Source organism: Paenibacillus sp. R-74696 (assembly GCF_055814915.1).
In genome coordinates, this window is sequence record NZ_JBPULM010000017.1 from 57,672 (window position 1) to 173,014 (window position 115,343).

Consider the following 115,343-nt stretch of genomic DNA (forward strand, 5'->3'; position numbering starts at 1 on the left):
AGTGATTGGCAAGCGGCGGGAAGCGCAATTCTGATGTCCGAAATGTATCATGGAGAGCGCTACGACGCCCGGCTGGAGTTGGAGTGGCATAACGGGCAAGCGACCGATTCAGACGTCTGGCATTCGGTTGAAACCATTACACATTCTAAATCGATTATAATCCAGCAGGTAAATGAGCCTGTTCGCCCGGCTGAAATACTTAAGCCGGTTGCTGTGCTCCAAACGCCAGAGGGCGATACGGTGCTTGATTTTGGCCAAAACATGGTCGGCTGGGTGAAATTCGAGGTCGAAGGCGCCGCTGGGCATGTGGTTGAATTGCAGCATGCCGAGGTGCTGGATCAGGCTGGAAACTTCTATATGGCCAATATTCGCAAGGCTGAGCAGCGCATTCAGTATACGTTGAAAGGAAACGGGAAGGAGACGTTTGAGCCGCATTTCACCTTTCAAGGGTTCCGTTATGTGTTGCTGACAGGGTTTAAAGCGCCAATTATGCTTGAAGCTTTCAGTGGCATTGTGCTGCATTCGGATATGGAGCGTACAGGTTTTTTTGAATGCTCGGATGCCAAGGTGAACCAGCTGCATCATAATATCGTCTGGGGACAAAAAGGCAATTTTGTCGATGTGCCGACCGATTGCCCGCAGCGCGACGAGCGGCTTGGCTGGACGGGAGACGCACAGATGTTCATTCGAACAGCTTCGTATGTGATGAATGTTGCCCCATTTTTCACTAAATGGCTGCTAGATCTGAAAGCCGACCAGACGCCAGAAGGGGGCATTCCGTTCTACATCCCTAATCTGAAGCCTGAGTTTTCCGAAGGCTGGGGGGATACGAGCCATTCCTCTGCGGCCTGGGGCGATGCGGCGGTCATCTGTCCATGGACGCTGTATGAAGCGTATGGCGATTCAAGGCTGCTGGAGGCCCAATATGACAGCATGAACCAATGGATTCAGTATATTTTTGAGCAGGGCAGCGATCCTTATTTGTGGAATACCGGTTTCCACTTTGGTGATTGGCTCGGGCTTGATTCCAAGGCGGACAGCTATGTCGGGGCAACGGATAGGGATTTTGTTGCAACGGCCTATTACGCATATTCGGTATCGCTCGTTGCCAAAGCGGCTAAAGCATTAGGGAAGGCAGCGGAGCTGGAACGCCTTGCGTCATGGCATGAGAAAATTATTGCCGCATTCCAGCATGAGTTTCTAACCACGTCCGGGCGGTTGTCTGTTCCGACACAAACGGCGCAGGTTCTGGCGCTGCGCTTCGGCCTCGTGTCGGGGACGGCGAAAGAGAAAGCGGAGCATAAGCTTGCGGAGCTGTTAAAGGAACAAAATGACCATCTGACGACAGGCTTTGTAGGCACACCGTATTTAAATCCTGTGCTTAGCGAAGCTGGGCGCAATGATTTAGCTTATCGCTTGCTGCTGCAGGAGGATTATCCATCCTGGCTCTATCAAATTACGAAAGGCGCCACGACGATTTGGGAGCATTGGGATGGCATCAAGGAGGACGGCAGCTTCTGGAGCGCGGATATGAACTCCTTCAACCATTATGCCTATGGCGCAATCGGAGAATGGCTGTACAGCTACGTGGCAGGCATTCAGCCAGATGAGGAGCAGCCGGGATTCAAGCATGTGAAAATCAGCCCGCAGCCGGGTCCGGGTTTGACATGGGCCGAAGCGAGGCTTATGACGATGTATGGAATGGTTGTTTCCTCCTGGCGCCGCAATGAGGCAGGTCGAATGGAAATTCAGGTGACCGTGCCAGGCAATGCCCATGCAACGCTCAAGCTACCAGGAGTGCAAACGGCGGCCCATGTGCTTGAAAATGGAATTGCGCTTGCGCAAGCAGCGGGTATAACCGCGATTCATGAAGAAGCGGGTAGCGTCACGCTTGCGCTAGGCTCCGGACAATATCACTTCACTTACGACGGCCATTGATAGGTTGTTATAATGGCCGGCGAGTAGGTGTTGTTACAAAAATCCATGGAGAAACACTTTGATTATATTGATTTTCTCAGTTATAATTATGTATTGATTATACGATGAAAACTCATATTTTCAGCGTGAAGCACAGCGATGTTTATGCTGACAGCCTATAAATGGATAGGAGTGAACGCCCATATGAACGTCATGGCTCGATTGAAGGAAGAGACTGCTGTAAATCACAAGCAGATCGAAGACAACCGCTTTGCCAAAGCCATTATGAATCAAACTTTAAACGTAACGGACTACTCCCTTTACCTACAGAAGTTTTACGGTTTTATTAAGCCTGTTGAACGCCATATTGCTGCTCTATCAGAAGCGCAAAACGTACAGGAGCTTGGTGAATTTATTCAAAACCGCGCCAAATCCCCGCTGTTGGAACGCGATTTGCTTGTACTTGGTTTAAGGGAGGAGCAGGTGCAGCAGCTTCCAGAATGCGAGCAGCTTCCACAGCTTGCTACTGTCGCTGCCGTGCTAGGTTATATGTACGTCATTGAAGGTTCTACAATGGGCGGCCAAATTATTACGAAGCAGGTCCGCAAATTTTTGCCGCTTACAGAGGATGTAAGTGAGGGAACGGCCTATTTTAACGCCTATGGTTCTGAAACTCGGGCAAAATGGGCAGAGTTCAGCCAATTTGTCACGCAGTCTGTATTATCGGAAGAAGAAGCCAATCAAGTCATTGAGTCAGCGAAGCAAACGTTTTTGACTCTGGAGGTTTGGTTTAATGCTTAACAGAAAGAGCGATTCACCTGCCTTGAACCGCACGTTATTGACAGGTGAGGACTTTATCACCCAAGAAGCGTTAAACTTGACGAATTGCGATAGAGAACCCATACATATTCCGGGTTACATTCAGCCGCATGGTGTACTGCTGGCAGCCAGACTGGATGCAAACAACGAAATTGTACAATGCAGCCGGAACACGAACGATATGCTGGGCAGATCCCCAGAGGAATTGCTCGGAAGCTCCTTGTCAGCGCTAATTGGGCAATCCTGTGTCAGGGAGATTTGGGAACGAGAGCTGGTAGCCTCTAACACATCTGACTTGAATTATTTAAATGTAACGATTGAAGTCGGCGGGAAACCGTCCGACTTTTTCTGTATTGTGCATGAAAGTGAAGGGCTTGTCATCGTGGAATTGGAGCCTGTATCAGAAGATACTGCGCCGGAGCATGATGATTTTGGCTGGATTCGCCAGTTTTTCGGAAAGCTTAAGCAGGCAGACAGCCGAGCAGCAGGAAGCCAGATCGCTGCTGAAGAAATTAGGAAAATATTAGATTATAACCGGGTTATGGTCTATGAATTTGATAAAGATTGGAATGGAAAGGTCATTGCCGAGTCCAAGGATGACGGATTGGAGTCGTTTTTAGGCCACCATTATCCCGCTTCGGATATTCCAAAGCAGGCGCGGGAGCTGTATTTAAGAAACTGGCTGCGGGTCATTGTAGATGTAGGCTATGCTCCAGTGGAAATTGTCCCGGTCACACAGCCGCTATCAGGCAAGCAACTTAATCTGAGCTTGTCTGTTTTGCGGAGTGTATCGCCCTTGCATATTGAATATTTGCAGAATATGGGCGTGGGAGCCACGATGACCATATCACTTATTCATAATAATCAGCTATGGGGATTAATTACTTGCCATCATTATTCGCGCAAATATATTTCTCATCGCGTCCGCAATTTGTGCAATTTTCTCGGCTCCTTTTTTTCCAGTGAATTGTTTCAGCGGCAGCAGCTTGATGAATACGAACGAGAGGCTAGGCTGCGGAAGTGGGCTTCTCAGCTGGCCAGCGTTTTTGTAGGCGATCATAATGCGGTACGCATTATTGATCAATTAAAGCAGGAGGAGTCTCTACTGCTGAATTTGATGAACGCTACAGGTGCAGCTGTCCGCTACCAGGATAAATGGCTTTTGCTTGGAGATACCCCCGAAGTGCCGCAGGTGAAGGTGCTTGCCGAATGGCTCGCTGAGCAATCGCAGGACCATGTATATGAGACTTCCCGTCTGAGCACCGTATTTGACCCTGCCAAAAACTATAAGGATATCGCATCAGGTGCCCTTTATTTGGCGTTGTCTCCGGGGCACGAGAGCTTCATTATTTGGTTGAGACCGGAGCAGCTGCAAGTTGTTCATTGGGCCGGTAATCCGGAAAAAGCTGTCATTCAGGATGAAGACGGCATTCGTTTGTCACCGCGAAAATCGTTTGAAAAATGGCGGCAGGTCGTTGAATCAACAGCGCTTTCCTGGTCTGAGCAAGAGCTGCGCATGCTTCCGGAGCTTAAGAGCATTGTCATGAGGCATACGGAGGAGGAGCTGCGTCAAACCCAATATTTAGCGATGCATAATTCCGCCATCGTTCGAAAAAACGAACAGCGCTACATCCAGCTTATGGAAGCCTCGCCGGTGCCATTTTTCACCTTGACCGATCAACAATTTGTATATGCGAACTGCCAGGCGGCGAGGTTGCTCGGGGAAGAAACGGCGAAATCGCTTATGGGGCGAGCATTTATGACTTTCGTTCATGAAAGCTCGCAGGCAGAGCTAGAAACGCAGCTTCAAAATTTGGAGCAGGACACGCTGAACGTAGCGACCATTCATAGTCGAATGAACAAAGCGGATGGACAGATCATTGGCCTGGAACTTATGCTTGTATCCGTCGTATATGCGGGAGAGCATTCGATTATGGCAATTGCCAGAGAGCATGAGACGGATGCCAAATTGGAAAATGTATTTTCGGATATGAAATCGCAGTTGGAAACCCTCACGACCATCGATCCGTTAACCGAGCTGCCTAATCGGCAAGCCCTATATAAAGAGCTTGCTGCAGATATGAGGCATGCGGTGGCAGAAAAACATGAAGTGGCGCTTCTAATGGTAGACATCGATGATCTCCGTATTTATAATGCGCTGCAGGGCTTTAGCGTTGGTGATTCTTGTCTGCAATATATTGCCGATTTGCTTTCCGTGATGGGCAAACAAGGAGAAGCAGTTGCGGGTAGACTGGACGGTGGCACGTTTTTGCTAAAGCTGGAAAATACGAATGCGGAGCGGGTCTTGGGCATTGCGGAGGAGATTCTTTCCGGTGTGAGGGCGATGCAGCTGCCGATTTCCAATGGCGATACGAATGGTTTTGTGACCGTCAGTATCGGAGCTGCCATTATTGCGCCATCAAAGTTGAATGACGATTTGCTGCTGGTGGCTAAAGCTGAATCGGCGCTTTACGAAGCAAAGAAAGCGGGAAAAAACCGGGTTGTGCTGGAGCGCTAATCTTTAACTGGGATGATGAATAAAAATTAGAATTTGATCCGAGTATCAAGTTCTTTTTTTATGCAGGTCTTTAAATAGAAAATATTGGATATTAAAGGAGAGTTAAAGTTGGAAAACGTTGGACAGCGGATTGGGGAAAGTTCACAGGTGCTGGAAGGAGAAGCGGTCATTTCCGCATTGGAGCAGTCTCTGGCTATGATTGAGTTTAATTTGCAAGGAGAGGTGCTATGGGCTAATGATCATTTTGCCCAAGCATTAGGTTATGAGGTCGAAGAATTGTCAGGGAAAAATCACCGGTCGTTTTGCAAGCCTGATTTTGCAAATAGCTATGCCTATACGCAGTTCTGGAATAATTTGCGTAAGGGCATCGCTTTTCAGGAAAAAATTGTTCGAGTAGCGAAAAATGGCAGCAGCATCTTGCTTGAAGCGACGTATATGCCTGTGCGCAATGAAGAGGGCAAGGCAGTGGCTGTTCTTAAAGTAGCGACAGACATTTCGGCCCGTGAGCAAGCTGTCGCTCAAATTACGAACGAATTGCAGCTTATGGCAGCAGATTTGCTGGAACGGACTAGAATAGGCATTAATCGCAGCGAGCAAGTCGCCTCTGTAATCGAGCATGTTGTCAACGATAATGAGATTCAAATTGATTTTCTGCAAACGCTGGAGCAGCAAACACAAGCTGTGCGGGGCATCGTTCAGACGATACGCGATTTTGCAGCACAGACTAATTTGCTCGCTTTAAACGCGGCGATTGAAGCGGCGCATGCTGGCGAGCATGGGCGCGGGTTTAATATTGTTGCGATGGAGGTCAAAAAGCTTGCCCAGCATGTGCAGGAGGCAGCGAGCGAAATTCAGCATTCACTGGAGGGCATTTCGCAGCAAGTAGGGAAGGTTAGTGGGAGCTCAAAGAGCTCCAGAGCAGCGATTGCCAGCAGCCAGCAGGAAATTAGAATGGCTGTAGGCGATTTTGCCGGAATTAGCGAAGCGGCAGGGCATTTAGATGAGCAGGCTAAAGTGTTAAATCAGATGCTGTAAGTCGTTAGTAAATGAATTTTTTAGCTCAAAAGCGAAAACACCCATGATGGATGTCATGAGTGTTTTTTGCATGGAACGAAGTGAGAGATTATTTAATATACACAAAGTCGGAATTATGCTACTCAAGTCGGAAGTTTAGCATTGTTTCCATAGGTTAGAGTAAGCTATAATCAAAAATTAAAATAAGCGCAAGGGGGCTAATTATGAGACCGTCTCATCGACAATGGCAGTTTTCCATCTATAAGCGGTTAATCATAGCCTTTATCGTGGCCACCATTCCGATTTATATTTTGGCAGGCATCTTGTACAGCTGGGCGACGGGCATGCTTAGACAGGATATCGTAAATTCGGCTGAAACGCAGTCTGAGAACTACATTAGGGAGTTAAATGGAACGTTTAAGCGCTTTAATTCCCTGCAATACGATATGATGAACGACATGTATTTGGTTCAGCTCGTTAATGCGTACGATATTTTAGAATCCTATCGAAAAATCGAGTTAATTAACTTTCTCCGCGCAAAGCTTGTTTCTATTCGGAACAGCAGCGACTTAATCTTTGACGTTCGGTTGTATTTATCATCGATTAATGTGGAAATATCCGCGGTTGACGGGTATGGTGAGCTAAAGAAAAACGCGGTTCCGACAGAAAAACTGCAAAATCCCTATAATGTAATCTCCTACAACAACAAGCTGCTTATCGTCGCTTTTCCGCTTGATAGCTCGCTTAGCGGGGCACCGAAGCTTGTCGTGGAAATCGAATTGCGGGCTACCGAGCTGAAGCGGAGTCTAACGGCTGCAGCAGAACGCGACTTTACGGGGGCAATGGTGCTTAGCCTCAGCAGCAGCTCTGACAAGATCATATCTGTCAAGAAAACAGAGCTTTCTCCATTAATGGAACATAGCTATGCTTCGAACGTGGATGCGGAGAGACTGACGGAGGCTTCATTTGCCGACAAGGCTGAAGATTATATTTACGTGCGCTCCGTTGAACGCGAAAGCGGCATTTTTTTGGATCATTTTCTGTACAAGCCAACCATGTTCCGTTCTGTCATTACGTATATTCAATGGTTTTGGTTGTTCTTTGCTGCTACCATTATTATGGTGGGACTCTACCTTGTCTATATAAACCGGATCATAAACAAACCATTGGTTAAAATCGTGCGTGCGTTCAAACGAGTAGAGGAAGGAAATTTTGATCTTAATATTAGGCATCATAAGGATGATGAGTTTGGTTTTTTATATGAACGCTTTAATGAGATGCTGGTTAATCTCCAAATTTCAATCGATGAGGTGTACAACCAGCAAATCCATCGGCAGAATGCGGAGCTAAAGCAGCTGCAATCGCAAATCAATCCTCATTTTCTCTATAATTGCCTGTTCAGTATTATTCGGTTGATTAAGATGCAAAAAGAAGATGAGGCGGTGCAGTTTACCAATCAGCTCGCGAAATATTTTCAGTTTATTACACGCAATACAAGGGATACGGTCCCTTTAGAGAATGAAGCTGCGCATGCTCGAAACTATGTCATGTTACAGCTCACACGGTTCTCTGACCGGGTGACCATCGATTTTGGAGACATTCCGGAGAGACTGAGGCCAATATCCGTACCGCGCCTGATCATACAGCCGCTTGTCGAAAATGCATTTGTACACGGACTTGAAAATGTGACAGATGGCGGTCTGCTGCGCGTTTCTTTTGTTGAGCAGGCAGGTAAAGCGATTATTGTGGTTGAAGACAACGGGGAAGCTAGCGAGGAAGGGCTGAAGAAGCTGCAGGAGCTACTGTCAGAGGAGCAGGAGGCTGCAGAGGTTACCGCAACATTAAATGTGCATAGGAGACTGAGATACAGCTTTGGGCACGGAAGTGGTTTGCAGGTAGAAAGAAGCGAGCTTGGCGGCCTAAAGGTTAAAATGATCATTGAGTGGGACGGAGAGATGGCGTATGTACCGGATGCTGATCGTAGATGATGAAAAGCTGCTGCTCGATGGCTTGTATGAATTGTTTTTGGAGTCTGAAGGGCATCGGCTTGAGCTTTATAAGGCTTCTAGCGCAATAGAGGCATTGACCGTGATGTCGCAGAAAAGAATCGATATTTTAATGTCGGACATCAAAATGCCGAAAATGACCGGCTTGGAGCTGGGAGACAGAGTAAAGCAAAGCTGGCCGGAATGCAAGCTGATTTTCCTAACGGGCTTTGACGAATTTGACTATGTGCATCATGCCATAAACAATGGCGCCAAAAATTATATATTGAAATCGGAGGGAGACGAAGCTATCTTAGAGGCTGTTCGCCATACGGTGGCGGAGCTTGATGAGCAAATGGCTGTTGAAACACTGCTCAAGCAGGCTCGGGAAGCGCAGCGACAGCAGGCCGTTCATCATCGGTCCTTGATGCTAGCTGATGTGCTTGATGGACTTCAGCCTTTAGAAGAGCTATCTGGGCCAACGATTGAGCTGTTAGGAATCAGGCTAATGGCGAATAAGCCGCTCATTATGGTGGCTGCGCGGCTGGATCTGGCGTCAAGTGCCTTGCGATTTTCTGAGAAAGAGCTGATGTTGACCGCACTTCATTCGGTCTGTGTCCGGTATTTATCAGGCTACGTAAATATGATGGATGTCGTTTATAATCGGGAATATTATGTACTGTTCCTGCAACCGCAAGAAAATACGCTCCCTCATCCCGAGGGAGTGAGGACATTTTTGCAAGGCTCGCTTGAGACCATTCAAAAAACAGTGGAAAAATCAACCGGTCGCACCTTTTCTTTTGCGTACACAGATAACGCAGTCGATTGGGAAGGAGTGCCGCGGAAATTCACCACTTTGAAAGCACTGCTCTCTCAATATTACGCGGAGAAGCAGATTATCGTTACGGACAAAAATCTGCCGTTTGAGGCTCAGTCGAATGATGAGGAAATACGCGGCTTCATCGACGTTTTTCACAAAAAAGCAAATGCGCTTGACCTCTATTTAGAAACAGGAAAGCGAGAGGAAGTACAGGCAATCGTTGCTGAGCTGAGTACGTATTCAAACTCGCCTGCCATCAATGAAATCAGATATATGGAGCTGTATTATGCAGTCGCGCTGCGTTTTTTGTCGGCTGCTAACAAATATGGCCTGGACCGCGACCCGCTAGCGGGGCCGCATGTCGCCAAGCTGCTTCATTCCGCAGCACTTCCTGAGCGAAGAGACGGCATTTTTTTGCTTGAGCACATGATTAATGTTTTTGAGAGCTATCATAATGCGCAATCCTCCCGCTTGCGCGGGGATGTGCTTGGAGTGGTTCATACGTATATTGAAATGCATTTGGATGGCGATTTGTCCATGACGCATTTGGCAGAGCTGGTTTATTTGAATCCCGATTATTTATCTCGTCTATTTAAGCAAGCCAAAGGCATAACGATTAGTGAGTACATTGCCGTTCTGAAAATTCAAAGAGCCAAAGAGCTGCTTTCTGAACCGCAACTGCTTATACAGGACATAGCCAAGTCGCTAGGCTTTACCTCAGCCGGCTATTTCAGCCGTTTCTTCAAGAAGGAAACAGGACAAACGCCGCAGGAGTTTCGGACAAGCGGGTAAAACGGACATCAAACTGCGCATACGGAAGGTGAAGGGATTTGTTATTTTTGAATAAAATATTAGTCCGCGCGGTTCTCGTTCTACTCATCATGTTGATTGGTTTATCAGCATGTAGCGGAAACAAAGCAATCATGGACAATAGTGAGAGCCCACGCGAGAATGGGCATGAGGCTGCTCCGTTCATAACCTTGACGACTGGTGTCGGCATAAGCGATGTGATTGCGCAGGATTTTTCGGAAGAAAAGTGGGAGAACAGTGTTTGGTTGCAAGCGTACCGACAGGAACTGGGGATTGATGTGAAAGCGGCATGGTATACCAAAGGTGTGGAAGCCGCCAGACAAAAAGTCAGCGTCGCGATAGCTTCGGGTAAAATCCCTGATGTGATCGCCGTTAATCAAGAACAGCTGTCTGCCTTATCCAAAACAAGCTTATATACAGATTTATCGGATATATTCAAGCAATACGCGACGCCACTAACGAAATCGATTATAAGCGCAGATGATCTACGGGGCTTGGAATCAGCAACCTTTGATGGAAAGCTTGTTGCGATTCCCGGGCTAAACTCAGCCATTGACGGTGCATCTTTCCTGTGGATTCGCAAGGATTGGCTGGATCGCCTCGGCTTGCAGGTGCCTAGCACGTCGGAGGAGCTATATGATGTTATTCGTGCTTTTACACTGCAGGACCCGGATGGCAATGGCAAGCAGGACACGGTGGGCCTAGCGCTAAGCAACTCTTTTTTAAATACGGGTTTGGCCGAGGCCATTGGCCTATTTAATGCGTTTGATGCTTATCCTAAAATATGGGTTAAAGGGGAGGAGGGGAAACTTGTTTATGGGAGTGTACAGCCGGAAGTGAAGCCTGCGCTTGCATATCTCAACAAGCTATTCGAAGAAGGACTCATAGAGACGGATTTTGCCGCAAAGGATTCCGGCAGAGCAGGCGAGCTTGTGGCCAGCGGGAAAGTTGGCGTTATGTTTGGCTCCATGTGGAACGGGATGTATCCGATGCAGTTGACCAAAGACAATGATGCGGACTCCGACTGGCGGGCCTATCCGATCGTTTCAATGAATGAGCAGCCTGCCCATCCGCAGGTCAAGCTCAATGTAGAGAACTATTATGTCGTTCGCAGCGGCTATGCCCATCCGGAAGCGCTGTTGAAATTGATCAATTTCTGGACGGAGCTTAATTACGGCAATACAACCCAAGAAAGATTTGACCATTTCCTTGGTCCTTCACCTGCTCCTGGGCATCATTATGCGGTGGCAAAGGTATGGAAAGTAGAGAAAAACCTCCAAGCCCATTTGAAAATTATGCAGGCATTGAAGACGGGAAATCGTTCCATTTTGAACGCTGAAGAAAAAGGTTATTACGATAATATTCTAAAGTACCAGGCAGGAGATCATTCTAATGCCCAATATGAGAAGGTATTTGGCAGCACAGGCTCCTACGCGGTCATGAATGAATACAAGCAGCGAAATCTATTTAAGGTAGATGAATTTTATGGAGCTTCAACAGATGCCATGAATACACGCCTTCTAACGGTGGATCAGTTGGTTGAAGAATATTACACAAAGGTAATCATGGGAATAGAGTCCCTAGATGGTTTTCAAGCCTTTATCGCCAAGCTGAACAAAATTGGGTTGGATGATGCAACAAGAGAAGTGAATGAGTGGAAATCTGGCAAGCCATAACATGTGGTTTAGGCTGAATCTGGAAGCATCCTCGATATAAGAGGGTCAGCTTCTTTTTTTTGCGCTCACAGTGATCAGGAAGTCGGAAGAGTGCAAGAAATCTCGGATATTTGAAATCGTTTTCTTTTTGTGCGGAGTGTAAGATGAATTTGTAAGCATTTCGCGATAAACAGAGGGGGAGCAAGCAGGATGAAGAAAAAAAGGAATGTGTATTCTACAGCAGCAGCCGTACTTTTAAGCGTATCTCTTCTAGCAGGTTGTAGCACGGCGGGTAACGGTAGTAATACCGCTAATAACGGGCAAGCAGCAAACGGGGGCAGTAATGGAGCGAAAGTAGATAATGCTCCGATAGATCCGACAGCAAAGTTCGATCCTCCTGTTGAGCTTACGGTTGGCGTCATGATTGCTGATCCAATTGCCGACGGTTTTACAGAGGAAAAATGGGAAAACAGCGAATGGATCAAAGCTTACCAAGATGAGCTTGGCATCAAGATCAAGCCGCTTTGGTATACCAAAGGTGCTGACGCTGGTAAACAGAAAATAAGCGTAGCAATTGCTTCTGGTGAAATTCCGGATTTGCTTGCCGTAAGCCAAGAGCAGCTGGCAACGCTTTCCAAGACCGATATGTATGAGGATTTAACGAGCATCTATGATCAATATGCTACACCGCTTACTAAAGAGATTATTACGGAGGAAGGCAATTCCGCATTGGAATCCGCAACCTTCGGCGGCAAGCTAATTGCTATTCCGGGAACAAACTCGGCCATCGACGGCGCAGCCTTTTTATGGGCTCGTCAAGACTGGTTGGATAAGCTGGGCTTGCAGGTTCCGAAAACGACAGATGAGCTCTATAACGTAATGAAAGCGTTTGTTGAGCAGGACCCGGATGGCAACGGCAAGAAGGATACGGTAGGCCTGATGCTGAACAGAGATTTCTTAATGCCAGGCGTCGCTGAAGCCGTTGGTATCTTCAACGCATTTGATGCTTATCCGAAAGCTTGGGTTCGTGGGGCGGATGGCAAGCTTGTATACGGAAGCGCACAGCCGGAAGTGAAGGACGCGCTTGTCTACTTGAACAAGCTGTATAAGGAAGGATTGATTGAAAAGGATTTTGGAGCTAAGGATTCAAGTAAAGCTGCTGAACTTGCCGCTTCTGGCCGTGTTGGCATTAATATTGGGGCGATGTGGAATGGGATGTTCCCGCTGCAGCAAACGATCGATAATTTTCCGGATGCCAACTGGCTTGCACATCCGATTGTTTCCAAGGATGACCAGCCTGCTAATCCGCAAATTAAGCTGAACGTGGAAAACTATTTTGTTGTACGCAAAGGGTATGAGCATCCGGAAGCCATTATGAAGCTGCTGAATTTCTGGACGAACTTGAATTACGGCGATACGACACAAGCGGAGTTCGATAAATTTATGGGACCTGAGCCTGCTCCCGGCCACCACTATGCGGTTGCAAAAGCATGGAAAGCGCAAAAGAACTTACAGGCGCATCTTAAAATCGTTGAAGCATTCAAAACAGGAGACGCCTCCAAGCTGAATGCAGAGGAAAAAGGCTACTATGATAACATCGAGAAGTTTAAAGCGGGTGACAATGCGAATGCTCAATTTGAAAAGGTGTTTGGCGAGACAGGCTCCTTCAAATCGATGAATGAGTATGTAGAAAACAACTTGTTTAAAATGGATGAGTTTTACGGCGCTTCTACAGATGCGATGAAAAACCGATTGAAAACCATTGAACAAGCAGTAGTCGAGTATTATACGAAAACGATTATGGGCTCGGATTCGGTAGACAATTTCGACAAATTTGTTGACCAGCTAAATAAGCTGGGGTTGGAAGATGTGACGAAGGAAGTTAACGAGTGGGACGCAGCCAAGAAGTAAATGAAGGCGGAGGGACAACTCTAGTCCCTCCTTATTTTTATTCAGATGGATGGAGTGTATGTAATTATGGAAATGAAAGGAATCCGCAAACGCCGGTTTTCCACTGGTGCTTATCATATGATGCTTTTGCCAGCGGTCATCCTCGTGCTTATTTACAGCTACGGGCCAATCATGGGCATTGCCATCGCGTTTCAGGATTTTGTTCCTTCTCGCGGCTGGTTTGGTTCAGAGTGGATCGGACTCGAAAATTTTAAATATGTGTTTGGGATGCCTGACACGATGAAGGTGATCGGCAATACTTTACTGATTTCTTTTATGAAAATTATCGTCGGCATTATATTTCCGCTCACGCTTGCCATCTTGTTAAATGAAGTGAAAAATGTCTTATTCAAAAGATCGGTTCAAACGATTGTCTATATGCCTTATTTTTTATCCTGGATTATTTTATCAGGCATTCTCATCGATATTTTGTCGCCTTCAGGTGGGATTGTAAACAATTTCCTTCAATTTCTCGGGATGGAGCCCATCTATTTTCTCGGTGACGGGGGCTGGTTCCGTTTCATTATCGTAGCTTCTCACATATGGAAAGAACTAGGATTTGATACCATTGTTTATCTTGCCGCTATATTGAGCATCGACAAGTCGTTATATGAAGCAGCAGCGCTTGATGGGGCAGGTCACATGAAGCAAGCGTGGCACATTACACTGCCTGGTATGAGGCCTATAATCGTGCTGCTAAGCGTGCTTAGTCTCGGAAATGTTTTGAATGCCGGCTTCGATCAGGTATTTAATTTATATAGTCCGCAGGTGTATTCCAGCGGGGACATTCTGGATACTTACGTGTTTCGGATTGGGATGGAGCAAATGCAATATGGCGTAGCGACCGCAGTTGGATTATTTAAATCGGTCGTGTCACTCATCTTTATATGTGTTTCTTATTTGCTGGCCTACAGAATTGCCAATTATCGCATCTTTTAATGAAAGAGAGGTATACTCACGATGATCGAACGGCGCACACCTTCTAGAGTTCTATTTTTGTACGCAAATTATATTTTTTTGACGCTATTTTCATTAACTTGCCTCTTCCCTATCCTTCATATGGCGGCGATGTCGCTGAGCAGCAACTCTGCGGTTACGGCTGGTTGGGTGACGATTTGGCCGGTGGGCTTCAATCTGGATTCGTACAAATATATATTCAGTAATCATATTTTTCTGCAGACGGTGGTTGTCTCCTTCGAGCGTTTGTTCCTAGGCGTATCGATCAGTCTCATTCTCACTGTGCTGGCTGCTTATCCATTGTCAAAGTCGAACTTGAAATTCCGTTCGAGAACGATTTATTCTTGGTATTTTGTTATCACCATGATCTTCAATGGTGGATTAATCCCAACCTTTATGGTTGTCAAACAGACGGGTCTTATGGATTCTATTTGGGCGCTTGTTATTCCTTCTGCTGTAAATGTATTCAACATCGTGCTTATGCTCAATTTCTTCCGTACACAGCCGATTGAACTGGAGGAATCTGCTCAAATGGATGGAGCTGGCGTGTGGCGGACGTTATGGAGCATCTATTTGCCGATCTCGAAGCCTTCCTTGGCTACAATCGCGTTGTTTACCATTATTTTTCATTGGAATTCTTGGTTTGATGGCATGATTTATATGAATTCGCCTTCTAATTACCCGTTGCAAACGTATTTAAGAACGGTCATTGTCGCTAGAGATTTAACGAATATGAATGCGAGCGATCTCTCGTTAATTGCGAATATTTCCAATCGGACCGTGCTTGCGGCACAGCTGTTTGTTTCTATGCTGCCGGTCCTTTGTATTTATCCTTTTCTGCAAAAATATTTTGTTAAAGGTCTTGTTCTGGGAAGCGTGAAAGGCTAGCCAATTTTGTAACGATAGAGGTGCAGGATGAAACGTGATGAATTAAAGAACGCATTTCAAAATCCGGGTAATGAATACCGATCGGTACCTTTCTGGGCTTGGAACGATGAGCTGAAGCAGGAGGAATTGGACCGTCAGATTGAGGGGTTTCAGGCGCAGGGGATGGGCGGATTTATGATGCATGTTCGCGAGGGACTCGAGACACCTTATCTCAGTGTAACGTTTATGGATCGTGTTAAAGAGAGTGTCGCCAAAGCGAAGAAAATCGGTCTTAAGGCATGGCTGTATGATGAGGACCGATATTCCTCTGGTATGGGAGGAGGGATGGTTCCACGGCTTGGCGGTGACGCAGTGCGGGCCAAGGCGCTGACGCTTCGTATTTGCCAGGATTATCATCTAAGCTCTAACCTCCGTTTTGTATATCGGGCCGTTGTTAAGGGAAATCATCTTCACTCGTTGATACAGCTATCCATAGATGAGCCAAGCGAGTCTCTTGACGGTGCCAATGAGGTTTATCTTGTATTCGAACAGCGGATTGCTGCCAAAAATGACTGGTGCCATGGCGATACGTATACAGATTTGATGAATCCTGAAACGACCCGATTGTTTATTGAGGTCAATTATGAGCCCTATCGTCAAGCTGTGGGAGAAGAGTTCGGCAAGACGGTTCCTGGCATTTTTACGGATGAGCCTACGGTTAAAGGGTTTTCAGAACGCTTGAATGACCCGGAGCTTACTTGGATGACCTGGAGTGAAGTGATGGAGCAATCCTTTGAGCAGCGAAGGGGATATCCAATCGGGCAGCTGCTGCCTTATCTTTTTTTTCAAGGTGAGGGCTCCGCGCAGATCAGGCATGATTACTGGCTTACGATAACGGAAACGTTCAGCGAATCGTATACGAAGAAAATTAGCGATTGGTGCACAGAGCATGGCATCCAGTTTACGGGGCATTTCCATTCGGAGGCCAGTCTAATCGGTTCTACCTTAAATAGTGGTGCGGTAATGCCGCATTACAGATATCTGGACATTCCTGGTGTCGACACTTTAGGTGAGCAAACGGATGAGCATCTTACGATGAAGCAGGCATCCAGCGTTGCAAATCAGCTAGGAAAAAAGAGAGTCATTACGGAAACGTATGGCGTAACTGGCTGGGATCTCACCTTCGAGACCCGCAGATGGATTGGCGATTGGCAATTTGCGCTAGGTGTCAATGTGTTGACACATCATCTTTCCTGGTATTCGCTGCGCGGCTGTCGGAAGCGCGATTACCCACCATCCTTTAATTATCATACGAACTGGTGGGAGCACAACCGCGGCATGGAGGATTATTATGCCAGATTAAGTGCTGTGCTGTGTGAAGGCCAGCTTACTCGCGATCTATTAGTTATTCATCCCTCTACATCGGTGTGGACGAGGCTAGGGTATGACGTAAAGATGGCAGACTGGAAAAATAGTGCTGGCAACGAGCAAGAGCTTCAAAATTATGATCGGGATTTCAATCAATTTGTGAACCGGCTCGTGGAGCTTCATCATGATTATGATCTAGGCGATGAACTAATCATGAAGGAATTTGGCAAGGTGGAGGGAGACAAATTCATTGTGGGAGAAGCCAAGTACAGCTATGTCGTGCTGCCTTCGCTAACGAATTTATTATCTTCTACCTTGGAATTGCTGCTTGGGTTTATGAATAATGGTGGCAAAGTAGCTTCCTACGGTGAGCAGCCTTCGCTAATTGATGGCAAGACATCAGACAAGCTGGCTGCGCTGCTGCTGCACGAAAGATTTACGCAGGCAGCCGATTTGAAAGAACTGGAGAGGCTGCTCGATAAGGAGACAAAGCGTTCCCTGCGCATTCAGGAGCATCCTGGATCGGAAGCTCCAGCCTTTATTCATATGCATCGTTCACTTGAGGGGAAATCGATTGCGTTCATCGTTAATAACGATCGTGAAAGAGGCTCTGAGGTTAAAATTGAACTAGTAGGCGGCAGCTACTTGCAGGAGTGGGATGCTTGGACAGGCGAGATTACAACAATAGAAACCGAAGCGACAGAGCAAGGAGTCAGCTTTCGTGCTTCATTTGGTCCTGCGGACTCGAAGCTGTTTGTTTTATTTTCGCATAAGCCGGAAAATGAAGCTGAGAAGATAAAGGTGTTTCCAGCAGAAAAGACAGAACTTCATCTGGAGCCTATAGGCTCTGAGCGCACAGTACCCAATGCTTTGATATTGGATCAATGCCAGTATCGTTTTGGAGAAGAGGAATGGTCAGAGACGATGGAGGTTTGGAAGGCTCAGCGCCTGATGCGGGAACGACTGGGGATGCGGCAGGTGTTTCATTCCGGTAATTTGCAGCGCTATTTCTGGATTCATGAGCCGCATCCGGGGAATGGAACTCCTATCTCCCTACGGTTTACCTTTATCGTAAACGATTTGCCGAGCAGCGATGTGTTTTTTGTGTTTGAGGATGCGGAGCGCTTCAGCTTTACTCTTAACGGCAAGGAAGTGCCGGCAGAAGCCGAGGGTTATTATTTGGACGTCAGCATGAAGAAGCTTAAGCTGCCTGTACTGACTGTAGGCGTTAATACAATAGACATTCAAATTTCGTATCAGAATGATATGGAGCTTGAAAACGGGTATCTTATCGGCGACTTTGCGGTTAATGCGCATCGTGAGCTTATAAAGGAACCAGCGAATCTAGCGTATGGAGATTGGCGGAGCCAAGGTTATCCTTATTATTGCGGAAGCATGAAATACCTCTTCGAGATTGAATGGCAGCCGGAACATAGGACAGGATGCAAGCTGGAGCTTGGTCAGTACCAGGCTGCTCTGCTTGAAGTGAAGGTGAATGAATCCACAGGCAAAACGGTTCCTTGGCGAAGCGAAGCGTTCATAGAGCTGGATACCATACTGAAGCCAGGCTTGAATGCTATAGCCATCGAAGTCGTGGGAAGTCCTCGCAATCTGTTTGGGCCGCTCCATCAGGCTGATCCTCGCCCTAGCTGGATGGATTGGTGGTCATTTCATCCGGAGGAGGGCGACTATACGCCCGAGTACCAGGGCAAGCCCTATGGACTGATGGAACCGCCAAAATTAAAATAGGGTGTAAAGTAATTATCAGGAGAGTGAACATCATTCGGCCTATTCATTTGCAAATTAAAAACTATGACTCCCCTCTCGCGATCGATACGGATTGTCCGATCTTTGCTTGGCAGTTGGAAAGCAAAGATCACGGAGAACAGCAAGCATACTATCGTATAGTGGTTGCTGAATCGGAGGAGGCCTTGTTAGAGGAAACAGAATTATGCTGGGATAGCGGCAAAGTGAGCTCCACCGAGCAGTTGAATATCCATTACGCGGGGCAGCCGCTCCAGAGTCTTACTGTTTATTATTGGAAAGTAGCCGTTTGGAATCAGGGGGGCAAGCAGGCATGGAGCGAGCAGCAGCTGCTGTTGACAGGCTATTTGCATGAAACGCAATGGAAGGCAAAGTGGATCGGCAGCGGAAGAATGCAGCCTTTCTATGCCCGTCATGAATTTCAAATATTAAATAAAGTAAAACGGGCTTATGCTGTCGTTTCAGGGTTGGGTCATTTTAAGCTGTTTATGAATGGCAGCAAAGTAGGCAACCATGAAATGGACCCTGGCTGGACGAATTATCACAAGTCCGTGCAATATGTGTGCTTTGATGTAACAGATCACATCTGCCCGGGAACTAATGTCATTGGTTTATCGGTCGGCAATGGTTTTTATGCGGGAGACGCGGGCGGCAGGCATTTCTATACGATAGGGAAAGGTTATGAAGCATTCGGAGATAACCTGCTTGCCATTGGCGAATGGCATATTGAATATGAGGATGGCTCCAAAGCGCTTATCCTTACGGATGCAGAGAGCTGGAAGGTTAGAGATAGCGCTACGACGCTTGCGAATGTATACGGATCTGAAAATTTTGATGCAAGACGTTACCCAGTTGGCTGGTATGACGCTCCGTTTGATGCTGCAAAATGGGAACAAGCAGTGGTGTTGGAACCACCATCAGGCTCGCTGGTACGCCAAAATCAGCCTCCGATAACCGTGCAAAAAATATATGATGCCATTGGAATCGAGGAGCCGTTTGATCAGGTTTACGTCTACGATCTTGGACAAAACATGTCCGGTATGTTTGAGATCCATGTGAGTGGGCCGGCCGGCAGCAAAGTGACAATCAAGCCAGGCGAGCTGCGAAATAGGGATAATACGGTTGCGACGCCATGGGATATTGTTACTTATTCCGAATACACCCTTGCTGGTACAGGTAAGGTCGAGGTATGGAAGCCCGATTTTTCCTGCTACGGAGCCAGATGGGTGCAAATCGAAGGTTGCACGCGTGATGGCGTAGATCCTGCCAAGCCTATCATACATGATGTCAAAGGCTACTTTGTTACTTCGGCCGCAAAAAATGTGGGCGAGTTGGAGGTAGAAGACCCGCGAATCACACAGCTTGCCAAAATTATCATTAAAGCAATTGAGAGTAATTTGCAGAGCGTACATTCGGACTGTCCGACGATTGAGAAGTTGGGCTGGGTAGAGACGGCCAGTCTGATGGGACCCTCCATTATGTATGTAAAGCAGGTGGAAGAGCTCTGGCTGAAAATAACGCGCGACATGATGGAGGCTCAGACAGAGGAAGGGCTCATTCCAGATATCGCTCCTGAGTATTCGAGGTTTGAGGAAGGATTCCGTGATTCCATCGCATGGGGAAGCGCGGTCATCTTCGTGCCGGAGCTGCTGCTCGAGACGTACGGGAACAAGACCGCTATAGAAGAGGCGTATCCGGCTATGAAAGCTTATATGGCTTACTTGCATACGAAAGAGATTCATGGCGGATTCATTGGACATGGGTTAGGTGATTGGGGCATCGCACCGCAGACGGGCGGTGATTATGTTGAAAACGTGGAAACCGCCTTCTATTTCGAAGCCTTCCGTTTGATGGCAAAGTATGCATTAATGCTGGGATACAACGAGGAACATACTTATTATGCTGCAAAGGCGGAGCGAACTAAACAGCTTTATAATGATCGTCTGCTTAGACCAGTTCCAGGACAAAACCGCTACGCCTATTGTAAGCTGAACGGTGATTATGACCCGGAGAACCAGATCATGCAGGCGATGCCGCTTTATTTTGGCTTGGTTCCGGTCGAGAAGCTCAATGATATTGAAGCCGCTTTGCTTCAGGCAACAGCCAGCCATCAGCTTCGCTCGGGAGAGATTGGGCTTCGTTATTTATTCGGCGCATTAGCCAAAATAAATCGAAACGATATCGTATTCGATATGATGATGCAGCCGGAGCATCCGAGCTATATCCGGTTTGTGGAGCAGGGCGAGACGTCGTTACCGGAATTTTGGACAGATGATTCCAGATCGCGAAATCACGATATGATGGGCCACATCTTAGAGTGGCTATATAAGTATATGCTGGGTATTTCATCGTTAAAAGACGCTTACAAAGAAATTGGAATTGCCCCAATGTATTTAGACAAGGTGCGCTTTGTGCGAGGAAGCTATCATTCTGTACGAGGCCTCATCCAAGTGGAATTCTCGCATGGGAATGCTGGCGTGAGATTGCAGGTAAGCCTGCCTCCTAACACTTCAGGTCAAGTTAAGATTCCGCTTGCTTTCGAAGATGCCCAGGTATTCGAGGGGGGAAAGGAAATCGAGTTCGAAATGGTATGGGAGAATGGCCAGTCTTATGGGGTCATTCATATCAGCTCAGGCAGCTATCATTTCTATTCTCCAAAAGAGTAAGTATAAGGAGGCCTGCTTAAGAACGGAAATGACTCACGTTTATGAAGCAGGGATCAAAACATCTTATACCTGAATGTGTTGCGGATTTCAAATGTGTCTACTCTATTGATAGATGTACAAAAGACGACCAGCAAATACGTGGTCGTCTTTACCTGTATATAGGAGCTTAATTTGGCTCGCCCTTGCGAGCCAGGCGTTCATAAGCGAATTCCATCCGTCCTGACTCCGCCATCGCTTCCGCGCAAGTGTCGCCTTTCATGTTAAGTTCGTACTACGATCTAAGTCAATGAGTTTATGTCATGTTAAACGACATGAAAATGTTTTTGTTTTGTTTTTGCCATTGCAATTGAATGAACACTGGTAATGGGATAGACTGAAAAAAGGAGTTATCGGAAATTCATGCGGAGGAGCTTAAGAGGGCGGGATTGCTTGAAATACATAGTAGCGATAGATGATAGAAAGAAACTTTTGTGCTGGGGACATTGAAATATGAATAACAAAGTATTATTTGGGGTGTTAGGATTTATTTTGGTATTGCTTGTTGTGGCGAATGTAGCTTCGCAATTGAAGGGGGAACATCAACCCGAAGCTGAAAACGGCGTTCTTGATTTAAGTGCATGGGACGGCGTCGGCCAAGAGATCATAAAGCTGAAGGGGGAGTGGGATTTTTATCCGGGGCAGCTATGGCGTGAAACAGCAGAAGCGAACAAGGAATCCTTGCCCTCGCTAGCCCAAATTCCTGGCAACTGGAGTAGCAGGCTCTCGGATATGTACAAGGGTCAAGCCTTTGGCTATGGCACCTATCATCTCCGCATTCAATTTGGCGAGCAGCAGCCGGGTCTTCAAGCTTTTCAGGTTCCGCTCATTCGCAGTGCCCATCGATTGTTTGTCGATGGTGAAGAGATTGGAGCAAGCGGTGTTCCAGCTAAGGATTTAGCCCATTATATTGGGAAAATCAAGCCTTATATTGCCTATGAGCAAATCGGATCAGATCGGATAGATATTTTTGTTCAGGTTGCAAATTTCGACCACGCAACAAGCGGAGGAATCATTCAAGCGATTCAAATGGGACCACCGGATTTAATCGTTCAGGAGCAGCAGAAAATTGCCGCATTCGAATTTGGAACCATTGCTTTTTTTGTCGCCTTTGGCCTATATTTCGTTTTTTTGCATCTACAGGATCGAGGCAGCGGCTGGATTTATTTATCCTTTTTTTTCTTTAGCACAGCGCTATTGAATGCCGTTCAAGGGACGAGATGGCTGCTCACGATCTGGCCGGATATGTCTTACCGAATGTCGGTCAGTATATACTGGTTATGCTCAATCGCTATATTGGTAGGGATGTTCATGTTCATTGCTGTACGGCATAAGCAGCGCATCAGCCCCTTGTTCAAAAGAGGCTTGTTCGTTATGTCCTTCGCAATGGCCGCCTGTATACTCGTTTTGCCAGCAGCTATTTTTACGCGCTTGCTTTCCATATGGCTGGCGATCTCTATTATTGTACATATTTACGTCCTTGTTGTGCTTCTACGGAGCTTGCGCAACGGGGATGAACAAAACCGCTATGAGTTTTGGTCCTTTTGCCTGTTTTCGGCACAGGCCTTGCTCAATACGCTGTTGCTGTTTGGCTTTGGCGAGCTAACGATTTGGTATTTTATTCAAATGCTTGGGTTCAGCATTGCCATCTCGTATTTGTTTTTGCTCCAGTTTTTTCGGGCTTATCGGAAAAGTGAGGCGCTAACCGTGGAGCTTCAGCGGGTGAATCGGTTTAAATCCGAGTTTATGAAGGGTATTTCCGAGCAAATGATAACTCCTTTAAACGCTATGATCGGCGTTGCCGATGCAAGGCTGTCTGCGGATGAGAGCTTGTCCTCGGAGCAAATTCATGATTTACGGCTGCTTACCTCCGTAGGCTGGACGATGAGAAGATTGGTAGACGATATGATGGACTTTGCCCGCTTACGAGAAGGGGGAATTGCGCTTACGGTTCGGCCGCTTCATTTGCCATCCGTTGTAGGTGAAGTTATCGAACGCATCCGTTATTTGATTTTTAGCGATTCGATTCTATTAAATGATGCGATTCCACCGAACTTGCCGCCGATTATGGCGGATGAACAGCGCCTGCAGCAAATATTAACCGGACTGATACAGGCTGCATTGAAGATGACCGTTGAAGGTGCAATTACAACGAAGGCAAATGTGCGTCAAAATCGAATGGAGCTAGAAATCATTATGCAGGGAGCAGAGATAACAGCTGATACGGCCGTGACTCTCGTACAAATGCTGCATCTGGAGGATGAAGCGAATAAACCGCTGCCCTACGATGAGCATCTGGGTTTGTTCCTTGTTCATGCACTGATTAAGCTCCATCAAGGGGAAATCAGCGTTTCCGAAAGCTCACCTCATGAGGTTGCCATCCGCGTGCTGCTTCCGCTTGCTATAGAGATGCCGGCAGTAGAGAGTATCCAGAGCCTTACGGATAGCTTTAAGAATCTCAGCGCTAGCAGTACTGACTCTGCCGTTCTGTCCCTGCAAGCCAAAGGGCTGGAAAAGCAGCGATACAGAAGTAATAAGTTGTATAGGAATCAGGAGACAGAAATAGCGGAAATTTTGGTTATAAGCGATGATCCCATGAACATCAATGTTCTGGTTAAGCTGCTTGCCATGGATCGCTATCAGGCAACCGTTATCAAAAAAGGGAGTGAAGCGCTTGAGCGGCTTCACCGTATGAGGAATGCGGACCTCGTCATTGTAGAGCGTACTCTGCAGGATATGTCTGGTCTTGACGTTTGCCGGAATATCCGGGAGCATTTTACCAGCTTTGAGCTTCCGATTCTTCTCATGACGCCCGCTGGCTACTCCGATTATGCGATCGCAGCTAGCCAGGCGGGAGCGAATGATTTTCTTGTGAAGCCTGTCGAGTGGTCAGAGCTTCGGGTACGGATTTTAACGCTGGTTCAATTGAAGCGTTCGGTCGGAGCACGTATACAGATGGAGCTGGCCTTTTTACAGGCGCAAATCAAGCCTCATTTTTTATTTAATACGTTAAATTCGATTGCTGCTTTAAGTAAAAAACAGCCGGAGAAGATGACGGATTTATTGACGGAATTTGGGCATTATTTGCGGGAAAGCTTTCGGTTCGATAATTCAGAGCCGCTGGTTCCGTTCGAGCGGGAGCTGAAGCTGGTGAAATCATATCTGCACATTGAGAAGGTCCGTTTCGCCGACTGGCTGACGTATGATATTCAAGTGAGGACAGAAATGTCTTTCCGGATTCCCCCCTTGACGATTCAACCATTGGTTGAAAATGCAGTGCGACATGGCATTATGCGCAGAGCGGATGGTGGGCATATTGACATTCATGTCTGGCAGGAGGAGGGGGATATCCACATTATCGTCAGGGACAATGGCGTCGGCATGTCTGCGTCTTTGCCGGCTCATGCTGAGGGAGAACATGCCGCTGGAGGTATTGGCCTTGCCAATATAGATCGCAGAATGAGACAATTATTTGGTCACGGATTAACGATTTCCAGCCTCCTTGGACAAGGAACGGAAATTGTTGTCCGATTGCCGATTGAGAAGGTAGGTATACATGAAAGTCATATTGGTTGATGATGAGCCGCTCGCATTGAGCCATTTGGCCGAGGAGCTTGCGTGCTTCACGGGGCTTGAAATTGTCGGCTCCTATCGCAATCCGAAGCTCGCGCTGGACCATATAGCTAAGCTGGAGCCGGATGCTGTGTTTCTGGACATTGAAATGCCGGAGATGAGCGGTATCGCGCTGGCAGAGAGGATATTGCAGCAGCGCCCTCATACGCAAATTGTATTTGTAACGGTATATGATGAGTATGCAGTCAAGGCATTTGAGCTTAACGCTGTGGACTATCTATTGAAGCCCATTCAGCTAAAGCGTCTGGCCCAGACAACGGAACGTTTGCTGCAAAGCGTCAGCAATCAGCCTCCGCCGATTCCACGTCAGGACTGGACCCGGGTTCAATGCTTCCGGTCTCTGCAGTTTGAAAGGGCAAACCGAAGCTCAGTAACGCTGCGGTGGAAGACGTTAAAAGCACAGGAGCTGTTCAGCCTGCTTCTGCATTTGCGCGGAAAGCCTATCCGCAAACAGACGCTGGTCGATCAGCTATGGTCAGATATCGATTGGAAAAAAGGAATCACGCAATTATATACGGCGATCTATCAAATTCGCAAATTGCTTCAGGATGAACGGTTGAACATTCGCATTGAAAACGTTGATGAAGGCTATAGACTGGATTTGAACGGCATTCCGCTAGATATTGAAGAATGGGAATGTCAAATGGATACGGCTCCGCCCTTGACCAGTGAATCGCTGGAGCAGCATAAGCTGCTGTCCGCTCAGTACAGAGGGGACTATCTCGCGGAATATGCTTATTTATGGGCAGAGACCGAGAAGCAGCGGCTCCGGATGAAGTGGCTGTCCCATGCCAAGCAAATTGCGGCTTATCTTATTGATAACCATAATCTCTCGGCGGCCGCTGCCCATTATCTGGAAATGCAAAGTGTGCTGCCAACGGAGGAAAGTCTTTATTTTGAGCTGATGCGCATTTATGATGGTTTGGAGGATCGGCGTTCGGTCGAAGCCCAGTATGAGCTATTGCGAAATATGCTGCTTCAGGAGCTGGATATGGAGCCTCACGTCTCCATTCGGTTGTGGTTTGAGCAATGGAGAGGCATATAAACGGATTCTAATTGAATCATATCATTGCTAACCCCCCCTTTTTTTTACAAAGTGGGGGTTTTCTTTTACCATCTTTCAAAAATGTTTCAACCTATTGTCGTATAGTTAAGGTATAGACTTAATACCTTTGGTGCGGGATGGGAGAAACAGATGTTGAGAGAACTGAGAGACATTAAAGATATTAATTACGCATTATCTGCGTTAGAACAATCCTCAATCGTTTCGATAACGGACGTACAAGGAATCATTCATTATGCCAACGACTATTTCTGCACGATTTCACAATATACGAAAGATGAAATAATGGGCTCTACCCATCAGCTTTTGAATGCCGGCTTTCATTCGCAGACGTTTTTCAAAGAACTGTGGGAGACAGTCAGCAGCGGGCAGGTATGGAAAGGCGAAATGAAAAACCGTGCCAAGGATGGCAGTGAATATTGGGTCAATCTGACCATTCTGCCGTTCACTGATAATGAAGGCAATGTTTATAAATATATGGCAATTGGCAGCGACATCACGACACGCAAGCATAATGAACTGAAATTAATGCAAAACATGGAAAGCCTGCGAGATATCGAAAATGCGCTGGACGAATCCTCAATTGTTGCTATAACGGACAATAAGGGAGTCATTACGTATGTAAACGAGAAGTTTTGTGTCATTTCCAAGTATGATCGGGAGGAATTAATCGGAAAAACGCATCGGGTTATTAATTCAGGCTATCATCCGAAAGCTTTTTTCAAGGTGATGTGGGAGACGATTAAACAAGGCCATGTATGGAAAGGCGAGGTCAAAAACCGTGCCAAGGATGGCAGCGAATATTGGATGAATACGACGATTGTGCCTTTTCTCGGTGAAGACGGCTCTCCTCATCAGTTCATTTCCATTCGTACCGATATAACGGATCGGGTAAAGGCAGAAACCGCACTTGCTGAGCGCACCGAGCAGCTTGCCAAAGCCCATGACGAAGCCATTGAAGCAAGCTTGATTAAAAGCCAGTTTTTGGCCAATATGAGCCATGAGCTTCGTACGCCGCTGAACGCCATCATAGGCTATAGCGAGATGCTTCAGGAGGAAGCGGAGGAGCTTGGCGAGTCTGTATTCGTCGATGATCTGGCCAAAATCAGCAAGGCCGGCAACCATCTGCTCGCGCTGATTAACGATATTTTGGATATTTCGAAAATCGAAGCCGGTAAAATGGATTTATATCCGGAGACATGCAGTCTGCCGAGCTTGATGCAGGATGTTATAACGACGATACGCCCACTTGCTATCGGAAAGGGCAATAAGCTGCAAACGATTTGCGAGGAAAGCGGCGACATTACTGCTGACATTACGAAGCTGCGGCAAATTCTCTTTAATTTGCTCAGCAATGCCAACAAGTTTACGGAAGCAGGGTCTATTACCTTTGAGGTTCGCAGCGAAATGCGTAATCGCCGCCAAGGCTACAGCTTCCGTGTTCAGGATACGGGCATTGGCATGACTCCGGATCAACTTGATATGCTGTTTCAGCCCTTCACTCAAGCTGATGCCTCTACAACTCGCAAATATGGGGGCACGGGGCTGGGACTGGCGATCAGCCAGCGCTTTAGTCAAATTATGGGCGGAGATATCCAGGTGGAGAGCAGCTTCGGAGTAGGGACGACATTTACTTGCTGGCTGCCAAGTACGACAGAGGATGTTCTCGTCCATACACCTCAGCCTATAGCTGATTTGCCTCAGCAGCCGCTAGATGGAAATGGACAAACAAGCATTTTGCTTATTGATGATGAAGTGTTTAATCGGGAGCTGATGGAGCGTTATCTTGCCAAAACAGGGTGGGCGCTGGCATTCGCAGATAATGGTGCAGAGGGACTGAGGCTGGCCAAAAAATTGCGGCCAAAAGTCATATGCCTGGATATCCTCATGCCGAATATGGATGGGTGGAGCGTGCTAACCGCACTAAAAAATGATGCCGAACTGGCCGATATACCAGTGGTAATCTGGTCGATGACGAGCGATAGGCAGCAGGGCTATACGCTCGGCGTATCCGAGTATTTAACCAAGCCGGTGGAACGGGAACGGATGATCCGGGTAATGGACAAATATATAAAGCAAAGCGCCGATCATCAAATTCTCGTCATAGAAGACGATGCAACGACAAGCGAGCTGATGACTAAGCTTTTAGAGCGAGAAGGCTATGTCGTTGCGCAAGCCCGCAACGGAAGACTCGCGCTGGAGCATATGGCGAAGGAAATGCCGTCGCTTATTTTACTCGATCTCATGATGCCGGAAATGGATGGCTTTCAGTTTATTTCTGAGCTGCGCAAGCATGAGGAGTATGGCGAGATTCCGGTTGTCGTAGTGACAGCTAAAACCATCACGCAGGAAGAACGACAGAAGTTAAACGGCTATGCCAAAAATATTGTTCAAAAAGAAACGCTCGAATACCATACGCTGCTTGCGGAAATTCGCCGGTTGATGGCTGTTGCCAAAGAAAGCAAAACGGAGCCGACGCTGCAATCAACGAAGGAGTCAATCTGAAAAATGATTTTTTTAGGAGGAATAGCAATTGAATGAGGTTGTACCATTCGTTTCCCAAAGCACGCAGGTGCTGGAGGGAAGCGCAGTATTATCTGCATTAGAAAAATCACTGGCGATGATCGAATTTAATATGCAAGGTGAGGTGCTGTGGGCAAATGATCAGTTTGCCCAAGCGATGGGTTATGCGGCCCATGAATTGCCAGGGAAAAATCACCGGCAGTTTTGTAAACCAGATTTTGTGAATAGTGCCGAATACAAGCGTTTCTGGGACAATTTGCGACAAGGGACTGCCTTTCAAGAAAAAATTGTTCGGGTAGCAAAGGATGGCTCAAGCATTTGGCTTGAAGCGACTTATATGCCAGTTTGCAATGAAAATGGCGAATCAGTAGCCGTTGTAAAGGTAGCGACGGATATATCAGCGCGTGAGAAGGCCGTGTTTAAAATAACCGACGAATTGCGGCAGATGGCAGCAGATTTGCTGGAACGAACGGAGCAGGGCATAAATCGCAGTGAGCAAGTGGCTTCCGTTATCGAGCAAGTCGTAAGTGATAATGCCACTCAAATCGACTTTCTGCAAGCGCTTGAGCAGCAAACGCAAGCTGTAAGGGGAATTGTCCAGACGATTCGGGATTTTGCCTCGCAGACGAATTTGCTTGCCTTGAATGCAGCCATTGAAGCAGCGCATGCTGGGGAGCATGGCCGCGGGTTTAATATTGTGGCGATGGAAGTCAAAAAGCTCGCCCAGCATGTTCAAGCGGCTACCAGCGAAATTCAAAGTTCGCTTGAGGGCATTTCCAAGCAGGTTGATAGGGTTAGCGATAGCTCAAAAAGCTCTAGAGAAGCAATTATAAGCAGCAAGCATGAAATTATTCAGGCTGTGGGTGATTTTGCAGGGATAAGTGAAGCAGCAGGAAAGCTGGATGAACAGGCTAAAGTATTGAATCAGATGGTGTAGTGGGGGAGGTCATTATGCAATGAACACCGTTCTTCTAATTGAAGATAATGAGATGAATCGCGATATGCTTTCCCGGCGTCTGGAGCGTAAAGGCTACCTGATCATTACTGCTGAAAACGGCAGACAAGGGGTGGAGCTCGCTCAAGAAAGGCTTCCGGATTTAATATTGATGGATTTGAGCTTGCCTGTGCTGGATGGTTGGGAGGCAACCCGTCTGCTCAAAAGCTCCTCGCTGACAAAGCATATTCCGGTTATCGCTTTAACTGCCCATGCGATGACGAATGATGAAGAAAAGGCCTATCAAGCGGGATGCGACGATTTTGATACGAAACCGATTGTATTGGTGCGATTGCTTGACAAAATGAGGGCGGCCTTGCAGAAATAAGAAATAAAGAGCGTAAGTTTGTTTTTTTGCGCATAAAGAACGGAGAATAACGATGGAGGATATTTCACTCGCCAAAATATTGATCATTGACGACCAGGAGCTCAACATTACGCTTTTAGAACGGATTCTAGTTCGCTCAGGGTTTACTCAAATATACAGCATTATGGACCCTCTCCAGGTTCAGCATAAGCTGCTGGAATTTGATCCGGACATCGTTCTGCTGGACATGCATATGCCGGGTATGGATGGGCTGCAGGTATTAACACTCATACGTGAGCAGCTTTCGCCGGATTGCTACCTACCTGTTCTTATGCTTACAGCAGATGTTACTCATGAGGTCAAGAGGCGGTGCTTGGAAGCCGGGGTAAATGATTTTTTGACAAAGCCGTATGACCGGACGGAGGTCATTCTGCGCATTAATAATTTGCTCAAAACCCGCCAGCTTCATAATCAAATTCAGCAGCATAAAAACACGCTGGAAATGAGAGTGCTGGAGCGGACCGAGGAGCTGCAAAAGGCCAAGCTGGAAATTTTGCTGCTGCTTGGGCGCGCGGCGGAATATCGGGATGATATGACGGGAAGGCATACGCTGCGGGTCGGCAGACTGGCCGAGCTTATTGCCGGGCGATTGGGACTTTCGGAAGAGGACGCTGATCGCATCCGCAAAGCGGCGCCCCTGCATGATATCGGAAAAATCGGCATTCCCGATGAGATTTTGCTGAAGCCTGGGCGCTTTGAGCCCCATGAATTTGAGCAGATGAAGACACATACGATTATTGGCGCCAGCATTTTGGAGGGAAGCACGTTTTCCCTATTGAAGCTGGCGGGCATTATAGCGAAAGCGCATCACGAAAAATGGGATGGTACCGGCTATCCACTTGGGCTGAGCGGGGAAGCGATACCGTTGGAGGCGCGAATTGTTGCGCTTGCTGATTTTTATGATGCGCTCACGCATGAACGTCCCTACAAGAGAGCATGGACCTCTGAGGAGACGATAGAAGAGGTGGAAAAGCAAAGCGGAAAGCATTTTGACCCGCAAATTGCTGCTGTTTTGATTCAATTGTTCCATGAAGGCGCCTTGTCAACACTGGAAGAAGAGGTTTATTTATAGATTGGCCGCAAATAGAGGAGAGAGTGGGTTCATGGGGCTTTTTAGAAAGCCTTAATGAACAAGCTCAATAAACCGGCTAGCTGTGCTCGACAGCGGCAGATTCCTCATTTTCATAATGCCCACATGGGATGGCGGCAGCTGCACGTCTAATTGGATTTCGAAGAGCGAGCCTTCCTCCAGTTCCTTCGATACAAATTCCCTCGTGACATACGAAATGCCGAGTCCTCTCCGGGCAAATTCGATCAGCAGATCGACGCTTCCGACCTCGATTTCAGGCTTCAATATATAACCGTAGCTTTGAAAAAGCTCCGTAATCGCCATTCGCGCCCGGCTATTGCGGGAAAAAAGAATGACGGGATGCTGGAGCAGCTGATCCAGCGTCAAAATTTCATTTTTCAGCTCCGCATAACGCTCGCCTGCAACGAAACAATCCTTTAATTGAATGCTTTCACGCACCTCAAGCTGGGAATCGACAATCGGCATACGAACGACACCGAGGTCAATTTTGCCTTCCTTCAGGAAAGAAATAACCTCCGGCGTCGTGCCATGATTGAGATGCAATCTAATTTCGGGATACATATAATGAAAGTTTTCCAAATACGGCAGCAAATAATGCTTGAACAGCGAATCGCTGCCGCCAATCCGCAGTTCTCCGCTCTCCAAATTTTTCAGCGCAGCCATTTTCTCCTCCGCCAGTGTGATCAATATTTGCGACTGCTCGATGTAGGAATACAAAATCGTACCTTCCTGCGTCAGCGCAACCCCTTTGGAATTTCGATAAAACAAAGTGATGCCGAAGCTGTTCTCCAGCTGCTTAATGGCGTGGCTGACGCTCGGTTGAGTGAGGTACAGAGCATTAGCAGCTTTGGTCAAGCTTCCCGTTTTAGCGGCCCAATAAAAAACCTTGTACAATTCATAATTATTGATCATAGATGTGGTCTATACCTCCTCTTAAATATATTAATTACTTGTATGGCTCTTAAACGTATTATAGTGTAACTAAGAAAAAGAAACCATAGCTAACGAATTGGAAGGAGAACGGAAGATGGAGCCAACCACTTTTGTGTTGTTTGGAGCGACAGGGGATTTAGCAAAAAGAAAAATCTACCCCGCTTTGTATAATTTGTTCATCGAGCAGAAACTGCCGCAAGCATTCTCCTTGATTGGCCTTGGACGAAGAGAGCTGACGCATGAAATCTTTCAGGCGAATGTCGAGCAATCTCTCCGTGATTTTTCCAGACGGGAAATAAAGGACGAGGCGAGCGTGAAGGCTTTTTTACAAGCATTCCGTTACCAAGTTCTAAACATAGACCATAAGGAAGATTACCTGCAGCTGCTTCAAATGATTGAACAGCGGGAACAAGCTTTGAATCTTGCCCCGAATCGCTTGTTTTATTTATCGGTTGGGCCGGAGTTTTTCGAAACGATCGCTTCCAACATTCAGGCAAGCGGGCTTGGCTCGGCGCAGGGCTGGAAACGTCTCGTCATTGAGAAGCCTTTCGGCCATGATTTGCAATCTGCCCGCGATCTGAATGAAAGCCTTAGCCGGTCATTCGAGGAGAAGGAAGTTTTCCGGATTGATCATTACCTCGGCAAGCCAATGGTGCAAAGACTCGAAGCTTTGCAGCAGACGAATCCGGTTATTCAGGCGCTGTGGAATAATCATTATATTGCCAACGTGCAAATTACAGCGAATGAAACGGTGGGCGTAGAGGAAAGAGCCGGTTATTATGATCATGTCGGCGCACTTAGAGACATGTTCCAGAACCATTTGCTGCAATTGCTTATGATGACAGCTATCCAGCTGCCGCAGAAGAGCGATGCTGAAAAGGTTCGATTCAAGAAGAAACAGGTGATGGAAGCTCTTGAGCCGCTGCAAAAGCAAGACGTTGGCCTGAGCATCATTCGCGGACAATACAGCGCTGGCAGCATTCAAGACAAGCCGGTTGTCGGCTATAAGTCGGAGCCGGGAATTGCTGAAACGTCGATGAACGACACATTTATTGCTGCTAAATTGCAAATTGACGATTACTTTTGGCGGGGCGTTCCTTTCTATATTCGTACCGGCAAAAGAATGAAAGAAAAATCGACGCGAATCGTCATTGAATTTAAAGAGCCGCTCAAACAAGCGCCTTCCGAAAACGAAGAGGGTGTGGCGCCTAATCTGCTCGTCATTGAAATGAGCCCTAATGAAAGCATTACGCTTCAGCTCAATTCAAAGGATTCGCAGCAAAATGGCGAGTTCAAGCCGATTCAAATCGATTTTCACCCGAACCAGGAGGAGCTTCCTGAAGCTTATGAAAATTTGATTCACGACGCGTTGAACGGCAATCCTACGTTTTTTGCGCATTGGGATGAAGTTGAAATGTCATGGGCCTGGGTTCAGCCGATTTTGGAAGCATTTGAAGAAAATCAGGTTCCGCTTCATCATTATGCTGCTGGCACATACGGGCCTGCGGAATCCGATGCCTTGCTAGCGCAGGACGGCTACCACTGGTGGTTCGATTCCAAGCTGGAACAACAAACTAAAGCACAGAAGGGACAACAATATGCCTATCACACAAACCATTGATCAGTTAGCGATTGACACGATTCGTACTTTATCCATTGATGCAATTAACAGCGCCAATTCCGGTCATCCGGGTCTTCCTATGGGGGCAGCTCCAATGGCGTACACGTTATGGTCCAAATTTTTGAGCCACAATCCCGGTCATGCCAAATGGTTCAACCGCGATCGTTTCGTGCTTTCGGCGGGTCACGGCTCGGCGCTGCTTTACAGCCTGCTGCACTTATCCGGCTATGAAGTGTCGCTTGAAGATTTGAAGCAATTCCGCAAGCTGAACAGCAAGACGCCAGGCCATCCTGAGTTTGGACATACGGATGGTGTAGATGCGACTACTGGCCCTCTAGGCCAAGGGATTGCGATGGCAGTCGGAATGGCGATGGCAGAAGCACATCTAGCTGCGAAATTCAATCAAGACGGTTTCCCAATCATTGACCATTATACGTATTCGCTTGTAGGCGACGGCTGCTTGATGGAAGGGATTTCCTACGAGGCGATGTCCATGGCTGGCCATATGAAGCTGGACAAATTGATCGTATTGTATGATTCGAACGATATTTCCCTCGACGGAGAATTAAATCTTTCTTTTGGGGAGAATATTCAAAAAAGAGCGGAATCTGCGAATTGGCAATATCTCCGCGTAGAAGACGGCAATGACATTTCTACCATTGCTGAGGCGATTGCGGCTGCCAAGAACAACGATTCGCAGCCAACACTTATTGAAATCCGGACGATTATCGGTTACGGAAGCAAAGTAGCGGGCACGAATAAAGCGCATGGCAATCCGCTTGGCAAAGAAGAAGCCGTTGCAACGAAAGCCGCTTATGGCTGGCAGTATGAAGAAGAGTTCACTGTTCCGGCTGAAGTCAAAGCTCATTACGAGCAGCTGAAGCTTGAGGGTGCGGCTAAAGAAGCGGAATGGAATAAGCAGCTTGCTTCCTACACAGCGCAATATCCGGCACAGGGCAAGGAGCTGGCTCAAGTCATCGAAGGAACGGTCACGATTGATGCGGCTGACATTTTAACCTTTGATACCTCCAAAACGATTTCAACTCGCGTAGCGAGCGGTGAAGCGATCAATCATTATGTGAAGACCGTTCCTTCGATCTTCGGAGGCAGTGCAGATCTATCGCATTCCACGATGACGGACATTAAAGGCGAAGAGACATTCGCGGTTAAATCGTATGCAGGACGCAATATTTATTTCGGCGTTCGCGAGCATGCTATGGGCGCTGCAGGCAATGGCATGGCGCTGCATGGCGGCGTAAAACCATTCGTGAGCACCTTCTTCGTATTCAGCGATTATTTGCGCCCGTCGATTCGACTAGCTGCCTTGCAGAAGCTGCCAGTTACGTATGTATTCACGCACGATTCCATTGCTGTCGGAGAAGATGGTCCTACACATGAGCCGGTCGAGCATTTGGCGGCGCTTCGCACTATTCCAGGGCTTACGGTCATTCGCCCAACGGATGCGAATGAAACAGCAAGTGCATGGGCCTATGCTTTGCAGCAAAATGACGGTCCGGTTGCCCTTGTGTTGAGCAGACAAAATCTGCCGATCTATGAAGCAACGAAAGCGAACGTTGCAGAGGTAGCTAAAGGCGCTTATGTCCTGACAGAAACAAGCGAGAAGCCAGACGTTATTTTGATCGCTACAGGTTCAGAGGTATCGCTTGCCGTTAGTGCTAAAACCGAGCTGGAGAAGGAAAACCTATCCGTTCGCGTCGTGGCTATGCCGAGCAGAGAACTGTTTGAGCGCCAGCCAGCAGCTTACAAGCAAAGCGTTCTCCCTGATTCCGTGTCGAATCGCATCGCCATTGAAGCGGGCATTTCGCTTGGCTGGGAGCGTTATGCTGGACCAAGCGGCAAAGTGTTGTCCATTGATACGTTTGGCGCATCAGGCCCTGGCAACCAGGTAATGGATTACTTTGGCTTCTCAACTGAGAATGTTGTGAGTCTGGCAAAAGAATTAGTGAAATAATTGAAATGCTTGGCAATCGAATTTAAAATGAAAGTGCAAATCAAAATGAACCCAAAAAACGGAGGTAATTGACTATGAAATTTTTTATCGATACGGCTAATGTGGAAGATATCAAGAAAGCTTACAAAATCGGCGTATTATCCGGTGTTACTACTAACCCATCTTTGGTTGCTAAAGAAGGCGTGAAATTTGAAGATCGTATTGCTGAGATTTTGCAAATCGTGCCTGAGGTTGAATCCGTTTCTGCGGAAGTAACGCCTAATGCCATTACAGCTGAAGAAATGATCGCTGAAGCGGACGAGCTGATCAAAATCAACAACAACGACAAAAATATTACAATCAAGCTTCCGATGAACCTTGCTGGACTGGAAACTTGTCGTTACTTGACGAAAAAAGGCGTGAAAACGAACGTAACGCTTATTTTCACAGTCAACCAAGCGCTTCTAGCTGCTCGTGCTGGCGCAACTTATGTTTCTCCGTTCCTCGGCCGTCTGGACGATATTTCGGAGGATGGCGTTCTGCTAGTGTCGAAAATTGCTGAATTGTTCCGCACACACCAGCTGGATGCGCAAATTATTGCGGCTTCGGTTCGTCACCCGGATCACGTTACTCGCGTAGCGATGGCTGGCGCGCATATTGCAACTGTACCATTCGCGGTTATCGAGCAAATCTCGAAGCATCCGCTTACTGATCAAGGTATGGAGAAATTTGCTGCTGATTGGAAAAAAACTTCCCTGTAAGAAGGGGCTTATAATTTAACCCTCGAATGGCAGCTTTGCTGCCAGAGGATGGCGACAGCCGTTTACGCTTATATAAAAAGAGTTTGAATAGGACTGGGAGGCAGAAAACCGTGAGTAAACAGCAAATTGGTGTCGTAGGTCTTGCCGTTATGGGCAAAAACCTTGCTTTAAATATTGAAAGCAGAGGGTTCTCGGTTGCGCTATTCAACCGTTCCCCAGAAAAAACAAATGAGCTTCTGGAAGAAGCCAAAGGTAAAAATTTTGTAGGTGCATACAGCGTCGAAGAGTTTGTAAACTCGCTTGAAACACCGCGCAGAATTTTAATTATGGTCAAAGCAGGCGCGCCAACAGATGATACGATTAATCAGCTTGTGCCGTTTCTAGACCAAGGGGACATATTGATTGATGGCGGCAACGCTTATTTCCCTGATACGCAAAGAAGAAATGAAGAGCTTTCGGCTAAAGGCTTCCGCTTTATCGGTGCGGGCGTTTCCGGCGGCGAAGAGGGCGCACTTAAAGGTCCAGCGATTATGCCAGGCGGTCAAAAAGACGCTTATGAGCTCGTTGAGCCAATCCTGACAGCTATTTCTGCGAAAGTGAATGGCGATGCTTGCTCCACTTATATTGGTGAAGGCGGCGCTGGACACTATGTGAAAATGGTGCACAACGGCATCGAGTATGGCGATATGCAGCTGATTGGCGAGGCGTATCATTTGCTGAAAGATGTGCTTGGTGTAAGTACAACTGAGCTGCATAACATTTTCACCGAATGGAATAATGGCGAGTTGGACAGCTATTTGATCGAAATTACAGCTGACATTTTCTCGAAAACAGACCCAGCTACAGGCAAGCCGATGGTCGATGTAATTCTCGATTCTGCTGGCCAAAAGGGAACGGGCAAATGGACGAGCCAAAGCGCTCTAGATCTCGGCGTCCCATTGTCGATCATTACCGAATCCGTATTCTCGCGCTTCATCTCTGCGATGAAAGAGGAGCGCGTAGCGGCAAGCAAGAAGCTGAATGGCCCTGCGGTATCGAGCTATGACGGCGATGCGCAAGAGTTTATTGAAGCGGTCCGCAAAGCGCTATTCGCGAGCAAAATCGCTTCGTACGCCCAAGGCTTCGCGCAAATGCGCGCTGCTTCCGACCAGTACAACTGGAACCTGAACTATGGCAGCATCGCGATGATTTTCCGCGGCGGCTGCATTATCCGTGCAGGCTTCCTACAAAACATTAAAGATGCCTATGACCGTGATCCGGAGCTTAAAAACTTGTTCCTCGATGATTATTTCGGCGGAATCGTAGATAACTACCAAGAAGCTTGGAGAAAAGTGATTGCGATTGCCGTAACAAGAGGGATTCCGGTTCCTGCTTTCGCATCGGCACTGGCTTACTATGATAGCTATCGTACAGAAAGACTGCCAGCTAACCTGCTGCAAGCACAGCGTGATTATTTTGGAGCGCATACGTTTGAGCGTCTGGATCAACAAGGCAGCTTCCATTTTCAATGGATGGAAAATAACGAATAGGAAATACTTAGTTACAAATAAGTAAATAATTGGAAAATTAACAAGAAGGTTGGCCTCGCATTGTGAGGTCAGCTTTTTGTTGAATTTTGTAGGAATAACGGTGAGTCGCTAATCTGGCGATGCTGAGATGCTGACGATTCAAGAGTGTAGGCGCAGCACACATGCGATGGCAGTTAAGATCGCTGTTGCGGAGACTGAGCAGCCTCCTCTTTTTTTTGCAGACAGAGATTCCGCTATTTTGGATTTTGATGCGTTTTACGAGCTATTGAATAGATGATGGACTTTTTTCGAAAGGCCAGTTGCTGAAAATGTTCAGCAGCTGGTTTTTCGTGTTTGAATTGTCTAATTTTTAGGTGGTTTGATGACGCATTTTTATGGTATTATGTGGGTGGTATTTGTGGTATATTGGGAATAGTTCCGTTTTTTCCACCTAAGGGGAGATACCCCTAGACCATTTCCGACCCCACTAAAGCGTTTCATTGCCTTCACGCAGCCAGGTACATCAATCCAAATACCCGCCAATATCTGTTTAATATTGAGAGGGGTTTCATCATTTATACACCCTTCATAAGGCTCTAACAAGCAGAGTCGTCATTTCTTGTACAATTCCAATAAAAAACTGCGGTTATTCGCCAAAATCAGAAAGCGCCGACACCAGCAGCAATACATAAAAGTTACATGATTTGTAACTTAAATATAAATATAGACATAAAAATAAATATTGTAAAAAAACATAGAATTATGGTATAACTTTATTAACGGCGTTATTGGTTGCATCGACGGCCGCATCTTTGTTAAGCAACATTCCTCAAGAGATATAGTCGTCTACTCCTTTAGCGACACATTCAACTATGAATGAACTTCTCTCAACCCACCCACAACTTTTGTTTTCCTTTCTGACGCACTTTCATCCAGATGAGTTTGTACAATTGAAGACTGCTGTTTTAAGCTGCACTGCCTATGTTATTCCATTTAAGGAGTGAGTGCCGAGCGATGTCTATCCCAAGACAATGAAAGCGCTCTCTAACTTGACGGCTATTTATGCTGCCTCAGGAATGACATGCAATCTTTTATCCAATAAAGGAGCTGAAACAATGGAAAACGTACAGCTATCGATCGAAAATCAAATTAAAAACATGATTGTTACTAAGTTTGGACTGGACATCTCGCCAGAGGATATCAACGATGATGATCCGCTATTTGATGTGAATGAACAGGGTGAAGGGCTCGACCTGGATTCTGTTGACGCTTTGGAGCTGGCGGTTGGACTGAAGGAGCTTTTTGGCGTTAAGCCGCAAAGCAGTGATATGTCTGTTTTCAAGAGCGTTGGCTCGATTGCAAACATCATCCGCAGCACGATCGGGGATTAATCAATGAGCAGACCGCAAGCCGTAGTAACCGGAATTGGAATCATCGCGCCAGGCGGCTCAAACAGAGAAGCTTTCTTCCAGTCAATTGTGAATGGCGCCAGCGGACTTCGGGCTCACGAGAAGCTGAAAAAGCTTGGCGTAAGCGGCGAGGTAGCTGGCAGCGTTGACAAGCTGTATCGAGAAATGGAAGAGGATGAACGGGCCGTTCAAATGACTTATGCCGCACTTGATGAAGCTTTGGCGGACAGCGGACTGACGAAAGAGGATATTGGCAAGCTGGAAGCAAGAGCGGGCTTGTCCCTTTCAGAATCTGTCCCAGGCCATATTAAAACGATGAGATATATTCAAAATAATCGGGAGCAGAAGTGGAATGACCCCGATGGGCTTATCGAAATTCCATCTATGCTTTCAAATATTGTTTCGTATGTAGACATAAGGGGCCAAGCCTACACAACCATGTCGGCCTGTGCCGCTGGAACTGCGGGAGCAGGAATCGCTCTAGACGCTATTCGCAACGGAATGGCTGATTTAATGGTCGTTGTTGGAGCAGAGCCCTTATCGGATAACTACATTGCCGGGTTTCACAGCCTTCAGTCCATGAGTCTGGGTGGCTGTGTGCCGTTTGATAAGGACAGGGACGGCATGTCGCTTGGCGAAGGAGCCGCCGTTTTTATCGTGGAGACGCTGAATGGAGCGAAGGCAAGAGGAGCCCACATCTACGGCGAGCTGCTGGGATACGGCTTAAGCAATGATGCCTATCATATTACAAGTCCCGATCCTGAAGGAGAAGGGGCTGTACGGACGATGCGGATGGCTTTGGAGGATGCGGGCTTGCAGCCGGGAGACATTGATTATGTCAATGCCCATGGAACAGCAACCGAGCTGAATGACCTAATGGAAATGAGAGCGTTGTCCAAGGTTTTTGGAACCGAGGAGAAGCCGTCCCAGGTTATGATTTCTTCAACGAAGGCGGTTACGGGCCACTGCTTGGGAGCTGCGGGAAGCGTGGAGCTGGCGGCAACCTTGCTTGCCATAGATCGTGGCATTGTGCCTCCAACTGCATTTCTGAAGAAACAGCCTGAACCTTTTCAGCACCTTCAGATTGTTAAAGGGAACTATGAGGAACGGTCAATCAAATACGCGATGTCCAACTCATACGCCTTCTTCGGCCATTCTGCAAGTATAGTTGTCGGAAAGGTCTAAGGCATCATACACCATATGCTGGGAGCTGTCAGGGATGGAAACCATTGATATTGCAAAAGGCCTGCCTCATCGTTACCCGTTTGTCATGGTAGACCGAATTACTGAGGCCCTTTACATGAAGCGTTCCAAAGGCTACAAAAATATAAGCTTTAATGAGCAGTGGGCAGTTGGACATTTCCCCGATGAACCTATTTATCCAGGCGTTCTCATGATTGAGACGATGGCGCAGGTCGGCGGATTTATTTTTTACAACGAGGAGAGCCCTGCGGCCCACAAATTTTATTTAAGCGCGGTTAACCAGATCAAGTTCATGCATCCGGTTGTGCCGGGGGATACATTTGCGGTAGAAGCAGAATTAGTTGAGTCCTTCCACATCTTTCACCAGATTAAATGTACGGCTGCAGTCGGCGATAAAATAGTCGCTTCTGGACTGCTGACCTTAAGCTATTCCAATTAAATAAAAGTGGTATTTAATTCCGCAGTGCATAATTCATAAATTTGGGAGAATCCATATGCATAAAATATTTGTTACGGCTGTTGGAGCGATAAGCTGTGCAGGGTCCGGTGCAGATGAATTTTGGGAAGGCATAAACGCACAGGCGGCAGTGAGGCCAGATGAGCTTAAGCTGCCGGTGGATATTCCGCAAAATATTGAAAATCGGGTTGCCAGACGGATGGATCGGTTTTCACGGTTGACCATGAGCGCCTCGAAACAAGTGCTTGATGAAGAGTTGATCGTGCAGGAGCAATTGGATCATAACCGGATTGGCACTGTTTTTACGACAGGATATGGTCCATTGGTATCTAACCTTGCCCTCAGCAATCAAATTGTCTCAGGTGGCGTTGATATGGTGAGTCCCACCGTATTCGCAAGTACGGTATACAACTCGGGAATCGGCCATGTTTGCTTGAGTTTAAAGCTGAAGGGTGCGAGCACTATACTAACGGGCAGTAATGCGGTTGCCTATGCATCTGATCTGCTCAAAAGCGGTAAGGCAGATGCGATATTATGCGGCGGGGTAGAGGAATATTGCCAAGAGCTGCTCGAATCCTTTCAGCAGCAGGCCTACGTCACAAAGGATGAAAACTATTTGTGCAGACCTCTAGACCGTAATAGAAGCGGAACGAGAATGACCGAGGGCGCCGCTGCATTGCTGCTTGAAACAGAGAGCGTGTTAGTCTGCAGTCCGGAACGTATCGTTTGCGAGGTTGTCGGATATGCAAGCTTAATAGGGAAAGGCTACCTGGGCAAAGACCGTGCCGATGCGGATTCAAAGCTATTCGCTCGTGTGATGGATATGGCGCTCAAGCATGCCTCGATTTCTCCAAGTGTTATTGATGGCATTTTGATGGCTGCCGGAGGCGGACGTTATACCGACAAGGCGGAAGCCGGGGCCATTCATGAAGTTTTTGGTCAGCGTGCCGCTTCCATACCGGTTTCTTCGATTAAGGGAGCAACGGGCGAAACGCTTGGGGCTTCGTTTATGTTGAATGTCGCGGCAGGGGCCCTCGCCATTGCCAAAGGAAGCATGCCTTTAACTGCAGGCTGCACCGAGCCGGATGCCGCTTTAGAGCTGGATATCGTCCATCAGGAGCCGCGTTTAGGCGATTATGAATATTTATTAGTAAATGGATATGATGTCAACGGATGCTTGCACAGCGTCATCCTTGGAACAGTCCGGAGGTGAACCTTTGAAATTTGCCAATAAAGTCGTCTTTATTACCGGAGGAGCAAGAGGGATCGGGTGCGCCATCGTACAGGCTTTTGCTAGTGAAGGGGCTACTGTTCTCTTTACCTACAACAGCAGTGAGGACGAAGCTGCGAAGCTGGAAGCTTCCCTGCAGGAAAATGGGGGCAAGGCGAAAGCGTTCGCGCTGGACGTATCCGATCATATGAATACGCTTGCTGTAATCGAGGAGGCTGTTCAGGAGTTTGGAAAGATTGATGTGCTGGTCAACAATGCGGGCGTAACGGAAGATGGTTTTCTGATGCTGATGGAGGAATCCTCCTGGGATAAGGTCATCAATACAAATTTGAAGGGCGCCTACAATTGCTGCAAAGCGGTGCTGCCTTCGATGATCAGCAAGAGGTGCGGAGTCATCGTGAATATTTCCTCCGTTTCCGCTTTAGCTGGTGCATCAAGTCAGACGAATTATAGCGCGTCCAAGGCTGGTCTTATTGGCTTGACTCGATCACTATCAAGGGAAGTTTCCGGAAAAAACATCCGTGTGAATGCCATTGCACCAGGATATATCGTTACGGATATGCTCGGGAAAGTTCCCGATCGCGTGCGCCGTCATTTTGTTGATAAAATTGCCTGCGGCCGGTTAGGCGAGGCTGATGAAATTGCAAAGGTAGCCCTATTCCTAGCTTCTGACGATGCAAGCTACATATATGGACAGACGATTATTGTCGATGGAGGAATGATTTAAGGCAGCCTTGAAAGTGAAAACGAACGATTTTAGGGAGGTTAAATGATGAGTGGGGAAGTAAAAGTAGCGGATTTTAATGCGAGGTTTAATGAAATTTTGCAAAAAAATATTGAGCTGTTGACGATTGATGAGAGTGTATTGCAATCGGATTTAGAAACGGTAGGCCTTAACTCGATTTCCTTTGTTAAATTAATCGTAGCCTTGGAAAATGAATTTGATGTCGAGTTTGAAAATGAAATTTTAATTATCGATCATTTTGCTACCTTGGGGCAGTTTAAGGAAAGCGTACAAAAGCTAGTAGAAGGGCAAGATCATTAATTTTCTCCGCTCGCGGGGCTCAGTGCGGCAATCTTACCCTATAGTGGAGGGCACTTATGCAAATAGCAAGCCGTAACTCTGCATTCTTTTCGATGCGCCGGTTGTTTGTCTTCCTTAAGCCCTATCGGTTTTGGGTAGCGCTCAAGCTGATAAGCACGGTCATTATAGCGGCAAATGATATTTTGCTCATCTATATTATTAATCTTTTATTTTCGTCCACCCAGACTGGTGATATGGATGGCGTGATGCAGGCTGTAAAATTAATCCTCCTTTTTATAGTGACAGGCATCATTGTGAATTTCTTCAGCGTTTATTCTTCGGGACGCTATAGCGCCTTTGTAACCCGAGATTTGAAAAATAAAGTGAGCGAGCATATTAATAAACTGCCTATTTCGTATATGGAAGCTCGCCACTCCGGCGACTTTAGCTCCAGAATGACGAACAGCATCAATCAAATTGAAGGGTTTATTTACAATGATTTTGCCGCTCTTATTTTTCATATTGTCCGGGTCGTTGCCTGTATTGCGGTTATGTTTTATATGAATTGGCAGCTTACGCTGTTTTGCTTCGGCATGCTGCTGTTCATGACCTTTTTGAGTGAAAAAATCAGCCGCCCGTTAAATCAATATGCGGCAGATGTGCAGCAAAGCATGGCTCAAATGAGCACGGTTGTTCAAGATACAATTGGCGGCATCTATATGATCAAGTCTTACAATCTGGTACAGGTTGTGTATCAAAAGTGCCAGCTGCTGCTTGACAAGCTGCTTGAGCATTTTCTGAGAATCGAGAAACGCGTTGCTGCTATTGGGGCACTCAGTGTATTTGTCCGAACGGCTCCGCTGGTTGTGTTCTTTCTGTTCGGCGGATATTTGGTTAGCGAAGGACAGCTTTTAATAGGCGCTTTAATCGCGTTTGTGCAGTTCATTAATTATCTCGTGTCCGGGATGGGAGAAATTCCAAATCAGATTAGCCGATTCAAAATAACAGCTGGCGTTGTCGATCATCTCTTTGAATTGCTGGATGCTGAAACAGAACGGATGGATGGCAAGCAGCCGGAAAACCTTTCGGCATCAGCTCCTGCACTTGAATTTAAACAGGTTACTTTTTCCTATGACGATCATTCGAAGGTGCTTGACGAGGTCAGCTTTACATTGCCGCAAGGTAAAACGGTCGCCTTGGTTGGGCCAAGCGGTTCAGGCAAATCGACCATCTTTAAACTTATAACCGGTTTTTATGATTATAAGGGTGGGCAAATCAAGCTTTACAACGAGCCGCTCACCGATTGGAAGCTATCATCCGCAAGGGCGCTCATTTCACATGTTTCGCAGGATACATTCCTTTTTCCAGGCTCCATCGCCGAAAATATTGCGTGCACGGATGACGGCTACCGCATAGAAGACGTAGAAACCGCAGCTAAGCTTGCCAATATCCATGAATTTATTCGGGTACTTCCACAAGGATACGATACGCTTGTCGGTGAACGGGGAGTAAAGCTGTCCGGCGGACAAAAGCAGCGGATAGCGATTGCCAGGGCCATATTAAAGGATGCTCCCATTTTGCTGCTGGATGAGGCGACTTCGGCGCTTGATTCCGAATCCGAACAGCTTGTTCAACAATCCATTAACCGGATTATGCGAAACAAAACGGTTCTGGTAGTCGCACATCGCCTTTCTACGGTCATGAATGCAGACCACATTTTGGTGCTGAACGAGGGGCGTATTGAAGAAAGCGGCACACATGAAGAGCTGCTTGCAAAAAACGGCACTTATCATCGTCTTTACAACAATCAGGCAAGCAATCGTGGAGACCAGCCGTACGGGCTTGGTCAAGAGGGGGCATAGTTGCTTGAAAAAAAGCAATAAACAACAAATTGCGAGACTTGCCCAATTGCTTGGTCGGCGCAAACTAGCTTTTATTCTCAGTTTTCTGGGCTTCGGTCTCATGAGCTCAAGCGTATCAATTATTACAGCCATGCTGGTCTCTACTTTTCTCGATGCGATAACAGAGAAAAATATGGCTGCCGTTATGACGCTCAGCATCCAGTTCATGCTCATCGTCATTGCTATGTGCATACTAACGCCCCTTTTCCAATATTGGTACGGTAAAACGGTCAAGACGATCATGAACAGCATGCGGCTTCGCGTTTTTCATCATATGGAGAAGCTTCCGGTTACTTATTACGAGAACAGCCATAGTGGTGACAGCCTGTCCAGAATTACAAATGATCTGCAGACGATGGAAAATGCCTTCTCTGGAGAAGCGCTTACGCTTCTTTCCTTAATGGCTACCGGGACAATATCAGCCGTTATTATGTTTTATCTGGACTGGAGATTTGCCGTTGCCATGATTTTTTTAGGATTGCTGTCTACGTATGTGAACTCAAGATACGCAAAGCCGTTTAGAACGATTGGCACCGAAATTCAGGAGCAGTCCGGCGTTCAGCTCGAGCGGTTAACGAATCTCGTTGCTGGCACTCAGGTGAGCAGAACGTTTCAGATGGTCGATGGGATGAACCGCAAGTACAAGGAGACGACGACTCGGCTTGCAAACTTGTTTTTACTGCGAGCGAAAAAAAGCGCCTATTTAACAAGCACCAATTATTTTCTGCTGTGGATCAATAATGGCGGTGCTTTTATTATTGGAGCTTTTATGCTGATTAACGGCCAGCTGACAATCGGCAGCTTGCTAGGGGTTATTTTACTGCTGGAGAACGTAACGAATCTCTTCCGCAATTTAGGCGTTTTCTGGGCCAACTTGCAATCCTCGCTGGCGGGGGCTGACCGGGTGTTTGATCTGCTGGATGTAGCAGAAGAACCTGAGCGATATGCAGCTGTCTCGAAGGAGGCTGCGGTCGCAAGCTCAAACGAAGATGAAATGCTTGATTTCAAAAACGTATCGTTTGCCTACCACAAAGACGAAAATGTGCTAAACCGCTTGAATCTTCAGGTGGACAAAGGACAGCATGTCGCGCTTGTAGGGCCCAGCGGGGGCGGCAAAAGCACGATAATGAAGCTGCTGCTTGGTTTTTATCCATTCTCCGACGGCGATATACGAATTGCGGGCAAAAGCTTTGCGGAATATTCACTTGAGGAGCTTAGGGATAGGATGGCTTACGTTTCTCAGGATCCCTATCTGTTTGAAGGAACGATCGAGCAAAATATTCGCTACGGAAAAATGGACGCGACGGCTGAGGAGGTTATAGAGGCAGCGCGTGCAGCCTTTGCCCATGATTTTATTACGGAGCAGACAGATGGCTATAACACCGCGGTTGGCGAAAGAGGTGTGAGGCTGTCCGGTGGTCAAAAGCAGCGAATAGCCATTGCCAGAGCCATATTGAAAAATGCGCCTATTTTGCTGCTCGACGAGGCAACCTCAGCACTTGACAGCGATTCAGAGCTGGCGGTCCAGCAAGGAATCGAGCGGCTGATGGAAGGGAAAACGACGATTGCCATCGCCCACCGGCTATCCACCATTGAGCAAGCGGACACGATTGTAGTCGTTGACCACGGGAGGATTATGGAGCAGGGCAAGCATGACGAGCTTCTGGCAGCTGGTGGCGCATACAGCCGCCTCCATCATACACAGAAGCGAACGCAAGAGTGGCTTCCACAAGCGATGCAGCAGGAAGCTTAAGTATTATAGGCTGGCGGCAACGCTGCCGCTCGATAGATTTTAAAGAAATAAGGAAGGGTGAAATGATGAGGATACTTGGCATTAGCGGCGGAATCGATTTCCCTCATGAGGATGGATATGTAACAACGATATTGAATTCAGAGGTTCATGATGCTTCAGCTGTATTAATTGAGAATGGGCAAGTGGTTGCCGCCTATGAGGAAGAACGTCTCAATCGAATTAAGCACTCAGGAAAGCTGCCGATTTTATCGATTCGCCGTTGTCTGGAGCTGGGTGGAATACGTTTGGACGATGTGGATAAAATCGTCTTTTACTGCGAGGAAACCCAGTTTAAATATGAAACGACTACTCACCGGCATCAGTATCGACAATTTCCGTACAGCGATCCAAAGGCGTGGGTGGTCGAACGACTAAAGCAATTTTTTGATACGGATTTTAATAAAGAGAATGTAGTGTTTGAGAACCACCACTATTGTCATGCGGCGAGCGCCTATTATATGTCCGGCTTTGATGAAGCGCTTGTCGTTACAATAGATGGCGCTTCCTTGGAAGGGAAAGCTGGAATAGTGCTTGATGCTGAAGGGACTTCGCTCAAGGCGCTCAGCCATATTTCCAACGATGACAGCTTAGGGGCCTTTTACACGCAAATTATCGAATTTCTCGGCTATACCACTCATGATGAATATAAAGTAATGGGGCTCGCTCCATATGGAGATCCTGCTAAATTCAGAAGGCTGTTCAAGAAAGCGTTCACCTTGCTGCCAGAAGGGAAATTCCGGCTTAATAGAAGCTTCTATTATGTGCTGATGGATTCAATGCCGAACCCGCGGTTGAAGGGTGAACTGTTTACCCAGGAGCATAAGGACATCGCGGCTGCGCTTCAGGAAGCGCTCGAAAATGTTGTCATGCATATGCTCGCCCATTTTCAGCAGGCTACTGGGCGAAAAAAGCTGTGCATGGCTGGTGGCGTAGCGCACAACTGTACGCTAAACGGAAAAATTTTGTATTCCGGCTTATTCGACGAGGTGTTCGTGCAGCCTGCGGCACATGATGCGGGCAATGCGCTTGGAGGAGCACTGCTGCAGTCCCGCAAGCTGGCTCCAAGCTTGCAGACAGAAACGCTGCGGCATCTTTACTGGGGGAGCGATATTCAGAACAATGATCGCATACTGGAAATTTTGAAGCAATGGGATCGGTTCGTTACCTACCGCAAAGCAGATCATGTTGTCGAAGTTGCGGCTAAGCTAATTGCGGAGGGAGCAGTTATCGGTTGGGTGCAGGGACGCTCGGAGTTTGGCCCCCGGGCGCTAGGCAACCGCAGCATATTGGCTGATCCGCGTCCAGTGGAAAACAAAAGCATTATTAATGCCATGGTGAAAAAACGGGAGGGCTACCGGCCGTTTGCCCCTTCCATATTGGAAGAATATGCGGACGATTATTATGTGCTGCCGCAGACAAAAGCCCCTTACTCCTACATGAATTTCGTGCTGAAGACAAGGGAGGACAAGCAGGAGCTGCTCGGCGCGGTCACTCACGTTGACGGCACGGCGCGCATTCAAACGGTATCTCGTGAAACGAATGAGAGGTACTGGCACTTAATTGATGAATTCCGCAAGCTGACGGGTGTGCCGGTGCTTCTGAATACATCGTTTAACAACAATGCGGAGCCGATTGTAGATTCAGAAGAGGACGCCATTGTCAGCTTCCTGACCACCAATATTAACACCTTGATTATCGGAGACTACGTCATTGATAAAAAAACGGTCGGCAAGGAAGAATTTATGAAGTTTGTGCCGAAACGGCCGCTTAGCTCGGAGCTGAAGAAGTCAGTCGGCTATACAGCCGAAGGAAGCAAGAAAACCAGTTACGGAATACGCCTCCACTTTGGAGATAAATATAAGACTGCGTTATCGGAAGAGATGTACCGGCTGCTAGAGCTATCCGACGGGGATAAGACGCTGGCAGAGCTGGTTGAGCTTGCAGACTGCGGAAATAAGACCGAAGAGGATATCGTAGATGAATTGATAGACTTATGGTCTTTGCGGCTGATTCATTTGCGTCCATTTGAAACCATTGCTTTAGCTACCGTTTGAAGGATGCAGTAAAAGGCGGAGCAGGAAAATCTAGTAAAGAGAATAGATAGGAGGATGATCATGCTAGTATTAGGTCTTAATGGCGGCATAGAATTGCCGCATGAGGATTTGAAGGTGTTTGGCTACGGCGGAATTGCGCACGACTCTGCTGCTGTTCTTATTAAAGACGGGGTGGTAATTGCCGCCTCAGAGGAAGAAAGGCTGAACCGGGTGAAGCATACCGGCAAGGCTCCGCTGCAAACGATCCATTTATGCTTGAAGCGGCTCGGCATTACGTTCGCAGATATTGATAAGGTTGTTATAACGACAAGAGAGCAGGAGACCAACCTGCTTGTGCGGGATGAGTTTTTCTATCGCGACTCCTTGCATAAAAATACGAGAGAGCTGCTGGTTGATTTCTTTTACCAGATTGACGGCACGAAATACGACCCGAATAATATCGTTTTTGTCGACCACCACATTTGCCATGCAGCCAGCGCGCATTTCATGTCCGGCTTTGACCGCAGCTTGACGGTTACGATTGATGGGGAATCGCAGGAGGGCTACGCCGGCTATATTATTAGTGCTGAAGGAACGAGCTTCAAAATCCTTGACCGCATCTCGAATGAAAACAGCTTGGGCTCCTTCTATATTTCGGTTATCCGCATGCTGGGCTATCACCAGCACGATGAATACAAGGTAATGGGACTCGCGCCGTATGGCGATCCAAGCAAATTCAGACGGATGCTAAGAAAAGCATATGTCCTGCTTCCCGAAGGCAAGTTCAAAATTAATTTGGCCTGGTCAACTGCACTTTTCGATTTTATGACGCCAAGAAAGAAGGGCGGTCCTATTACTCAGGAGCATATGGATTTGGCCGCTTCCCTGCAGGAGGCGCTGGAAACGATTGTCATGCATATGCTAACGCATTATCAGCAGGCAACCGGACATACGAAGCTTGCCATGGCAGGCGGTGTAGCGCATAACTGCTCCATGAATGGAAAAGTACTTTATGCGGGGCTTTTCGATGAGGTTTTCGTACAGCCGGCTGCACATGATGCAGGCAATGCGCTGGGCGGTGCCTTGTTCGTATCCAATAAATTTGCGCCTGACAAGTCGCTGGAGAAGCTGCAGCATCTGTATTGGGGAAGCGAAATTCAAGGCAATGAGGGCTTGGAGCAAATTTTAAAACGGTGGGAACGTTTCGTCAGCTTCCGCAAGGTGGACAATATCGCCGAGGAGACAGCCAAGCGAATTGCGGATGGGGCCGTCTTTGGTTGGGTTCAGGGGCGCTCCGAATTTGGTCCGCGCGCGCTAGGCAACCGCAGCATTCTTGCTGATCCAAGGCCAGCGGAGAACAAGAGCATTATTAACGAGATGGTGAAGAAACGGGAGGGCTACCGGCCGTTTGCGCCATCGATTTTAGAAGAGCATGTGGGCGACTACTATGAGATGCCGCGTACGAAAGCGCCTTACTCGTATATGAATTTTGTACTCATGACAAAAGAGGATAAGCAGCCGCTGCTTGGAGCCGTTACACATGTCGATGGCACCGCTCGCATTCAGACGGTATCAAAAGAAACGAATGAACGGTATTGGGAGCTAATTAATGAATTCCGGAAATTGACCGGGGTGCCGATTTTGCTGAACACGTCGTTCAACAACAATGTTGAGCCAATCGTAGATTCGGAGGAGGATGCGATCGCAAGCTTCCTGACGACGAATATCCACTACTTGGCTATCGGCGATTATATGGTAGACAAAAAGGAAGTAGACAAGGCTGATTATTTGCATATGGTGCCGACGAGGCTGGTCAATTCAGAATTAAAAAAATCGATTGGCTATTCCGCCGAGGGCACGAAACGCACACTCCATGAAGTAAGGCTTCATTTTGGAGATAAATACAAAAAAGTGATACCGGAGGAAGTGTTCCTCATGCTGGAGCTTTCAGACGGCCAAAAATCGCTGGACGAGCTTGCCGATGAACTCGGCGGCACTGCCCTGACAAAACCGGAAATAGCAGAGCATTTTATCGAGCTTTGGTCGCTTCGGCTCGTTCATCTCAGACCATCCGAGCGCGTGGCAGCCCTATCGGCTAAGCATTAAGGAGCCGGGATGAAGAAGCTGAAGCTGCTTGCCTTTCCTTTTGCCGGTGCCTCGTCCATGTACTACTACAAGTGGAAAAAACATATGCCCGACCATATCGACTTTGTGCCTGTGAAGCTTGCAGGCAGAGGTGCCCGGCCAAGAGATCCTTTGTACAACACCTTTGATGAGGCGATTGAGGACGTGTATGAGCAAATCGACAAGATTATTGACGATGGCCCTTATGCTTTTTTTGGCCACAGCATGGGTAGTATGCTTGCTTTTGAATTGTCGCATAAGCTGAGGGAACAAAAACGTCATGACCCTACGATGATATTCGTGTCTGGCAGATGGGCTCCCCATATTACAAGACCGGATTTAGTGAATCCAAGTACGCCAGACGAGCAGCTTAAAGAGCGGCTGCTGGAGCTTGGAGGAACATCTCCGGAGCTGTTTGAAAACCCGCTGCTTGCGGATGCATTCCTTCCAATATTGCGGGCCGATTTTTATGCGATGGAATCCTATGTTTATGACGGCAGCAGAGAGCCATTGTCAACAGCCATTAATGCGATGACAGGCGTGAAAGACTGGGATGTCAATAAGCGGGATTTTGCCGAATGGGGCAAGCACACGACTGGCGAATTTTCAGTTCATAAATTTATGGGCGGACATTTTTATATTAACGACAGCTTTGACACGGTCATTCAGCATATCAATCGCACCTTGCTTAGCAGCGTACGCTAAGCGAGCGAATTGACCTTTGCGCTGAACCTATAAAACGAATGGGGGTGAGCCAGCGGTTATGTACAAGCAGCAGCTCATGCATCATATTTTCGCAGCAAACCGTGAAATAGTTGATCGGGGAATCACATTTATCAACGAGGCAGACGAGGAAGAGTTTGTCTCCTACCGCCAGCTTTACGAGCGTTCGCTATGTCTGCTCCAGGATTTGCGTCATCACGGGGTGCAGGCGGGCCACGAGCTGTTGTTGCAAATACAGGATAACCGGTTGTTTCTTGAAGTTTTCTGGGCTTGCATACTGGGGCGGATTATCGCCGTCCCAGTAACCGTGGCAACCAATGATGAAACGAAGCTGAAGGTGAATAAGGTGTGGGGCAAACTAAGCACCCCGCATATTATTGGCAGCGAAGCAACGATGAACGGTTTGGCTTCATTTGCAGAGGAGTACCCGGAATGTGGTTCAAGTGTGGACGTCATGAAAGCCCAATTCATAAACACGGCGTCCTTAAAAGGGGAGAGCAGTGCGGATCTTGTGGAGGCTGAACCAGAGGATATTGCATTTATTCAGTTCTCTTCTGGATCGACGGGCGACCCGAAAGGTGTGGTGCTAACCCATAGCAACGTTATGGCGAACGTCGCAGCCATGCAGAAAGTATGGAATTTAGATGCAGGTGGGCGGGTATTAAGCTGGATGCCGCTCACGCATGACATGGGTTTAATTGCGATGCATCTTCTGCATGCCTATACACAATCCTCGCAGTTTATTATGCGGACGAAGCTGTTTATTCTTAACCCGCTTCTGTGGATAGAGAAGGCCAATAGGCACCGTATTAATATGCTGTACAGTCCCAATTTCGGCTATAAATATTTTTTGGCCTTTTACGATCAAGAGCATGACTACGGCTGGGATTTATCCGGCCTTTCCTGCCTTTGCAACGGGGCAGAGCCCATATCAACGGAAATTAGCGAGCGTTTTATGGAGCAGCTGGCAAAGTATAATCTCCCGCAGACGGCCATGAGACCGGCATACGGGCTTGCCGAAGGAACGGTTGGCGTTTGCTTCACCCCTCAACATGAGCCGTTCAAGTCTGTGGCTGTGGACCGGAGATTTCTCCAAGTAGGAGAGACCGTGCGTTTGCTCGAGCGAGGGGAGCCAAACAGTCTGCTTTATGTAGATGTAGGTGGTTCCATTGAAAGCTGCGAAGTTATGATTGCGGATGAACAGGGCAGTCCACTTCCTATGTCTACGGTCGGTTACATTTTAATTAAAGGGCCGAGCGTCACCCGAGGCTACTATAACGAACCAGAAGCAGCTGAAAGGCTGGCAGATGGCTGGCTGAATACAGCGGATATCGGATTTTTGCTTCATGGGCGGCTAGTCGTTGTTGGAAGGGCAAAGGACATATTGTTCGTCAACGGGCAAAATGTTTTCTCCCATGACATTGAAAGAGTGGCGGAGGAAATAGACGGGGTCGAGCTATGGAATGTCGCAGCCTGCGGAACGAAAGGGAAGCTCGCGGATACGGAGGAAGCATGCCTGTTCCTGTTGTACAGAGGTAAAAATCTGGAGGCGTTCTGCGAGCTTGCCAGCCGGGTCAAGCAGCATATTCACCGGAAGATGGGCATCTTTGTCGACCATGTTATCCCTGTCAAATCCATACCCAAAACAACGAGCGGAAAAATACAGCGCTATAAGCTGGGTGAGCAATACACGAGCGGGCAGTTTGACTCGCTTATTCGTGACATGGAGAGCATCAAAAGCAAGCAGGCTGCCTCCGAAAATACAGAGCAGCTGCTGCTCAGGCTCTGCCAAGACTTGCTGGGGCGGGAGCTTGGTATCCACGACCATTTTAATGAAAGCGGAGGCAACTCGCTGATTCTCACCCAGCTCTCCGATGAACTGGAAAAATGGCATGGCTGCAGCGTATCCGTGCCTGATCTGTACAAATATCCGACGATTGCTAAGCTGACTGCGTTTATCGACCGCGGCGGAAGTCTAAGCCTACCATCCGTCAGCATGGATGAAGCCTACTTTAACAAGGAGGGCAGTCAGGGCGTTTCAGCCTTTGAGGCTGAGCTGGATACCGTAACATGCAGCGTGCTTCAAGCTATGGCTGATGAGGCGAAGACGGACCTCAAGCATGTCCTGTTGTCCGGTTTTCTTTATTTGCTGAAGCTGGCATCCGGTGAGGACACGATTCATGTTCAAGTGGCGGCTGATGAAAATCAGTTCCGCTTGCTGACCATCGATTTTGCAGAGGTAGATTCCTTGGAGACGCTGATTGAGCTCGCTGTAACGAAGCTGGAAAACCGCAGCGGCAATGAGGTTGGAGATGAATCCGTCTATGCCGCTAAGGATTTGGATCGCATCCAGCAAAGTGAAGAGCTACGGATTTTGCCGCTCTTCGTTATTCAGGCAGATGCCGCCTCCACGCAAGGTCAATGGCTTGAAGTGTTTGATCTTGTGATCGAGCTCGCAGAATACGATGAGCAAGTCGAGGTGCTGTGCGGCTTTAACTCCCGAAAACTGAAGGAGCACAAAATAAAGGAGCTTTTTACCCAATACATGCTGTTGCTCGCTGATATCGTGGAGAATAGCGATAAGGTTTCGGTCTAGCGAACCGCTGAAGAACAGGGGGATGAAGTTGAAGACGAAATCGCCGGATTTGACGCAATTGCGTCTAAGAAGCCAGGACGAACTGCCAACGGCAGCCATAAAGGAAGCCAATCACCACGATATTGCCATCATCGGCATTTATACGCGTTTTCCAAATGCCCGCAACACAGAGGCGTTCTGGCAAAATATTAAAAATGGGGTAAGCTGCGTCACGAAATTTCCGGAAAAGCGCCGGGAGGATGCTGATCGGTATGTCAAATATTCGGGACAAGCGGAACTTCCCTACTCTAACGGCGCTTATCTCGAGGATATTGACGCATTTGACTATTCTTTCTTCAACATTCCGCCGAAGGAAGCGCTGCTGATGAATCCTCGTCAGCGTGTATTTCTAGAGGCAGCATGGAATGTGTTTGAAGATGCAGGTTACGGGCCGCAGCAGCTTTCTGGCAGCAACATCGGGGTTTATGCCGGCCATATTGGAGACGTTGAAAGCTATGTATACCGGGAGATGATTGAAGCCGTTGATCCCACCTTGGTATCGGCAGCGATGCCGGGAAATTTATCTTCTATTATTCCAAGTCGGATTTCCTATTTGCTTAACTTTAAAGGGCCAAGCATGACCGTGGACACCGCATGCTCTTCCTCGCTGATAGCTGTCGATCTGGCCTGCCAGGCGCTTCGCCGGGGAGACTGTGAAATGGCGCTGGCTGGTGCGGTCCGCATTAACCTGCTTCCGCAAAACAAAAATCACGCGAAGCTGGGCATCGAGTCTACGGACGATGAGACCCGTGCTTTCGACGATGAAGCCGACGGATCGGGAATGGGGGAAGGCGCAGCGATTGTTCTGCTCAAGCCCCTCAGCAAAGCTAAGCGGGATGGCGATTCGATCTATTGCGTCATCAAGGGCAGCGCGGTGAATCAGGATGGCGCTTCCATGGGGATTACGGCTCCGAATCCTTCCGCCCAAACGGCCGTTCTAAGTAAGGCTTGGAAGGAGGCGGGCATTGACCCAGCAACGCTTGCCTATATCGAAACACATGGCACGGGGACTAAGCTTGGCGACCCGATTGAAATTGAAGGAATCAGCAAGGCGTTCGAAAAATATACGGACAAGAAGCAGTTTTGTGCCATCGGATCAGTGAAGACGAATATTGGCCATCTCTATGATTGTGCAGGAATAGCCGGGCTCATTAAAGCGGCACTGGCGCTCAAGCATCAGCTGCTTCCGCCAAGCATTCACTTTAAGACGCCGAATAAACAAATTCCGTTTATCGATTCGCCGGTATACATAAACACGTCCCAGAAGCCGTGGGCGCAAGGAGAGGCTCCAAGGCGCTGCGGTGTCAGCTCATTCGGCTTGTCGGGTACCAACTGTCATATGGTGCTGGAGGAATATACCGCTCAGGCCGCGACCACCGAACTTGCGGCAGCCGCCCCGGAGCAATCGTATATGATTCCGCTATCGGCGAAAAGCGAGGAAGCGCTGCATACGCTGCTTCTCCATATGGGCGAATATTTTGAAGGAGAACAACGGGCCAGCCTTAAGGATATTAGCTATACGCTGGCGGCAGGGCGCGATCATCATCCGCTTCGTCTCGCTTTTATTACCACAGATATCGCGGATCTTAAGCAGAAGCTGCATCAGCTAATCGCATGTCGGCAGCATTTAACGAGCTTGGTTGTTCCCTGGCTTTCTTATGGTACATCGAAGCCGGCAGGCGATCATGCTCATTTCGCACAGCTGGCCGAGCAGCTTGTCAAACAGTTGAAAACTGCTGCCGTACTTGAGCGCCCAGAACTGCTCCAGCAAATCGCAGAGCTGTATACAGCTGGAGCGGCCATTGGATGGTCCGCTATGTACAGAGGAAGCAGAGCCAAAAGGGCGCATATCCCTGTTTATCCATTTGAGCGGAAGCGCAGCTGGCTGCAAATTCCAGAGTCTGCACCTGCTGAGCGTGCAAACGCACTCTTTTACACGATGAAGTGGATGGAGGAGGCGGCAGATCATCGCACCCGCACCATGCGGGGGGAAACGGTCCTTATTATGGGCGAATGGCATCAGCTCTCGCAGCAGCTTGAGGAGGAAGGCGTTCATTGCATACATGTTAAGCGGGGGACACACTATCAGGTGCTTAGCCCGGAGTCTTACATCATCAGCGAGAAAGAGGAAGATTACGACAAACTGACGGAAGCCATTAAACATGTGAAGTTCACAAAAATACTGCATTTGCTATGCTACAACGGACCGAATGAAATGATGTCGGTGGAGCAGCTAAGTGAAAGACAAAGCTTAGGCGTATACAGCTTGTTCCATTTGACTAAAGCGCTCCTGAGAGCAGGCGTTGGGCATAAGCATGAAATCATTATCGCAGCCGACTATGTGAACCGGATTACCGGAGAGGAAGCGTGCCTGAAGCCAGAAAACTCGCCATTGTTCGGCTTAGGTAAAGTCATTGGCATTGAATACCCGCATATTACTTGCAGAGCGATAGATGTAGATGCTTCGACTGCTGCACGCGATGTCATTTCGGAGATGGGTCTTAACAAAACGACCTATCAAATCGCCTATCGGAACGGCAAGCGTTTTGCAGAAATAATGGAAGAGACGGATGTTGAGCAAATGCAAGGCAAGCCCGTTTCCATGAAAGAGGAAGGCGTGTATGTCATCACAGGCGGCGCTGGAAACCTCGGGCTGCTTACGGCGAAACATTTGGCGTCCAAAGGAAAAATAAATCTGGCGCTGTTAAACCGTACCCCGCTGCCGAAGCAGGAGGACTGGCCCTCGTATTTGGAACAGGATGGCGAATCACGGCTGCATGACACCATTAAGAAGCTGCAAGAAATTGCTGCTACTGGAGCACAGGTAGAGTGCATCCCGCTTAACGTCACCTCCTTGGATGAAATGAGCGTCACAATGGAGAGGCTGCGGCAAAAGTATGGAAAAATAAATGGCGTCATCCATGCGGCTGGCGTAGCGGGCAGAGGTTTTCTCATTCGCAAGGACACCGCCGTATTCGAAGAGGTGCTAAATCCGAAGGTAATGGGTACCTGGATTTTAGATAAAGTCACCGAGCAGGATGAGCTCGACTTCTTCGTTTTATTTTCGTCAGGCGTTGCCCTTGTTGGCGAGATGGGGCAAGGCGATTATACAGCTGCCAACTGCTATCTGGATGCTTTTGCTGATTATCGGAGGAAGCTCGGCAAGCCGGCCCTTTCCATCAACTGGGTCGTATGGGATGGGGCGCGAATGGGAGAAGGAACGAGCGAAACGATCGACAGCATTTTCAAAACGCTGCCCCGAGCATTAGCGCTCCATGGATTCGATCAAGCCGTCAGCAAGAATCTGGCCCGTGTATTAATCGGTGAAGTGAATACGTCTAATCCGAGCGGCTTGGAGCTGTTCAGCAAAGATGTATTCCACTTACCGGAAAAGCTGCGAGCTATCATGTTTAGTGACAGCAGCAGGGAGCAGGCAGTTCTAGGCAAGGCGCTGCCGATGCAGGAAGCTAAGGTGAAGCTTCTAGGCAGTAAGAACGGCTCATATTCCGAAGTGGAGCAGACGCTGGCGAGCTTGTACCGCGAGGTGCTCGGTTATGAGGAGCTGAGCATCCACGATACTTTCTTCGAGCTAGGCGGAGATTCGGTGCAGCTGCATCGCCTGCATAAGCTGGTAGATCAGCGGTACACGGGACAAACCTCAATAGCCGATTTGTTCGCTTACGCTTCAATAGCCAAGCTGGCGTCATTTTTGACTAAGGAAGACAGCAAAGCGATCAAGCAAAATACCGCTGCTAGGCATGTTCCTGCCTCGCATGATGATGACATAGCTATTATCGGAATGTCTGCGCTGTTTCCAGGAGCAGATTCCGTTGACCAATACTGGACTAACATCAGCAATGCCGTAGATTGCACGGGACCTATCCCGCAAGAGCGGCGCATTTACGCAGAGGACTATCTGGCAGCTACAGGAAAGTCTCCTGACGAACATCCCGGCTATATGGACTGCGCTTTTGTGGAAGGTATTGACGAGTTTGATTACCGGTTTTTCCGAATATCGCCGAAGGAAGCTAATTTGACCGACCCTTGCCAGAGGGTGTTTATGCAGAAGGCGTGGCATGCCATTGAGGATGCGGGGTATGGCGGTGATAAGCTGCGCGGCAGCCGAACAGGCATTTATGTCGGGTTTGCCAACATTATTCGCGATTCGTATCAGAAGATGCTGACCGATGTTGATCCTGTCATGATGTCGGAAGCGATTGTCGGCAACGTATCAGCGATGCTTCCAAGCCGCATTTCCCATTTGCTCGATTTGAAGGGGCCGACTATGGTCGTGGATACTGCCTGCTCCTCCTCATTAGTTGCTGTGCATTTGGCGAGCAATGCGATCAGGGGCGGCGACTGCGACATGGCGATTGTCGGCGGCGTAAAGCTGTTTCTCATTCCGCTTGACCATGAGCACAACAAAATCGGCATTGAATCCACGGATGGGAAAACGCGCACATTCGACGCCTATGCGGATGGTTCAGGCAGCGGGGAAGGAACAGCGGCCATCATACTCAAGCCGCTTAGCAAAGCCAAGGCGGATGGCGACCATATCCATGCCGTTATTAAAGGGAGCGCCATCAATCAGGATGGCGCATCAATGGGCATTACCGCGCCAAATCCGGCCGCACAGACTGACGTTATAACGCGGGCGTGGGAGAAGGCGGGCATTCATCCGGAGTCGATCGCCTTTTTTGAAGCACATGGCACAGGTACTGCACTTGGCGATCCGATTGAAATCAGCGGCTTGAAGCAGGCAATCGAGTCTTATACGGACAAGAAGCAGTTTTGTGCAATCGGTTCGGTAAAGTCGAACATCGGCCATCTAAACGAAGGGGCCGGAATGGCCTCCATTATTAAATCGGTAATGTCGCTCAAGCATCGGGTAATACCGCCGACGCTCTACTTCCAAACGCCAAATCCAAAAATCGACCTGCATGATTCTCCGCTGTTCATCAACGCCCAATCAAGAAAATGGGAAAATGAAGAGCAGCCCATGAGATGCGCGGTCAGCTCTTTTGGCCTAAGCGGCACGAACTGTCACATGATTATTGAGGAGTACACACCGGAGGTTGCTGAATCTGAAGAGGAAGAGAAGCGGCAATCACCGCCTCAAATATTGACTTTATCAGCGGCCAGCAGAGAATCGCTTAGAAGGTTGACCCGACATTATGCCGACCGCTTTATGAATGGCGCTGCCGGGACACTTGCTGACATATGTTATACGGCGAATACAGGGAGAGGACATTACTCTCACCGCCTTGCCCTTATTGTCTCTGATGGGGCTGAACTGACCGGCAAGCTGAAGCATTTGGCCGAGCGGGAGACATTCAGCTCGCTTTCAGCGGAAGGTGTTTATTACGGCGAATACCGGGCTGTAAGCGACGAGCGCAGTATTCGCAGCCCAGGCGACATTACAGAGGCGAGAAAAAGCGAGCTCGGACGAGAAGGCGAGCAAGCCGTCTTGGCGTTGGAAAATGCACCGGTGGCATCTCGTACCGAAGCGCTGGAGCAGCTTTGCCAGCTTTATGTGCAGGGTGCAGATATCCCGTGGGAGCAGCTCTATGCTGAACAGCCGCACGCCAAAGTTCAACTGCCGGTCTATCCGTTCGAGCGGACGAAATGCTGGGCGGACTTCCCTAAATATGCGAAGCAAGCCTTGCCCCATGCTGCTTCTGCTGACACTGCTGTCGTAACGGATAAGCTGCCATCTGCCTTTACGATGAGCTGGAAGCAGCAGGAACGATTAGTGGTTTCAGCGGCCAAGCCCGCTGGTGGTGTCACAGTCATCGTCAAGGACAGCGAAGGCTTTGCTGACCGTTTGGCAAGCGCATTAAGAAATCAGGGCAGGCAGGTACTTATAGCGCAGACTCCTGATTGGTCCATTACCGAGGAGATGACTGCGGTAGAAGGGAGAATGCTAGATTGCTATAGCCAGCTTTTGCAGGAGGCAGCGGAGCAAGGAATTGCTCAAATCATCCATTGCGGCAGCCTGACGAGAAGCAGTATATCCAGCATAGAAGAGCTGAGAGCAAGCCAGCATAGAGGCGCAATGAGCTTGTTCCTGATAATGAAGGCATGGGCAGCATGCGGTTTTGAGCAAGCTGCGGAAATGATCGTGCTGACTGAAAATGCCTGCCGCATTACAGGGGCAGAACGGCAGCTTCGGCCCGAAAATGCTCCACTGCTTGGGCTAGCCAAAGCACTCTCCAAAGAGCATTCGAATATAAGCTGCCGCAGCATCGACATGGACGAAGAGCTGAAGCTGGAGGATGTTTTATCAGAATTATCGATAAATTCAGACACCAGACTTGTTGCTTTTCGAAACGGTACTCGTTATGTCGAGATATTTGAACCATGCAGCAGTCTAAATACGCCTAGCGGCGAGGAACTGAATGTTCAAGCAGGAGGCGTCTATCTCATAACGGGCGGCACGGGCGGAATAGGACTTGAGACGGCAAAATGGCTAAGCATCAAATGCCGCATAAAGCTGGTCCTAGTCAATCGTTCCGAACTGCCTGATCGGCGGACGTGGGATAACATTTTGCTGCAAAACGAGGATCACAAGCTGTGCGAGAAAATAGCAGGCATTCGGGAGATCGAAGCTAGTGGCTCAGAAGTGATTTTATATCGCTCTGATGTATCCCATTACGATGAAACCGCAGCGATGCTGGAAGATATCCGGCTAACGCACGGGGAAATCAAAGGAATCGTACATGGCGCAGGTATAGCACGTACCGAGTCCATAATGGAGAAGAGCTTGGATACGTTTGAGCAAGTCATCAGTGCCAAAATCTACGGCACATGGCTGCTGGATCAGCTAACTCAGCAGGATCGTCTTGATTTCTTCCTTATGTATTCTTCTATTGCGACGATGTTCGAGACGGGCTATCAAAGCGACTATCTGGCGGCAAACGCCTATCTTGATGCCTATAGTACAGTGCCATCAAGCGATGGAAGACGAAGATTGACGATTAATTGGACGACATGGCAAGGCAAGGGTATGGCTTCTGATCAAAATTTTCAGGCGGATACGATTTTTAAAACGATACAGTCTGCCCGTGCGATGGAACTGCTGGACCTTGTTTGGTGCACGCCGCAAAGCAGAGTGCTGATCGGGGAACTGAATTTGGAGAGCAGAATGGCGTTGTGGCTGCATAACTATGCGATTCAATTGTCAGATGACATTACGACAAGCCTTGAGGCGTTGAACGAACGTCTTGCGCAAGCGCCGGAAAGATCATCTAAGTCTGCCGGATATGCAGCTGTTACGCTGATCGGAAGCGAGCATGATGCGTTCAGCGATACCGAGCGGCAGGTTGCTCAAGCTTGCAAAGGCGTGCTCGGATTTACCGAAATTGACATCCATGAAAGCTTTTTCGAAATGGGTGCTGACTCGCTAATGATTCGGCAGATTTATCAGAAGCTTTCGCAGCTGTACACCGAAGAAGTTGTCATTACCGATATGTTCGAGTACCCGACGGTTCATAAGCTGGCTAAGCATATCGAACGCCGGCAAGCAGGGATGGACACGGCAGCTGCCCCGATTAACAATCGGACGGTACTGCAGGATGACGAATTAAACCGGATGTTTGACGAGCTTGATAATGGGGCGCTCGATCTTGAACAGGTGCTCTCCAAGCTTGGCTCCAAAGAGAGGTGAGAATATGGACAAGGCGTACAAATATTTGGTGCAGGGTGTTCAGGACAAAAAGATCGACAGGCAGGTAGCCATTGACTTGATTAAGCTGCTCGAAACAGAAGCAGTAACGGATGCCGGCGATATTGCAATTATCGGCATGGCTGCCAAACTCCCGTCTGCGAGCACGATAGAGGAATTTTGGGAAGTTGTCGAAAGCGGCGTTGATTGCATTACCGGCTTTCCAGATACGCGCAGCAGCGATATTAGCCGCTACCTTCGATTCAAGGGGGTGCCCGAGGAGGAAATTCGTTATAACAAAAGCGCTTATTTGCCGGAAATCGATAAATTTGATTATAAGTTTTTTAAGTTGTCCCCTCGTGAAGCAAGCTTGATGGACCCGTGCCAGAGAATGTTTCTGGAGACAAGCTGGCAGGCCGTTGAGGATGCGGGCTACGGAGGAAGCAGGCTGGAGGGATCAAAGACAGGCGTGTTCGTCGGCTATGCCAGCAATTATAGGGACATGTACGCCAAGATGATTGAGGACATTGATCCCACTGCGCTTTCGATTGGTTTGGTCGGAAACTTGAACGCGGTCATCTCCGGCAGAATTTCTTATTTGCTCGATTTGAAGGGGACAAGCATGGTCATTGATACGGCTTGCTCCTCCTCGCTTGTTGCGATAGATTCAGCCTGCCAGGCGCTGCGCAGCCGCACTTGCGAAATGGCGATTGCTGGCGGCATCAACATTAATACGGTGCCGCTCAGCAAGGACTATATGCAGACTGGCATAGAATCGACCGACGGGGTGTCGCGGACGTTCGACAACCATTCGAACGGTTCTGGGGTAGGGGAAGGCATTGGCGCAATCGTTCTGAAGCCGCTAAAGGACGCCTTAAGAGATAAGGATGTCATCTATGCGGTCATTAAAGGGAGCGCCACCAATCAGGACGGCAGATCCGCAGGACTTACTGCGCCAAACCCGCAAGCACAGACAGATGTTATTTTGCAGGCGTGGGAAAACGCCGGCATCGACCCGGAAACGATTGCTTATATTGAGACTCACGGCACCGGCACCAATTTGGGTGATCCGATTGAAATTCAAGGTATTCATTCGGCTTTCCGCAGGCATACGAGCAAAAAACAATTTTGCGCGGTCAGCTCCGTGAAAACGAATATTGGACATTTAAGCGAGGCTGCTGGCATCGTAAGCGTCATAAAAGCCGTGATGGCTTTGCGGACAAAGCAGCTGCCGCCTTCGATCCATTTTAACCATCCGAATCGGTCGATTCCGTTTGAAGACTCGCCGGTGTACGTAAGCGCAAAGCTGCGTGCTTGGGAAACGGATGGAGGACCGCGAAGATGCGGGGTAAGCGCCTTCGGCATCAGTGGAACGAACTGCCACGTTGTACTGGAGGAGGCTCCAGCACAAGCAGTCTCGGAGCAAAAGCCTGTGGCACCACGTTTGTTCACATTATCTGCCAAGTCGGAACAAGTACTGCTTGAATTAATTAGCCTCTATTCGGACTATTTGGCGCATAACGACCAGCTGAATTTAGATGAGGTTTGCTATACCGCAAATTCTGGCAGAGGCCATTACTCGCATCGGTTAGCGCTGCTTCCGTCGAGCATAGCGGATTTGCGGGACAAGCTCTTCAGTGCTCGTCTTGATGAAAGCGAAGGAGCGATATATTACGGGGCTCACCGGCTCATTGATTCCTCTAAGGAGGCGCTTGAAGCAAACGACTTGAAGGTAAAGGAGCAGGAACGGCTAAGCGCAGAGGCGGCGGCTATAATAGCTGCTTACTGGACTGAGCCGGATGCGCCGAGCAGCCTAATCGAGCAAGTAGCAGGGCTGTATGTCAAAGGCGCCGATGTGGATTGGGATTTGCTGGCTGGAGAAGTGAAGCCGTCAAAGACAACGCTTCCTGCGTACCCTTTCGAGCGGAGCAGATGCTGGATCGATGCCCCGCTGCAGCAGCAAGTACAGTCCCTAGCAGAAGAAGAGCGTGGTCTATTTTACGGGTTTAACTGGAGAGCCGAGCAGCTGTCAGAGGATGCGGAGCGCGCACAAATGGCCGATGTGCTCATTATCGAGGACGAATTCCGTCCACCGTTTGTGCAGGCGACGATCGACAAGCTGCGGGAGCAAGGGCGAAATGTCATCGTAGCTTCCCTTGGGAGTAGCTTTGAGAGGATTGAAGCTAACCACTATACGCTTACGAGCAGTGAAGGCGATTACGACAAGCTGATGGCTGACCTGCTGGGGCGTCCCGTTACCCATATTTTGCATATGTGCGGACTATCCGAGAGGCTTGCTGCCGAAACGCTGGAGCAGCTGGAGCAAAGCCAGCAGTACGGGATATACAGCCTGCTCTATTTAACAAGATCGCTCATGAGGCACGACCCAAGGTCAAAACGGCATATGCTGTTGTTTACGAAGCTGCTGCATGCGGCAACGGGGCAGGAAGCTGAATTAAGTCCTGAATGGGCAACGCTCGTTGGCTTAGGGAAGGTTATTCCACAGGAGTTTGCGCAAATCGCATGCAAAGCGGTTGATATTGACGACTTCACGCAAGTGGAGGCCATCTGGCCGGAATTGGAGCATTTTACGAAGCAATATCACGTGTCTTACCGCGAAGGCTGTCGGTATACGGAGGAGTACGGCCCGATAGATCCGCTCAAGCTGGAGGAAGTTAGGACGGAAATTCGCGATACCGGGGTTTACCTCATAACGGGCGGTACCGGAGGCATTGGGCTTGAAAACGCCAAGTATTTGGCCTCCAAGACAAATGTGAATGTTGCCCTTGTGAACCGTTCCCAGCTTCCTCCGAAGGAGGAGTGGGAAGCCGTTATTGCAGGCGGCGAGGACGAGGATACGATTCGTAAAATACAGAAGCTCCAGGAAATTGAAGCGCTGGGCGGCCGTATTACGCTCCATAGCATAGATATAGCGGACTATGCAGCGATGGCGGCTCTCATCGACGGGCTAAGGGAAGAGTTTGGACGAATTAACGGCATTATTCACGGTGCTGGTATAGCTGGTGCGGGCTATTTGTTCAAGAAGGATTTGAACATCTTCAAAAACGTGCTGCAGCCGAAAGTGGCGGGAACCTGGATATTGGATAGGCTTACCCGGCAAGATCAGCTCGACTTCTTCATTATGCACTCATCAGGCGTTTCGATGGTTGGAGAAGCTGGGCAGGGGGACTACGTTTCAGGAAACGCATATTTGGACGCTTTTGCTGCCTATAGGAGAAAGCAGGAGCGCCATGCGCTGGCGTTAAACTGGGTTTCCTGGAAGGAGGCGGGCATGTCCGTCCGCTTCGGCATCAACGTCGATTCCTTCTATAAGGCGCTCCCTACTGTGCAAGCCATTGAAAGCATGGATACGGCGCTGCAGCGGAATATGACGAGGGTGCTCATCGGAGAAATGAACGAAAGTCCAGAATATTTGTCCTTGCTGATGGCATTTCCATTTGATTTAACGGAAGAGCTGAATGATCGGGTCAGCCGCTTGTTAAACGGAAATTTCGAGCAGGAAGGGCATAAGATCATCTCCAATGGAAATTATGATGCCGCTATGCTCGACCAAGGCAGGCTGATTATTTTACCGAAAGGCAACAGCCCCGTGAGCAACAGCTCCAAGCCTTCGAAAGCCGCGCTTCGAGGCAAGCAGGGAGACGGCTATAATGCGGTCGAGCAGGAGGTAGCCAATATTTTCAGCACCATTCTTGGCTATCCGGAAATCGACATCCATGATACTTTGTTCGAGCTCGGCGGGGACTCGCTGCTGCTGATGAGAATCCATAAATTGATTGAGACGGAGTATCCGGGCAAGGTGACGATCACCGACATGTTCGAATTCCCTTCCGTTCAGCGGCTGGCGCAGCATATTAACAAAGAAGAGCAAGAGCAGCCAGTGGCTGCAGCAGCCAGTGACGTTCGTCAGGAAGCAAGGGACATATTCGAGAAGCTTGCGGAAGGCAATATGAGTCTGGAAGAAGCCATTCACGTTATTGAAGATCTGTAGGAAAAGAGGAGAATCGTGCAGAACAATATTTTTACATTTATCGTGAATCAGACGACAAGCGGCAACATCGACAAGGAAACGGCTGTTGAGATGATTGCCATGCTGAAGCAGGGCGGAGCAAAGGTGCAGGATGACATCGCCATAATCGGGATGTCTGCCAGGCTGCCGGGAGCCCAGGATATCCATGAATACTGGAACAATATTGAAAATGGAATAGATACGGTCAAGCAAATTCCGCAAAACCGTAAAAATGACACCGACGACTATATCAAGTTCAAGCAGCTTGATCAGGATAAAATCATTTATCCCGAATATGGTTATTTGGAGGATATTGACGGCTTTGATTATGAGTTTTTCCGCATGTCGCCAAGGGAAGCAAGCTTAACTGATCCGCATCAGCGTATTTTTCTGGAGCAGGCGTGGAAGGCAATTGAGGATGCCGGCTACGGTGGCGATAGACTGACAGGCAGTAAAACCGGCGTTTATCTCGGCTATACGCAAAGCCCGAAGGATCTGTATTGCAAAATGATTATGGATATTGATCCGACCTTGATACCGATTGCAACGGTGGGCAATATGCAGGCGATGGCGGCGACCCGCATCTCCTATTTGTTAAATTTGAAAGGGCCTGCACTTGTGGTAGATACGGCTTGCTCGTCGGCATTAGTAGCCATTGAGCTTGCCTGCCAAGCCATCAAGACAGGGCAATGCGATCAAGCTATCGCCGGCGGGATTAAGTTGAATATTATTCCAGTCGATGATGAAAACATTCGCATCGGCATTGAGTCGGGCGATTGGAGAACCCGGGCGTTTGATGATACGGCCGACGGCTCGGGCGTTGGCGAAGGTGCAGGCGCATTGCTGCTTAAGCCTCTCAAGAAGGCGCTTAAGGACGGAGATCATATTTATGCCGTCATTAAAGGCAACGCTGCCAATCATGACGGCCAGACAGCAGGCATAACCGTGCCGAATCCGGCGTCACAAACCTCGGTCATCCAGCAGGCGTGGGAAGAATCGGGCATCGACCCGGAGACGCTTGATTATATTGAAACACACGGAACAGGCACGATTCTCGGTGATCCGATTGAAATTAGAGGCATTGAAGGCGCCTTTAAAAAATATACGAATAAGAAGCAGTTTTGCGCAATCAGCTCCGTCAAGACGAATATCGGACATTTAAGCGAGGCTGCAGGCATCGCGAGTATTGTCAAAATGGCGTTGTCGCTGAAATATAAGAAGCTGCCGCCAACGATCTATTTTCAAAAGCCGCATTCCTCTATCGCCTTCACGGATTCACCTTTGTATGTCAATACGAAGCTTCGTGATTGGGAAACGGACGGGCATCCAAGACGAGGCGGAGTTAGCGGATTTGGCATGAGCGGCACGAACTGCCATCTTGTGCTGGAGGAAGCGCCAGAGCAAGCGAATGCAGAACCTTCGTCTGCGGGGCCAGAGGTGTTTACGCTCTCGGCGAGAAGCAGCAAAGCGCTGCGGGAACTGCTGCAGCTGTACGATGAATATTTGCAGCAAAGCGGCGGTAATTTAGCGCTCTCTAATATATGCTTCACGGCCAATACTGGTCGCAGTACCTACGCATACCGCCTTGCGCTAATGGCTGCTGATTTGGACGATTTGCATGTGAAAATCCGTGCTTGCTTGGAAGCTGATCTGGAGTCTTTTACGGCCCCATGGGCCTTCTATGGATTCCACCGTGTAGCCCGTGCCAACGCAGCGCCGAAACCAGGTGAAATCGATGAACAGGAGAAGCGCCATCTTGGCGGTGAGGCAGCGCAGCATTTAGAGAGCTGGATTGCATCTGGAAAATCGGATGAGCAGTCGCTTCACTCGCTTTGCTCCACTTATGCAAGCGGCGGCGATGTCAACTGGACCGAGCTTTATGAGGGAGAACGGAGACTGCGCGTCAGCCTGCCGACCTATGCGCTGCAAAATGCGCGCTGCTGGCTGGAGTTTCCCGAGCTGGAAGCGTCAGAGGAAACGAAGGAGGATGGTCTTTACTTCGCGCCTGTATGGACGGAAGAGGAGCGTTCTGCCAAATCCGGAGAAGCTTTGACTGGGGCTGTCCTACTCATTGGTGGAACAGGCGACAGCAAGCAAATGGCTGAAGCCCTAGAGGCAGCGTACGCAGGGGATCAGAGGGATACGATTAAGGTTTCGCTAGGCGAGGAATACATCCAGCATCATTCTGGCGCTTATACGATCCGCAACACGCAAGGCGATTATATTAGGCTTTTCGAAGACATTGGAGCGTGGTCACTTCAGCAAATTGTCCATATGCTCAATTTGGATAGCAGCGGGCCAATCGACAGCGTAGAGCAGTTGGATGAGAGTCAAAAACGAGGACTATACAGCCTCTTCTATCTGTATAAGGCTTGGCTGCAGACAAACGGAAAGCAGCAGCTTGACGTTGTTCTCCTAACAGACAGTGCCCAAGAAGTGAGCGGTGTGGAGACGCTCATTCGTCCGGAACACGCGACCGCTATTGGCTTCGGCAAGGTTGTGAGCAAGGAGCACCCGCAGTTCAACGTTCGAAGCATTGATAGGGATCAGGAATCAGATGCGGGGCAGCTGAAGGAAGAGATTATACATGGCGCAGGTTCATCGCCTTATGCTGTCGCTTTCCGCGCAGGCACCCGCTACATCGAGCAATTTGCTCAAATGGAGCTTGATCGCATGGCCGATGAGCCTGTAGCGATTAAGGAGCAGGGCGTTTATCTCATTACGGGGGGAACGGGAGGAATCGGTCTTGAGGTTGCCAAGTCGCTAGCCGCACGTGCAGCTTCTGTCAATCTGGTCCTCGTAAACCGGTCGGCGATGCCTGATCGGGAGCAATGGGATGCGATTGCTCAGACAGGGACGGATCTGCCATCGATTCACAAGATTAACGCCATTCGCGAGTTGGAAGCAGCTGGAGCACAGATTAAGCTGTGTCAGGCAAATATTTCCGATGAGTCGGAGCTTAGAGCGATGCTTTCGGAAGTTCGCAGCGAGTATGGAAAAATTGACGGTATCGTGCACGGCGCTGGCGTCGCCATCGACCAGCTGCTGAAGGACAAGCAGGAAAACGTCATACGCGAGGTGCTCCTGCCTAAAGTGAACGGAACGTGGCTGCTTAATAAATGGACGGAGGAGGATCAACTTGATTTCTTCGTCATGTTCTCATCCGTGGCCACCATTTATTACGGTTCGACCCAAAGCGATTATGTAGCGGCTAACGCTTATATGGATTCATTTACTCATTATCGAAGCAGGCAGGGCAAGAAGTCGCTGACGATTAACTGGACAACCTGGAAGGAAACCGGAATGGCGAAAAATAGCGGCGTTGCGGTAAGTACCATATTCCAGACGCTGCCAACAGCGAGCGGTATTGAAGGGTTTACTGCCTTGCTGAACAAGCAAAGCCGCAGAGCACTAATCGGCAGCTTCAACTACGACCGGCTGGGCATTATATTGCTTGAGAAAGCGACGGTTAGACTGTCAGAGCCGCTGCAGCACAGATTGGATTATTATAAGCAGCAGCTTGCCAGCTCTGGCTCCAGCAATAAGGCTGCGAAGCCGAAGGCGGCAGCAAAGAACGGCGAGGTGCAGCTGACCGGCCGTGATGGAGCAGCGTATAACGAAACCGAAAAGACGATTGCCGCGGTTTGCCAAAATGCGCTCGGTTATGCCGAAATCGACATTAACGACAACTTTTTCGAGCTTGGTGCCGACTCGATATTGCTGATGCGCATCCACGCTGAACTGGATAAGCGCTATACAGGCTTATTAACGGTTGCGGATATGTTTGAGCATACGACGATTTCCAAGCTGGCGGAATATATCGTAGAACAGGATGCTGAGAGCAGCATGCCTCAGCAGACGATCGCTGCGCGTGAAGCCTTGTCAACGGATAGCGATATTGCCGTAATCGGCATGTCTTTCCAGTTCCCTAAGGCGAGCACGAACGAGGAATTCTGGGGAGCGCTGCAAGCTGGCGTCGATAACGGCAGCGGCTATCCGGATGTACGAAGAAAAGATATGGAAAAATACGTTGCCTTCAAGGGCTGGCCGCTCAATGCGGTCGACTATGAGCAGGGCAGTTATTTGGACGAAATAGACAAGTTCGACTATCGCTTTTTCCGAATGTCACCGAAGGAAGCGAGCACGACTGACCCGAACCATCGTCTGTTTTTGCAGACGGCATGGCATGCCATTGAAGATGCGGGCTACGGAGGCAAAAAGATCTACGGCACGAAAACAGGGGTTTACCTCGGCTTCGCTTCCAATATGGTCTATTTCCATCGCTTCATTAGCGAGGTTGAGCCGCAGTCGGAAGGTGCTTCGCTAGTCGGCAATACCGCTTCGGTAGCAACAGGAAGGGTATCCTATCTGTTTGATTTGAAGGGCCCGAGCGTCGTTATCGATACAGCCTGTTCTTCCTCCTTGACCTCCGTGCATTTGGCCTGCAAATCGATACGCATGGGCGACTGTGAAATGGCGATTGCCGGCGGGGTACGGCTGAATATGATGCCTATTTTCCGCAAAGGCTCGCCAAGAGGCATCGGCATGGAGTCGGGTGACGGCAAAACAAGGGCGTTTGATGAGCTCTCCGAAGGCACGGGAACAGGCGAAGGGGTAGGAGCGATTCTGCTCAAGCCGCTTCAGAAGGCGATCGAGGATCGGGACAATATTTATGCTGTCATCAAGGGAAGCGCATCGAATCAAGATGGAAGCTCCGCTGGCTTGACCGCACCAAACCCAGCTGCTCAGGAGGAAGTCATTATTCAGGCATGGGAAGATGCCGCTATTGATCCTGAGACAGTTACGTACATTGAAACGCATGGAACGGGCACCCAACTGGGAGATCCGATTGAAATTCAGGGTATTGGGCGCGCATTTAAACGCTATACCCAGAAGAAACAATTTTGCGCGGTCGGATCATCAAAAACGAATTTGACGCATTTATCGGAGGCTGCGGGCATCGCGGGCGTCATTAAGGCGGTTTTGACGCTCAAAAACAAGGAGCTGCCGCCAAACCTTTATTTTAACCGCCCGAACCGAAAAATCGACTTTATGAACTCACCAGTATACGTCAATGCAACCCGTAAATTATGGGAGACGGAAGGCCATCCGCGCAGATGCGGTGTGAGCGGCTTCGGCATGAGCGGAACGAACTGCCATGTCGTTATGGAAGAGTATTTGGGAGCTGAAACCCTACTTCTGCAGGGCGAGGAGAGGCTTAGCCTCAATCCGCAGCTGTTTACACTCTCCGCACTGACGGAAACTGCGCTTCGACGCCTAGTCAGCCAATATAAATCGCAGCGTTTTGGCGACGGTTCAGCTGCTGCCTTCCGCAATGCTTGTTATACTGCCAACACTGGACGTGGCCACTACGCGCACAGGCTGATTCTTATCGTTAACGATGTGGAGGATTTCAACCGGAAGCTTAGTGAGGTGGACGAATACGGGTTCGACAACCTAAAACAGCCTTGGTTGTACTATGGCTACCACAAAATCGTATCGGAAACGAAAGCGAAAAAATCCGAGGGCGAAATTTCGGAAAGCCAGCGGATAAGCATGACGAAGCAGTTCGGACAATTAGTCGACGATTATGTAGATGGGGAACGCTCTGATGACACCAGCCTGCCGCACATTTGCGAGCTTTATGTACAAGGTGTAGAAACCGATTGGGAGCCATTCTATTTCGGTGAAGAGCTGCACCGGATCAGCCTCCCGACCTATCCGTTCGAACGTGAACGCTGCTGGGTTGAGATTCCCGAATACGAGCAAGCTGTGACAGAAGTAACGGCTGGCGGCTTGTATTACGGGGGACAGTGGGTAAGGCAGGAGCAGCTAATGGCCGAGCAGACTACACAGGCTGGACCTGTTCTCATCTTTATGGACGAGAAGGGCTTAGGACAATCGCTCGCTGATGAGTGGAACCGGAAGGGAACCGAGACCGTTCAAGTTTATTTGCGAAAGCAGTATGCCAAGCTGGATGATGGCAGCTATCACGTAAGTGGTACGGTGGAAGATTATGTGAAGCTGCTGAGGGATAATAAGGGCAGAACCTGGAGCAAAATGATCCACCTGTTCAGCATCGTGCCGGAAGGCATGGCGGTAGACTGGAACGGCTTTAATGAGACGCAGTACAGAGGCGTCTACAGCCTGTTTTACTTATCCAAAGCGGTAGCCCAGGTCGGGTTAAGCGCTGTAACCGATACGGTTATTATATCGGATCATGTAGATGTTGTAAGCGGCCGCGAATCCCGTGTCAATCCATGGAATGCACCGCTCCTGGCACTTGGAAAATCCGCAAGGCAAGAGCTGCCGAGCATGCTGTGCCGCGCTATTGATATTGATGAAGCGACGAGTTTGGAGACGGTCATGCGCGAAATATTGGCAGCACCGTCGTATTATATGGTCGCTTTCCGCGACAATGAGCGGTATGCCGAAATTTTCAAAGAATACCGCGTACAAGAAGCAAACGAGCAGCCGATCGAGGTTAGGGAAGAAGGGATATATCTCATTACGGGCGGCACAGGCGGCATGGGGATCGAGACGGCCAGATATTTGGCAGCGAGAAAGCAAGTCAATATTGCGCTCATTAACCGTACGCCTTTGCCAGACAAAGGGACATGGGATGATATTATCGACCGCAACAGCAGAACCGACCGGAAGGCTATTCAGAGAATGAAAGCCGTTCGCGAGATTGAAGCAATGGGTGCTCATGTCGAATGCTACAGTCTCGATATCGCCAATTTACAACAAATGGAAGATTTGGTTGGCGGGCTGCGAGAACGTTTTGGACGCATTAACGGTATCGTCCATGGCGCCGGCGTAGGCGGCGATGGCTTCCTTTATTTGAAGGAAGAGCACGTGTTCAACGAGGTTGTTCATCCGAAGGTGTTTGGGACATGGATTCTCGACAAGCTGACCGAGCAGGATCGACCAGATTTCTTCCTGATGTTCTCCTCCATGAGCTCGCGTTTTGCAGTGCCAGGGCAGGGAGATTACTGCGCAGCTAATACGTTTTTGGATGCATTTGCCAAACACAAAACGTTGAACCAGCAAAAAGCGCTGTCTATCAACTGGGTCGCCTGGAAGGAAACCGGCATGGCCGTAGAGTTTGGCGTCAATGCAGACGGAGCCTTCAAGGCGCTGCCTACAGCAGTGGCCATGCGCGGTCTGGACGAAGCTTTGAACCGGAGCGTATCGAACGTTCTTATCGGGGAGCTGAACTATGGCTCGGATCTGCTGTGGGAGCTTGGTCTCGTTCCGCAGCTGCTGGATGCGCCGATAGACGCTGCTATAACGGGGTCCCAGAAGCGCTGGGAGGCAAGGCAGCTGGCTTCGCAAAGACGTTTCGAAGGAGAAATCAAGCTTACGGGAAAAGACGGGGAATACACCGATCTGGAAACGAAGCTGGCGGAAATCTACTGCGAGGTACTTGGCTTTAATGAAATCGATATGGACGATAATTTCTTCGAGCTTGGCGGCGACTCGATTTTACTTGGCAGAGTTCATGCTTCTTTGGAAAAGCATTATCCGGGCAAGGTTAGATTGCTGGATCTGTTCGAATACACCTCCGTCAGCAAGCTGCAGCAGTACATGCGGGAGGATGAAGAGGAGCAGGATGCAGCAGGCACAGAAGCTCTGGAACATCTTGCGTATGACCGCGAAATGTCGCAAGTATTGCAGCAGGTAAGTGCTGGCGCCAGCTTGGAGGAGGATACGAAGCGGTTAATGGAGGAACTGGACAAGGGTACGCTCTCCATTGAACAGGCGATTGACCAGTTGACGAAGACCGGACAAGACAGCAGCGAAGCAAGGAAAAAGTAATTGGCGCAGCAACTTTGGACGCCCGGAGGGTAAAAGGCTATGGATAAGCTGTACCACTATATTCTCAAGAGAGCTACCGAAGGAAAAATCGAAAAAGAAGATGCGATTCGCATGGTCACACTGCTTAGGCAGGCACAGGCAGAGCAAGAGGATAACCGCAAGGAGGACATCGCCATTATTGGGATGGCCTCCCATATAGCAGGAACCGACTCCTCAGAGGAGTTCTGGCGGCAAATCGCCTCCGGCGTTGATTTAATAGGCGCCTTTCCGCAAGAGAGAAGCGCAGACATTGACGGCTATCTGACCAACATGCTGGATGAAATGGGCTGGGAATTAAAATATTCCCCTGGTGCTTATATGCACGATATCGCTTCCTTCGATTATGGCTTTTTCCGCATAACGCCGAATGAGGCTGCACTGATGGATCCGTCCCAGCGTATATTTTTGCAAACGGCCTGGGAAGCCATTGAGGATGCGGGTTATGGCGGGAATAAGCTTGTAGGAAGTCATACAGGCGTATACGTGGGCTACTCCAGCAGCTCAAGCTATCATTCCATGATACTGGAAACCGAGCCGGAATCAGCGGCAACCGCATTGACAGGCAACATTGCCGCCATGCTTCCGACGAGAATTTCCTACATGCTTGATTTGAAGGGGCCGACGCTTATTTTGGATACGGCCTGCTCCTCCTCATCGGTTGCCATTCATCTAGCCAGCAAGGCCATTCATAATGGCGACTGCAAAATGGCGATTGCGGGCGGCATCAGGCTCAATCTTCTGCCTATCGACAACTCCGGCCTGAAGCTGGGTGTTGAGGCGGTGGATGGACGGACGCGGACGTTTGACGCAGAAGCCGAGGGCGCTGGCTGGGGAGAAGGCAGTGCTGCTGTTTTGCTAAAGCCGCTAAGTCAGGCTGTAAAGGATGGGGACCGAATTTACGCGGTTATTAAGGGCAGCGCCATTAATCAGGATGGCACTTCAATCGGCATAACCGCACCCAATTCGGCTGCCCAAGCAGAGGTTCTGCTTAAAGCGTGGAAGGACGCTGGCATTGATCCCGAGACGCTTTCCTACATTGAAGTGCATGGCACAGCCACGAGGCTTGGCGATCCGCTCGAAATTGAAGGGCTGTATAGGGCCTTCAAAAAGCATACGAACCGGAAGCAGTTTTGCGCAGTCAGCACGGTTAAGACCAACGTAGGCCACTTGTACGAATGCGCTGGCATTGCCGGCGTTATCAAGGGCGCTTTGTCGTTAAAGCATCGCAAAATACCGGCTACAGCCCATTTCAACCGTCCGAATGGGGCGATTAGCTTTAGTGATTCACCGGTCTACGTCAACACCCAATTGAGGGAGTGGGAAGCTGCCGAGCATCCGCGCAGATGCGGCATCAGCGCCTTTGGCCTGAGCGGAACCAATTGCCATATCGTTCTGGAGGAGTATATTCCACCGCAGCAGCCGGAGCAGGCCGAGGATGTCTACGCTGGCATGCCCCATATCCTTGCGATATCGGCCAAAAACATGGCGCCGCTGCTTGGAATTGTATCTCGCTACGAGCAGTTCTTAAACCGAGAGGCACAAATCCCGCTTCGGGATTTATGCTATACGGCTAGCACCGGCAGAGGCCATTATGCGCACCGCATTGCCATCATTTTCGAGAATGCCGCTGACTTAAGGCGCAAAATTGCTCTTATGGCGAGCAATGCTCTTGAAGAAAGCATTCACAATGATATGCACTACGGCAGACATAAGGTCGTCTCGGGAAATAAGCAGGTATTGGCTGAAAATGAAATTAAGAAGCCGCAGCATGCGGAACTGACACGCACCGCCTCCGAGAAGGTTCGGCAGTTCATCGGCACTGGCAAAACGGATAAGCAGCTGCTTCAAGATATTGGCAGCCTATATGTCCGCGGTGCGGATGTCAATTGGGAGGAGCTGTATCAGGGCGAAGGCCGCCGCAAAACGTATGCGCCGACCTACGCCTTTGAGAAACAGCGCTGCTGGCTAGAGCTTAATATGCCGCAGCGGAGCGGCAAAGACGGGACTGAAGATACGCTGCTCTACGCCATGCAGTGGCGCAAGTGCAGCAGAATCCCTGTGCCTTCTGGCATTGAAGGAGCAGCCGTCATATTTATGGATCGGGCGGGAGTCGGACACTCAATAGCAGCATCTTTGCGGGAAAGCGGCAGGGTGGTTATCGAGGTGGAGCTTGCGGAGGACGATATGCCCTTTGGCTGCACGGCCAGCTCAAGCGCCGAAGGCTACCGAATTGACGGAACAAAGGCAAGCTATGTCCAGCTTATGCAGGCATTGAAGGATGAGCCGTTTGGCCAAATCATTCACCTGTTAGCGCTGAACACACAGGACGTCAGCGATACGCTGGAGATGCTGAAGCGGCGGCAGACAAGCGGTGCCTATAGCCTGTTTTATTTAACAAAAGCGCTGGCACAGGCGGAAATCCAGCAGCCAATTGCGCTGCATATCCTCACTAGTAATGCTGTAGAGGCTACAGGCGCTGAGAAGCTGCTTATACCCGATCATGCTCCTATATACGGCATGGGCAAGGTTATCGCCAAGGAGCTGCCCGATGTTGCCTGCAAATTTATCGATATAGAGGAATTGGCGGTGCACGAACAGCTTATGGGAGAGCTTCAGGCGATTGATGTGTATGGAGTTGCGCTTCGAAATGGCGACAGATACACCGAAATATTTGCCGAGCTGCCAGGCGAGCAGCTAGAAACTAGCCAAGGCTTGAACTTGCAGGAGCAAGGAGTATACCTGATTACTGGCGGACTAGGCGGCATTGGGCTGGAAATGGCGAAATGGTTTGCAGCTCAGAGCAAGGTCAATTTAGCTTTAATTAGCCGAACTCCGCTGCCGCCGCGAGCGGAATGGCAGGCTGTTCTTGAGGGCAGCAGCGCTTCGGACAAGCTGAGAAAGCGGCTTCTTACGGTGAAGGAGCTGGAGCTGCTGGGAGCGACGGTAGAATGCATCGGTGCCGATGCAGCCGATTATGGCGCTATGGAGCAGGTTATCGCTGATTTGAAAAGCAAGTATGGGCAAATACGGGGTATTGTGCACGGTGCAGGCGTCTCAAACGACGGACCGCTTGCCGACAGAGGCGATGATATGTTCGAGGCCATCTATGCACCGAAGGTGTATGGTACTTGGGTGCTCGATAAGCTTACGCAAGACCAGCAGTTAGATTTTTTCATCATGTTCTCGTCGGTCGCGACCATATTCAGCGCCTTTGGGCAAGGGGATTATGCGGCAGCTAACGCCTATTTGGATGCTTATGCGTCTTATCGTAAAAGAAGAGGCGGACGTACGATTACGGTAAACTGGACGACGTGGAAGGAAACCGGAATGGCCTTTGACGGCGGACACGTATTCGATACGATTTTCAAGACGCTGCCGACCGAGCAAGGGCTTGAAGGTTTTGCAAAACTGCTGAAGAGCGGTGTGAGCAGAGCGTTAGTTGGGCAAATCCACTATGACGGGGCAGGAGCGATGCTGCTTGAGCGCTCCGGTGTAGCTTGCTCCGATTCGATTCGGAAGCGGATTGCGGCGAAGAAAGACAGCAAACGCAAGCCAAGCGGCCACAGTGGACAAAAGAAGGAACGCAGTGCGGACGGTGTCGTCCTGCTTGGCCGGGAGGCTGGCAGCTACTCGGAGCTCGAGCAGAAGCTTGCCTTATGCTGCAAGCTTGTCCTCGGCTATGAGGAGATTGACATCTATGACAACTTCTTTGAAATGGGCGCGGATTCACTCGTATTAATGAAGCTCCAGGGCGAGATCGAGACGCACACGTTCGAATTGGTGTCCATCAGCGATTTATTCGAACATACGACCATCGTTCAACTGGCGGAGCACTTGCAAAAGCAAACCGCCAGCCTTGGACCTGTCCGCTCCGGCCAGTATCCTCCTATGCAGAAGGCGGGTGCAAAGCCGTATTATCCAGCTTCCCACGCCCAGAAGCGCATGTTCCTTGGCTTTAAACGGGAACCGCAGCTGACAAGCGCCAATCAGTTTAGAGTTTCAGTGCTGAACATCCGAGTGGAGCCTGAGCGGATGGAGCTGGCTGTACGTCGCATGATTGACAGGCATGAGGTGCTGCGAACAGCCGTTACGAGCATGGAAGGGGAAATTGTCCAAGTGATCAGCGGACAAGTCCCATTTGAGATGGGTTATTGGGAAGCAGGAGAGGCCGAGGCTAAAGACATCATTAATCGGTTCAAACAGCCATTTAATTTGAATGAACCGCCGTTTTTCCGGCTGGGCCTTGTGAAGGTAGAGGAGGCAAAATATTACCTGCTGTACGATGCCCACCACATTATTACGGATGGCGTATCGATGGAAATATTCATGAGGGAGCTTGTGCAGCTGTACAAGGGCGAAACGCCGCCTGCCCTGCCTTATCAATACAAGGACTATGTGGAGTGGCAGCTCGCCTTCGCGCAGACGGAGCAAATGAAGCGCCAGCAGCATTACTGGGAAGAGACGTTTGCGGGCGAAATCCCCGTGCTGCGCCTGCCGACAGATCAGCCAAGACCCGAGCATTTTGTTTTTGAAGGCGGTTTAGTGATGAGCTCGGCTGACCGCGAACTGACGGAGAAGCTGAAACAGCTGGCAAGCTTAACAGGAACGACGATGTATATGCTGCTGCTCGCCGCTTATGCCGTGCTGCTGTCCAAATATTCTGCGCAAGACGACCTTGTCATCGGATCACCGGTTACAGGACGGCCAAAGCGGGAAATGGACAAAATTCTCGGCATGTTTATCAATATGATGGCGATGCGGGTTAATCCCCGCAAGGAGCTGACTTTCTTAAGCTGCCTGGAGCATATTAAAGCAAGCGCTATACAGGCTTTCGACAATCAGGATTACCCGCTGGACGAGCTGATCCAGCAGTTGAACGTGAAGAGAAGCGCGAACCGCCACCCGCTGTTCGATACGGTGTTTATTTATCAAAATGTGGCTGTTGATGAAAGAGTGATTGGCCATTCTATCGATGAAATTTACAATCTGACCGATTATGAACTGACGCTGGAGGCGATGGAGCAGGGCGGAATGCTTCGACTTCGGCTGGAGTACAATTCGCGGCTTTATTATATGCAAACAGCGGAGCGGATGTTGGAGGATTACGTGAGCATTCTTGATGCGATCGCTAAGAAGCCCGATATCCTTTTGCAAAATATTGAACTGTCCAGCAGCAAAACCGATGTGCCGTTATATGAGGATGATGAGGAAATCTCCTTTAATTTATAGGCGCCTGTGCCATCAAGCATGTAGAAAAGAAGGGAGGGAATGAATATGGATTCCTATTCGGAAAATATGCTGCTCTCGAGTGGCAAGTGGCAGGAGGAACGGGAGTATTGGCTCAGCAAGCTCGATCCTTCAGCTGAGCCGACAGCCTTTGAGGGCGATCTGAAAAATGCTGGCTTGCGTCAGGGAGCGGTCGATTTAATCAAGGGCCCGATTCCGCCTGCTTTGACTGAAAGGCTGCTGACCGTTTGCAGGAACTCCCAGCAAGGCCTGTATGCGTTTTTGCTGTCAGGTGCGCTCTATATGCTTCATCGATATACAGGTGAGGAGATCGTGACCGCCGGAATGCCCTCCGGACAACAAACGGCAGAAAGCACGGCTCCCAACCGGTTGATCGCCCTGCAGGTTCCTATTGATGAAGCGTTGTCCTTCAAGGAATATTTACAGCGCGTTGGCCAAACGGTGCAGGAGGCGAGGAAGTACAAGCACATTCCTTTTCCAGCTATCATCAGGCTGCTTAAGCAGGACCCCGAAGCCGTTGTCCATGCTTTTAAAACAGTCGTTGCGCTGAATACGCTGCATGCACCCATATACATGCAGGACTCGAAAGCATCGGTTACCTTTTATTTCATAAATGAAGGCAATCGCCTTCAATTGGAGCTGCTTTATGAACGTTCCATGTATTCGCAGCGATACATGGAACGGCTTTTCAACCACTTTGTGGGCTTTCTCGGCGAGGTGCTTCACAGTACCGATAAGCTGCTGAACCAGATAAGCATGCTTTCACAGGAGGAAATGGACGAGTTTGATCGGTTTAATCTGGCGCCTGTACCTTATCCAAAGGATAAAACGGTACATGAGCTCTTTGACAGTCAAGCCATGCATACGGCAGATTGGACCGCCTTGCGTTTTGACGGGAATGAGCTTTCTTACGGGGAGCTTAAAAATCGCTCGGACCGGCTAGCTTGCCTGCTTCGCAGCAAGGGGATTGGCAGGCAGCGGGTTGCCGCTGTCATGACGAATCGCTCTTTGGAAATGATGGTTGCTATTTTGGCGGTGCTCAAGGCTGGGGGTGCCTATCTGCCCATTGACCCAACTTATCCGCCGGACCGGATCAAGCATATGCTGGCCGACAGCGGGGCGGGCGTACTGCTTACACAGGATGGACTAATCAGCCATGTTGATTTTCAAGGGGAAACCGTAAATCTCGATGACAGACGGGTATATGGAGAATTCGATCCGTTGCTGTCTAATGTGAACGACCCGGAGGATGCTGCTTACTTAATTTATACATCGGGCTCTACTGGCCTGCCGAAAGGTGTGCTGGTTCCGCACAAGGCAGTTGTTAATTTTATTACAGGCATTACAACCCGAATCCCTGCCTTCACCGGAGGAAAAACAATTGCTGCCGTTACCACGCTTTGCTTCGATATATTCGTGCTGGAGACGCTCCTGCCGCTGACGCAAGGTCTGGTTGTCGTCATTGCGGGCGAAGAGGAGCAGCAAAATCCAGCCTTACTCCAGCGGTGGCTGACGCATAATCGGATCGAGCTGCTGCAGGCGACGCCTTCCCGGATTCAACTGCTGCTGAACGATAACGGGGCGGAAGCAGGCATGGATCAAATAACGACGCTTATGGTAGGCGGGGAAGCTTTCCCGGATGAGCTGCTTCACCAGCTTCGAGAAAGGTGCAGAGGGGCAAGTATTTATAATATGTACGGTCCAACAGAGACGACGGTGTGGTCCTCTGTCAAGGATGTGACGAGTGCGAGCAGCATAACGCTGGGGGCACCCATCGCCAATACGCAAATGTATATTGTTGATTCGCTTCTGCGTTTGCTGCCGGAAGGCGTGGCTGGGGAGCTGTGCATCGCCGGAGATGGCGTAGCTATCGGCTACTGGAACCGGGAGGAGCTGACTGCCGATAGATTCGTTCCGTGCCCTTATGGAAGCGGAAGCGGTGGGAAAATGTACCGGACAGGCGATCTGGCAAGGCGGCTGCCTGGCGGGGAAATCGAATTTCTGGGGCGTATCGATCATCAGGTGAAAATCAGGGGTTTTAGAGTCGAGCTGGGCGAGATAGAGTCTGCACTTTTGAGCATGGAGCAGATTAAAGCCGCCGTTTGCATGGCGCAGGAGGACAGCGCGGGGAGCCCCATTCTTTGCGCCTACTACGTATCCTCGGCCGTTCTGCTCGCGGATGTCATAAGAAGCGCAATAGCTTCCCGGCTTCCCGATTATATGCTGCCTTCGTTCTATATTCCGCTGAGCGAGCTTCCGTATACGCCAAACGGAAAAATAGACCGAAAGCAGCTGCCCAGTCCTTATGAAGCGGTCAGTGGATTATTCATCGGCGAGCCGCCAGCAGATGAACAGGAGGAGAAGCTGCTGCTCATTTGGAAGGCTGTGCTGGAGCTAGAGACGATTGGCGTAACCGATGATTTCTTTAATGTCGGCGGACATTCGCTCAAAGCATTGAAGCTGGAGGTTGAGCTGGAGAAAGCGGGATTGTCCTTTGAAAGCGAGGATATTTACCGTTACCCGACAATTAGGGGTTTCCTGAGGAGAATGAACGGTGAAGCAGCAGCGCCTTTTGCTCAAAGGAGCCAAGCGGCAGCTGGATCTGATACATTCGCTAGTGCAGCAATGATGACGCTGAGGCATGATGAGCGTATCAAACCGTTTAACGATTTATTTTACAAGGAATGTTTCTATCATTCGCTGTTTCCGATTCTATCCTACTACCAGCAAAGTCTGCTGCCTATTCTAGCAAATGATACGGTCATCTATCGCTATGACGAGGACACGGTCCACTTTCAGGTAGATTATGCAGCGGCAAAGCCATTAGAGCAGCTTTTGCTTGGAATGGGCATAGGGATGGAAACGAGAGAGGTCGGCCATTCCGTAATCGAGGAACTCAAACGAGCGGTTCTCAGCCATAAGCCGGTCATTGTGCGAATTGACTGCTATTACGCCTCAGACCGGACGGAAACGTACCAGAAGAGGCATTGGCCGCATTCCTGGCTCGTATTCGGCTTTGATGACAGCACGCAGAGGTTCGGCGTTATTGAGCATGACCATATCGAAAGGCTGACCTATGAGAAGAGATGGGTGAGTTACGAGGATACGCTGCAGGGGCATCTTGGTTTTATGGACCATTTTGGCAGCGAAACGCCTGTTTATTATGAATTTTCAGCTGTCACTTCTGATGGTGTAGGGTCTACACCTGATAGCTTGCTAGAAACGACTGCTTCCGCCGCTGCACATAGGCAGCAGCTTCTGGAAGGCAGCCTGCATGCGCTGTGCAGATTTCTGGAAAAGGTTAAACAAGCTCTACAGGCTGGGCAGCTAATTAAAGATTATGGCGAAAGCTTGCTTGATACGCTTAATCAAATGGTAAATGCCAAGCTCGTGGACCAATATCGCTATGAGCAATTAGCCGGTGGGTATTTGGAGCTTCAGAGCGCGGTTGTGAATAGCCTGGAAGCTTGGAAGCAAATCCGGTCCCTAGTGGCCAAAGCGGTTTTTTCCGCCAAATTAAGTGCACAGGCTGCGGTTGAACTGAACGTGCAGCTCGACGCGGCACTTGCTCTGGAGCGGGAATACGCGGCAAAGCTCGTAGTCATTCATCCTCAGACCCTTGAGCTGGAAGGCAGCCAATCGACTTACTAGGCAGCATTTTGCTAGCAAGCGGACTGGTATGGGGCGAAAGCTGGCCTATCAAAATCCAATGAAGAAAGAAGTGGAGATCGCTGTGAAAATCGGGGTAATCGGAGCAGGTGTAATGGGAAGAGGGGTTGCCCAAGCACTCGCCCAATCAGGCTTAGCGGTTGTATTGGTCGATATTGAGCATGCGAAGCTTGAACAAGCTAGGGAGGAAATTGCCACCCAGCTGCGATTTCGCGGGCTGTTCGGCTCCTCAGGAAACTTGGAGGCAACAGATTCAATTATGGACCGCATCGCATTTACGACGGAGCATCATAGCCTCAGCGACGTCAGCTTTGTCATCGAGAACGCAACGGAAAATTGGGACGTCAAGAGCGGCATTTATGAGCTTATTGATGGCATCTGCCAGCCAGAATGCATTTTTATGATTAATACGTCCTGTATCTCCATTACAAAGCTGGCGGCTGTTACGAAGCGCGCACCGCAAGTGATCGGCACTCATTTCATGAATCCGGTGCCCACCAAAAAAACGGTCGAGGTCATTCGCGGCTTTCACACCTCTGAGGAATGTATCCGTGCGGTTGACGGGCTTATGGGCGCCATGGGCAAGGAAATGATCGTCGTTAACGACTATCCGGGCTTTGTATCCAATCGGATTTCCCATTTGTTTATGAATGAAGCTGCTTATGTCGTGCAGGATCAGGTGGCTTCGGCGGAGGAAGTCGATGAAATTTTCAAAAAATGCTACGGACATGCGATGGGTCCGCTCGAAACGGCTGACTTGATCGGCCTGGACACGGTCGTGCATTCCTTGAATGTGCTTTATGAAAGCTATCAGGACTCGAAGTTCCGCTGCTGTCCGCTGCTTAGGAAAATGGTCGACGCGGGGCTGCATGGCCGCAAAAGCGGTCAAGGATTTTATACGTATTAATGCTTAGTCATGAATGGATTTAATAATAGATTCACCCAAATCGGGATGAGGAGAGTGTCAATAATGGAAGAAAAGAAAGTGAAAATTAAAAAGTTTTTATCGCGGTTTTTTCGCAAGCATGAGCTTGGTGACGATGAGGATATTTTCGCCCTAGGATTTGTAAATTCACTGTTCGCGATGCAGCTGGTTATGTTTCTGGAGAAGGAGTTTGCGCTTACTATTGATAGCCGTGACATGGATTTGGACAACTTCCGCACCATTAATCGGATGGTCAGTCTGATTCAAGAGAAAGCAGCAGTCGATCAGCAGTCTTCACAAGTTTCGGGAGGTTAAGGATGAAAATTGAACTGACTGAGGTACAGGAAAATTGGCAAAATGAGTTCAGTGCTTTTGTTGATAACGAAATGGTGCCGCTAGCTGATCTAAATGACCGCGAGGAGCGTATCCATCCGGATATGCTCCGGAAAATGACAGAAGCCGGCTATCTGGGATCCATGCTGCCTAAAAAATACGGCGGTATGGAGCTGGACAACGTGACCCTAGGCATTCTCAACGAAGAGGCAGGGCGCGGCTGCTCCTCAGCAAGAAGCTTGTTGACCGTTCACGGAATGGTATCCCTTGCGATTTTACGCTGGGGAACGGAGCAGCAGAAGTGCGAGTGGCTTCCCAAGCTGGCGACGGGCAGCGCTTTGGCAGCATTTGGCCTAACGGAGCCGAACGCTGGTAGCGATGCCAAGAGCATCGCAACAACGGCAGTGTTAGACGGGAATGAATACGTATTAAATGGCCGCAAAAAATGGATTACGATCGCACAAATTGCTGACTTGTTTCTCATCTTTGCCAAATGCGAGGGCCAGCCAGCGGCATTTCTCGTAGAGCGGGAGCGGCTTGGGGTAACGGTACTACCCATGTCCGGCCTGCTTGGTGCAAGAGGCTCTATGATCGCCGAAGTTGTGCTTTCCGACTGCCGAATTCCGCAAGAAAATTTGCTGGGCAAGCTCGGCATGGGACTGACGCATATTGCGCTGCCCTGTCTCGATTACGGCAGATATACGATAGCCTGCGGCTGTGTTGGTTTGGCGCAGGCCTGCCTGGAGGCTTCGTTAGATTACGGCAGCACAAGAGTCCAATTTGGACGGCCACTCCAGGATAATCAATTGATTCAGAAGATGATTGCTGAAATGGCCGTACAGGTGAAGGCGGCTAGAATGCTTTGCTATAAAGTTGGATATTTACGGGATAGCGGCGATCCCGACAGCATTATGGAAACGTGGACGGCTAAATATTTTGCTTCGACTATGCTGACCAAAATTACTAACGATGCGGTGCAAATACATGGAGCTAACGGCTGCCATAGCGGGTACCCGGTGGAACGCTATTTCCGCGATGCCAAAATTAATGAAATCATCGAGGGAACGTCGCAGATGCATGAAATGCTAATTGCTGAGCAGCAGTTCGTGACAAGCCGCCGAGCAGGGCGGACAATGGCTCAAACAGCCAATTCATAAGGAGATGAATGCCTGTGGCGTACAATGTTGAGGAGAAGAAGGATACCGCAAAGCGTAAAATTAAATGCGTCGTGTGGGATTTGGACCATACGATTTGGAACGGTATCTTAATGGAAGATACGACTGTTGAGCTGCGAAGCGATATTGTGAACGTCATTAAAACGCTGGATGAGCGTGGTATCCTGCAGTCGATTGCCAGCCGCAATGAGCATGATGTGGCGATGGAGAAAATGAGAGAGCTCGGGATTGAGCAATATTTCATCTATCCGCAAATCAGCTGGAACCGCAAATCAGCTGCGATCAAGACGATTGTCGAATCGATTAATATCGGGATGGACACGATTGCTTTTATCGACGATCAGCCGTTTGAGCGGGAAGAGGTCAGCTTCAACCATCCTGACGTCCTGTGCATAGATGCTGCCGAGACAGAAGGGCTGCTCGAGAGGCCGGAATTTAATCCAACCTTTATTACGGAGGACTCCCGGAACCGCAGAAGCCTCTATATGAGCGATATCGTACGCAATGAAGTTGAATCCAGCTTCGATGGCTCGCAGGAGGAGTTCCTCGCCTCACTGGGTATGGTGTTTACGGTTTCTTCGGTTGAGGGAGACGATTTGAAGCGGGCGGAGGAGCTGACGGTAAGAACTCATCAGCTGAATGCAACCGGCTACACCTACTCCTATGAGGAATTGGATGAATTTCGTCATTCACCGAACCACAAGCTGCTTATATCCGAATTGGAGGATAAATACGGCACGTACGGCAAAATCGGTTTAACGCTGCTTGAATGCAAGGACAACATTTGGACACTGAAGCTGTTGTTAATGTCATGCCGTGTTATGTCTAGAGGAGTAGGCAGTATCATGCTGCAATACGTCGCCAAGATGGCGCATGATGCGGGAGCGGTACTACGCGCCGAGTTCGTGCCTACAGACCGTAATCGCATGATGCTGCTTACGTATAAATTTGCCGGCTTCAAGGAAGTGGAGGAGCAGGACGGACTGCTCATTTTCGAGCATGATGCCGCTCATTTGCAAAGTGCCCCAGACTATCTCACCTTAATCAGCCGTGTTTAATGAATTTATAAATAAATAAGACAGCTTCACGATAAATATCAGCTAGAGCGTTTAGCTGAAGCAGGATAGCAGGTTGAATTGTCGTGCATGCCTGTTTGTTAGAAAAAATACGGCTAATATGATATTGGAGGAAGTAATAATGGAAAAAATGGCGTTTCTGTTCCCAGGTCAAGGCTCTCACTTTGTCGGCATGTCGAAAGGTCTTTATGATCAATATGCAATTGTGAAGCAAACGTTTGAGGAAGCAAACGACGTGCTTGGCTATGATTTGGCTAAGCTCTGTTTTGAAGGCTCGCTTGCCGAGCTGTCCAAAGCGAAAAATGCCCAGCCGGCTATTCTCGTATCAAGCGTAGCCAGCTTCCGCGTTTATATGCAGGAGATCGGTATTGTCCCGCAATTTCTTGCCGGACACAGCCTTGGTGAATATGCCGCATTTACTTGCGCGGGAGCCATTCGTTTTGCCGATGCGGTGAAGCTGCTGCACGAACGGGGAAAACTGACCGACGAGGTTGCAGCAAGCGATGTTGGAGCGATGTCCATTATTGATGGGGTCGAGCGCAAGCTGGTTGTGGATGAATGCAAAGCGATGGAGCTGGAGGGCCGCCAGGTTTGGGTATCCTGCTATAATACGCCGAATCAAACCGCGATTTCCGGTGAAAGCGATGCGGTTATGGAGCTGGAGGACAGGCTCGCGAATCATGGCGGACTGGCAACGCCGCTGCTTGCCAGCGCTCCGTTCCACTGCAGCTTCATGCAGCCGATGGCCGACCAATTATTGGACAAATTGTCGGGGCTGGAATACGGTTTCTTCAAATATCCGGTCATTACGAACCGCAATGCCGAGCCGATGGCGCATTCGGAGAAAGTGGCGCAAAATCTTGCGCTGCATATAACTAGCCCGGTACAATGGGAGCGTACGATGCAATATTTTAAACATAAAGGTGTTACGCTTACGGTCGAAATGGGACCTAAAAACGTATTGACCAATATGGTGAAGGCGAACGTGGACGGTATTGAAGCGCTCTGCTATGGCACGAAGGAGGATCGCAAAAAAATCGAGCAAATTTTAGCAGCTTATCCGGGCCTCAGAAAGCATATTCCAACTATTATTACGCGCAGCTTGGCGGTGGCAGTAGCTACCCTCAACCAAAACTGGGATAATGAGGAGTATCAGGAGAAGGTTGTGAAGTCGTATCGCAAAATTCAGGAGATTCAGGATCGTCTTGAGGAGACGGGTGAGAAGCCAACTTTGGAACAAATGAGAACAGCACTCGATTTGCTGAAAATCATTTTGGATACGAAGAAGGTTTCGGTAGAAGAGCAGACTCGCTGGCTCCATCAAATTATTGACGAGACGGGTATGTATTATGAATTAAACGACTATCTTGCTCCTTCGCGTCTAGCAGAAAAAATTTCCAGATAGGAGTTTATCCATGATAGAGGTTTATATGCTGCGGCTGGACGAGAGGAAAGCTGCGGCGCTGCATGAAGTTATGTTGAATTACGTTTCACCAAGCAAGCGGGAAGCGGCCGGGCGATTCCGCCGGCCGATTGATGCCTATCGTTCGGTGACGGGTGAGATTTTGGCACGACTTGCTATTACCAAGCGATGGAAGCTATCAAATGCTGAGCTTTCTTTTTACAAAAATGAGTTTGGCAAGCCGTTGCTAGATCATTCTTCCATCGACTTCCATTTTAATGTGTCACATTCCGGTGACTGGGTAGTCTGCGCCTTTGGCGACTGCCTGGTTGGAATTGACATTGAGCTCATGAAGCCACAGGACTTGTCCATTGCAGAGCGGTTCTTCGCTCCGGTTGAATATAATAGGCTGATGAGTCTGGCTGGCAGTCGTCAGCTCACGTATTTTTACCAGCTGTGGACGTTGAAAGAAAGCTATATCAAGGCAGTGGGCAAAGGAATGTCGATCCCGCTTGATTCATTCTCTTTCTTAATCAAGGAGGACGGCGAAGTGGAGGCAAGCCTTGAAGAAGGGGCTTCTGCTGCTTATTTTATGCAAACCTTTGCAGATGAAGAGCATGCGATGGCACTGTGTACCTACCAGGAGACGGTGCCCATTTTTAAGCAGTTGGATTACGAGGAGTTGGAAAGCATGCTTTCTACGCTTCAGTAACAGCTAGCTGCTGAGAGAAATTTTAACCTTGTTCGGAGGAGATAATTCCGATGCTGATGAAAGATCATGTCATAGTCGTATCAGGCGTAGCCAATGAGAAGAGTTTAGCGTGGGGAGTTGCCAAAGCGCTTCATCGGGAAGGGGCTAGGCTTGTTTTCACCTATCGAAAGGATAAGTCCTTGCGCAAAATGACAAAGCTGCTTCAGGAGTATGGCATTGAAGCGGCAGCTGTTGTCCCGTGCGATATATTGGATGATGCGAGCATTGCCGAAGCATTCAACGTCATTGCGAAGCAGGTTGGAACGATTCATGGACTCGTACATTCCATTGCCTATGCGGATCAGCTTCAAGGAGAGTATATAGATACGACGAGAGAAGGCTACCTGCTGGCGCAAAACGCCAGCAGCTTTTCATTAGTGGCTATGGCTAAGCAGGCGCGCGGTTTAATGAAAGAGGGTGGCGCGATTGTGACGCAAACCTACATAGGATCTGGTCGTGTCGTGAAAAATTATAATGTCATGGGTGTGGCGAAGGCTGCGCTCGAAGCGAGCGTGCGCTACTTGGCTGAAGATCTAGGCAAGCATGGCATTCGTGTAAATGCAGTGTCAGCAGGCCCCGTACTCACATCGGCCGCTTCAGCGATTGCTGATTTTCAAGATAAGCTGATAGCCATGGAGCAGCAGGCGCCGCTGCGGCGCAATGTTGATCAGGATGAGATAGGTGATGCGACAATATTTTTGCTAAGTCGTCTTTCGCGAGGCATTACTGGTGAAGTTCTCCATGTCGATGCAGGCTGTCATATTTTTTAGGCTAGCAGCCTGAAAGGGTCATTACAGAGTGGAAGGAGGCAGGTCATGTCAAGAAAAGCGCTTTACCTTCAGGAACCGGAAGTTAGCACGTATACCCCATACGGAATCTTGTTTTCCATCATAAGCGAACCGTTATGGCGGTGGGTATTCAATAATTTTATTCAAATCAGATATGCTTATTTATGGGAAATGTTCGCTTTTGACAATCACCATATCCTGCTCAAAGTCTGTCCCGGCATATCCTATAATCAGCTTCCTCAGGACATAGTCATTGCCAAATGGGGAAAATCATTAAAGGATGTCATTATCGAGTCGATAGATCGTGGCTATTATGTACATATTTTCGTAGACCGGTATTATATATCCTTGACGGATTCGTATAAAAATGGTCATCATATGCATGAGCTATTAATTTACGGATATGATTTGGACAAGGATATGGCGCTTGTCGCAGACAACTTTGTGGAGCAGTTTGTAAAGGCGGAATGCCCCTTTTCGGAGCTGGAGGAGGGTTATTGGTGTGTGTCCGATGAATACGATTTCTATACAGAAATTCGCTTTTTGAAGCGCAACACAGACTTTGAATGCGATATTAATATGGAACAAATTGCTGCCGGCATGCAAAATTATTTATACTCCAAACCTACGTTTGATTTGGTGGTGGAGCAGCAGTTCGAATTCGGATTTCAAGCGCTGCAGCGGCTTCTTACAGATCCACAGAATATGGATACCTCATCATCTGAATATAGAAAATTTGACCTGCGTGCGTATCACCTGCTGTATGAGCACAAACTTTTAATGGAAAAGCGTATTGCCTATTTGATGGATCATGGGTACATGCTATACGACCAGCGACTGCTAGACACTAGCGCGGATTTGAAGCATCGCTACTTGTCCTTGCGAAATTTAGTGATTAAATACAGATTTAAAGAGGACGAGAAGCTGTCTTGCAGCATCTATGCCAAGCTGCAGGACAATCTGGAGCGGGAGCAAGCCTTTATTTTAAGCTGCTTGGAGAAGATGAAGGCTTAGGCTGTCCCCCTATCAAAAACGCCCAAGGCATCGACCTTGGCGTTTTTTTGCAGTACTATTTTGTACATATGAGACCACGTAACGTTATTCAAAAAAAGGGGGTTATATGCTCATGCTAGCAGCAGTTATTCATAAATACGGCAAGCCTGATGTTTTCAAAATCGAAACGGTTTCTGAGCCTGTGCCGCGAGCGGATGAAGTGAAAATCCGAGTGATCGCGTCTTCCGTCAATCCCATCGATTACCGGACACGCTCGGGCAGCCTGTTTTTTATATCGGGTTGGCGTTTCCCACGGATTCTGGGCGCTGATTTCTCAGGTATCATAACCGAATGCGGATCACAGGTGAAGAACTTCAAAGTAGGAGACGAGGTTTGTGGTTTTACAAATGCGGCTAGGGAGGCTGGTGCTCATGGGGAGTTTATGTGCTGCAAAGCTGACATCATAGCTTTAAAACCGAAGCAATTGACGTTCCAGCAGGCCGCGGCATTTCCACTGGCGGGACTTACTGCTCTTCAGGCGTTGTATAACGATGGAAAAATGGTCGCGGGCATGCATGTTCTCATTACGGGTGCCACAGGAGGTGTAGGACACTTTGCTGTGCAAATCGCAAAGGCAGCGGGCTGTCATGTAATTGGAGTTTGTCATTCCCGGAATACAGAGCTCGCATTACAGCTTGGCTGTAATACCATCATTGCTTATGACAAGCAGGATTATCGCAAAGTAGAGCAGCGCTATGACTTGATTTTTGACGCAGCAGCAAAGTTCGGCTATTGGTCAAATCGACGTGTTCTGAAGCCTAAGGGAATCTACGTTTCCACTGTCCCTTCAATCGCAACGCTGATCTCTATGTTCACAACCGGAATGTCAACAGGCCGCAAAGGTAGAATAGTTATGGCGAAGTCAAGACCTGATGACCTTGAGATGCTTGGCAAGCTATGCGAGCAGGGGCGGGTCATTCCTGTCATTGAGCATAGTTTTCCCCTTGCTCAAATAGTCGATGCTCATATACTGATCGAAGCTCATAAGGTACGAGGGAAAATTGTGATTAATACTGGAGACTAGCAAAGCTCGTCGATTCAGGCCATACTGTCGTTGTGGAGCATAGTCTCAAATCGACTTTAATGAATAAGGAGACCTATACAGTGAAGTATGAACTACATAAAGCATTTTGGCTTAATGAACCCAAGAAGTATGCCGTGGAACAAAATAAGGTTGCGATTACCACGGAGCCGGGAACCGATTTTTGGCAGCGCACCTATTACGGTTTTCAAAATGATTCTGCCCCCGCTTTATTGCTGAAAACAGCCGAGCCTTACTTCTCATTTGTTGTGAAAACGGAGTTTAACAGTAAACATCGTTATGACCAGTGCGGGGTTATCCTTTATCAAAATAGTGAAAACTGGTTCAAAGCCTCTATCGAATTTGAAAATGATGAATATCAACGGTTAGGGAGTGTTGTCACCAACCATGGGTTTTCGGATTGGGCAACAACGGATATTCCGGCAAATGTAAAGACGATGTACTATCGATTAAGCCGTCGTGAAAGTGATTATTGCATTGAAAGTTCATATGACGGAATCAGTTATAAACAAATGCGAATATTCCATTTGTTCGAAGGTGGAGACGAAATACAATTTGGCGTCTACGCCTGCAGCCCGGAACAATCTTCTTTTAAGGCTGTATTTAGTGAGTTTGAAATGACAGAATGCAAGTGGAAGATTCATCAATAAAAGGAATAAGGCTGCCGAACTTACTTGGAAAACACCCCGAAATCCATAAGGATTCCGGGGTGTTTTTTTATGACTCGGTCGAGCTTATTAGGCAGCCAAAGCTCTATTTCCTTTGCCCATAGGGTGATACAATCACTTTATACATTTCAAAGCGAAAGAACCCAGGGGGAGCTTATGAATAAACGCAAACAACTACTGCTTGATACAGCACTTGTGCTATTTGAGGAATATGGTATAGCAAATACGTCTATTCAAATGATTTTGGAGCGATCAGGCGTATCCAAAGGCACATTTTACAAATTTTTCGGTTCCAAGGATGATTGTATCCTGGCGATTTTGGAACAATGTACGCACGAGGACATGATCATTCGAAAAGATTTGGAAACTCGCAACTACACCTCGGATTTCGACCTGCTCGTGGATCAACTTGTCATTCCAATAACGATTCCGGAAAAGCAGCTTGTATTGGAATTATTTTGGACAGGCTTATATTCAGGGGAAATCGATTTGCAAAATCTGACCCGAATTCAGTTGGATTGGTTATCAGGACGACTGACCCAATTATATGGTGAAGAATTACAAGACTATACCTATGAAGGAGCTATCTTTTGTTTGGGCATGATCCATCAAATTTCCAATACATGGCGGAATTTTCGCCTCGAACAGCCGGATTGGAAAAGTCTCGTGCCCAAGGTGTTGAATTATGTCGAAATTTTGTTGAAAGCGATGCAAGAGAGGCATGAACATATGATTGATCCTGACAGCCTTGCGTTGATCAACCCATTATCTAAATCGACCGTGCTTGATAAAAACAGCTTAGTGGCTGAACTTCAAACGTTCAACCGTTCCATAAATCAATCGCAAGCAACCATCAAAGCCAAAGAACTTACAGAAGGGCTTCTATCATTGATTATGGATGCTGAGCTCAATAAAACAATGGTGGAAGTGGTATTAGCGGCCTTTCAAATCGAATTTGAATCCAGCTCCTATCAGAATGAAGCAAGAAAAATAGCCAAAGAATGCTGGTGCTATATGGAGCAAAGCAAGCCACATCCGAGATAAGCTAAACGGACGAGCGAAAAAATGAACGAGTCGTATAATCAACCCCTTTTAAATAGCCAAATCCCAAATAGTTCTTACGAATTATTCCAATTAAATGAACGAATGGTATAATTGTTATGCTAGAGCTAATCCGGAAGGTGGCATCTTTATGTATAAAGAAGTGATTGCGGTTCATGAAATTTCGCGGTTTCAGTCTAGATCGGAAGAGTTTTTTCCGCTCGAATGGTATCGGAAAATGCTGTCCGAACATCCTGTATATTATCATGAAGGTACCGATACCTGGAATGTCTTCAGGTATGATGATGTCAAGCAGGTGCTGAGCAAGCATGAATATTTTTCGAGCGAAGGGTCCAGAACAACCATTTTAGTTGGGGCAAAAAACCGGGAGGGAACCCCTCCGGATAAGCTGAATATTACAGACGTAGACCCTCCACGCCATCTAAAAAGCCGTTCCTTGCTATCTGCTGCTTTTACACCCCGCAGCTTAAAAAACTGGGAGCCTCGAATCAACGACATTGCGAACCGGCTTGTGGAGGACATAAAACCAAACACGACGATTGATCTCGTTCAGGCACTGGCAACTCCGCTGCCCGCTATGGTAATGGCTGATTTGCTTGGAATCCCGCTTACGGACAGCGGTCTCTTTAAAAGCTGGGTAGACATTTTGTTCCAGCCAGCGAGCGAGGAGAACGCGGATGAGATTGAACTGAAAAAGCAGGCAGCTGCCCAGGAATATTACCAATTTTTATACCCTATGGTCGTCGATAAACGGACAAATCCTGGCGATGATATCATTACGGATCTATTGAAGGTGGAGGTAGATGGCGAAAAGTTTACCGAAGACGAAGTGGTCCGGACATCGATGCTTTTGTTAGGAGCAGGAATAGAAACAACGAGCCATACGATTTCTAGTATGTTTTATTCCTTTTTGAATGAAGGCAAACCGTTGTATGATCAATTAAGGAAAGACCCAAGTCTAGTTCCTCTAGTTGTTGAAGAAATGCTTCGCTTCCGGTTCCACTGCTCCAAACGACATCGTACGGTTAAGCAGGATAACAATCTGTTAGGCGTCGATTTGAAAAAAGGTGACGTTGTCATCGCGTGGATGAGCGCGGCGAATATGGACGAGCGTATGTTTGAAAATCCGTTTGAGCTCAATATTCATCGTGCCAATAACAAAAAGCACTTAACCTTTGGCAATGGCCCTCACTTTTGTCTAGGTGCCCCATTGGCGAGGATGGAGCTGAGCATTGCCCTAAGGGCATTTGTGGAGAAGGTTTCGGGAATTGAAGCTGTTGAATCCTTTGACCTGGAGCGTCATCTTACAACTTCCGCCGTAGGGCAGTCGTTAACTCATTTGCCGATGAAGATCCTTCAGTCATAGAAAAACAAACACTGCTCCTGAGCGGAAGGCTCGGGTACTTTCAGCTAACATCAGCAATAGGAGGCTCCATGCCATTAATCAAAAAGGCTAGAATGTTAGCCAAAGGTTAGCCTAGGGGATAGAGACACAAGAGACACAGTCAGGAACATGGCTGAGCCTCTTGTGTCTCTTTTATTAACAAAAGGCAGCTGATTGGTTCGTGAAAGCGCTACATCAATGCCAGAGGAAACACCGTGCTGCGCTACAATGGCCGTTTGCGCGCTTCCGACGGGGTTACGCCTTTGTACTGCTTGTACAGCTTTGTAAAATAATTCGGATTGTCGCAGCCTACTGCTGCTGCAATTTCGGCAATGGTAGATGCCGTTTGCAGCAGCAGCCTTTGTGCCTCGTTTACGCGACAAACATTGACATATTCGATGAAGGTGCGCCCAGTCAGCTTTTTGAACTGCTTGCAGAAATGGAAGGGGTTCAGATTAACCTGCCGCGCCGCTGCTTCTACCGTTATTTTGGTTTGAAAATCGGATTCCAACCGTTTGATCAGCTGCTTGAAGCGGTCGCGGTTAGCCAAATGAGAGGCTGCTGCGCCTCTGCCACTGTTTGGCGGCTGGCTGTCGTAACGGCGGGCAAGCAGTGTTAGCACGCTGTACAGCTTCGCTTTGACGAGCAGTTGATAGCCGGTCTGCTTGTCGTCAAGCTCTCCCACCAGCTCATCCAGCAGCTTCACGATAGCGCCGCCATGCTGCTCATGCTCTAGCGGTTTGACAGGAAATCTCAGCGTTCCTTCCAGGTAAGGCGCAACAAGCTGCGCATGCACGGGATCATGAACCCACTCATTGAACAACGAGGCATTAAAGACGATACAATCATAACGAATATCGCCCTCGCTAAGCGCATAGCCAACATGCAGGCCGCCTCCCGGAATAACGATCAGCTCTCCCTGCGATATCTCATAAGGTCTGCTGTCGATATGCAGCAGCGCACTGCCTTCCCGCATCAGAATAATCTCGAAATGCTCATGCCAGTGCAAATACAGCATGCTGTCACCCGGTTTAATGCCAAGTGCTTGGTTATGAAATAATTGAATGGGATAAGCCTTATGCTCCAGTCGCGTATTTTCCCAAAGTTCCTTTGGATACGTCATAATATCATTCACCACCACAAGATTAGACTACTTTTGCTCAAGATTGTTTAGAGTCATCTCGTAATTCTCTCGTTATAATGAAGGTGCTAAGCATACTATAAGCCAATATTGGAGTGATATTCAAGTGAGTGAACAAATGCGAATAGGTACCTTGGTAGGCGGCGGGAATGCCGATGTGATTATACCGCAAATCGTGGGACATGGTTTTGAATCTTTTAATTTGACGTTCTGGCAGACTACGGGCGAAACCGATTTGACGGAATTGGCTAAACGTGTAAGAGCGTTATCCGATCAGCATGGGTTTGTGGTGTCGGCTCTTAGCGTCTTCGGCAATCCGCTTACAGGTGCAGGCGACAATGCGGATACTTTAGCTAGCTGGGAGCGCTTAATCGACCATGCGCCGCTCTTTGGCGCTAATATTGTATCTGGGTTTACTGGGCGATTGACGGACCAGCCGATTGATGAATCCATCCCGCGTTTTAAGGAAGTGTTCGGGGAACTAACGAGGCGTGCGGCGGACAAAGGCGTGCGAATTGCATTTGAAAACTGCGATATGGGTGGCACTTGGACACAGGGAGACTGGAATATTGCGCATAATCCTGCAGCGTGGGAGCTTATGTTCAACGCAGTGCCGGAAGATAATATCGGCCTGGAGTGGGAGCCTTGCCACCAGATGGTCAGCCTGATTGATCCTATCCCGCAGCTTCGCAAATGGGCAAGCAAAGTATTCCATGTTCATGGCAAAGATGCGACGATCGCTTGGGATATTGTGAAGGAGCACGGTGTGCATGGTCCACAGCCATTTGTGTGGCATCGGACGCCGGGCTTTGGCGACAGCAACTGGAGCGATATTATAACGATTTTGCGTCAAAATGGCTATCAAGGCACAATCGACATCGAAGGCTGGCATGATCCTGTGTACAAGGACGAGCTGGAAATGACAGGTCAGGTTCATGCCTTAAATTATTTGAAGCGCTGCCGAGGTGGCGATTTTGTTCCAAATCCAAGCGTATAAAACGAGCTGAAGAGAAGCGGGAGGAATAACACGATGCCAGCAAAATATCGGGTGGTTGTCGCAGGCTGCGGCGGAATGGCGAACAGATGGGTGGACTATGCCTTAGGCAGGAAGGATACGGAAATCGTTGGTCTGGTCGATATCAAACAGGAATTTGCCCAAGCGATGGCTGAGCGTAAAGGATTGAGCTGTCCGACTTTTACCAGCTTGCAGACTGCACTTATGGAGACGGGGGCGAACCTTGTTTTTGATATTACAATCCCATCTAGTCACTATTCAATCGGCAAAACAGCGCTAGAGCAGGGCTGTCATGTATTTGGCGAGAAGCCCTTGGCGGAATCAATGGAAGAGTGCCTGTCTATTGTGAAGCTGGCGGAGCGCACGGGCCATACACATGCCGTTATGCAAAATCGCCGTTACGATGGGCGCATTCGCGCTTTGCGCAAGCTGCTGACGGATGGCCACATTGGGCGAACCGGCTTTATCGGTGCGGATTTTTTTATCGGCGCGCACTTTGGCGGATTTCGTGATGCGATGAGCAGTCCGCTGCTGCTCGATATGGCGATTCATACGTTCGACCAGGCTCGGTATGTATCGGGAGCGAATCCGGTATCGGTCTACTGCCATGAATTTAACCCTCCTGGCTCCTGGTATGAAGGAAATGCCGCAGCGCTCTGTATTTTTGAAATGTCAGACGGCTCACTATTTAATTATCGCGGCTCATGGTGCGCGGAGGGTGCGATTACGTCATGGGAAGCTCAGTGGCGTATAACAGGAGAATATGGTACAGCCATCTGGGACGGAAACGGTGAGCCCTATGCAGAAATTGTTGCTCCAAGCGATCAGACGGGCAAATTTATTCGCGATTATGTGCGCATAGAGGGCGGACTTGTGCAGCTGAATAATGAGTTCCACGAAGGCTGTCTTGATGAAATGTTTGCAGCGCTTGATGAAGGGCGCAAGCCGGAAACCGACAGCAGCGATAATATTTACAGCATGGCCATGGTGCTTGCATCGCTGGAGAGCGCGCGGCTTGGGCAGAAGGTCCTTATTGCTGATATGATGAAATAATAATGGCAAATATGAGCGAATGTTAAGAGGCTCATTGGCTAAATTTTCAGGTCAAAAACCGGCTTCCAACCTTTGGAGACCGGTTTTTGTTCAAATATAAGCATGCATATGCCATTGAAAATATTTCTAAGCTGGACGGGTTAAATGACCCCATTCGTGGTTTCTGCAAAAGCAGAAAATAAGTATTCTTTACTTTCGTTTGCCATTTTACGTATATGATTTAAATCGACATGCTGCAGCTGGCCGTGACGTTTGACCGGACGTCCGGCAACAAATACGGAATCAACGTTGGACGGGTTTGCAAATTGTACAATGGCCCCCACCGGATCGGAGGCAGGGAACAGATTCAAATCTGTCATCCGAACCATAATGAAATCGGCTTCTTTTCCAGGCGTTAGGGTTCCGACTTTACGGTCTAATCCTAAAGCTTTGGCTCCAGCTATCGTTGCAAAATGCAAGACTTGCTGTGCCTTTAAACTTAATTCACCGGGCATGTTTTTGGATGCCAAAAGATTCTGGTTCGTTCTTGCCCGCTCCGCCTGCAGCATAAATTTCATTTGTGTAAACATGTCTCCGCTGGTTGAAGTCACCACATCTACGCCAAGGGTGGGCGTTCCGCCATTTTCAATAAACAGCCCGGTGGCTGGATAGCCATGCCCCATCATCATTTCCACCTCAGGAGTAATCGATATCGACGCACCTGAATCTGCAAGCATTTTGTACTCGTCATAGCCCATCGTATTAGCGTGAACCATATTTAAATCGGAACCAAGCAGGCCGGCCTTATATAGCTTTTCAATAGAGCGGTCATCCGGGCCCCAGCTGCCAAAGCCGACATGCATGGAACAGATCGCATCGAGTTCTCTTGCAAGCCGTATTTCCTGAACGGTAGCGTCCCAATGGCTGAATTCCGGTCCTCTTATGGCTAATCCCATCGTTAGCAGTTGATCATCGGAGGAAAAATGCTGCCTTTTTACGCGGTAGACGTCATCGGAAACGATCTTTTTGCTGCTGCGGTCCCAATATTCAGTCTCGCCGGAGGCTCCATACGCTAATACGGCGCGAATGCCAGCATTTTGCAAGCCCTGAATTAATCCGTCTGCATGCTCGGGAGAATAAATCATCGTCCAATCCAAAAGGGTAGTTACGCCGGCATTCAGCGCTTCCAAAGCACCTAGCAAATTGGCAGCATAGCTGTCTGCTGGGCGCAATTTGCTGCCAAATCCGCCATAATAAATATTTTGCAAATAGGTCGGCAGTGACCAGTCCGTTCCTATCGTGCGGACTAAAGACTCCCAAACATGCCGATGGGTATCCACAAAGCCTGGCATGACAATCATATCCGTTGCATCGATGATTTCGCAGTCTGAAGCTTCGAGCTCTTCTTGAATCGAGACAATGATAGAGTCCTCAACTAACATATCAGCTTTCTTAAAATCTCCTAGAGCTTTATCCATTGTTAAAAAATAGCCGTTCTTAATTAAGTAGCGATTACTCAACCTATTCATCTCCTTTACATAATGTGTTTACAAATATAGATTACATATTTTTACACAATTTGTAAACCGGCAGGTGAAGAAGCTAATAGATTAAGAGATTCAGGAAAATTGACCAGAAAAAACACACATGATACAATATATACTGAACGTTCAGTCAGTAAAATGTCGAATTTTGTTTTTGAAATGTGCAGCAAATTCAGGAGGTGAGTGCTCTTATGAATAGAAATCAAGAAATAACTATCGTCGAATATGAACCCCGATATGCGGGCTCTATTGCTGCGATGTGGAATACAAGCAATGAGAGTTGGGGTGGGGACAACTCGCTCCAGACGGAGGAAAGCATTCTTAAAGAACATCATAACAGTACATTTCTTCATGTATTTTTGGCGATAGCTGGCGAGGAGGTTGTTGGGTATTGCAGCTTCTCCCATTACAAGGAGGATGCAGGTGCCCTGTACATTCCTTTACTAAATGTCCGCCCTGATTATCACGGTCACAAAGTCGGCAAGCGACTTATTTTGCGTGCATTAGAGGAAACCTTGAAGCTTGGCTGGCCTAGACTCGACCTCTATACGTGGCCAGGCAATACCAAAGCTGTCCCTGCGTATAAGAAGAGCGGGTTTTTCTGGGAGAAAAGGGATGACACTACCCATCTAATGAACTTGATTCCATCCGTATTGCAGACCGGCGCTGTGAAGGATTATTTTGAAGAAATCAACTGGTACACGGATAGCATACGCGAAATTGCGGTCAGTCCCGATGGACGCCAAGAACAAGGTTTTGATTATTTTACTTATGAGTGGAAAAAGGGCTCCTTGCATCTAAGGATGGAATATGAGCGGACGGGACGCGGGTTAAGACTAATTGAAACAGATGACTATCTCATTAAGGCCACGATTCCAAATCACCATAAGCTGCCTTTCGGCGCAAGCTATCCGATCGTATATGAAGCCGTTAATAAAAGCGGGAAGAGTCTAGCTTTGGAAATCAAGAGCGTTGGCAATGCTGCAATTAGCTTTGAGCTGCATGAATCCAGAGTGGTTGAGTCACAGGAACGAATAGAAGGTAGCTTTTTAGTCCAAGCCACCCAAGAGGATCAGAACTTATTTCAGACACATCCGGTTGTTGAAGCGGAGCTGCTCATTAATGGATTGCCAGCTACCTTCAAAATCGGCATTGAGCCAAAATTTCCAGCGAAGCTAAAGCTTCAAGCACCAACTGGTCCCATTTATGCCGGCGAACCTATTGCGATTGATTTAACAGTAGAAAATGAGTACGAGACAGAGGCTGAGTTTGCTTGCGAGCTGGCCGATGATGCTGTTCTTTCCTTCAGCCAGCCCTCCGTCCGTATCAAGGTACCCGCCAGAGGCCGGAAGACCATTACCATTGAAGCTCGATTGCTGACCTATGGCATTTGGCATCATCGTCTCGCTATTCACAAGGTGGTCGGCACTGGCGAATTACTTGTATCGCAGCAGGAGGTCAGTCTTGTGTTCCCGGGAATACATGCTGCTTTCGGAGGCGAAACCGATCAGGACTGGGTAATCTTTAACGGACAATACTCCGCTCGTTTAAATAAATCAAGCAATATGCTGTCCATTAATGAGGGAGCTCGCGGGGTAATGAATCTGCATTATCCCAAATTTGGCTTACCCTATAGTGGAGCATTTGCAAAAAATCCTGTCACGCGTGTGACATGTCGGCAAGACGATGCTATGGTGCTCGAAGCCGAATATGATTTGACTGCAGTTGACCTGCAGCTAACCCTTGTCGTCAAATTGTACAGCAATGGCATCATTACCCGTCATCATGTTGTACAGCGCAAAGCTTCCTCCGCCTCGGATGAGCCCTTATTTTTGAAGGAAAGCTTTCATTTCAATCTGGAGGACAGTATTATTCCTTATGAAGGCCAATATGTGGATTTAAGCAAAGGACCTGACGCCTATAACTCCGATTATTGGGAGAAAAATAGGTTTACGGAAAATTGGATTTTTGCTAATAACGGACAGTCATCACGGGGGATTACTTGGCCGGCACAATTAGAAATCATTTCAGAGGGCTGGCTTTACGGACTTGAGCATCCTCTAGGTGTCATACCTGCTGGGGGTATTGTAAAGACTGAGCCTATCCGCATTGCGCTGGGAACGTGGAGAAATTGGCGCGATTTCCGTTCTTTTGCCCAGAACAATGGAGCGTCACAGGATCTCAGGGCTGCCGAGCAGCTGGAAACGATTGTGAATCAGGGAAATCCCTTTCTCCAAGGAGCGTTCGAGGTTCGGATTGTTGAGCGGAAAAATACATTTTTGGACGGTGAAATTGAAATAACTGCTGCATTGGATAGTGTAGATACGGTGAATTGCTTAATATCCAGCGAGCAGCAGCTCACCGAAACAGCTGCGTCGCTAACTAGAAAATCCAGTCCTGAGGCCGACATTTTATCACTGCGTTTGGATATGGAGACCTATGAAATAGGACGAAGCCGCCTTATTTTCCCGCTATCGAATCATCCTATATCCCAACAAACGGAGCCTGCAGATGAGGGTGAAGTACTGACGGCGGGTAATGGGGTTTTGCAAATTCAGGCAAGCAGCGGCTTTGCACCAGCCTTATTCTCACTAAAGCATAGCGGCGTGGAATGGCTCGATTCCTCCTTTCCTCATCCAGGTCCCAAGTCTTGGTGGAATCCTTGGATTGGCGGCATTGCAGCTGAAGTATCCGGCATGTCCGCAGCGAGCTTCATGGAAGAGCCGCGTGAGGCAGCCTTTGCAGCGATTACAGATAATCTGGGAAATAGCTGGTCAGGTATCCGAATGAGTGTGACGATCAGCAGCCATGCAAAACTCAGAGGACTTGTGCTCCATCACTATTTCTTAATGCTGCCAGGGGTACCTGTACTTGCAACTGTCACTCGGGTGGAGCAAAATACAGGTGCGCCTTTGCACCCGCTAACCCTTTCCAGTTCGACCTTCTACCGGGCCAGCAGCGATATCAAGGATAGCAGGGGGCATGTCAAAAATAGCAATGGTGAAAATATTACCTATAAGGCTGGCAGGGTTCAGTATAGCGCGGGCAGTCCAAACGGAATCTTCCAGTATAGCTCCCGTGAGCGAAAGCAGAGGCTGACCTTCATGGCCCACCCAGAGCTTGATTCAAGCGAGCTGCATATGAATACCCATGTAGTGGCATCCTTAGCAACAGAAAAACTATTTTTGCAAGACGGAAAGCAGCAATTCAGCAAACCGCAGTTCTATATCATTTCTGATCTGCTTGCCCCGGAGGAAGCTTATCAGGATTTGCTCAACATTCGTTTTGACCAGTTGACTTAAGAGAGGAAACTTTAATGAAAATTATAGATGCACATGTCCATTATTCCAATATTGCAGCCTTTAAAGAGACGGCACAAACTTTGGCAGCTATTGATTACACAGCAAGCGGTTTGCTAAAGGAGTTTAGAAATGCTGGAGTCATCGCGGGTGTGGGGATGGGCGTTACGGAAACGGTTGAAGGGGCATTCCCGGATTCCGCAGCCCTTAATCCCATGCTGCTTGATTTGAGCGACCAGCTTCCTGATAATCTGTTTACTTGTGTCGGTATTAATCCATTAACCCTGCATCTGGATGGTCAGCTCGAAGCGCTGGAACAATCGTTGCGCTCGAAAAATGTCGTTGGTATTAAGCTGTATGCGGGTTATTACCACTACAATGTCGGTGATGAAATTTATGACCCGGTATATAAGCTCGCTTCCACTTACGAGCTTCCCATCGTCATTCATGGAGGACTGACTTATTCGGACAAAGGCTTGCTCAAATATTCGCATCCGCTGTCTATGGAAGAAACCTTTTTGAAGCACCGTAATCTAACCTTTATGCTTTGTCATCTCGGTGATCCTTGGGTCATGGAAACAGCCGCATTGCTGGAAAAAAATCCGAATCTCTACGCAGATCTATCAGGCTGGATAGTAGGCGATGCCGCGAAGGTGGAACGGTTGCTGCTGGAGCAAACGTATACGGATCATTTCCGACGTGCCATTGTGTTTGCCGAAAAATATGACCGGCTTGTGTTCGGTACCGATTGGCCGCTTGTTCCGCTGGATGCCTATATCCAGTTTGTAAAGCATCTGATTCCTGAGGCTCACTGGGAGGATGTTTTTTATAACAATGCACTGCGGGTATTTCCAAAGCTGAAACAGCTGCTTGTAGAAGAATAGGGTAGAGAAGAGTCCCTGTGCAGGGGAAGTCGTTAAAAGTCGCCAATGTGGCGGCTTTTTTTATTTTAACGTTTCGCGAGTTTTCCTATTGACTTGGAGTGAACTCCAGAGTGTAAGCTACTCCTTGTAGTATTAACCAATATAAACAGAGCGAGGGAGCAGAAAAAATATGTGTAAAACGAATGTCCTAAGTGTTCCAAGCGCAAGAGCGCCTTTTGAAAAAACGGTTATGGAGCGGAGAGAACTACGACCGAATGATATTTTAATCGATATTAAATATTGCGGCATTTGCCACTCCGACATTCATAATGCCTTCGATGAATGGGGTAACGGCATGTTTCCGATGGTACCTGGTCACGAAATGGCCGGTGTGGTAACCGCAGTAGGAACAGAAGTGATAAAGTTCGCTGTTGGCGATCGGGTTGGAGTTGGATGCTTCGTTGACTCCTGTGGACAATGTGAGTACTGTCTCAGCGGAGAGGAGCAATATTGTACAAAAGGCGTTATCAATTCTTATAATTCTTTAGATTACGATGGCAATCAAACCTACGGCGGTTACAGCCAGAAAATCGTTGTTAAAGAAGATTTTGTTGTCCGCATTCCAGATGCCTTGGATTTGGACGTTGCAAGTCCGCTATTATGTGCGGGGATAACTACGTACTCCCCTTTGAAGCATTGGAACATCGGCCCAGGCAAGAAGGTTGCTATTGTAGGGATGGGGGGCCTTGGTCACCTAGCTGTCCAATATGCTCATGCGTTAGGGGCAGAAGTTACAGTACTGAGCCAATCGTTGAATAAGAAAGAGGAAGCGCTTAGCTTTGGAGCAGATCATTACTTTGCAACTAGCGATCCCGCTACATTCACGGCGTTAGCTAATCGTTTTGACCTTATTTTAAATACAGTGTCTGCCAATCTCAATGTTGATGCCTATTTATCGATGCTTCGGTTAGATGGAACGCTCGTAAACGTGGGCGCACCTAGCGAGCCAGATCAATACCATGTGTTTTCCTTGATTATGCAGCGTCGCAGCATCGCGGGCTCACTCGTTGGCGGCATTAGAGAAACCCAGGAGATGCTCGATTTTTCCGCTGAGCATGGCATTGCCCCTAAAATCGAGGTTATCGATGCCGATCAAGTTGATGAAGCTTTTGAGCGTATCATCCGCAGTGATGTACGTTATCGATTCGTAATCGACATATCTACTTTATAGTAGGAGGAGCAGGAAGTTGGAGCTCGATCATTTTCAAGCACGCATACAAAAAGCAAAACAGGCTATAGCAGAGGCTGAATATATTCTATTAGGTGGAGGCGGGGGTATTTCGGCTGCTGCTAGCATACTGTATAGCGGGAAAAGGTTTACGGACAATTTTGCACCAAGTATTCGTCATCTTTCTTTAAACGATATGTATGCGTCTGGCTTATCTACGTTCCCTGCACAAGAGGACAAATGGGGCTTTTGGGCAAAATTACTCCGTCATACTCGGTATGAAGCTGGTCCTGCCAGTCTTTACAAGGATTTATATAGCTTGATAAATGAGAAGCAATATTTCGTGCTGACCATGACTGTCGACAGCCAATTCGAGCTGGCAGGTTTTTCATCTGACAAAATATTTGAGGTTCAAGGCAATTACGGGAAACTACAGTGTGCAATTGGCTGCCATGACAGGGTCTATTCTAGTGAAATACCGATAATGGAAATGGCCGAGAGTGTTGTTGATTATAAAATACCGCTGGAACTCATCCCTAAATGTCCTATATGTGGCGGTGAGATGCTTCCAAACATAAGAAATAACAAAAACTTTGTCCAGGATAAGAAGTTTTTTGAATTAGAAGCATTATATAAAGGATTCGTGCTGGACTCTATGAGTCAGAAACGGCTTTATATCGGATTAGGCGTTGATCGTGAATCTTTGGTAATCTTGAAGCAAGACGATCCAATAGGCTCTGAACAAAATCACCGGAACATGATTTCATTCCCGGAAAGCATTCATGAAACGGTATCGGAACTATCGGAATAAATGATTGAAAGATATTTTTCATGACTTATGTTATATTTCTGAAATAAGACTATTAATGCAAAACGGCAGCCCTTGAATGGGCTGCCGTTTCTTCGATAAAGGTCGTCAATGTCAACAAATATGAATTAGTTAATGGCTATCATTCATTCACGTGGGATTCCAGAAGCCGGGATTCGAATGCTAACCTGGGTCCCGATGCCAAGTGCACTGAAAATCTTCACGCCATAGCCTTCACCAAACAGCAGCCCCAAACGAGAGTTGACATTGGCAATTCCATAGCCAGAGGAATGCTCGCTGCTGCTGTGACTGTTTCCCAGAATATGAGCAGCTTTCCCCGCAGGCATCCCCATACCATCATCAATAACTTCCAGCACAATGTCTTCGCCGTCCTGATAACCGCGAATAATAATATTCAGTCTGGCTTCATCATCCCAAATCGCATGGTTAATGCAATTTTCTACGAAGGGCTGCAGTGTAAGCTTGACAATCTGCTTTGGCAGCAGGCTGTCATCAACCTGATAATGCATATGCAGCAGCCCTTCAAATCGGGTCTGTTGAATAGCCATATAATGCTTCGTTAACGTAATTTCTTCGTTAATTGAAATGAGATGCTTTCCTTTGTTGAGGGATATCCGATAAAATTTTGCCAGATCGGTAACCATTCTATGAATACGGGCATCCTCATGTTTAATCGCCAGCGAAGAGATGGAGGCTAGCGTATTGTAAAGAAAGTGTGGGTTGATCTGCGCTTGCAATACGTTCATCTCAATTTCCTGCTTGGCAATCTCCTTCTTGTACACCTCGTTGATCAGGTTGTTAATTCGCAACGACATGTTGTGGAAAGCCTGGTTCAGCTGTCCGATTTCATCATTGCCCATTTCCAGCTGCGCTCCGGTAAATTCGGCACGTTCGACCCGGCGGATCATTCTAAGCAGATAGATGACTCTGCGAGTAAACAGCCTGGCCGTAATATAAATGAGCAAAATGGCAAGCAGTAGGCAGATGAGGGCCACAGGCATTAAGCGTGCAGCGGCGGCTTTGGCCAAGCTGGCAAAATCGTTGTACGGAACAATCGTAACCGTCTTCCAGCCGGAATTCAGCGTATCGTATACGACAAGTACCCGTTCCCCGTTGTAAGTACTGTCAAACTTTCCTGAAGCGGCTTCGGGAAAAGGATCAGGCAGCAGAGCATGAATGGATGAGCCCAATACCGATTTGTTTTTGCTGGACAAAATGTTGCCCTCGTTATTCACGATATAGATGGTTTTGTTCTCATCTTCCTGGACAATCAGCGAGTAAATATCCGCCTCAGCAATGTTCATGGATAATATCCCGTAAGGATAATTGAGACTGTAATTGTTGAGCAGGCGGGCTAGTGTCAGTGTGGGAGGATGGCCCTCGCCAGAAAATTCTTGCAGGAAGACGGCATTTCCATAACTACCCTCCAGCGCTTGGAAAAGACCGTCCTTGCTCACATTCTCGTCCAGCGCTTTAATGAGCACATTGTCCTTGGGTAGGGAGTGATTGGCCGTGTAGATAGTAATGCCCGATAGCTCAGGATTGCTGATCCTTACTGAGCTTATGAGATTATCGAAATAAGTGTACGCTTCTAAATATAAACGGTTGTCATTGTATTCATGGGTCAAATAGCCGCGCAAGTTTCCGTCTAAAAATAGGGTGTTGGATATTTTAACATAATAGTCTAGTTTATTTTGGAGATTACTGTTGATCCGCGTGGTCGTGGAGATCATCGAGGCATAGGCCTGATCCTTCAATTCGTTGCGTACCGTTGTGTAAGAATAATAAATTAGTAGGGACAACGGCAGGATGGACGCCACAAAAAAGACGGCAAACAGCTTCCTCCCCAAATTCATGTTCAGAAATAGGGTGCCTATCCATTTCCACAGCGTATACAAACCATTCACCAACTTTACCATATCATTTTTTTGCGGTACTCATTAGGTGTACAGCCCTTGTGCTTTAGGAACACAGAGCAGAAATACGATACATTCTCGTATCCAACCGCGCGTGCTATCTCATGCACCTTCAACCCCTTGTTTGCCAGCAGTTTTGTGGCCTCCTGCATCCGGTACCTTGTAATGGCTTCTAGGATCGTCTCTCCAGAGGCTTCTTTGTACAGCGTCCGCACATAGTTTGGTGAGAGATAGACTTCCTTGGCGATTTCTTCGACCGTTAAGGGGGTGGAGAAGCGAGTCTGAATCAGCTCCGTTATCGTTTGCAGCAGCTTATAGGCCTGAGAGTCCGTACGGCTCTGAATCATAGCGATAATCTGGCGGCAAACCTCAAGCACATACTGCTCCAGATCATCCATAGAAGGAAGCAGTGAGAGCTGCTCCCAATGATTGATGAACAGCATGCTGCCAGACGCATTCACGAGCAGTGATGAGAACTCATGCTCCACTTCTCTCAGCAAGCCAAGCAGGTGGGAGATGACCCCATTTTTACGAACCTGCTCTTGTCTCAGTCTGCCCAGAAATTCCACAATAACTGCTTTCATTGCAGGCTCATCGGCAAGCGTAAGCGCGCGGCATAGTTCTGCCGCATAGACTTCTGACTTGATCTGCACCGCCGTAGTAACTATGGCATCACTGGGAGTAATCACTTTGCCTGTGCCCAAATAGAACTTCCACTCATTGCATTGTTTAGCCTGCCTATATAGACCGGGCAATTCCTCCACGGATTGGCCTTCCTCCGATAAAGCGATCGTCAGCCGGCAAGTATCCAAGGAGGCAGACAAGGCGCGAAGCACTTTTTCCCAATAAGGCTTGTCCATTTCAGCAGCAAATGGCTTGCTTTGTGACATCAGAATCAGTCCAATAGCCCGCTCCTCGAGTTCGATCCCCATCGTATAGTCAAAATCTTCTGCCACCATGGATTGCAATGCTGCAATCAAAGAGGATCTTGGATCATGTTGATTGCCCAGGTTTCCATACGTTTGATCAAGCGTGATATGGGCCACTGCGTAAGCAGCAAGAGAAGGCAAGGGCAGCGATAGCTTAAACAGTTGATCGGCCAAGTCCCGGCGGGCGTCCACATCTTTTTCCAACAGCCATTTAGCCATAAGACGTTCTTTGGCCGTGTCCAGATTGCGGCGGATTAGTTCATCCTCCTCACATTTTTTCTTGACTATTTCCATCAGATCACGCAGCTCTTCCATATCTAAAGGTTTCAAGAGATAACCCGCAGCCTCGACGGATAATGCTTCTTTAATATATTGGAATTCATTATGTCCGCTCAGAAATACAATTTTAATGTCCTTATTCAATTGTCTCGCTCGCCGAGCAAATTCGAGCCCGTCCATAATCGGCATCCGGACATCGGTGAGCACAATATCGGGTATGAAGGTTTCTAGTCTAAATAGAGCCTCTTTCCCGTTTTTAGCTGTGCCTATAACCCGGATATTCATCTCTTTCCAAGGCACATAGTGCTCCAGCAATTCCATCTCGATTCGTTCATCTTCCACGAGCAGCAGCGAATACATGTAATAGCCCCCTTACGTCTTTCTATTCTAGGTGCTAGGACGGAATTGAACAATAAAGGCAGGGGTAGCTTTGGCGGTTTGGGTTATGTTTTGTTAAATATTGAAACAGTGTGGATGCAACTAAGGCGTTTTGCGTTATTAATCATTCAATTGTTGTATAGATGGATAGATGATAGCACTCTTATAATTTAGCTATAGTCGGTGTCCGGCAGAGATTACAGCAAGAGAAGCGGGAAAGGACGGATTGAACATATGGGAATGGAGCTAGCTTCGTCACCAATCAGCAAACAAAAAAAGAACAAGAGGGCCAGAGGAGAGACCTGGCGCCGAATGAAATCGGCAAAATATTTATATCTGATGCTCTTACCCGCGCTCTTCTGGGTCATTGCCATCAGCTATGCTCCCATGTTCGGGCTCTATATGGCATTTATCAATTATCAGCCCGGCGGAGATTTTTGGACGCAGTTTTTCACAAGCAAATTTGTTGGTTTGGATTGGTTTGAATATTTCTACAACAGTGGTGATTTCCTTCGACTTATGCGCAACACACTGCTCTCCAGCACACTGACGATATTGATTAGCTTTCCGGCTCCCATTATTATCGCGTTGGCGCTGAATGAGGTGAAGAATCGGTTTGTTAAAAAGACCGTACAATCCGTGGCCTATTTGCCGTATTTCGTCTCGTGGGTTATTGCGGCCAACATTTTTATTACGCTGCTTTCCTCGGACGGAATGGTCAACGGCATTTTGAAAAGCTTGGGACTGATCGACCAGAGCATTTTGTTTTTTCAAGAGAAAAATTATTTCTGGAGCATTATCGCAAGCGCTAACACATGGAAGTCTATGGGCTACAATTCCATCATTTATTTAGCAGCCATTGCCGGCATTAATCCTGAACAGTATGAGGCATCAACGGTCGATGGGGCAAACAAATGGAAGCAGATGCTGCATATCACGCTGCCAAGCCTAAAGCCGACTGCCATTATTCTGCTTATTTTAGCCGTTGCTAACGTAATGAATACCGGGTTTGACCAATATTATCTGATGCAGAATGAGTCTGTTATGGCTACAGCCGATGTCATTGACACCTATACGTACCGCTATGGGCTTAGCCAAGGGATGTTCTCCTATGCCGCAGCAGTGGGGCTGTTCAAATCAATCATTTCGATTCTTTTACTGACCACCATAAACCGGGTCTTTAAGAGAGCGTTGTTCTAAGATCATACGTTAGAAGGGGTGAGGCGCTTGAGAAGAGCGTTCGACTGGGATGATTTTATTTTCAAAGGTCTGGTGTATTTGATATTATTGGCTTTATTCTTCGTTACCTTCCTGCCCTTCCTGAACATTTTAGCGATTTCCCTGAATGATGCCACGGATTCCGTGAGGGGAGGGATCTCCTTCTGGCCGAGACAATTCAGCCTGCAAAGTTATGCAACCGTGCTCGGTGATTCGCAAATCTGGAGTGCCCTGCGCGTGACAGTAGCCAGAACACTGGTCGGTGTACCGCTGTCCCTGTTCACGATCACGATGCTGGCATACGTATTGTCGCGCAAGGATATTCCGGGAGGAAAAGCACTGACCTTTATTTTCCTGTTTACTATGTATTTCTCTGGCGGCTTGATTCCGTATTATATGGTGCTCAAGTCGCTAGGGTTGCTGGATACATTCTGGGTATTTATTGTTCCCAGCCTAGTTAATGTATTCTATATGATTATAGTTCGCACGTATATCAACGAATTGCCGCGGGAGCTAGAAGAATCGGCAAAGATCGATGGAGCAAACGATCTGCAAATCTTTTTCAAAGTGTATTTGCCGCTCTGTTTGCCGGTTTTGGCTACCGTGGGTATGTTTCTGGCGATTGACCAATGGAATGCATGGTTCGATTCCTATGCCTTTACCAGCAGTATCGAATTAAAGACGCTGCAAGCGAAGCTGGTGCAAATTCTCAACCAAGCGGACACGAGTCAAATGACCAGCGGAGCAAATGCCTCCAACAGACAGGCTATTTCACCACAAAGCATTCGCATGGCGATTACGATCATTGCCACTTTGCCAATATTATTAGTATATCCGTTAGTACAGCGCTTTTTCGCCGAAGGCATGACACTGGGTTCCGTTAAAATGTAACCATAGAACACTACTTACATGGGGGGATTGACAATGAAAAAAGTGAGCAAAACCATTAAGCTAGGCTTGACCCTTAGCGTGGTGGCTACCCTGCTGGCAAGCTGCGCAAGCGGCAACGATTCGGCCGCAACGACGAATACAAATGCCAATGCCGAAAGCAGCGGTACAGCTCCGATTACCTTGAAGTTTTTTGACAAAAACTTCGACCAGGCATTTACTACGCCAGTAGCGCAGGAAATCACCAAGAAAACGGGCGTCACCATTGAAATGATACCGACTACTGGCAACGCCGAAGAAAAGCTGAACCTGATGCTGGCCAGCAACGATTTTCCCGACATCGTTCTGATCTCGCGGACCGACGACCTTATCAATAAATATATTGCTGCAGAGGCGCTGATTCCTTTAGATGAGCTGATTGACAAATACGGCCCGAATATTAAGAAAATGTACGGGGATACCATTAGCAAATCAAGAAGTGCGGATGGCAAGACGTATTATCTGAACAATTGGTATTCGCTTGAGAAGGAGCCGGTTAACGGTATTCAGATACGGAAGGACCTGTTAATCGAGCTGGGTGAGAAGGAACGTGCCGATAATCCGACTACACCGTTCACCTCGGAGGAATATTATACGCTATTGAAAAAATTCAAAGAGAAATACCCGACCATCGATGGGAAAACAGCCATTGGAGCTACTTGGGACTACAGCAATTATGGTACGCTGCTGTCTACTTACAAAGGGATGTTCGGAATGAAAACGTATTTCAATGACAACGGCACCTTAAAGCAGGATGTAAGAGATCCACAGTATAAAGAGATGATGACTTATCTGAATAAGCTGTATCGTGAAGGGCTTGTTGACCCAGAGTTTGTCGTAAATAAAGAAGAAACCTGGAAGCAAAAGACCGCTAACGGCAATGTGTTCTCTACGGAAGGGAGCAGTTGGCAGCTAGACACATCAAACTCTATTTTGAGAAAATCGTCTGACGGAACTGAGAATGCAGATCGCCAGTTCTTCTCTTACAAAGTTGTAGCTCCGGGAGTGGATGCAGATAAGACTACTTATGGGGGAAGAAGCTCGCTTGGCTGGGATGCGATTGGGATTACCAAAAGCAATCCGGACCCTGTGCGGACGATTAAGTTTTTTGACTATTTAGCTAGTGAAGAAGGGCAATATTTGCTGATGTGGGGCGTTGAAGGAAAAGATTGGGAAATGAAGGATGGCAAGCACACGCCTATCGGTGACATTGTAGAGCGCTTCCAGAGTGAGTGGGATAAGACGGTTGAAGCTACCGGCATTAGAAGATATACCTGGTTCATCAACAATGGCGGCGGCAGTGACGGAACGCCATTTGATATGGCAACCAAATATAACAGGGATTCCAGAAACCTTCATTCCAAAGAGGCTCTAGGGGACAGCATCTGGGATACCTCCGAGTATGAGAACCTGGGCCCGGATGCTGGGACACCGGAAGCGCTGATTGCCCAGAAATATGAAGACATCAAGAAAAGCAGCATCGCCAAAATCATTATGGCTAAATCGGAAGGTGAGGCCGTCTCTCAATACGATAGCATGTTGAAGGAAATGGATGCTATCGGCATGGACAAGCTGGAAGCTATCGCTAATGAGAAATATGAAGCACGGATGAAGTTGTGGGAATAAGCGTAAATCAAGGGAGGAGCCGCAGTGGCTTCTCCCTTTTTGCTTAGCATTTTAATTATGAAAGATTCATTTCCAACAGTTTGGCTACTTGTTCTTCCATGATATGAGGAGGATAAGGCATTTCGTTGATAAACCACCATTCCATAATTCCTACATAAGCTGGCGCAAAAAATTGAACAAGGATATCTACATCTATTCCGCGAGCTTTCCCCTCCGTCATTTCCCATCCATGCTTGATATCCTCTATTACAAACGCAAGGAAGCGGCTGCGAAAGAAGGGTGCACCTTTACTCACTAACAAGGCTGAAAAAAATAAATAGTTACGTGAAAAGTAATCAAACCAACTCATGCCCTCGCCAGCAGCATTTGATTCCGTTTCCGATTCACACAGTTCCCGCAGCTCGTTAATATGTTCCTCAATAAGCTTATCCAATAAATCAAATTTATCCATGTAGTGAAGATATATCGTTCTGCGGCTAACATTGGCTTTGTCAGAAATATCCTGAATCGTGATTTGATCAAAATTTTTCTCGGACATCAATACAATAACCGCTTTTTTTATCGCTTCTTGAGATTTTAGTATTCTCCGATCTACCTTAGACACTAAAAAGTCACCTAACTTTCTTGAAATAGTATTCAATTTTCTGCTAACTGTGCATTAATGCACGATTTATCGTCTTTTAGCAATTGCGGTCAGCCTCTATCATCTACAATAATACACATAAGCGCAATAATTCATCAATGTGCATTTTTAATGTTCATTTTTCTTGGGGGAATGATTAAGGTCAAATTAAGACGCCAATGTTACAGGACGTATAAAAACAGAAGTGAAGGAGATAGGGAGTATGATCAAGCAAAATCAATTATTTATTTATATATTAATTTTTGGAGTTTTCGGCATCTTAACAACTGAAATGGGAGTCGTCGGGATATTGCCACAAATCGCCGATTATTTTGATGTCAGTGTTTCCAAGGCAGGGTTGTTAGTAAGCCTATTTGCACTTGCTGTTGCGATCGCTGGCCCCACAATGCCGTTATTATTTTCCAGTATAAACCGCAAGAAAGTCATGCTGATTGTGCTCGGCATTTTTGTTGTGTGTAATTTAGCAGCCCTATTTGCACCAACCTTTACAATTGCCCTAATTGCTCGTATTATTCCGGGCTTTTTCCATCCCATTTATTGTTCATTGGCTTTGACAGCAGCTGCTAGCTCCGTCAGCAAGGAAGAAGCTCCAAAAGCAATTTCTAAAGTCATGCTGGGAGTGACCGCAGGAATGGTACTTGGTGTACCGATCACAAATTATATTGCTAATGAAACTTCTGTAGAAATGGCGCTGTTATTTTTTGCTGTCATAAACGCTCTGGCATTTATCACTACCTGGATATTTGTACCATCTATGCCCGTTACGGTGAAGCTTTCATATGGAGCTCAATTAAGCGTATTAAAAAAACCGATTACTTGGTTAGCTATTGCTGCTGTTGTATTTATAGGCTCAGCAGGGGCTAGTGTGAATAGTTACATTGCAGAATATCTTGAATCCATTACGCATATTTCAGGGAAAACGTTAAGCTTGGTGTTATTTTTATATGGCTTGGCCAGCTTGATTGGAAACGTTGCGGGAGGAAGGCTGCTCTCTAAAAATGCAATGAAAACAGTCGTATTTTTTCCAATTATATTAGGCTGCTTTTATCTATTATCATTTGTAACGGGTACGTCAACTGGACCTATGATCATAACCATTTTATTTTGGGGCTTATTTTTTGCAATAGGCAATTTGATCAGTCAATATTGGATTGTCTCTTCGGCTCCAGAAGCTCCTGATTTCTCGAATGGATTGTTTCTTTCGTGTGGTAATTTAGGAATAACGATAGGTACAGCAGTCGGTGGATTGTTCATTTCAGGCATGGGTACAGCGTACATCGTTTTAGCAGGCGTATTATTCTTAGTATTGAGTTTGGTATCTATTTTACTGAGAATCTACCTATATAATCCGGCAAAACTTCCATTTGCAGAACAATAAAATCGACATTATTTTGCCCCGAAAATCGAAAATAAGCTCAAGACCATTAAGGTTCTTGAGCTAGCGCAGTTGCGGGCTGCATTTTTACATACAGCTCATTCTTGCCCATGCTTACCTCGACCTCATTCGTTAATTCTTCAATATTCGTTAATTCTTCAATAAGCAAGTCAAGAAACCGACCGCGAAAATAGGGGCACCTTTACTCGCGAGCATCATGGAAAAGAATGAATAATGAAGTTCAAAGTATTCGGTCCACATTAGCGTGGATTCGGTAAACTCCAAATCGGATGCTGTTTTGCACATTTCGCTTAAAACGGTTATGTGTCCTTCAATGAGTTTGTCCAGCAGATCAATTACGGCTTTTTTTAAGGCTTCCTGTGTTTTGAGTATTCTTCAATCCACTTTAGCCGACTAGGGTCACCAATCTTTCACTAATAATAGACAATGATATAGCGGTTGTTCATTAATGGATCAAGATGCTCTATATTGATGTTTGAAAAATCATTATTGACTTGGAGTCCACTCCAGACGATACACTGCTTTATATGATCCGAAAAAAGAGAACGGACTATATAAAACAGACGAGTGAACGCTTGCATAAAAGTAGTTTGCTCTAGAGGAGGAAAGAACAGTGGAACGGCTATGGACGAAATCGTTTACGCTCATGACTATAGGCAACCTATTCTTATTTAACGCCTTTTATATGCTTTATCCGACGATGCCGTTATTCATTACACAGATGGGCGGCAATGAATCGCAGGTCGGGCTGGCGATGGGAGCATTTATGCTGTCCGCCGTTTTTTTTCGGCCGCTCGTTGGCGGGCTGTTAGACCGTTTCGGCAGGCGCC

68 protein-coding genes (2 of these 68 cut by a window edge) are annotated in these 115,343 nt (G+C 48.1%); 62 read left to right on the top strand and 6 right to left on the bottom strand.

The genetic code is table 11. The features are described 5' to 3' along the window. From ACSR9A_RS02990 to ACSR9A_RS03075, 18 genes are all read left to right on the top strand, one after another. A protein-coding gene (locus ACSR9A_RS02990) for a family 78 glycoside hydrolase catalytic domain (RefSeq protein ID WP_473755517.1) crosses the window boundary here: on the top strand, nucleotides 1–1,938 show its 3' portion. It extends 759 nt beyond the left edge of the window; only the last 1,938 of its 2,697 coding nucleotides appear in the window; its start codon lies beyond the left edge, outside the window; the stop codon is at nucleotides 1,936–1,938. A gap of 183 nt (nucleotides 1,939–2,121) precedes the next feature. Then, on the top strand, nucleotides 2,122–2,718 hold the full coding sequence (locus ACSR9A_RS02995; protein ID WP_473755519.1) for a biliverdin-producing heme oxygenase: 597 nt from the start codon (nucleotides 2,122–2,124) through the stop codon (nucleotides 2,716–2,718). After that, nucleotides 2,711–5,254, top strand: coding sequence for a diguanylate cyclase domain-containing protein (locus tag ACSR9A_RS03000; RefSeq protein WP_473755520.1), 2,544 nt, complete (start codon nucleotides 2,711–2,713; stop codon nucleotides 5,252–5,254). The genes ACSR9A_RS02995 and ACSR9A_RS03000 overlap by 8 nt, the downstream gene beginning before the upstream one ends. A 108-nt stretch (nucleotides 5,255–5,362) precedes the next feature. Next, nucleotides 5,363–6,289, top strand: a complete 927-nt coding sequence (locus ACSR9A_RS03005) for a methyl-accepting chemotaxis protein (protein ID WP_473755521.1) — start codon at nucleotides 5,363–5,365, stop codon at nucleotides 6,287–6,289. A gap of 203 nt (nucleotides 6,290–6,492) precedes the next feature. Continuing rightward, on the top strand, nucleotides 6,493–8,256 hold the full coding sequence (locus ACSR9A_RS03010) for a sensor histidine kinase (protein WP_473755522.1): 1,764 nt from the start codon (nucleotides 6,493–6,495) through the stop codon (nucleotides 8,254–8,256). Next, nucleotides 8,231–9,865 (top strand): response regulator transcription factor, encoded by a 1,635-nt coding sequence (locus ACSR9A_RS03015; protein ID WP_473755523.1) that lies wholly within the window; start codon nucleotides 8,231–8,233, stop codon nucleotides 9,863–9,865. The genes ACSR9A_RS03010 and ACSR9A_RS03015 overlap by 26 nt, the downstream gene beginning before the upstream one ends. Before the next feature lie 131 nt (nucleotides 9,866–9,996). Further along, nucleotides 9,997–11,559, top strand: a complete 1,563-nt coding sequence (locus tag ACSR9A_RS03020) for an extracellular solute-binding protein (protein WP_473755524.1) — start codon at nucleotides 9,997–9,999, stop codon at nucleotides 11,557–11,559. Nucleotides 11,560–11,748: 189 nt separating this feature from the next. Continuing rightward, the gene (locus tag ACSR9A_RS03025; protein WP_473755525.1) at nucleotides 11,749–13,449 is read left to right on the top strand and encodes an extracellular solute-binding protein; all 1,701 of its coding nucleotides are present in this window, start codon (nucleotides 11,749–11,751) and stop codon (nucleotides 13,447–13,449) included. Between the two features lie 72 nt (nucleotides 13,450–13,521). Beyond that, nucleotides 13,522–14,427: an ABC transporter permease gene (locus ACSR9A_RS03030; RefSeq protein ID WP_473755866.1), complete on the top strand. Its 906-nt coding sequence runs from the start codon at nucleotides 13,522–13,524 to the stop codon at nucleotides 14,425–14,427. Nucleotides 14,428–14,448: 21 nt separating this feature from the next. After that, a complete protein-coding gene (locus ACSR9A_RS03035; RefSeq protein WP_473755526.1) occupies nucleotides 14,449–15,333 on the top strand; it encodes a carbohydrate ABC transporter permease in 885 nt (294 codons plus the stop codon). Nucleotides 15,334–15,360: 27 nt separating this feature from the next. Next, entirely contained in the window at nucleotides 15,361–18,429 is a 3,069-nt protein-coding gene (locus ACSR9A_RS03040; RefSeq protein WP_473755528.1) for a glycosyl hydrolase, read from the top strand. A 23-nt stretch (nucleotides 18,430–18,452) separates the two neighbouring features. Continuing rightward, complete coding sequence (locus tag ACSR9A_RS03045) at nucleotides 18,453–21,110, top strand: family 78 glycoside hydrolase catalytic domain (RefSeq protein ID WP_473755529.1); 2,658 nt, start codon at nucleotides 18,453–18,455, stop codon at nucleotides 21,108–21,110. 489 nt (nucleotides 21,111–21,599) lie between these two features. Further along, entirely contained in the window at nucleotides 21,600–24,722 is a 3,123-nt protein-coding gene (locus ACSR9A_RS03050) for a hybrid sensor histidine kinase/response regulator (RefSeq protein ID WP_473755531.1), read from the top strand. Further along, the gene (locus tag ACSR9A_RS03055; RefSeq protein ID WP_473755532.1) at nucleotides 24,703–25,824 is read left to right on the top strand and encodes a response regulator; all 1,122 of its coding nucleotides are present in this window, start codon (nucleotides 24,703–24,705) and stop codon (nucleotides 25,822–25,824) included. Before ACSR9A_RS03050 ends, ACSR9A_RS03055 begins: the two co-directional genes overlap by 20 nt. Before the next feature lie 150 nt (nucleotides 25,825–25,974). Further along, nucleotides 25,975–28,347, top strand: a complete 2,373-nt coding sequence (locus ACSR9A_RS03060; RefSeq protein WP_473755533.1) for a hybrid sensor histidine kinase/response regulator — start codon at nucleotides 25,975–25,977, stop codon at nucleotides 28,345–28,347. 28 nt (nucleotides 28,348–28,375) lie between these two features. Beyond that, complete coding sequence (locus ACSR9A_RS03065) at nucleotides 28,376–29,302, top strand: methyl-accepting chemotaxis protein (protein WP_473755534.1); 927 nt, start codon at nucleotides 28,376–28,378, stop codon at nucleotides 29,300–29,302. Between the two features lie 19 nt (nucleotides 29,303–29,321). Next, on the top strand, nucleotides 29,322–29,687 hold the full coding sequence (locus tag ACSR9A_RS03070; protein WP_473755535.1) for a response regulator: 366 nt from the start codon (nucleotides 29,322–29,324) through the stop codon (nucleotides 29,685–29,687). 52 nt (nucleotides 29,688–29,739) lie between these two features. Continuing rightward, the gene (locus tag ACSR9A_RS03075; protein ID WP_473755536.1) at nucleotides 29,740–30,798 is read left to right on the top strand and encodes an HD-GYP domain-containing protein; all 1,059 of its coding nucleotides are present in this window, start codon (nucleotides 29,740–29,742) and stop codon (nucleotides 30,796–30,798) included. 51 nt (nucleotides 30,799–30,849) lie between these two features. Here ACSR9A_RS03075 and ACSR9A_RS03080 read toward each other — a convergent pair whose 3' ends face one another. After that, entirely contained in the window at nucleotides 30,850–31,728 is an 879-nt protein-coding gene (locus tag ACSR9A_RS03080) for a LysR family transcriptional regulator (protein WP_473755537.1), read from the bottom strand. A gap of 115 nt (nucleotides 31,729–31,843) precedes the next feature. On the opposite strand from ACSR9A_RS03080, the gene zwf reads away from it, so the two are divergent. The 33 genes from zwf to ACSR9A_RS03245 all read left to right on the top strand — a co-directional run bounded on the left by zwf (nucleotide 31,844) and on the right by ACSR9A_RS03245 (nucleotide 94,232). Continuing rightward, nucleotides 31,844–33,370: a glucose-6-phosphate dehydrogenase gene (zwf, locus tag ACSR9A_RS03085; RefSeq protein WP_473755538.1), complete on the top strand. Its 1,527-nt coding sequence runs from the start codon at nucleotides 31,844–31,846 to the stop codon at nucleotides 33,368–33,370. After that, nucleotides 33,354–35,342, top strand: coding sequence for a transketolase (gene tkt, locus ACSR9A_RS03090; protein ID WP_473755867.1), 1,989 nt, complete (start codon nucleotides 33,354–33,356; stop codon nucleotides 35,340–35,342). The genes zwf and tkt overlap by 17 nt, the downstream gene beginning before the upstream one ends. Nucleotides 35,343–35,416: 74 nt before the next feature. Continuing rightward, nucleotides 35,417–36,082, top strand: a complete 666-nt coding sequence (gene fsa / locus ACSR9A_RS03095; protein WP_046230868.1) for a fructose-6-phosphate aldolase — start codon at nucleotides 35,417–35,419, stop codon at nucleotides 36,080–36,082. Between the two features lie 110 nt (nucleotides 36,083–36,192). Then, the gene (gene gndA / locus ACSR9A_RS03100) at nucleotides 36,193–37,611 is read left to right on the top strand and encodes an NADP-dependent phosphogluconate dehydrogenase (protein ID WP_430165836.1); all 1,419 of its coding nucleotides are present in this window, start codon (nucleotides 36,193–36,195) and stop codon (nucleotides 37,609–37,611) included. Between the two features lie 1,094 nt (nucleotides 37,612–38,705). Then, a complete protein-coding gene (locus ACSR9A_RS03105; protein WP_341282687.1) occupies nucleotides 38,706–38,981 on the top strand; it encodes an acyl carrier protein in 276 nt (91 codons plus the stop codon). A gap of 3 nt (nucleotides 38,982–38,984) precedes the next feature. Next, nucleotides 38,985–40,184 (top strand): beta-ketoacyl-[acyl-carrier-protein] synthase family protein, encoded by a 1,200-nt coding sequence (locus ACSR9A_RS03110; protein WP_473755539.1) that lies wholly within the window; start codon nucleotides 38,985–38,987, stop codon nucleotides 40,182–40,184. A 34-nt stretch (nucleotides 40,185–40,218) separates the two neighbouring features. Continuing rightward, a complete protein-coding gene (fabZ, locus tag ACSR9A_RS03115; RefSeq protein ID WP_473755541.1) occupies nucleotides 40,219–40,641 on the top strand; it encodes a 3-hydroxyacyl-ACP dehydratase FabZ in 423 nt (140 codons plus the stop codon). A 55-nt stretch (nucleotides 40,642–40,696) separates the two neighbouring features. Then, the gene (locus ACSR9A_RS03120; protein ID WP_473755542.1) at nucleotides 40,697–41,872 is read left to right on the top strand and encodes a beta-ketoacyl-[acyl-carrier-protein] synthase family protein; all 1,176 of its coding nucleotides are present in this window, start codon (nucleotides 40,697–40,699) and stop codon (nucleotides 41,870–41,872) included. A gap of 4 nt (nucleotides 41,873–41,876) precedes the next feature. Further along, nucleotides 41,877–42,617: a 3-oxoacyl-[acyl-carrier-protein] reductase gene (gene fabG, locus ACSR9A_RS03125; protein ID WP_473755543.1), complete on the top strand. Its 741-nt coding sequence runs from the start codon at nucleotides 41,877–41,879 to the stop codon at nucleotides 42,615–42,617. Between the two features lie 45 nt (nucleotides 42,618–42,662). Next, nucleotides 42,663–42,935 carry a phosphopantetheine-binding protein gene (locus ACSR9A_RS03130; RefSeq protein ID WP_473755544.1) on the top strand — a complete coding sequence of 91 codons (273 nt, stop codon included), beginning with the start codon at nucleotides 42,663–42,665 and terminating at the stop codon, nucleotides 42,933–42,935. Between the two features lie 56 nt (nucleotides 42,936–42,991). After that, the gene (locus ACSR9A_RS03135) at nucleotides 42,992–44,776 is read left to right on the top strand and encodes an ABC transporter ATP-binding protein (RefSeq protein WP_473755546.1); all 1,785 of its coding nucleotides are present in this window, start codon (nucleotides 42,992–42,994) and stop codon (nucleotides 44,774–44,776) included. A gap of 4 nt (nucleotides 44,777–44,780) precedes the next feature. After that, complete coding sequence (locus ACSR9A_RS03140) at nucleotides 44,781–46,568, top strand: ABC transporter ATP-binding protein (protein ID WP_473755547.1); 1,788 nt, start codon at nucleotides 44,781–44,783, stop codon at nucleotides 46,566–46,568. A gap of 62 nt (nucleotides 46,569–46,630) precedes the next feature. Continuing rightward, nucleotides 46,631–48,661 carry a carbamoyltransferase family protein gene (locus ACSR9A_RS03145; RefSeq protein ID WP_473755548.1) on the top strand — a complete coding sequence of 677 codons (2,031 nt, stop codon included), beginning with the start codon at nucleotides 46,631–46,633 and terminating at the stop codon, nucleotides 48,659–48,661. A 60-nt stretch (nucleotides 48,662–48,721) separates the two neighbouring features. Further along, on the top strand, nucleotides 48,722–50,746 hold the full coding sequence (locus ACSR9A_RS03150) for a carbamoyltransferase family protein (protein WP_473755549.1): 2,025 nt from the start codon (nucleotides 48,722–48,724) through the stop codon (nucleotides 50,744–50,746). A gap of 9 nt (nucleotides 50,747–50,755) precedes the next feature. Continuing rightward, nucleotides 50,756–51,469, top strand: coding sequence for a thioesterase II family protein (locus tag ACSR9A_RS03155; RefSeq protein ID WP_341282697.1), 714 nt, complete (start codon nucleotides 50,756–50,758; stop codon nucleotides 51,467–51,469). A 58-nt stretch (nucleotides 51,470–51,527) separates the two neighbouring features. Continuing rightward, the gene (locus ACSR9A_RS03160; RefSeq protein ID WP_473755550.1) at nucleotides 51,528–54,083 is read left to right on the top strand and encodes a non-ribosomal peptide synthetase; all 2,556 of its coding nucleotides are present in this window, start codon (nucleotides 51,528–51,530) and stop codon (nucleotides 54,081–54,083) included. Nucleotides 54,084–54,111: 28 nt separating this feature from the next. Continuing rightward, complete coding sequence (locus ACSR9A_RS03165; protein WP_473755551.1) at nucleotides 54,112–61,788, top strand: SDR family NAD(P)-dependent oxidoreductase; 7,677 nt, start codon at nucleotides 54,112–54,114, stop codon at nucleotides 61,786–61,788. A gap of 4 nt (nucleotides 61,789–61,792) precedes the next feature. Continuing rightward, nucleotides 61,793–65,797 (top strand): SDR family NAD(P)-dependent oxidoreductase, encoded by a 4,005-nt coding sequence (locus tag ACSR9A_RS03170; RefSeq protein ID WP_473755553.1) that lies wholly within the window; start codon nucleotides 61,793–61,795, stop codon nucleotides 65,795–65,797. A gap of 15 nt (nucleotides 65,798–65,812) precedes the next feature. After that, the gene (locus tag ACSR9A_RS03175) at nucleotides 65,813–73,636 is read left to right on the top strand and encodes an SDR family NAD(P)-dependent oxidoreductase (protein ID WP_473755554.1); all 7,824 of its coding nucleotides are present in this window, start codon (nucleotides 65,813–65,815) and stop codon (nucleotides 73,634–73,636) included. Between the two features lie 39 nt (nucleotides 73,637–73,675). Beyond that, the gene (locus ACSR9A_RS03180) at nucleotides 73,676–78,904 is read left to right on the top strand and encodes an SDR family NAD(P)-dependent oxidoreductase (RefSeq protein WP_473755555.1); all 5,229 of its coding nucleotides are present in this window, start codon (nucleotides 73,676–73,678) and stop codon (nucleotides 78,902–78,904) included. Between the two features lie 45 nt (nucleotides 78,905–78,949). Next, entirely contained in the window at nucleotides 78,950–82,573 is a 3,624-nt protein-coding gene (locus ACSR9A_RS03185) for a non-ribosomal peptide synthetase (protein WP_473755556.1), read from the top strand. 28 nt (nucleotides 82,574–82,601) lie between these two features. Further along, nucleotides 82,602–83,498: a 3-hydroxyacyl-CoA dehydrogenase family protein gene (locus ACSR9A_RS03190; RefSeq protein ID WP_473755557.1), complete on the top strand. Its 897-nt coding sequence runs from the start codon at nucleotides 82,602–82,604 to the stop codon at nucleotides 83,496–83,498. Between the two features lie 63 nt (nucleotides 83,499–83,561). Further along, nucleotides 83,562–83,831 (top strand): acyl carrier protein, encoded by a 270-nt coding sequence (locus ACSR9A_RS03195; RefSeq protein WP_473755558.1) that lies wholly within the window; start codon nucleotides 83,562–83,564, stop codon nucleotides 83,829–83,831. Between the two features lie 2 nt (nucleotides 83,832–83,833). After that, entirely contained in the window at nucleotides 83,834–85,006 is a 1,173-nt protein-coding gene (locus ACSR9A_RS03200) for an acyl-CoA dehydrogenase family protein (protein WP_473755559.1), read from the top strand. Between the two features lie 14 nt (nucleotides 85,007–85,020). Then, nucleotides 85,021–86,082 carry an HAD-IIIC family phosphatase gene (locus tag ACSR9A_RS03205; protein WP_473755560.1) on the top strand — a complete coding sequence of 354 codons (1,062 nt, stop codon included), beginning with the start codon at nucleotides 85,021–85,023 and terminating at the stop codon, nucleotides 86,080–86,082. 139 nt (nucleotides 86,083–86,221) lie between these two features. Next, complete coding sequence (gene fabD, locus ACSR9A_RS03210; protein WP_473755561.1) at nucleotides 86,222–87,505, top strand: ACP S-malonyltransferase; 1,284 nt, start codon at nucleotides 86,222–86,224, stop codon at nucleotides 87,503–87,505. A 10-nt stretch (nucleotides 87,506–87,515) separates the two neighbouring features. After that, nucleotides 87,516–88,214 (top strand): 4'-phosphopantetheinyl transferase family protein, encoded by a 699-nt coding sequence (locus ACSR9A_RS03215; protein ID WP_473755562.1) that lies wholly within the window; start codon nucleotides 87,516–87,518, stop codon nucleotides 88,212–88,214. 44 nt (nucleotides 88,215–88,258) lie between these two features. Then, the gene (locus ACSR9A_RS03220) at nucleotides 88,259–89,023 is read left to right on the top strand and encodes an enoyl-ACP reductase FabI (protein ID WP_473755868.1); all 765 of its coding nucleotides are present in this window, start codon (nucleotides 88,259–88,261) and stop codon (nucleotides 89,021–89,023) included. 45 nt (nucleotides 89,024–89,068) lie between these two features. Further along, nucleotides 89,069–90,055, top strand: a complete 987-nt coding sequence (locus tag ACSR9A_RS03225) for a cysteine peptidase family C39 domain-containing protein (RefSeq protein WP_473755563.1) — start codon at nucleotides 89,069–89,071, stop codon at nucleotides 90,053–90,055. Between the two features lie 112 nt (nucleotides 90,056–90,167). Beyond that, a complete protein-coding gene (locus tag ACSR9A_RS03230) occupies nucleotides 90,168–91,118 on the top strand; it encodes an NAD(P)-dependent alcohol dehydrogenase (RefSeq protein WP_473755564.1) in 951 nt (316 codons plus the stop codon). 80 nt (nucleotides 91,119–91,198) lie between these two features. Then, nucleotides 91,199–91,786 (top strand): DUF1349 domain-containing protein, encoded by a 588-nt coding sequence (locus ACSR9A_RS03235; protein ID WP_473755566.1) that lies wholly within the window; start codon nucleotides 91,199–91,201, stop codon nucleotides 91,784–91,786. 24 nt (nucleotides 91,787–91,810) lie between these two features. After that, on the top strand, nucleotides 91,811–92,848 hold the full coding sequence (locus tag ACSR9A_RS03240; RefSeq protein ID WP_473755567.1) for a TetR/AcrR family transcriptional regulator: 1,038 nt from the start codon (nucleotides 91,811–91,813) through the stop codon (nucleotides 92,846–92,848). A gap of 148 nt (nucleotides 92,849–92,996) precedes the next feature. Then, nucleotides 92,997–94,232 (top strand): cytochrome P450, encoded by a 1,236-nt coding sequence (locus ACSR9A_RS03245; RefSeq protein WP_473755568.1) that lies wholly within the window; start codon nucleotides 92,997–92,999, stop codon nucleotides 94,230–94,232. Between the two features lie 241 nt (nucleotides 94,233–94,473). Here ACSR9A_RS03245 and ACSR9A_RS03250 read toward each other — a convergent pair whose 3' ends face one another. Beyond that, nucleotides 94,474–95,373 carry a helix-turn-helix transcriptional regulator gene (locus ACSR9A_RS03250; protein WP_473755569.1) on the bottom strand — a complete coding sequence of 300 codons (900 nt, stop codon included), beginning with the start codon at nucleotides 95,371–95,373 and terminating at the stop codon, nucleotides 94,474–94,476. Between the two features lie 136 nt (nucleotides 95,374–95,509). Between ACSR9A_RS03250 and ACSR9A_RS03255 the strand changes: the two genes are divergently transcribed. Then, entirely contained in the window at nucleotides 95,510–96,388 is an 879-nt protein-coding gene (locus tag ACSR9A_RS03255) for a sugar phosphate isomerase/epimerase family protein (protein WP_473755869.1), read from the top strand. Nucleotides 96,389–96,421: 33 nt separating this feature from the next. Then, the gene (locus ACSR9A_RS03260; protein ID WP_473755570.1) at nucleotides 96,422–97,459 is read left to right on the top strand and encodes a Gfo/Idh/MocA family protein; all 1,038 of its coding nucleotides are present in this window, start codon (nucleotides 96,422–96,424) and stop codon (nucleotides 97,457–97,459) included. Nucleotides 97,460–97,599: 140 nt separating this feature from the next. Here the strand turns inward: ACSR9A_RS03260 and ACSR9A_RS03265 are convergent, their stop codons facing one another. Beyond that, nucleotides 97,600–98,958 carry an amidohydrolase family protein gene (locus ACSR9A_RS03265; RefSeq protein WP_473755572.1) on the bottom strand — a complete coding sequence of 453 codons (1,359 nt, stop codon included), beginning with the start codon at nucleotides 98,956–98,958 and terminating at the stop codon, nucleotides 97,600–97,602. 215 nt (nucleotides 98,959–99,173) lie between these two features. Between ACSR9A_RS03265 and ACSR9A_RS03270 the strand changes: the two genes are divergently transcribed. From ACSR9A_RS03270 to ACSR9A_RS03285, 4 genes are all read left to right on the top strand, one after another. Then, entirely contained in the window at nucleotides 99,174–102,284 is a 3,111-nt protein-coding gene (locus ACSR9A_RS03270; RefSeq protein ID WP_473755573.1) for a GNAT family N-acetyltransferase, read from the top strand. A 14-nt stretch (nucleotides 102,285–102,298) separates the two neighbouring features. Beyond that, a complete protein-coding gene (locus ACSR9A_RS03275) occupies nucleotides 102,299–103,165 on the top strand; it encodes an amidohydrolase family protein (protein ID WP_473755574.1) in 867 nt (288 codons plus the stop codon). A gap of 169 nt (nucleotides 103,166–103,334) precedes the next feature. After that, complete coding sequence (locus ACSR9A_RS03280) at nucleotides 103,335–104,375, top strand: NAD(P)-dependent alcohol dehydrogenase (protein WP_473755576.1); 1,041 nt, start codon at nucleotides 103,335–103,337, stop codon at nucleotides 104,373–104,375. Nucleotides 104,376–104,391: 16 nt separating this feature from the next. Then, a complete protein-coding gene (locus ACSR9A_RS03285) occupies nucleotides 104,392–105,183 on the top strand; it encodes an SIR2 family NAD-dependent protein deacylase (protein WP_473755577.1) in 792 nt (263 codons plus the stop codon). 143 nt (nucleotides 105,184–105,326) lie between these two features. On the opposite strand, the gene ACSR9A_RS03290 is transcribed toward ACSR9A_RS03285, so the two are convergent. Together ACSR9A_RS03290 and ACSR9A_RS03295 are read right to left on the bottom strand one after the other, a co-directional pair. Next, nucleotides 105,327–107,120 carry a cache domain-containing sensor histidine kinase gene (locus ACSR9A_RS03290; protein ID WP_473755578.1) on the bottom strand — a complete coding sequence of 598 codons (1,794 nt, stop codon included), beginning with the start codon at nucleotides 107,118–107,120 and terminating at the stop codon, nucleotides 105,327–105,329. Then, complete coding sequence (locus tag ACSR9A_RS03295) at nucleotides 107,114–108,685, bottom strand: response regulator (RefSeq protein ID WP_473755579.1); 1,572 nt, start codon at nucleotides 108,683–108,685, stop codon at nucleotides 107,114–107,116. Before ACSR9A_RS03295 ends, ACSR9A_RS03290 begins: the two co-directional genes overlap by 7 nt. Before the next feature lie 330 nt (nucleotides 108,686–109,015). Between ACSR9A_RS03295 and ACSR9A_RS03300 the strand changes: the two genes are divergently transcribed. From ACSR9A_RS03300 to ACSR9A_RS03310, 3 genes are read left to right on the top strand one after another with little or no spacing between them, the layout of a single operon-like run. After that, nucleotides 109,016–109,903, top strand: a complete 888-nt coding sequence (locus ACSR9A_RS03300) for an ABC transporter permease (protein WP_473755580.1) — start codon at nucleotides 109,016–109,018, stop codon at nucleotides 109,901–109,903. Between the two features lie 27 nt (nucleotides 109,904–109,930). Beyond that, nucleotides 109,931–110,812, top strand: a complete 882-nt coding sequence (locus ACSR9A_RS03305; protein ID WP_473755581.1) for a carbohydrate ABC transporter permease — start codon at nucleotides 109,931–109,933, stop codon at nucleotides 110,810–110,812. 33 nt (nucleotides 110,813–110,845) lie between these two features. Then, nucleotides 110,846–112,474, top strand: a complete 1,629-nt coding sequence (locus ACSR9A_RS03310) for an extracellular solute-binding protein (RefSeq protein ID WP_473755582.1) — start codon at nucleotides 110,846–110,848, stop codon at nucleotides 112,472–112,474. A gap of 55 nt (nucleotides 112,475–112,529) precedes the next feature. Here the strand turns inward: ACSR9A_RS03310 and ACSR9A_RS03315 are convergent, their stop codons facing one another. Next, nucleotides 112,530–113,078, bottom strand: a complete 549-nt coding sequence (locus ACSR9A_RS03315) for a TetR/AcrR family transcriptional regulator (protein ID WP_473755583.1) — start codon at nucleotides 113,076–113,078, stop codon at nucleotides 112,530–112,532. Nucleotides 113,079–113,319: 241 nt separating this feature from the next. Here ACSR9A_RS03315 and ACSR9A_RS03320 point away from each other — a divergent pair, with 241 nt between their 5' ends. Next, a complete protein-coding gene (locus tag ACSR9A_RS03320; protein ID WP_473755584.1) occupies nucleotides 113,320–114,495 on the top strand; it encodes an MFS transporter in 1,176 nt (391 codons plus the stop codon). 631 nt (nucleotides 114,496–115,126) lie between these two features. Continuing rightward, nucleotides 115,127–115,343, top strand: the start of a protein-coding gene (locus ACSR9A_RS03325) for an MFS transporter (protein WP_473755585.1). The gene runs 959 nt beyond the window's last position; the window shows 217 of its 1,176 coding nt (coding positions 1–217); the start codon lies at nucleotides 115,127–115,129; its stop codon lies beyond the right edge, outside the window.

Coding starts and splice junctions, on each gene's coding strand:
- ACSR9A_RS03270 (WP_473755573.1), top strand. CDS start 99,174: ATGAATAGAAATCAAGAAATAACTATCGTCGAATATGAACCCCGATAT.
- ACSR9A_RS03255 (WP_473755869.1), top strand. CDS start 95,510: ATGCGAATAGGTACCTTGGTAGGCGGCGGGAATGCCGATGTGATTATA.
- ACSR9A_RS03170 (WP_473755553.1), top strand. CDS start 61,793: ATGGACAAGGCGTACAAATATTTGGTGCAGGGTGTTCAGGACAAAAAG.
- zwf (WP_473755538.1), top strand. CDS start 31,844: ATGGAGCCAACCACTTTTGTGTTGTTTGGAGCGACAGGGGATTTAGCA.
- ACSR9A_RS03130 (WP_473755544.1), top strand. CDS start 42,663: ATGAGTGGGGAAGTAAAAGTAGCGGATTTTAATGCGAGGTTTAATGAA.
- ACSR9A_RS03150 (WP_473755549.1), top strand. CDS start 48,722: ATGCTAGTATTAGGTCTTAATGGCGGCATAGAATTGCCGCATGAGGAT.
- ACSR9A_RS03200 (WP_473755559.1), top strand. CDS start 83,834: ATGAAAATTGAACTGACTGAGGTACAGGAAAATTGGCAAAATGAGTTC.
- ACSR9A_RS03015 (WP_473755523.1), top strand. CDS start 8,231: ATGTACCGGATGCTGATCGTAGATGATGAAAAGCTGCTGCTCGATGGC.
- ACSR9A_RS03075 (WP_473755536.1), top strand. CDS start 29,740: ATGGAGGATATTTCACTCGCCAAAATATTGATCATTGACGACCAGGAG.
- ACSR9A_RS03280 (WP_473755576.1), top strand. CDS start 103,335: ATGTGTAAAACGAATGTCCTAAGTGTTCCAAGCGCAAGAGCGCCTTTT.
- fabD (WP_473755561.1), top strand. CDS start 86,222: ATGGAAAAAATGGCGTTTCTGTTCCCAGGTCAAGGCTCTCACTTTGTC.
- ACSR9A_RS03120 (WP_473755542.1), top strand. CDS start 40,697: ATGCATAAAATATTTGTTACGGCTGTTGGAGCGATAAGCTGTGCAGGG.
- ACSR9A_RS03290 (WP_473755578.1), bottom strand. CDS start 107,120: ATGGTAAAGTTGGTGAATGGTTTGTATACGCTGTGGAAATGGATAGGC.
- ACSR9A_RS03055 (WP_473755532.1), top strand. CDS start 24,703: ATGAAAGTCATATTGGTTGATGATGAGCCGCTCGCATTGAGCCATTTG.
- ACSR9A_RS03110 (WP_473755539.1), top strand. CDS start 38,985: ATGAGCAGACCGCAAGCCGTAGTAACCGGAATTGGAATCATCGCGCCA.
- ACSR9A_RS03040 (WP_473755528.1), top strand. CDS start 15,361: ATGAAACGTGATGAATTAAAGAACGCATTTCAAAATCCGGGTAATGAA.
- ACSR9A_RS03225 (WP_473755563.1), top strand. CDS start 89,069: ATGTCAAGAAAAGCGCTTTACCTTCAGGAACCGGAAGTTAGCACGTAT.
- ACSR9A_RS03215 (WP_473755562.1), top strand. CDS start 87,516: ATGATAGAGGTTTATATGCTGCGGCTGGACGAGAGGAAAGCTGCGGCG.
- ACSR9A_RS03195 (WP_473755558.1), top strand. CDS start 83,562: ATGGAAGAAAAGAAAGTGAAAATTAAAAAGTTTTTATCGCGGTTTTTT.
- ACSR9A_RS03035 (WP_473755526.1), top strand. CDS start 14,449: ATGATCGAACGGCGCACACCTTCTAGAGTTCTATTTTTGTACGCAAAT.
- ACSR9A_RS03185 (WP_473755556.1), top strand. CDS start 78,950: ATGGATTCCTATTCGGAAAATATGCTGCTCTCGAGTGGCAAGTGGCAG.
- ACSR9A_RS03260 (WP_473755570.1), top strand. CDS start 96,422: ATGCCAGCAAAATATCGGGTGGTTGTCGCAGGCTGCGGCGGAATGGCG.
- ACSR9A_RS03010 (WP_473755522.1), top strand. CDS start 6,493: ATGAGACCGTCTCATCGACAATGGCAGTTTTCCATCTATAAGCGGTTA.
- ACSR9A_RS03070 (WP_473755535.1), top strand. CDS start 29,322: ATGAACACCGTTCTTCTAATTGAAGATAATGAGATGAATCGCGATATG.
- ACSR9A_RS03155 (WP_341282697.1), top strand. CDS start 50,756: ATGAAGAAGCTGAAGCTGCTTGCCTTTCCTTTTGCCGGTGCCTCGTCC.
- ACSR9A_RS03050 (WP_473755531.1), top strand. CDS start 21,600: ATGAATAACAAAGTATTATTTGGGGTGTTAGGATTTATTTTGGTATTG.
- ACSR9A_RS02995 (WP_473755519.1), top strand. CDS start 2,122: ATGAACGTCATGGCTCGATTGAAGGAAGAGACTGCTGTAAATCACAAG.
- ACSR9A_RS03145 (WP_473755548.1), top strand. CDS start 46,631: ATGATGAGGATACTTGGCATTAGCGGCGGAATCGATTTCCCTCATGAG.
- ACSR9A_RS03300 (WP_473755580.1), top strand. CDS start 109,016: ATGAAATCGGCAAAATATTTATATCTGATGCTCTTACCCGCGCTCTTC.
- ACSR9A_RS03135 (WP_473755546.1), top strand. CDS start 42,992: ATGCAAATAGCAAGCCGTAACTCTGCATTCTTTTCGATGCGCCGGTTG.
- ACSR9A_RS03180 (WP_473755555.1), top strand. CDS start 73,676: ATGGATAAGCTGTACCACTATATTCTCAAGAGAGCTACCGAAGGAAAA.
- ACSR9A_RS03275 (WP_473755574.1), top strand. CDS start 102,299: ATGAAAATTATAGATGCACATGTCCATTATTCCAATATTGCAGCCTTT.
- ACSR9A_RS03190 (WP_473755557.1), top strand. CDS start 82,602: ATGGGGCGAAAGCTGGCCTATCAAAATCCAATGAAGAAAGAAGTGGAG.
- ACSR9A_RS03250 (WP_473755569.1), bottom strand. CDS start 95,373: ATGACGTATCCAAAGGAACTTTGGGAAAATACGCGACTGGAGCATAAG.
- ACSR9A_RS03030 (WP_473755866.1), top strand. CDS start 13,522: ATGAAAGGAATCCGCAAACGCCGGTTTTCCACTGGTGCTTATCATATG.
- ACSR9A_RS03105 (WP_341282687.1), top strand. CDS start 38,706: ATGGAAAACGTACAGCTATCGATCGAAAATCAAATTAAAAACATGATT.
- ACSR9A_RS03295 (WP_473755579.1), bottom strand. CDS start 108,685: ATGTATTCGCTGCTGCTCGTGGAAGATGAACGAATCGAGATGGAATTG.
- ACSR9A_RS03310 (WP_473755582.1), top strand. CDS start 110,846: ATGAAAAAAGTGAGCAAAACCATTAAGCTAGGCTTGACCCTTAGCGTG.
- ACSR9A_RS03230 (WP_473755564.1), top strand. CDS start 90,168: ATGCTAGCAGCAGTTATTCATAAATACGGCAAGCCTGATGTTTTCAAA.
- ACSR9A_RS03000 (WP_473755520.1), top strand. CDS start 2,711: ATGCTTAACAGAAAGAGCGATTCACCTGCCTTGAACCGCACGTTATTG.
- ACSR9A_RS03320 (WP_473755584.1), top strand. CDS start 113,320: ATGATCAAGCAAAATCAATTATTTATTTATATATTAATTTTTGGAGTT.
- ACSR9A_RS03060 (WP_473755533.1), top strand. CDS start 25,975: ATGTTGAGAGAACTGAGAGACATTAAAGATATTAATTACGCATTATCT.
- ACSR9A_RS03020 (WP_473755524.1), top strand. CDS start 9,997: ATGGACAATAGTGAGAGCCCACGCGAGAATGGGCATGAGGCTGCTCCG.
- ACSR9A_RS03245 (WP_473755568.1), top strand. CDS start 92,997: ATGTATAAAGAAGTGATTGCGGTTCATGAAATTTCGCGGTTTCAGTCT.
- ACSR9A_RS03025 (WP_473755525.1), top strand. CDS start 11,749: ATGAAGAAAAAAAGGAATGTGTATTCTACAGCAGCAGCCGTACTTTTA.
- ACSR9A_RS03080 (WP_473755537.1), bottom strand. CDS start 31,728: ATGATCAATAATTATGAATTGTACAAGGTTTTTTATTGGGCCGCTAAA.
- fsa (WP_046230868.1), top strand. CDS start 35,417: ATGAAATTTTTTATCGATACGGCTAATGTGGAAGATATCAAGAAAGCT.
- ACSR9A_RS03160 (WP_473755550.1), top strand. CDS start 51,528: ATGTACAAGCAGCAGCTCATGCATCATATTTTCGCAGCAAACCGTGAA.
- fabZ (WP_473755541.1), top strand. CDS start 40,219: ATGGAAACCATTGATATTGCAAAAGGCCTGCCTCATCGTTACCCGTTT.